This is a genomic window from Amycolatopsis sp. NPDC049253 (genome assembly GCF_040678995.1).
Classification (GTDB): Bacteria; Actinomycetota; Actinomycetes; order Mycobacteriales; family Pseudonocardiaceae; genus Amycolatopsis.
This window is the reverse complement of sequence record NZ_JBFAQX010000010.1, coordinates 170,921-281,915: the sequence shown is the minus strand read 5'-3', so window position 1 is coordinate 281,915 and position 110,995 is coordinate 170,921. Positions and strand designations below refer to the sequence as shown.

114 protein-coding genes, 1 tRNA gene and 2 pseudogenes (2 of these 117 cut by a window edge) are annotated in these 110,995 nt (G+C 69.1%); 47 read left to right on the top strand and 70 right to left on the bottom strand.

What is annotated here, in order from left to right; all coding sequences use genetic code 11:
• Nucleotides 1-133, top strand: the 3' portion of a protein-coding gene (locus AB0K15_RS24430) for a metal-dependent hydrolase (protein WP_364054582.1). 731 nt of this gene lie to the left of the window's left edge; only the last 133 of its 864 coding nucleotides appear in the window; its start codon lies off the left edge, out of view; the stop codon is at nt 131-133.
• Nucleotides 134-143: 10 nt separating this feature from the next.
• Nucleotides 144-1,151, top strand: coding sequence for a PDR/VanB family oxidoreductase (locus tag AB0K15_RS24425; protein WP_364054579.1), 1,008 nt, complete (start codon nt 144-146; stop codon nt 1,149-1,151).
• 3 nt (nt 1,152-1,154) lie between these two features.
• On the opposite strand, the gene AB0K15_RS24420 is transcribed toward AB0K15_RS24425, so the two are convergent.
• Nucleotides 1,155-1,436, bottom strand: coding sequence for a YciI family protein (locus tag AB0K15_RS24420; RefSeq protein WP_364054576.1), 282 nt, complete (start codon nt 1,434-1,436; stop codon nt 1,155-1,157).
• A gap of 170 nt (nt 1,437-1,606) precedes the next feature.
• Here AB0K15_RS24420 and AB0K15_RS24415 point away from each other — a divergent pair, with 170 nt between their 5' ends.
• The 4 genes from AB0K15_RS24415 (at nt 1,607) to AB0K15_RS24400 (ending at nt 4,661) form a co-directional block, all read left to right on the top strand.
• Nucleotides 1,607-2,182 (top strand): SigE family RNA polymerase sigma factor, encoded by a 576-nt coding sequence (locus AB0K15_RS24415; protein ID WP_285971557.1) that lies wholly within the window; start codon nt 1,607-1,609, stop codon nt 2,180-2,182.
• A gap of 59 nt (nt 2,183-2,241) precedes the next feature.
• Entirely contained in the window at nt 2,242-3,432 is a 1,191-nt protein-coding gene (nagA, locus tag AB0K15_RS24410; RefSeq protein WP_364054573.1) for an N-acetylglucosamine-6-phosphate deacetylase, read from the top strand.
• 39 nt (nt 3,433-3,471) lie between these two features.
• Complete coding sequence (locus AB0K15_RS24405; RefSeq protein ID WP_364054570.1) at nt 3,472-3,870, top strand: hypothetical protein; 399 nt, start codon at nt 3,472-3,474, stop codon at nt 3,868-3,870.
• A 77-nt stretch (nt 3,871-3,947) separates the two neighbouring features.
• A complete protein-coding gene (locus tag AB0K15_RS24400; protein ID WP_364054567.1) occupies nt 3,948-4,661 on the top strand; it encodes a VTT domain-containing protein in 714 nt (237 codons plus the stop codon).
• Nucleotides 4,662-4,721: 60 nt separating this feature from the next.
• Here AB0K15_RS24400 and AB0K15_RS24395 read toward each other — a convergent pair whose 3' ends face one another.
• Nucleotides 4,722-6,116, bottom strand: a complete 1,395-nt coding sequence (locus tag AB0K15_RS24395) for an FAD-linked oxidase C-terminal domain-containing protein (protein WP_364054564.1) — start codon at nt 6,114-6,116, stop codon at nt 4,722-4,724.
• A gap of 88 nt (nt 6,117-6,204) precedes the next feature.
• A complete protein-coding gene (locus AB0K15_RS24390; protein ID WP_364054561.1) occupies nt 6,205-6,630 on the bottom strand; it encodes a PPOX class F420-dependent oxidoreductase in 426 nt (141 codons plus the stop codon).
• A gap of 245 nt (nt 6,631-6,875) precedes the next feature.
• Here AB0K15_RS24390 and AB0K15_RS24385 point away from each other — a divergent pair, with 245 nt between their 5' ends.
• From AB0K15_RS24385 to AB0K15_RS24370, 4 genes are all read left to right on the top strand, one after another.
• Nucleotides 6,876-7,400, top strand: coding sequence for a MarR family transcriptional regulator (locus AB0K15_RS24385; RefSeq protein WP_285971553.1), 525 nt, complete (start codon nt 6,876-6,878; stop codon nt 7,398-7,400).
• 7 nt (nt 7,401-7,407) lie between these two features.
• Nucleotides 7,408-10,029 carry an MFS transporter gene (locus AB0K15_RS24380; RefSeq protein ID WP_364054558.1) on the top strand — a complete coding sequence of 874 codons (2,622 nt, stop codon included), beginning with the start codon at nt 7,408-7,410 and terminating at the stop codon, nt 10,027-10,029.
• Nucleotides 10,026-10,850 carry a YceI family protein gene (locus AB0K15_RS24375; protein WP_360598140.1) on the top strand — a complete coding sequence of 275 codons (825 nt, stop codon included), beginning with the start codon at nt 10,026-10,028 and terminating at the stop codon, nt 10,848-10,850. Before AB0K15_RS24380 ends, AB0K15_RS24375 begins: the two co-directional genes overlap by 4 nt.
• Nucleotides 10,851-11,011: 161 nt before the next feature.
• The gene (locus tag AB0K15_RS24370; protein WP_364054554.1) at nt 11,012-11,680 is read left to right on the top strand and encodes a DedA family protein; all 669 of its coding nucleotides are present in this window, start codon (nt 11,012-11,014) and stop codon (nt 11,678-11,680) included.
• 34 nt (nt 11,681-11,714) lie between these two features.
• On the opposite strand, the gene AB0K15_RS24365 is transcribed toward AB0K15_RS24370, so the two are convergent.
• From AB0K15_RS24365 to AB0K15_RS24335, 7 genes are all read right to left on the bottom strand, one after another.
• Nucleotides 11,715-12,128: a VOC family protein gene (locus AB0K15_RS24365; protein ID WP_364054551.1), complete on the bottom strand. Its 414-nt coding sequence runs from the start codon at nt 12,126-12,128 to the stop codon at nt 11,715-11,717.
• Between the two features lie 294 nt (nt 12,129-12,422).
• On the bottom strand, nt 12,423-13,169 hold the full coding sequence (locus AB0K15_RS24360) for an SDR family oxidoreductase (protein WP_364054548.1): 747 nt from the start codon (nt 13,167-13,169) through the stop codon (nt 12,423-12,425).
• Complete coding sequence (locus AB0K15_RS24355) at nt 13,166-13,801, bottom strand: nucleoside/nucleotide kinase family protein (protein ID WP_354865361.1); 636 nt, start codon at nt 13,799-13,801, stop codon at nt 13,166-13,168. Before AB0K15_RS24355 ends, AB0K15_RS24360 begins: the two co-directional genes overlap by 4 nt.
• Complete coding sequence (locus AB0K15_RS24350) at nt 13,798-14,658, bottom strand: PfkB family carbohydrate kinase (protein ID WP_364054545.1); 861 nt, start codon at nt 14,656-14,658, stop codon at nt 13,798-13,800. Before AB0K15_RS24350 ends, AB0K15_RS24355 begins: the two co-directional genes overlap by 4 nt.
• Nucleotide 14,659: 1 nt before the next feature.
• Complete coding sequence (locus AB0K15_RS24345) at nt 14,660-15,484, bottom strand: ATP-binding cassette domain-containing protein (RefSeq protein ID WP_364054542.1); 825 nt, start codon at nt 15,482-15,484, stop codon at nt 14,660-14,662.
• Nucleotides 15,481-16,476 (bottom strand): ABC transporter permease, encoded by a 996-nt coding sequence (locus AB0K15_RS24340; RefSeq protein ID WP_364054539.1) that lies wholly within the window; start codon nt 16,474-16,476, stop codon nt 15,481-15,483. Before AB0K15_RS24340 ends, AB0K15_RS24345 begins: the two co-directional genes overlap by 4 nt.
• A complete protein-coding gene (locus AB0K15_RS24335; RefSeq protein ID WP_364054536.1) occupies nt 16,473-17,495 on the bottom strand; it encodes a substrate-binding domain-containing protein in 1,023 nt (340 codons plus the stop codon). The genes AB0K15_RS24340 and AB0K15_RS24335 overlap by 4 nt, the downstream gene beginning before the upstream one ends.
• A gap of 106 nt (nt 17,496-17,601) precedes the next feature.
• On the opposite strand from AB0K15_RS24335, the gene AB0K15_RS24330 reads away from it, so the two are divergent.
• From AB0K15_RS24330 to AB0K15_RS24320, 3 genes are all read left to right on the top strand, one after another.
• Entirely contained in the window at nt 17,602-18,630 is a 1,029-nt protein-coding gene (locus tag AB0K15_RS24330) for a LacI family DNA-binding transcriptional regulator (protein WP_364054533.1), read from the top strand.
• Nucleotides 18,631-18,726: 96 nt separating this feature from the next.
• Nucleotides 18,727-19,593, top strand: a complete 867-nt coding sequence (locus tag AB0K15_RS24325; protein ID WP_364054530.1) for a substrate-binding domain-containing protein — start codon at nt 18,727-18,729, stop codon at nt 19,591-19,593.
• 139 nt (nt 19,594-19,732) lie between these two features.
• Nucleotides 19,733-20,263 carry a hypothetical protein gene (locus tag AB0K15_RS24320; RefSeq protein ID WP_364054527.1) on the top strand — a complete coding sequence of 177 codons (531 nt, stop codon included), beginning with the start codon at nt 19,733-19,735 and terminating at the stop codon, nt 20,261-20,263.
• A 44-nt stretch (nt 20,264-20,307) separates the two neighbouring features.
• Here the strand turns inward: AB0K15_RS24320 and AB0K15_RS24315 are convergent, their stop codons facing one another.
• Nucleotides 20,308-21,330, bottom strand: coding sequence for a glycoside hydrolase family 76 protein (locus AB0K15_RS24315; protein WP_364054524.1), 1,023 nt, complete (start codon nt 21,328-21,330; stop codon nt 20,308-20,310).
• Between the two features lie 132 nt (nt 21,331-21,462).
• On the opposite strand from AB0K15_RS24315, the gene AB0K15_RS24310 reads away from it, so the two are divergent.
• Nucleotides 21,463-21,837 carry a hypothetical protein gene (locus AB0K15_RS24310; protein ID WP_364054521.1) on the top strand — a complete coding sequence of 125 codons (375 nt, stop codon included), beginning with the start codon at nt 21,463-21,465 and terminating at the stop codon, nt 21,835-21,837.
• A 319-nt stretch (nt 21,838-22,156) separates the two neighbouring features.
• Here the strand turns inward: AB0K15_RS24310 and AB0K15_RS24305 are convergent, their stop codons facing one another.
• From AB0K15_RS24305 to AB0K15_RS24250, 12 genes are all read right to left on the bottom strand, one after another.
• Nucleotides 22,157-22,813, bottom strand: coding sequence for an RNA methyltransferase (locus tag AB0K15_RS24305; protein WP_364054518.1), 657 nt, complete (start codon nt 22,811-22,813; stop codon nt 22,157-22,159).
• Nucleotides 22,814-22,829: 16 nt separating this feature from the next.
• Entirely contained in the window at nt 22,830-23,216 is a 387-nt protein-coding gene (locus AB0K15_RS24300) for a DUF2784 domain-containing protein (RefSeq protein ID WP_364054693.1), read from the bottom strand.
• 182 nt (nt 23,217-23,398) lie between these two features.
• Entirely contained in the window at nt 23,399-23,836 is a 438-nt protein-coding gene (locus AB0K15_RS24295; protein WP_364054515.1) for an Asp23/Gls24 family envelope stress response protein, read from the bottom strand.
• A 114-nt stretch (nt 23,837-23,950) separates the two neighbouring features.
• Nucleotides 23,951-24,208 carry a hypothetical protein gene (locus AB0K15_RS24290; RefSeq protein WP_364054512.1) on the bottom strand — a complete coding sequence of 86 codons (258 nt, stop codon included), beginning with the start codon at nt 24,206-24,208 and terminating at the stop codon, nt 23,951-23,953.
• A complete protein-coding gene (locus AB0K15_RS24285) occupies nt 24,205-24,573 on the bottom strand; it encodes an Asp23/Gls24 family envelope stress response protein (RefSeq protein WP_364054509.1) in 369 nt (122 codons plus the stop codon). Before AB0K15_RS24285 ends, AB0K15_RS24290 begins: the two co-directional genes overlap by 4 nt.
• A complete protein-coding gene (locus AB0K15_RS24280) occupies nt 24,570-25,136 on the bottom strand; it encodes an Asp23/Gls24 family envelope stress response protein (protein ID WP_364054506.1) in 567 nt (188 codons plus the stop codon). Before AB0K15_RS24280 ends, AB0K15_RS24285 begins: the two co-directional genes overlap by 4 nt.
• The gene (locus AB0K15_RS24275) at nt 25,127-25,675 is read right to left on the bottom strand and encodes a sigma-70 family RNA polymerase sigma factor (RefSeq protein ID WP_364054503.1); all 549 of its coding nucleotides are present in this window, start codon (nt 25,673-25,675) and stop codon (nt 25,127-25,129) included. The genes AB0K15_RS24280 and AB0K15_RS24275 overlap by 10 nt, the downstream gene beginning before the upstream one ends.
• Before the next feature lie 80 nt (nt 25,676-25,755).
• Nucleotides 25,756-26,319, bottom strand: a complete 564-nt coding sequence (pyrE, locus tag AB0K15_RS24270; RefSeq protein WP_364054500.1) for an orotate phosphoribosyltransferase — start codon at nt 26,317-26,319, stop codon at nt 25,756-25,758.
• 39 nt (nt 26,320-26,358) lie between these two features.
• On the bottom strand, nt 26,359-27,519 hold the full coding sequence (locus tag AB0K15_RS24265; protein WP_364054497.1) for an FtsX-like permease family protein: 1,161 nt from the start codon (nt 27,517-27,519) through the stop codon (nt 26,359-26,361).
• Nucleotides 27,520-27,567: 48 nt separating this feature from the next.
• Complete coding sequence (locus AB0K15_RS24260) at nt 27,568-28,857, bottom strand: ABC transporter permease (protein WP_364054494.1); 1,290 nt, start codon at nt 28,855-28,857, stop codon at nt 27,568-27,570.
• Nucleotides 28,857-29,600 carry an ABC transporter ATP-binding protein gene (locus tag AB0K15_RS24255; RefSeq protein ID WP_364054491.1) on the bottom strand — a complete coding sequence of 248 codons (744 nt, stop codon included), beginning with the start codon at nt 29,598-29,600 and terminating at the stop codon, nt 28,857-28,859. Before AB0K15_RS24255 ends, AB0K15_RS24260 begins: the two co-directional genes overlap by 1 nt.
• Before the next feature lie 76 nt (nt 29,601-29,676).
• On the bottom strand, nt 29,677-30,444 hold the full coding sequence (locus tag AB0K15_RS24250) for an SDR family oxidoreductase (RefSeq protein WP_364054488.1): 768 nt from the start codon (nt 30,442-30,444) through the stop codon (nt 29,677-29,679).
• Between the two features lie 55 nt (nt 30,445-30,499).
• On the opposite strand from AB0K15_RS24250, the gene AB0K15_RS24245 reads away from it, so the two are divergent.
• Nucleotides 30,500-31,249: a hypothetical protein gene (locus AB0K15_RS24245; protein ID WP_364054485.1), complete on the top strand. Its 750-nt coding sequence runs from the start codon at nt 30,500-30,502 to the stop codon at nt 31,247-31,249.
• Between the two features lie 636 nt (nt 31,250-31,885).
• On the opposite strand, the pseudogene AB0K15_RS24240 reads toward AB0K15_RS24245, so the two are convergent.
• Nucleotides 31,886-32,530: pseudogene (locus AB0K15_RS24240) on the bottom strand (hypothetical protein); the annotation flags it as partial.
• A gap of 100 nt (nt 32,531-32,630) precedes the next feature.
• The gene (locus AB0K15_RS24235; RefSeq protein WP_364054482.1) at nt 32,631-33,071 is read right to left on the bottom strand and encodes a MarR family transcriptional regulator; all 441 of its coding nucleotides are present in this window, start codon (nt 33,069-33,071) and stop codon (nt 32,631-32,633) included.
• A gap of 58 nt (nt 33,072-33,129) precedes the next feature.
• Here AB0K15_RS24235 and AB0K15_RS24230 point away from each other — a divergent pair, with 58 nt between their 5' ends.
• Nucleotides 33,130-33,816 (top strand): SDR family NAD(P)-dependent oxidoreductase, encoded by a 687-nt coding sequence (locus AB0K15_RS24230; protein WP_364054479.1) that lies wholly within the window; start codon nt 33,130-33,132, stop codon nt 33,814-33,816.
• Nucleotides 33,817-34,242: 426 nt separating this feature from the next.
• Here AB0K15_RS24230 and clpB read toward each other — a convergent pair whose 3' ends face one another.
• The 4 genes from clpB to AB0K15_RS24210 form a co-directional block, all read right to left on the bottom strand.
• On the bottom strand, nt 34,243-36,837 hold the full coding sequence (gene clpB, locus AB0K15_RS24225; RefSeq protein WP_364054476.1) for an ATP-dependent chaperone ClpB: 2,595 nt from the start codon (nt 36,835-36,837) through the stop codon (nt 34,243-34,245).
• 93 nt (nt 36,838-36,930) lie between these two features.
• A complete protein-coding gene (locus tag AB0K15_RS24220; protein ID WP_364054473.1) occupies nt 36,931-38,118 on the bottom strand; it encodes an MFS transporter in 1,188 nt (395 codons plus the stop codon).
• Nucleotides 38,119-38,358: 240 nt separating this feature from the next.
• Nucleotides 38,359-40,443, bottom strand: coding sequence for an MFS transporter (locus AB0K15_RS24215; RefSeq protein WP_364054690.1), 2,085 nt, complete (start codon nt 40,441-40,443; stop codon nt 38,359-38,361).
• A gap of 36 nt (nt 40,444-40,479) precedes the next feature.
• Nucleotides 40,480-40,965, bottom strand: a complete 486-nt coding sequence (locus tag AB0K15_RS24210) for a MarR family winged helix-turn-helix transcriptional regulator (protein WP_364054470.1) — start codon at nt 40,963-40,965, stop codon at nt 40,480-40,482.
• A gap of 375 nt (nt 40,966-41,340) precedes the next feature.
• On the opposite strand from AB0K15_RS24210, the gene AB0K15_RS24205 reads away from it, so the two are divergent.
• The 3 genes from AB0K15_RS24205 to AB0K15_RS24195 all read left to right on the top strand — a co-directional run bounded on the left by AB0K15_RS24205 (nt 41,341) and on the right by AB0K15_RS24195 (nt 44,660).
• A complete protein-coding gene (locus tag AB0K15_RS24205) occupies nt 41,341-42,516 on the top strand; it encodes a globin domain-containing protein (RefSeq protein ID WP_364054467.1) in 1,176 nt (391 codons plus the stop codon).
• A 252-nt stretch (nt 42,517-42,768) separates the two neighbouring features.
• Nucleotides 42,769-43,941, top strand: a complete 1,173-nt coding sequence (locus AB0K15_RS24200) for a globin domain-containing protein (RefSeq protein WP_364054464.1) — start codon at nt 42,769-42,771, stop codon at nt 43,939-43,941.
• Between the two features lie 11 nt (nt 43,942-43,952).
• Nucleotides 43,953-44,660 (top strand): dienelactone hydrolase family protein, encoded by a 708-nt coding sequence (locus AB0K15_RS24195; protein ID WP_364054461.1) that lies wholly within the window; start codon nt 43,953-43,955, stop codon nt 44,658-44,660.
• Nucleotides 44,661-45,436: 776 nt separating this feature from the next.
• On the opposite strand, the gene AB0K15_RS24190 is transcribed toward AB0K15_RS24195, so the two are convergent.
• The 7 genes from AB0K15_RS24190 to AB0K15_RS24160 all read right to left on the bottom strand — a co-directional run bounded on the left by AB0K15_RS24190 (nt 45,437) and on the right by AB0K15_RS24160 (nt 51,352).
• Nucleotides 45,437-45,871, bottom strand: a complete 435-nt coding sequence (locus AB0K15_RS24190; RefSeq protein WP_220245238.1) for a helix-turn-helix transcriptional regulator — start codon at nt 45,869-45,871, stop codon at nt 45,437-45,439.
• A gap of 5 nt (nt 45,872-45,876) precedes the next feature.
• Nucleotides 45,877-47,052 (bottom strand): molecular chaperone DnaJ, encoded by a 1,176-nt coding sequence (gene dnaJ, locus AB0K15_RS24185; RefSeq protein ID WP_364054458.1) that lies wholly within the window; start codon nt 47,050-47,052, stop codon nt 45,877-45,879.
• A 33-nt stretch (nt 47,053-47,085) separates the two neighbouring features.
• Entirely contained in the window at nt 47,086-47,799 is a 714-nt protein-coding gene (gene grpE / locus AB0K15_RS24180; protein WP_364054455.1) for a nucleotide exchange factor GrpE, read from the bottom strand.
• On the bottom strand, nt 47,796-49,655 hold the full coding sequence (dnaK, locus tag AB0K15_RS24175) for a molecular chaperone DnaK (RefSeq protein WP_364054452.1): 1,860 nt from the start codon (nt 49,653-49,655) through the stop codon (nt 47,796-47,798). The genes grpE and dnaK overlap by 4 nt, the downstream gene beginning before the upstream one ends.
• Before the next feature lie 244 nt (nt 49,656-49,899).
• Nucleotides 49,900-50,184, bottom strand: a complete 285-nt coding sequence (locus tag AB0K15_RS24170) for a hypothetical protein (protein ID WP_364054449.1) — start codon at nt 50,182-50,184, stop codon at nt 49,900-49,902.
• A gap of 123 nt (nt 50,185-50,307) precedes the next feature.
• On the bottom strand, nt 50,308-50,550 hold the full coding sequence (locus AB0K15_RS24165; RefSeq protein WP_364054446.1) for a hypothetical protein: 243 nt from the start codon (nt 50,548-50,550) through the stop codon (nt 50,308-50,310).
• A 28-nt stretch (nt 50,551-50,578) separates the two neighbouring features.
• The gene (locus tag AB0K15_RS24160) at nt 50,579-51,352 is read right to left on the bottom strand and encodes a DUF4097 family beta strand repeat-containing protein (protein ID WP_364054443.1); all 774 of its coding nucleotides are present in this window, start codon (nt 51,350-51,352) and stop codon (nt 50,579-50,581) included.
• A gap of 171 nt (nt 51,353-51,523) precedes the next feature.
• On the opposite strand from AB0K15_RS24160, the gene AB0K15_RS24155 reads away from it, so the two are divergent.
• The 3 genes from AB0K15_RS24155 to AB0K15_RS24145 all read left to right on the top strand — a co-directional run bounded on the left by AB0K15_RS24155 (nt 51,524) and on the right by AB0K15_RS24145 (nt 54,173).
• Nucleotides 51,524-52,063 (top strand): YbhB/YbcL family Raf kinase inhibitor-like protein, encoded by a 540-nt coding sequence (locus AB0K15_RS24155; protein WP_364054440.1) that lies wholly within the window; start codon nt 51,524-51,526, stop codon nt 52,061-52,063.
• Between the two features lie 159 nt (nt 52,064-52,222).
• Nucleotides 52,223-53,113, top strand: coding sequence for an amidohydrolase family protein (locus AB0K15_RS24150; RefSeq protein ID WP_364054437.1), 891 nt, complete (start codon nt 52,223-52,225; stop codon nt 53,111-53,113).
• 244 nt (nt 53,114-53,357) lie between these two features.
• Nucleotides 53,358-54,173, top strand: a complete 816-nt coding sequence (locus AB0K15_RS24145) for an IclR family transcriptional regulator (RefSeq protein ID WP_364054434.1) — start codon at nt 53,358-53,360, stop codon at nt 54,171-54,173.
• Between the two features lie 17 nt (nt 54,174-54,190).
• On the opposite strand, the gene AB0K15_RS24140 is transcribed toward AB0K15_RS24145, so the two are convergent.
• The 3 genes from AB0K15_RS24140 to AB0K15_RS24130 form a co-directional block, all read right to left on the bottom strand.
• Nucleotides 54,191-54,631 (bottom strand): GNAT family N-acetyltransferase, encoded by a 441-nt coding sequence (locus AB0K15_RS24140; protein ID WP_364054431.1) that lies wholly within the window; start codon nt 54,629-54,631, stop codon nt 54,191-54,193.
• Between the two features lie 111 nt (nt 54,632-54,742).
• The gene (locus AB0K15_RS24135; RefSeq protein WP_364054429.1) at nt 54,743-55,303 is read right to left on the bottom strand and encodes a TetR family transcriptional regulator; all 561 of its coding nucleotides are present in this window, start codon (nt 55,301-55,303) and stop codon (nt 54,743-54,745) included.
• Entirely contained in the window at nt 55,300-55,626 is a 327-nt protein-coding gene (locus AB0K15_RS24130; RefSeq protein ID WP_364054426.1) for a multidrug efflux SMR transporter, read from the bottom strand. Before AB0K15_RS24130 ends, AB0K15_RS24135 begins: the two co-directional genes overlap by 4 nt.
• Before the next feature lie 178 nt (nt 55,627-55,804).
• Here AB0K15_RS24130 and AB0K15_RS24125 point away from each other — a divergent pair, with 178 nt between their 5' ends.
• From AB0K15_RS24125 to AB0K15_RS24110, 4 genes are all read left to right on the top strand, one after another.
• Nucleotides 55,805-58,114: a (Fe-S)-binding protein gene (locus AB0K15_RS24125; RefSeq protein WP_364054423.1), complete on the top strand. Its 2,310-nt coding sequence runs from the start codon at nt 55,805-55,807 to the stop codon at nt 58,112-58,114.
• A 149-nt stretch (nt 58,115-58,263) separates the two neighbouring features.
• Entirely contained in the window at nt 58,264-59,199 is a 936-nt protein-coding gene (locus tag AB0K15_RS24120; RefSeq protein WP_364054420.1) for a hypothetical protein, read from the top strand.
• A gap of 252 nt (nt 59,200-59,451) precedes the next feature.
• The gene (locus AB0K15_RS24115) at nt 59,452-59,913 is read left to right on the top strand and encodes a DUF742 domain-containing protein (RefSeq protein ID WP_364054417.1); all 462 of its coding nucleotides are present in this window, start codon (nt 59,452-59,454) and stop codon (nt 59,911-59,913) included.
• 27 nt (nt 59,914-59,940) lie between these two features.
• Entirely contained in the window at nt 59,941-60,942 is a 1,002-nt protein-coding gene (locus AB0K15_RS24110) for a cation diffusion facilitator family transporter (RefSeq protein ID WP_364054414.1), read from the top strand.
• 6 nt (nt 60,943-60,948) lie between these two features.
• Here AB0K15_RS24110 and AB0K15_RS24105 read toward each other — a convergent pair whose 3' ends face one another.
• From AB0K15_RS24105 to AB0K15_RS24095, 3 genes are all read right to left on the bottom strand, one after another.
• Entirely contained in the window at nt 60,949-61,695 is a 747-nt protein-coding gene (locus AB0K15_RS24105; protein ID WP_364054687.1) for a CAP domain-containing protein, read from the bottom strand.
• 194 nt (nt 61,696-61,889) lie between these two features.
• On the bottom strand, nt 61,890-67,244 hold the full coding sequence (locus tag AB0K15_RS24100) for a hypothetical protein (RefSeq protein ID WP_364054411.1): 5,355 nt from the start codon (nt 67,242-67,244) through the stop codon (nt 61,890-61,892).
• A gap of 63 nt (nt 67,245-67,307) precedes the next feature.
• Nucleotides 67,308-67,778 carry a MarR family transcriptional regulator gene (locus AB0K15_RS24095; RefSeq protein ID WP_364054408.1) on the bottom strand — a complete coding sequence of 157 codons (471 nt, stop codon included), beginning with the start codon at nt 67,776-67,778 and terminating at the stop codon, nt 67,308-67,310.
• A gap of 88 nt (nt 67,779-67,866) precedes the next feature.
• On the opposite strand from AB0K15_RS24095, the gene AB0K15_RS24090 reads away from it, so the two are divergent.
• Nucleotides 67,867-69,057, top strand: coding sequence for an FAD-dependent monooxygenase (locus AB0K15_RS24090; RefSeq protein WP_364054405.1), 1,191 nt, complete (start codon nt 67,867-67,869; stop codon nt 69,055-69,057).
• Nucleotides 69,058-69,197: 140 nt separating this feature from the next.
• On the opposite strand, the gene dcd is transcribed toward AB0K15_RS24090, so the two are convergent.
• Both dcd and AB0K15_RS24080 read right to left on the bottom strand, forming a co-directional pair.
• Entirely contained in the window at nt 69,198-69,779 is a 582-nt protein-coding gene (dcd, locus tag AB0K15_RS24085) for a dCTP deaminase (protein ID WP_220245217.1), read from the bottom strand.
• Between the two features lie 154 nt (nt 69,780-69,933).
• Nucleotides 69,934-71,130 carry an oxygenase MpaB family protein gene (locus AB0K15_RS24080; protein ID WP_364054684.1) on the bottom strand — a complete coding sequence of 399 codons (1,197 nt, stop codon included), beginning with the start codon at nt 71,128-71,130 and terminating at the stop codon, nt 69,934-69,936.
• Between the two features lie 118 nt (nt 71,131-71,248).
• On the opposite strand from AB0K15_RS24080, the gene AB0K15_RS24075 reads away from it, so the two are divergent.
• Nucleotides 71,249-71,319, top strand: a tRNA-Gly gene (locus AB0K15_RS24075).
• A gap of 94 nt (nt 71,320-71,413) precedes the next feature.
• On the opposite strand, the gene AB0K15_RS24070 is transcribed toward AB0K15_RS24075, so the two are convergent.
• From AB0K15_RS24070 to AB0K15_RS24030, 9 genes and pseudogenes are all read right to left on the bottom strand, one after another.
• The gene (locus AB0K15_RS24070; RefSeq protein WP_364054681.1) at nt 71,414-72,265 is read right to left on the bottom strand and encodes a site-specific integrase; all 852 of its coding nucleotides are present in this window, start codon (nt 72,263-72,265) and stop codon (nt 71,414-71,416) included.
• Between the two features lie 18 nt (nt 72,266-72,283).
• Nucleotides 72,284-72,592: pseudogene (locus AB0K15_RS24065) on the bottom strand (site-specific integrase); the annotation flags it as partial.
• Between the two features lies 1 nt (nt 72,593).
• Nucleotides 72,594-72,812: an excisionase family DNA-binding protein gene (locus AB0K15_RS24060; RefSeq protein WP_344856989.1), complete on the bottom strand. Its 219-nt coding sequence runs from the start codon at nt 72,810-72,812 to the stop codon at nt 72,594-72,596.
• A gap of 17 nt (nt 72,813-72,829) precedes the next feature.
• A complete protein-coding gene (locus AB0K15_RS24055) occupies nt 72,830-74,422 on the bottom strand; it encodes a replication initiator (protein ID WP_364054401.1) in 1,593 nt (530 codons plus the stop codon).
• Nucleotides 74,422-74,808, bottom strand: coding sequence for a hypothetical protein (locus AB0K15_RS24050; protein ID WP_364054398.1), 387 nt, complete (start codon nt 74,806-74,808; stop codon nt 74,422-74,424). Before AB0K15_RS24050 ends, AB0K15_RS24055 begins: the two co-directional genes overlap by 1 nt.
• A complete protein-coding gene (locus AB0K15_RS24045) occupies nt 74,805-76,349 on the bottom strand; it encodes an FtsK/SpoIIIE domain-containing protein (protein ID WP_364054395.1) in 1,545 nt (514 codons plus the stop codon). Before AB0K15_RS24045 ends, AB0K15_RS24050 begins: the two co-directional genes overlap by 4 nt.
• Nucleotides 76,350-76,679: 330 nt before the next feature.
• Nucleotides 76,680-76,928, bottom strand: a complete 249-nt coding sequence (locus tag AB0K15_RS24040; protein ID WP_364054392.1) for an AMED_5909 family protein — start codon at nt 76,926-76,928, stop codon at nt 76,680-76,682.
• The gene (locus AB0K15_RS24035; protein WP_364054389.1) at nt 76,912-77,160 is read right to left on the bottom strand and encodes a hypothetical protein; all 249 of its coding nucleotides are present in this window, start codon (nt 77,158-77,160) and stop codon (nt 76,912-76,914) included. Before AB0K15_RS24035 ends, AB0K15_RS24040 begins: the two co-directional genes overlap by 17 nt.
• A gap of 276 nt (nt 77,161-77,436) precedes the next feature.
• The gene (locus tag AB0K15_RS24030; protein ID WP_364054386.1) at nt 77,437-77,889 is read right to left on the bottom strand and encodes a hypothetical protein; all 453 of its coding nucleotides are present in this window, start codon (nt 77,887-77,889) and stop codon (nt 77,437-77,439) included.
• A gap of 184 nt (nt 77,890-78,073) precedes the next feature.
• Here AB0K15_RS24030 and AB0K15_RS24025 point away from each other — a divergent pair, with 184 nt between their 5' ends.
• From AB0K15_RS24025 to AB0K15_RS24010, 4 genes are all read left to right on the top strand, one after another.
• Nucleotides 78,074-78,841 carry a GntR family transcriptional regulator gene (locus AB0K15_RS24025; RefSeq protein WP_364054383.1) on the top strand — a complete coding sequence of 256 codons (768 nt, stop codon included), beginning with the start codon at nt 78,074-78,076 and terminating at the stop codon, nt 78,839-78,841.
• A 15-nt stretch (nt 78,842-78,856) separates the two neighbouring features.
• On the top strand, nt 78,857-79,519 hold the full coding sequence (locus AB0K15_RS24020; RefSeq protein WP_364054380.1) for a YdcF family protein: 663 nt from the start codon (nt 78,857-78,859) through the stop codon (nt 79,517-79,519).
• Nucleotides 79,520-80,075: 556 nt separating this feature from the next.
• A complete protein-coding gene (locus AB0K15_RS24015) occupies nt 80,076-80,891 on the top strand; it encodes a serine/threonine-protein kinase (protein WP_364054377.1) in 816 nt (271 codons plus the stop codon).
• On the top strand, nt 80,888-82,243 hold the full coding sequence (locus AB0K15_RS24010) for a hypothetical protein (protein ID WP_364054374.1): 1,356 nt from the start codon (nt 80,888-80,890) through the stop codon (nt 82,241-82,243). The genes AB0K15_RS24015 and AB0K15_RS24010 overlap by 4 nt, the downstream gene beginning before the upstream one ends.
• 1 nt (nt 82,244) lies before the next feature.
• On the opposite strand, the gene AB0K15_RS24005 is transcribed toward AB0K15_RS24010, so the two are convergent.
• Nucleotides 82,245-83,099 carry a hypothetical protein gene (locus tag AB0K15_RS24005; protein ID WP_364054371.1) on the bottom strand — a complete coding sequence of 285 codons (855 nt, stop codon included), beginning with the start codon at nt 83,097-83,099 and terminating at the stop codon, nt 82,245-82,247.
• A gap of 223 nt (nt 83,100-83,322) precedes the next feature.
• Here AB0K15_RS24005 and AB0K15_RS24000 point away from each other — a divergent pair, with 223 nt between their 5' ends.
• Both AB0K15_RS24000 and AB0K15_RS23995 read left to right on the top strand, forming a co-directional pair.
• Nucleotides 83,323-83,883, top strand: coding sequence for a hypothetical protein (locus AB0K15_RS24000; protein WP_364054368.1), 561 nt, complete (start codon nt 83,323-83,325; stop codon nt 83,881-83,883).
• Nucleotides 83,884-84,750: 867 nt separating this feature from the next.
• Nucleotides 84,751-85,026, top strand: coding sequence for a hypothetical protein (locus AB0K15_RS23995; protein ID WP_364054365.1), 276 nt, complete (start codon nt 84,751-84,753; stop codon nt 85,024-85,026).
• Between the two features lie 6 nt (nt 85,027-85,032).
• Here AB0K15_RS23995 and AB0K15_RS23990 read toward each other — a convergent pair whose 3' ends face one another.
• From AB0K15_RS23990 to AB0K15_RS23975, 4 genes are all read right to left on the bottom strand, one after another.
• Nucleotides 85,033-85,260: a hypothetical protein gene (locus AB0K15_RS23990; protein ID WP_364054362.1), complete on the bottom strand. Its 228-nt coding sequence runs from the start codon at nt 85,258-85,260 to the stop codon at nt 85,033-85,035.
• Nucleotides 85,261-85,523: 263 nt separating this feature from the next.
• On the bottom strand, nt 85,524-86,717 hold the full coding sequence (locus AB0K15_RS23985; RefSeq protein WP_364054359.1) for a sigma-70 family RNA polymerase sigma factor: 1,194 nt from the start codon (nt 86,715-86,717) through the stop codon (nt 85,524-85,526).
• Nucleotides 86,714-87,061: a YciI family protein gene (locus tag AB0K15_RS23980; RefSeq protein ID WP_360598244.1), complete on the bottom strand. Its 348-nt coding sequence runs from the start codon at nt 87,059-87,061 to the stop codon at nt 86,714-86,716. The genes AB0K15_RS23985 and AB0K15_RS23980 overlap by 4 nt, the downstream gene beginning before the upstream one ends.
• A 101-nt stretch (nt 87,062-87,162) precedes the next feature.
• A complete protein-coding gene (locus tag AB0K15_RS23975) occupies nt 87,163-87,813 on the bottom strand; it encodes a hypothetical protein (protein WP_364054356.1) in 651 nt (216 codons plus the stop codon).
• Nucleotides 87,814-87,927: 114 nt separating this feature from the next.
• Here AB0K15_RS23975 and AB0K15_RS23970 point away from each other — a divergent pair, with 114 nt between their 5' ends.
• Both AB0K15_RS23970 and AB0K15_RS23965 read left to right on the top strand, forming a co-directional pair.
• Complete coding sequence (locus tag AB0K15_RS23970; protein ID WP_364054353.1) at nt 87,928-88,305, top strand: nitroreductase family deazaflavin-dependent oxidoreductase; 378 nt, start codon at nt 87,928-87,930, stop codon at nt 88,303-88,305.
• A 9-nt stretch (nt 88,306-88,314) separates the two neighbouring features.
• A complete protein-coding gene (locus AB0K15_RS23965; protein WP_364054350.1) occupies nt 88,315-88,845 on the top strand; it encodes a GNAT family protein in 531 nt (176 codons plus the stop codon).
• Between the two features lies 1 nt (nt 88,846).
• Here the strand turns inward: AB0K15_RS23965 and AB0K15_RS23960 are convergent, their stop codons facing one another.
• From AB0K15_RS23960 to AB0K15_RS23950, 3 genes are all read right to left on the bottom strand, one after another.
• Nucleotides 88,847-89,170, bottom strand: coding sequence for an MmcQ/YjbR family DNA-binding protein (locus AB0K15_RS23960; protein ID WP_364054347.1), 324 nt, complete (start codon nt 89,168-89,170; stop codon nt 88,847-88,849).
• Nucleotides 89,171-89,266: 96 nt separating this feature from the next.
• The gene (locus tag AB0K15_RS23955; protein WP_364054344.1) at nt 89,267-90,955 is read right to left on the bottom strand and encodes a bifunctional metallophosphatase/5'-nucleotidase; all 1,689 of its coding nucleotides are present in this window, start codon (nt 90,953-90,955) and stop codon (nt 89,267-89,269) included.
• Between the two features lie 109 nt (nt 90,956-91,064).
• A complete protein-coding gene (locus AB0K15_RS23950; protein ID WP_364054341.1) occupies nt 91,065-91,481 on the bottom strand; it encodes a hypothetical protein in 417 nt (138 codons plus the stop codon).
• A gap of 441 nt (nt 91,482-91,922) precedes the next feature.
• Between AB0K15_RS23950 and AB0K15_RS23945 the strand changes: the two genes are divergently transcribed.
• The gene (locus AB0K15_RS23945; protein WP_364054338.1) at nt 91,923-92,054 is read left to right on the top strand and encodes a hypothetical protein; all 132 of its coding nucleotides are present in this window, start codon (nt 91,923-91,925) and stop codon (nt 92,052-92,054) included.
• A gap of 91 nt (nt 92,055-92,145) precedes the next feature.
• Nucleotides 92,146-92,787: a VanZ family protein gene (locus AB0K15_RS23940; protein ID WP_364054335.1), complete on the top strand. Its 642-nt coding sequence runs from the start codon at nt 92,146-92,148 to the stop codon at nt 92,785-92,787.
• On the opposite strand, the gene AB0K15_RS23935 is transcribed toward AB0K15_RS23940, so the two are convergent.
• Nucleotides 92,728-92,904 (bottom strand): hypothetical protein, encoded by a 177-nt coding sequence (locus AB0K15_RS23935; protein ID WP_364054332.1) that lies wholly within the window; start codon nt 92,902-92,904, stop codon nt 92,728-92,730. The genes AB0K15_RS23940 and AB0K15_RS23935 overlap by 60 nt on opposite strands.
• A gap of 45 nt (nt 92,905-92,949) precedes the next feature.
• Nucleotides 92,950-93,507: a class I SAM-dependent methyltransferase gene (locus AB0K15_RS23930; protein WP_364054329.1), complete on the bottom strand. Its 558-nt coding sequence runs from the start codon at nt 93,505-93,507 to the stop codon at nt 92,950-92,952.
• An 80-nt stretch (nt 93,508-93,587) separates the two neighbouring features.
• Here AB0K15_RS23930 and mug point away from each other — a divergent pair, with 80 nt between their 5' ends.
• From mug to AB0K15_RS23910, 4 genes are all read left to right on the top strand, one after another.
• Nucleotides 93,588-94,136: a G/U mismatch-specific DNA glycosylase gene (mug, locus tag AB0K15_RS23925; RefSeq protein WP_364054326.1), complete on the top strand. Its 549-nt coding sequence runs from the start codon at nt 93,588-93,590 to the stop codon at nt 94,134-94,136.
• A 295-nt stretch (nt 94,137-94,431) separates the two neighbouring features.
• The gene (locus AB0K15_RS23920; RefSeq protein ID WP_364054323.1) at nt 94,432-95,220 is read left to right on the top strand and encodes a response regulator transcription factor; all 789 of its coding nucleotides are present in this window, start codon (nt 94,432-94,434) and stop codon (nt 95,218-95,220) included.
• Between the two features lie 159 nt (nt 95,221-95,379).
• On the top strand, nt 95,380-97,224 hold the full coding sequence (locus AB0K15_RS23915) for an acyl-CoA dehydrogenase (RefSeq protein ID WP_364054320.1): 1,845 nt from the start codon (nt 95,380-95,382) through the stop codon (nt 97,222-97,224).
• 213 nt (nt 97,225-97,437) lie between these two features.
• On the top strand, nt 97,438-97,713 hold the full coding sequence (locus tag AB0K15_RS23910; RefSeq protein WP_364054317.1) for a GlsB/YeaQ/YmgE family stress response membrane protein: 276 nt from the start codon (nt 97,438-97,440) through the stop codon (nt 97,711-97,713).
• A 76-nt stretch (nt 97,714-97,789) separates the two neighbouring features.
• Here AB0K15_RS23910 and AB0K15_RS23905 read toward each other — a convergent pair whose 3' ends face one another.
• From AB0K15_RS23905 to AB0K15_RS23895, 3 genes are read right to left on the bottom strand one after another with little or no spacing between them, the layout of a single operon-like run.
• A complete protein-coding gene (locus tag AB0K15_RS23905; protein ID WP_364054314.1) occupies nt 97,790-99,622 on the bottom strand; it encodes a VanW family protein in 1,833 nt (610 codons plus the stop codon).
• 23 nt (nt 99,623-99,645) lie between these two features.
• Nucleotides 99,646-99,939, bottom strand: coding sequence for a co-chaperone GroES (locus AB0K15_RS23900; RefSeq protein WP_360598303.1), 294 nt, complete (start codon nt 99,937-99,939; stop codon nt 99,646-99,648).
• Between the two features lie 40 nt (nt 99,940-99,979).
• Entirely contained in the window at nt 99,980-101,824 is a 1,845-nt protein-coding gene (locus tag AB0K15_RS23895) for an NHL domain-containing thioredoxin family protein (protein ID WP_364054311.1), read from the bottom strand.
• A gap of 152 nt (nt 101,825-101,976) precedes the next feature.
• Between AB0K15_RS23895 and AB0K15_RS23890 the strand changes: the two genes are divergently transcribed.
• Nucleotides 101,977-102,543, top strand: coding sequence for a hypothetical protein (locus AB0K15_RS23890; protein ID WP_364054308.1), 567 nt, complete (start codon nt 101,977-101,979; stop codon nt 102,541-102,543).
• Nucleotides 102,544-102,552: 9 nt separating this feature from the next.
• On the opposite strand, the gene AB0K15_RS23885 is transcribed toward AB0K15_RS23890, so the two are convergent.
• Nucleotides 102,553-104,853: an oxidoreductase gene (locus tag AB0K15_RS23885; RefSeq protein ID WP_364054305.1), complete on the bottom strand. Its 2,301-nt coding sequence runs from the start codon at nt 104,851-104,853 to the stop codon at nt 102,553-102,555.
• A 314-nt stretch (nt 104,854-105,167) separates the two neighbouring features.
• On the opposite strand from AB0K15_RS23885, the gene AB0K15_RS23880 reads away from it, so the two are divergent.
• The 4 genes from AB0K15_RS23880 to AB0K15_RS23865 all read left to right on the top strand — a co-directional run bounded on the left by AB0K15_RS23880 (nt 105,168) and on the right by AB0K15_RS23865 (nt 108,530).
• Nucleotides 105,168-105,671 carry a hypothetical protein gene (locus AB0K15_RS23880; RefSeq protein ID WP_364054302.1) on the top strand — a complete coding sequence of 168 codons (504 nt, stop codon included), beginning with the start codon at nt 105,168-105,170 and terminating at the stop codon, nt 105,669-105,671.
• 24 nt (nt 105,672-105,695) lie between these two features.
• A complete protein-coding gene (locus AB0K15_RS23875) occupies nt 105,696-106,265 on the top strand; it encodes a DUF3558 domain-containing protein (RefSeq protein ID WP_364054299.1) in 570 nt (189 codons plus the stop codon).
• A 6-nt stretch (nt 106,266-106,271) separates the two neighbouring features.
• Nucleotides 106,272-107,522, top strand: a complete 1,251-nt coding sequence (locus tag AB0K15_RS23870) for a hypothetical protein (RefSeq protein WP_364054296.1) — start codon at nt 106,272-106,274, stop codon at nt 107,520-107,522.
• Between the two features lie 261 nt (nt 107,523-107,783).
• The gene (locus AB0K15_RS23865) at nt 107,784-108,530 is read left to right on the top strand and encodes an ESX secretion-associated protein EspG (RefSeq protein ID WP_364054293.1); all 747 of its coding nucleotides are present in this window, start codon (nt 107,784-107,786) and stop codon (nt 108,528-108,530) included.
• Between the two features lie 69 nt (nt 108,531-108,599).
• On the opposite strand, the gene AB0K15_RS23860 is transcribed toward AB0K15_RS23865, so the two are convergent.
• The 3 genes in view from AB0K15_RS23860 to AB0K15_RS23850 are tightly spaced (at most 24 nt apart) and all read right to left on the bottom strand, a layout consistent with a single transcriptional unit that may run on beyond the window.
• On the bottom strand, nt 108,600-109,373 hold the full coding sequence (locus AB0K15_RS23860) for an amino acid ABC transporter ATP-binding protein (RefSeq protein ID WP_364054290.1): 774 nt from the start codon (nt 109,371-109,373) through the stop codon (nt 108,600-108,602).
• Entirely contained in the window at nt 109,370-110,335 is a 966-nt protein-coding gene (locus tag AB0K15_RS23855; protein ID WP_364054287.1) for an amino acid ABC transporter permease, read from the bottom strand. Before AB0K15_RS23855 ends, AB0K15_RS23860 begins: the two co-directional genes overlap by 4 nt.
• 24 nt (nt 110,336-110,359) lie before the next feature.
• Nucleotides 110,360-110,995: the 3' portion of an ABC transporter substrate-binding protein gene (locus tag AB0K15_RS23850; RefSeq protein ID WP_364054284.1), read on the bottom strand. The gene runs 306 nt beyond the window's last position; the window shows 636 of its 942 coding nt (coding positions 307-942); its start codon lies beyond the right edge, outside the window; the stop codon is at nt 110,360-110,362.

The following is a 110,995-nucleotide window of genomic DNA, read 5'->3' as shown; positions in this document are numbered from 1 at the left end:
GCGCGAGCTGCTGCGGGAGATCCGGCCGTACTTCCGGCGCTCGTACCACCCGACGGAGACCGGCAACACCGACCAGGCCGTGGCGTACCTGGCGAGCTCCCCCGCGGCCCGGGCGGCCGACGCACCGAAGTGACCGCACCACGATGACCGCACCGGACTTCCCGCCGCGGCTCGACGGCACGGGCCGCCGCGACCGGCTGATGTCCACTTTGGTCGGGGTCGGCGCGGTCTACCGGCGGCTCGCGCAGTACTCCGGGCGGCGCCGCCCACCCGTGCGGGCAGTGGACCGGACGTTGCCGCTGGTGGTCACCACCGTCCGGCCCGAGGCCGACGACGTGGTCTCGCTGCGCCTCGCGCGGCCCGGAGGTGAGCCGTTGCCGAGCTGGCGGCCGGGCGCGCATCTCGACCTCACCCTGCCGTCGGGGCTCGTTCGCCAGTACTCGCTGTGCGGCGACCCCGGCGACCTCTCGCACCACCGCGTGGCCGTCCGGCGGATCGGCGAAGCCTCGGTTGAGGTGCACACGCTCCAACCCGGCACCAAAGTCGCCGTGCGCGGCCCCCGCAACGCGTTCCCGTTCGTCGCGGCGGACTCGTACGTCTTCATCGCCGGCGGCATCGGCATCACGCCGATCCTGCCGATGGTCCGCGCGGCCGCCGCCCGCGGAGTGGACTGGCGGCTCGTCTACACGGGACGCAGCCGCGAGTCGATGCCGTTTGTGGAAGAACTTTCGGATTTGCCCGAGGATCGCGCGTGGTTCCGCCCGGACACCGAGTACGGCATCCCCGCCTCGGGCGCGGAGCTCCTCGAAGGCGTCCCCGACGGCGCCTCGGTCTACTGCTGCGGGCCGACGCCGATGATCACCGGCGTCCGCGTGGACCTGGAGCTCACCGGCGCCAGAGCCGTGTACTTCGAACGCTTCTCGACGCCGCCGATCGTCGGCGGCCGGCCGTACACGGTGGTCCTGCGCTGCAGCGGCCACACGCTCGCCGTGCCGGCCGACCGGTCGACGCTCGACGTGGTGCGCGAAGTGCTGCCTGACGTGGCGTTCTCCTGCCGCCAGGGCTTCTGCGGCACGTGCGCCGTGGCGACCCCGGACGGCGGGTCGGTGCGGATCTGCGTGGACCGCGGACCCGCCGTCCTGGAGCTGTAGGTGCTACGCCTGCGGGACCCAGGCTCCGAGCACCGGCTTGTACTCGCGAATCGAGCGCTCGGCGACCACACCTTCGAGCTGGTACGGGTCCTTGCCGATCAGTTCTTCGAGCGCCGCCTCGTCCTCGGCCTGCCACAGGACCAGACCACCGGAGCCGTCGGCGAGCGGTCCCGCCACGGCCACGCGGCCGTCGGCGGAGTGCTGGCTCAACCACTCACGGTGACGGGGCCGGACGTCGGCCACCTTCTCCTGCACGTAACGGATTTCGACCAGGTACCAGGCCATGTGGATCTCCCGGGTGGGTGCGTTGGTGACGCTGCCGACGCTACCGGGCAACACCTCGTGGTCCCAGCATCCGACCAGTGGCGGGACCGAGCTCACCCGATACGCTAGGGCTGCGTCAGCAGCTCGGCGCAGGGGCACCACAGGGGTCGAGAACAGGCAGGCAGGGGTACATGCTGGAGGGCAACGCGGAACGCAGTGTCGAGGCGACCCTCGGGCACCTGCGGACCATGGACGGGCCGGTGCCGCCGCAGCAGCCGGCCGCACCGCTGACCCTGGAGGACCTGTACCGCCAGCACCGGATGCGGCTCGTCCGGCTGGCGATCCTGCTGGTCGACGAGCCGGCGACGGCCGAGGACGTGGTGCAGGAGGCGTTCACCGGTCTGCACCGCAACTGGGGCCGCCTGCGCGACGCGGCCGCGGCCGTCGGCTACCTGCGCACGGCCGTGGTCAACGGCTCACGCAGCGTGCTGCGGCGGCGGAAAACCGCCCGTGAATACGTGCCTCCGCACGCCGTGAACGCGCGCTCCGCGGAAAGCCTCGCGATGCTGTCGAGCGAGCACCAAGCCGTGGTCAGCGCCCTGTCGAAGCTCCCGCCGCGCCAGCGCGAGGTGCTGGTGCTCCGGTACTACGGGGGGCTGTCCGAGGCCGAGATCTCCGAGGCCGCGGGCATCTCGAAGGGTACCGTGAAATCGACCGCCAGCCGGGCGCTGGAGGCCCTGCAGAAGGCGATGCAGACCCCACAGTGACCCGGGTGGACCAATCTCGATCACCGAGTTGCGTAGCCATGTCTGGTCCAGACCAATATATGCTGGAGGGCGTGAAGCACGCCGGAGACTTCGTCATTACGGGCGGCCGGGTCGTCGCCCCGGACCGCGTACTCGACGACGGCTGGCTCGCCGTCTCCGACGGGCGGATCGCCGCAGTCGGCACGGGGACGCCGCCGGGCGGCCCCGAGACCGAGATCGTCGACGTGGGCGGAGCGCTCGTGGTGCCCGGCTTCGTCGACACCCACTGCCACGGCGGTGGCGGCGCCTCGTTCTCCACACTGGACCCCGACGAGATCCTCACGGCGGTCCGCGCGCACCGGCGCCACGGCACCACGACCACGCTCGCGAGCCTGGTCTCGGACCCGATCGACCTGCTGACCGAGCAGATCGCGGCGCTGCGCGAGCTCGTGCAAGAGGGCGAGCTCGCCGGCATCCACCTCGAAGGCCCGTTCATCTCGCGCGCCCGCTGCGGCGCGCACGATCCGGACACGCTGCGTGAACCGGACACCGGCACCGTCGACAAGCTGTTGCGCGCGGGCGCCGGCGCGATCCGGATGGTCACGCTCGCGCCGGAGCTCAACGGCGGCGTGAAGGCCGTGCGCCAGCTCGCCGAATCAGGCGTCACCGCCGCGATCGGGCACACCGACGGCCTGGCCGAGCAGCTCGTGCCGGCCATCGACGCGGGCGCCACCGTGGCGACGCACCTGTTCAACGGGATGCGTCCCCTGCACCACCGCGAGCCGGGCCCGGTCGGCGTGCTGCTGGACGACGAGCGCGTGACGGTCGAGCTCATCTGCGACCTCGTGCACCTGCACCCGACCGTGGTCCGCCTGGCCGCTTCGCACGCGGGCCGCGGCCGGACCGTGCTGATCACCGACGCCATGTCGGCCACCGACGCCGCCGACGGCCGCTACACGCTGGGCCGCCTCGAGGTCGACGTGCACGACGGCGTGGCCACGCTGGACAACGGATCGCTGGCCGGCAGCACGTTGACGATGGACAACGCCTTCCGCAACCTCGTGAAGGGTGCCAAACTCGGTGTCCTCGACGCCGTCCGGGCGACCTCCGGCCGGCCCGCCGAGCTACTGGGCATCGCCGACCGCACGGGTTCGCTGCGGCCGGGCCTCGCCGCCGACGTCGTGATCCTCGACGACGACCTGCGGCCGGTCCGGGTGCTGCGCCGGGGCGAATGGGTCGCCGAGGTCGGCCGGGCTACCTTGAGCACGTAAGCGACTACGCGGGCCGCCCGCGGGGAAGTACGGAGAGGGATGAGCGAGCCGAAGGACCCGGAGCGACTGCTCGCTGACGCCCTGCGTGCCCAGGCCGTGTTCGCCCCGCACACCAGCTCGCAGCCCCCGGCGTCTTCCGGCTCCCCGGACTCCGCCGGCGCGACCGGTCCCACCGAGGAGCTCCCGCCCCGCTACGGCCTGCTCTCCGGCGCGGGCGCCGACTCCCTCGAACGCGAACGCGCGGCCCTGGACGACGCCTCCGGCCAGCGGACCGCGCCGGTCGCCTCGGGTGCTCGGCCGGTTCCCGCACCGGACCCCGCGACGGTCCGCCAGGCCGTGCCCGGCCCCGCGCCGCTGCCCGCGCACTGGGTGCTGCTGCTGGCTCTCCTGCTGGGTTTGGCCGCGGGCTCGGTCATCGGACTGCTCACGCTGGTCTGACAATTCCGGAAAACCCCCGCCACCTGCGGTGGTTCTCCCTGTGAAGGCACTCAGCGTCACCCTGTACCGTTTTCGGTGTGATTCTCGCCCAGAGCACAGTGACGACCATGTCCATCCTGCCGTCGTGGCTGGACCCGGAGCAGCTGCTGTCCGGCCTGACCGTGCCGGTCATCGCGGTGCTCTGCCTGATCATCTTCATCGAGAGCAGCATCTTCCCGGTGCTGCCGGGTGACTCGCTGCTGTTCACGGCGGGCCTGTTCATCGCCAACGGCACCCTGCAGGCGCCCCTGTGGGTGGTGTGCGTGCTGGTGACGGCGGCCGCGCTGCTCGGCAACGTCTGCGGGTACTACATCGGCTACTTCGTCGGCCCGAAGCTGTTCAACCGGCCCGATTCGAAGTTCTTCAAGAAGGAGTACGTCGACAAGACGCACGCCTTCCTCGACCACCACGGGCCGAAGGCCGTGGTGCTGGCGCGGTTCGTGCCGTTCGTGCGGACGTTCATCACCTGGATCGCCGGCATCGGCCGGATGGACCCGAAGCGGTACTTCACCTACACGGTGCTGGGCGGCATCCTGTGGGCCGCCGGCATCACGGTGCTGGGGTCGCTGCTGGGCAACATCGGCTTCATCCGCAACAACGTCGACGCCATCTTCGTGGTGATCGTGCTCGTGTCCGTGGTGCCGATCCTCCTCGAATACCTCAAGAGCCGCCGCGAGAAGAAGGCCCGCGTGGGCGCGGCGGAGGAGAACGCCGCCGAGGTCACGCAGCGGATCCCGCGCGTGCGCGACTGACCGGAACGCGGAAACGGCGCCGGCCCCGAGCGGGGACCGGCGCCGTTTTTTCGTGAAACCTCAGTCGGTCATCGAGAACATCGACTCCGGGTTGAACAGGTTCTCCGGGTCCAGCGCCTGCTTGATCTGCCGGTGCACCCGCATCCCGACGGGCCCGATCTCGCGCGCCAGCCAGTCGCGCTTGATCTTGCCGACGCCGTGCTCGCCGGTGACCGTGCCGCCGAGCGAGAGGCCGATCTCCAGGATGTCGTCGAACGCCTGCCGCGCGCGGGCGAACTCGTCCTCGGAGTCGGGCGCGTAGACGATCGTCGGGTGCATGTTGCCGTCGCCGGCGTGACCGACCACGGCGATCTTCAGGCCCACCTTCTCGCTCACCTGCTCGCAGCCGCGGATCAGCTCGGCGATGCGGGTGCGCGGCACGCTGACGTCGTCGGTGAGCCAGATGCCGTAGGTCTCCAGCGCGGTCAGGACCACCCGCCGGGCCTGCAGCAGCATCTTGCCCTCTTCGAGGTCGTCGGTGGCGTAGACCAGGTCGGCCCCGCAGTCGGCGCAGATCTGCTCCAGCACGGCGAGCTCGCGCAGCGCGGCCTCGCCGCCGACGTCGGACTGCGCCAGCAGCAGTGCCTGACAGTCGGACCCGGCGCCGAGGTCGGTCTTGAGGTAGGTCTCCGACGCCTTGATCGACGCCGCGTCCATGATCTCCAGCAGCGACGGCACGAGCCCCTCGCGCACGACCCGCGCGACGGCCTCACCCGCTGCCTCCGTGGTGCTGAAGCCCGCCACGAGCGTCGCCGGCGCCTGCGGCAACGGGCGCAACGCCACGGTGGCCTGCGTGATCACGCCGAGCGTGCCCTCGCTGCCGATGAACAGCTTCGTCAGGTCGTAGCCCGCCACGCCCTTCACGGTGCGGCGGCCGGTCTTGAGCAGCGACCCGTCGGCCAGCACGACCTCCAGACCGAGCACGGAGTCGGTGGTCACGCCGTACTTCACGCAGCACAGGCCGCCGGCGTTGGTGGAGAGGTTGCCGCCGATCGTGCACCAGTCGTAGCTCGACGGGTCGGGCGGGTAGAACAGGCCGTGCTTCTCCACGGCGGTGCGGAAGTCGAGGTTGACCACGCCGGGCTGCACCACGGCGAGGCGGTTGCCGGGGTCGATCTCCAGGACCTCGTCGAGCTTGGTCAGCACCAGGACCACGCAGCCGTCGATGGCGTTGGCCGCGCCGGACAGGCCACTGCCCGCCCCGCGCGGCACCACCGGCACCTTCGCCTCGGCACACGCCTTGACCACCGCCTGCACCCCCGCCGTGTCCGCGGGCAGCACCACCGCCAGCGGCTTCCCGGACGGGGCGAGCGGCATCATGTCGCGCGAATAGCTCGCGGTCACGTCGGCATCGGTGAGCACGGCCTCCTTGCCGAGCTCGTCGCGGAGTCGCTGAAGGAGGGCGTCAGGGCTCATGGCGTCATCGTAAGCCCAGATATCTCCGCAGTGCGGAATAGAGTTTCCAGATTTCAGCCGGATGGCGACTTGCCGGCGCCGGCTTCTCTCAGCGCACGAGCCCGTAGACGCGGTCGATGTCGATCGTGAGCACCAGCCGCTGATCGGCCACCATGGCCGCGCGGTACTCGTCCCAGTCGGGGTGCTCGCCGCCGACCTTGCGGTACAGCTCGACCAGTGCCTCGACGGTCGCGTCGTCGGGCGCCGCGGCGACCGGCGTCAGCACGGCCTTGCCCTCCGCCACCGCGTACGACCAGCCGTTCTCGCTGGCCACGTGGTAGCTCACGCGCGGGTCGCGGCGCATGTTCTTCGTCTTCGCCCGCGTCTCGGTGATCGACACGAGGATCTTGCGCTCGGCGGCGTCGAAGTGGTGGCTGACGGTGGACAGCTGGGGCCGCCCGTCGCGCTTGAGTGTGGCCAGCACGCCGTTGGGGCGGGAGCCGATGAGGTCGTACAGCGGTGTGTCGTCGGTCATACCCCTATCCAACCCGCCACGCTCCGCCTTGTTCCCCGGGATCCTGACCTGGGCCTTCAGACTCGGGAGAAAACGGACGAACACCCTCCGGTGAATATCTGCTTGCATGCAACAACTAAAGTGTGATGCGACACAACCGGGGTCCGCGAGCTTGCGCGAAGCACGGATCAGGCACACTCTTGCTTAAGGCAACTAGTTGCAGCCGCCAAACAACGGTTTGTTTCACCGCGAGAAAGATCGACCGAATGGCACCGAACAGCGCCGCCACCCGGCCCAAGGACGGACTCGACCTGGCCGACCAGCTCGGACACGAGCTGGTCCGATTCATGCGCCTGATCACCAAGGCGAAGTCGCAGGTCTCCAAGCAGGGTCCGGACGGCATCGAGCGGGCCGCGTACGCGATCCTCTTCTGCCTCATCCACGAGGGGCCGCAGCGCACCAGCAAGCTCGCCGAGTTCCTGCACTCCGAAATCTCCACCATCAGCAGGCAGTCGAGCGCGCTCGTGCAGCACGGATTGGTGGAACGTCAGGCCGACCCCGAAGACGGCCGCGCCTGCTTGCTGGCGCCCACCGCCGAAGGCCTGCGGGTCTTCGACGAGAACCGCAAGCAGCGCAACCTCTGGCTCGCCGATGTCCTCGGCGACTGGACCCAGGAGGATCGCGAGACCCTCAACGAGCTGTTCGGGCGGCTCAACACCGGTATCGAGAACAACTTTCCAGACATGACCGACTCCGCGCCGGCGGACTCGGTGCACTCCAAGGGGGCCTAGGAAGAGCATGACCACCACCGTCGAGAAACAACCTCAGCAGCGGGGGGGAGCACCCGTCGTCGACGCGGCCGGTGTGCCGCGGCTGAGCCACCGCCAGATCGTCACGATCCTGAGCGGACTCATGTGCGGCATGTTCCTCGCCGCACTGGACCAGACGATCGTGGGTACCTCGATCGTCAAGATCGCCAACGACCTGCACGGCTTCGACCTGCAGGCCTGGGCCACCACGGCGTACCTGATCACGTCGACGATCGTCACGCCGATCTACGGCAAGCTGTCGGACATCTACGGCCGCAAGCCGTTCTACCTCGCCGCGATCTCGATCTTCGTCGCCGGTTCGCTGGCTTCGACGTTCTCGCAGTCGATGTACGAGCTCGCCGCGTTCCGCGCGGTGCAGGGCCTCGGCGCCGGCGGTCTGATGTCGCTGGCCATGACCATCATCGGTGACGTGGTGCCGCCGCGCGAACGCCCGCGGTACCAGGGCTACATCCTCGCCGTCTTCGGTCTGTCCACTGTGCTCGGTCCGGTGCTCGGCGGCTTCTTCGCCGGCTTCGACACCCTCGGCGGTATCTCCGGCTGGCGCTGGGTCTTCCTGATCAACGTGCCGATCGGCATCGTCGCGCTGTTCGTGGTCGCCAAGGTGCTGAACGTGCCGCACGTGCCGCAGAAGCACAAGATCGACTGGTGGGGCGCGCTTTCGCTCGTCGTGGCCGTGGTGCCGTTCCTGATCGTCGCGGAACAGGGCCAGACCTGGGGCTGGGGCGATTTCAAGGCGATCATCTGCTACGTGATCGGTGGCGTCGGCATCGTCGCGTTCATCCTCGTCGAGAAGCTGATGAAGGACGCCGCGCTGATCCCGTTGCGGCTGTTCAAGAACTCGACGTTCACCGTCGCGATCATCGGTGGTGTCATCGTCGGTGTCGCCATGTTCGGCGCGATCACGATGATCCCGCAGTTCATGCAGGTGGTTCAGGGCTACACGCCGACCGAGTCCGGTCTGCTGATGCTGCCCCTGATGGGCGGCCTGATGCTGAGCTCGATCGGCTCCGGCCGGATCATGTCGAAGACCGGGCGCTACAAGGTGTTCCCGATCGTCGGCACGCTGCTCATCGCCGGCGGCGCGTTCTTCTTCGCGCAGGTGCAGTACAACTCGCCGCTGTGGCACCCGCTCGTCGCCGCGGCCATCATCGGCCTCGGCCTCGGCCAGTGCATGCAGACGCTGGTCATCGCGGTGCAGAACGCCGGGCCGCGCAGCGACATGGGCGCCTCCACGGCGGCGGCCACGTTCTTCCGCCAGATCGGTGGTACGGCCGGTGTCGCGGTGTTCCTCACGATTCTGTTCAACGTGCTGCCGGGCAACATCACCAAGGCGTTCGGCGGCAACCCGCCGGCCGGTGCCGGTGCGCAGCTGGCCGACATCCAGACCAACACCAGCGTGATCCAGACCCTGCCCGACGCGTTGAAGACGCCGATCCTCGTCGGCTTCACCGACTCGATCACCACGGTCTTCTACGTCGCCGGCGCGGTCGCGCTGCTGGCCACGATCGTCCTGTGCTTCCTGAAGGAGATCCCGCTCGCGGGCATGAACCCGGCCGCCGCGGCGGTCGAGGGCGGCGAGGCGCTGCTCGAGGAGGACGAGACGCCGACCGACATCGTCGACCAGGCGGCCAAGCCGGGCTCGCTCTTCGAAGAACAGCCGCGGGAACCCGTTCTCGTCGGCGCAGGCGGAAGGCACTCGATGAACGGCAACGGTCACGGCGACCCGCAGGCGATTTCGGGCTCACTGCCCATGCCGATCACCAACTCGGCCGCGGGTGCGGGCATCGACGTGCCGCTGGGCGCGGGCGGTCCCCCGGTGACCGGGCACGTGCGCCGGCAGGACGGCAGCCACGTCGGTGCCGCCGCGCTGACGCTGATCGACCAGCAGGGCCGTCAGGTCGCGCGGGCGACCGGCAACGGCGACGGCAGCTACTCCGTGCCGACGCAGGGCCCGGGCACCTACGTGCTGATCGTGGCCGCGCCCGGCCACCAGCCGCAGGCCTCCAGCGTGGTGGTCGGCGGCGGGCCGGCGAAGCTCGACGTGACGCTCACCGGCTCGGGCGAGCTGACCGGTGTCGTGCGGTCCGTGGGGATCGGTTCCCCGCTGGCCAACGCCACTGTGACGCTCACCGACTCGCGCGGCGAGGTCAACGGCGCGTTCATCACGGCCGACGACGGCGTCTACACCTTCAGCGGGGTCGGTGCCGGGCAGTACACGCTCGTCGCGAGCGGCCCGCAGTACCGCCCGGTGGCGGTCACCCTGACCGTGCCCGACAGCGGCGTGCTGCGCCACGACGTCGAGCTGGCCGGTGCCGTGCTGATGCAGGGCGTCGCGCGCACCGAGGGCGACCGGATCGTGCCGGACGCGCGGATCACCGTGCTCGACGCGAACGGCAACGTCGCGGCGGTCGCGCGCACGGACGGCGAAGGCCGCTACGTGGTCAGCGACCTGCCGGTCGGCGCTTACACGGTGGTGGCGAGCGGTTACCCGCCGGCCACCAGCCAGGTGACGCTGACCGACGGCGAGGCCGAGCACGACGTGCGCCTGAGCTACGACCAGGCACTCGACGAGCTGGTCGACCGCTCATGACCGCGGGCCTGCGAGGACAGCTGCGGGCCAACGGCGGCTGGCCGGTCGAGAACGCCGTGCTCACGGTGACCGACCTCAACGGCCGTCAGGTCGCCCGTCAGGTCACGGACGCGAAGGGGGCAGTGGTCACCGACGCGCTGCCCCCGGGCGTGTACACCGCCGTCATCACGGCGCCGGGGTACACGCCCACCGCCCGCACGGTGCAGATCGGCTCCGACGGCGCCGGCCTGCTGGGCGACATCGCCCTGGCTCCGGTGGCCGAGGCCGTGGAGCTGCCGCCGGCCGGGCCGTGGACGATCGACCCGGTGCACTCCTCGGTGGTCGCGACCGCCCGGCACATGGGTATCGCGAGCATCAAGGTGCGGTTCCCCGACGTCGGCGGGCGCATCGACATCACGCGCCCGGTGGAACGCTCGACGGTGCGGGCCGAGATCAAGGCGGGCAGCATCGAGACCGGCATCAAGATGCGCGACGACCACCTGCGTTCGGCCGAGTTCCTCGACGTGGAGGCCTTCCCGCTGATCACGTTCGAGAGCACGGGTCTTTCGCAGCGCGGCACGGACACCTGGGTGCTCCTGGGCGAGCTGACCCTGCACGGCGAGCGCCGCCAGGTCGAGCTCGACCTGCGCTACCAGGGCCACGGCCCGGACCCGTGGGGCGGCGTGCGCGCCGCGTTCCACGCAGAGACCCAGCTGCACCGCAACGACTTCGCGATCAACTACAGCGCGATGGTCCGCGCGGGCGTCGCCGCGATCGGCACCACGGTCAAGGTGGAGCTGGACATCGAAGCGGTGCAAGGCGAGTCCCTGCCGCAGTTCTAGTGGTTTTGTGCGATTCGGGCCGTCCGGGAACTGTCCCGGGCGGCCCGTTCGTTTGGTCGATTGGTGAACGCGCAGTTCATTCCAGGAATACCGAAAGTGACCGGAAGGCTGGATTCGATGGTTCCTTCTTTCCGGCGATCGCGGCCACGTAGGCTCTTCGCGTGAACCCCGCAAGCATCGAGGCCGCCGGAGTCGGCGTGAGCTGGCTGGACACTGCCGGTCCGCTGCTCGTCTGGGTGATCGTGCTTTCCTTCGTGTTCGTGGAATGCGCGCTCATCGTCGGCCTTTTCCTGCCGGGCGACTCGCTCCTCTTCGGCGCCGGCGTGGTGCTCGCCCAGCACGGCTCCGACGCGAACGCGTGGCTCCTGTCGGGCGCCGCGCTCGTGGTGGCCGTCGGCGGCAACCAGGTGGGTTACTACATCGGCCGAAGTACGGGCACCCGCTTCATCGCCCGCCGCGGCGGCAAGGTGCTCAACCGCCACAACCTCGACCGAGCCCAACGGTTCCTGGACCGCAAGGGCTTCTTCGCGATCGTCGCGGCGCGGTGGATCCCGTGGATCCGCACCCTCGCGCCGCTCATCGCCGGTGCCGCCCGCATGGACCCTCGGCGCTTCCTGGTGGCCACCAGCCTGGGTGGCCTGCTGTGGGTCCCCACCTTGGTCCTGCTGGGCTACTACGGCGCCGGCCTGCTGGACGCCCTGCCGTGGCTGAAGACGGCGGCCCTGTGGGTGAGCGTGGCGTTCTTCGTTCTGGGAACGGGGTACGGGGTGCTCCGGTACCGCCAGGAAATGCGCCGGCCCGTGGACGAACCGGACGACGCCCACGCGTGACGCGGTCGCTCACCGCGCCACGCTGAAACCCGCTCTACAGCTCCGGATCCGACCAGATCTCCAGCTGGATCCCGTCCGGATCCCGGAACACGATCACCGACGACCCCTCGAACGTCCGCGACGTCGTCGGCGGCAGGTACGAGACCCCGTACTCCGAGAGCCGGTCCTCCCACTCGCAGAGTTCCGCCTTCGACGACACCGAGAACGCGACGTGATCCAGCCCGGTCCGGCGCTCGTCGAAGCACCGTCGGTCGGTGTCCGGGTGCTGGACCAGGACAACGGAAAACCCGTCACCCGCGGACTTCAGCACGACCTTGTGGATCCCGGTTTCGGGGTCTTCGCGGCGGTGGCTCTCCTCGAGGTCGAGCACCCGCGCGTACCACGGGACGCTGCGTTCCACATCGGTCACGGTGAGCGCCAGATGGTGCACAGACGTGAGCTTGGGCATGACTTTCGCGGCCGTCCTTTCCGACCCCCGGCTGCGCACTCCGTGCGTTTGCGACGCGGGGCGCTTGTCACCCACCCCGTGAACCGGCGCCGCCGCGACCCCGGTCGTCCAACTGCCCCGGAGGCTCCACCAGAGTGACACAGCCGCCTCGATCGGGCGGACGGATTCACCGACTTCCGCCACGAATCGTGATCTCCTCGTCGCCCGGCGTCCCACAAGCCGGGATGACGTGAACACGAGTAGCGCCCCAGCGGAACGCCGAAATGCGCAAAGACCACATGGTGGGACGCGCTTTCAGCGGCCGCCGCCGGCCTCCAGCACGGCGCCGACCGTGAACGACGACGCGGGTGACAGGAGCCACAGCACGGCTTCGGCGATCTCCGCCGGCTCGCCCGGCCGGCCGAGCGGAATCCCCGGTGACAGCCGCTCGAGGCGGTCGGGCAGGCCGGCCGCCTCGTGCAGGCCGGTGGCCACGAGCCCAGGCGCGACAGCGTTCACCCGGATACCCTCGCCCGCCACCTCCTGCGCGAGCCCGTACGTCAGCGTGTCCACCGCGGCCTTCGTCGCCGCGTAGTGCACCCACTCGCCCGCCGAGCCGGTGCGCGCGGCCGTGGACGAGACGTTGACGATGGCGCCACCAGGACCGCCGTACCGCGTCGAGAGCCGCCGCACGGCCTCGCGGCAGCACAGGAACACCCCGCCGACGTTGACCTCCAGCACGCGCCGCACGGTGGCCGCGCTCTGCTCGTCCAGGCGCCCCGGCGTGTTGCCGGTGATGGCCGCGTTGTTCACGACGCCGACCAGCGACCCCATCTCCCCGGCGGTGCCGAAGAGCTTGCGGACCTGCCGTTCGTCGGAGACGTCGGCGCGCACCGCCAGCGCCTTGCGCCCGTGCGCCCGGACCTGTGAAACGACCTCGGCCGCCGGCTCGGAGTCGCCGGAGTAGTTGACCACCACGTCGTAGCCACGCTCGGCCGCGAGCGTGCAGATCGCCGCGCCGATCCCGCGGCTGCCGCCGGTGACGACGAGAACCCCGCTCACAGGGCGAAGTTCACGAGCGGCAGGTTCTCCAGCACGAGGTCGGCACGGTCACGGGTGCTCGCGATGAGGTCGGCGTTGCGCTGGTCCGAGCCGAGCGCGCGCTGGCGTGCCTCGACCAGTGACCGGCCGTAACGACGGTGCCGTGAAACCAGCCGTTCGATCCGCTCGGGCTCGTCGGGCGCGAGGAACCACGCCTCGGTGAGGTACTGGCGCACGCCGCTCCACGGATCGTCGGGCAGCAGCAGGTAGTTGCCCTCCGTGATCAGCAGCTGCACCTCGGGCGCCACCGCGACCGCGCCCGCGATGGGCTCCTCGATCTCGCGGCGGAACTCCGGCGCGTACACCGTTTCCTTGCCCTTCGCGAGCCGGCGGATGAGGTGGACGTAGCCGGCGGCGTCGAACGTGTCGGGCGCGCCCTTGCGCTCGGCGCGGCCGAGCCGGCGCAGCTCCACCTGCGCGAGGTGGAAGCCGTCCATCCCGACGACGGCCGCGCGGGAGCCCAGCGCGTTGGCGATCGCCCAGGCCAGCGTGGTCTTGCCGGACGCGGGCGCGCCGATGATGCCGAGCACGCTGCGCTGCCGCGGCTTGGCGAGCCCCTCGGCCCGTGCCAGGAGGTCTTCGAACGCCGTCATCGCACTCCTTCTCCCAACTTCGAGATCGCCGCCGTCCAAGACCGCGGCCCCACGTGGCGGACACGCTCGCCGGCCACCGCGTTCGCGTGCCGGATCCACCCGTCCACTGAGCTTCCACCGGCCGCGACCGCGTGCGCGAGCGCGCCGTGCCACACGTCGCCGGCTCCCAGTGTGTCCCGCGCCCCGACATCGTTGACAGGCACCTGGCCTGAGTCTTCCGCAGTGCTCCAGCGAACGGGATCCGGCCCCGCGGTCCTGATCACGACGGGTACTCCGCGTTCATGCGGTCCCGGCCCGGGCGCGGCGAAGTGCGCGGAGCACGCGGCGACGTCCACCAGCGGCAACAGGTCCTCCAGCACGGGTTTCCAGCTGCCAGCGTCGAGCACGACGGGCACGCCGAGTGACCGCGCGGCCCGCGCGACGGCCAGCGCTAGCTCGGGGTGGTGGCCGTCGACGAGCACGGCGCCCGCGTCGCGGACGAGGCGGGAGAGATCCGGAACCGCCACCGGCGCACCGGAAGCGGCGTTGCGCGAGACGACCGTTCGCTCCCCGTCGGAGTCGCGCACGACGACGGCGCTCACCGGTGGCGAGTCGGCGCGTGCGGGGTCGAGGTCCACGACGTCGACCCCGCACGCGATGAGATCGGCGTGCGCGAGCGCTGCCAGCGGGTGGGCCCCGACGACCGTCACGAGCGTCGCGGCGGCTCCGAGCGCGGCCACGGTCACCGCGGCGTTGGTCGCCGGCCCACCGGCCGCGACGTCCACCCGCAGCGACTGCACCTTCTCGCCCGGCGCCGGGAACTGCGAGACCCGTTGCACGACGTCGACGGTGCACAGCCCCGCCAGCAGCACGCGCACGTCAGGTCAGCCCGGCGTGTGTGGTGGCCGCGACCTCCACGACCTCACCGCCTTCGTCGAGCTGCAGCGCACCCGTGAGCAGGCCGACGACCTGGTTCATCGTGTGCGTCTTCGGCGACACCACGGCCACGCGCTTGCCGAGCCGGTGCACGTGGATCCGGTCGGCGATGTCGAAGACGTGCGGCATGTTGTGGCTGATCAGCACCACCGGCAGCCCGCGGTCGCGGATGCGCCCGATCAGCTCCAGCACCTTCGCCGACTCCGCGACCCCGAGCGCGGCCGTCGGCTCGTCCATGATCACGGCCTTCGTGCCGAACGCCGCGGCGCGCGCCACCGCGACACCCTGGCGCTGGCCGCCCGAGAGCGTCTCCACGAGCTGGTTGATGGACTTGATGTTGATGCCCAGCTCGTCGAGGATCCGTTGCGCCTCCTTGCGCATCTCGCCCGTGTCGAGCTTGCGCGCCAGCCCGCCGAAGGGCCCGCGCAGGCGCTTTTCCCGGCCCAGGAACATGTTCGACGCGATGTCCAGCGCCGGCGCCACGGCCAGGTCCTGGTACACCGTCTCGATCCCGTGGTGGCGAGCGTCCAAAGGGGACTTGAAGTGCACGACCCGGCCGTCGACGCGGATCTCGCCCTCGTCGGGGATCAGCGCACCGGACAACGCCTTGATGAGGCTCGACTTCCCGGCGCCGTTGTCGCCGACGACGGCGAGCACCTCACCGGGGTAGAGGTCGAAGTCGGCGCCGTTGATGGCGGTCACGCGGCCGTAGCGCTTCACGAGGCCGCGAGCGGAAAGCGTGGTCTGCTGCCCGTTGTCGGAAGTCATGACTGCTGCTGCCTCCGTGCGATCCGGTCGACGACCACGGCGGCGATGAGCAGCGCGCCGGTCGCGAGGTCCTGGTAGTTGCCGTCCACGCCCATCTGCGTGAGGCCCGAGCGCAGCACCGCCACGACGAGCGCGCCGAACAACGTGCCCAGCACCGAACCGCGGCCGCCGAAGAGGCTGGTGCCGCCCAGGACCACGGCGGTGATCGAGTCGAGGTTGCCGAGCTGGAACTGGTTCGGGTCGGCGTTCGGCGTGCGGCCGAGCGCCTGCCACGCGGCGATGCCGAAGCAGAAACCCGCGACCAGGTACACGGAGATCACCGTGCGGTTGACCTTGATACCGGACAGGCGCGCGGACTCCGGCGCGTTGCCCACCGCGTAGACGTGCTTGCCCCACGCGGTTTTCGTGAGCGAGTACCAGACGATGAGGAACATGATCAGCGCGAGCGTCATGCCGTAGGTGATGGGGATGCCGCCGAAGAGGTAGCGCTTGGTGCCGAGCCACTGCAGGAGCCCGTCGGTGACCGGCACGGCCTGGCCGCCCGCGATCAGCTTTGCCACGGCGGTCAGGCCGGTGAACGTGCCGAGCGTGATGATGAAGGCGGGCAACTTGATCCGCGTGGCGAGCGTGCCGATGAACAGGCCGACGAGGACCGTCAGCGCGATCCCGGCGAGCAGCGCCACGAAGCCGCCTGCGCCCGCCGCGGCGAGCTTCGCCATGATCAGCGTGGCCACGACCATCGACGACGCGTTGGACAGGTCGATGCCGGCGATGAGGATGATCAGCGTCTGGCCGAGCGCGAGCGTGCCGACGACCAGTGACTGCTGGACCACGGTGGACAGGTTGTCGAGGTCGAAGAACGTGTCCGTGGCCAGGGAGAAGACCACGATGGCCACGATCAGCGCGAGCGCGGGGCCGACCGCGGGCGCGCGCAGGAAGAACTCGCCGAGCGACTCGCGCTCACGGGTCCCGTTCACCGTCGCGGTGGTCATTTCGCGCCTCCCCAGCAGTTCTGCAGACCCCACGTGGTGTTCTGGCTGGGGACGCCCGGCATCGGCTTGTCGGTGATCACGGTGGAGCCGGTGTTCACGAAGCCCGTGGGCTTCTTGCCGGTCTTGGCGTATTCGACGGCGGCGAGCACACCCTGTTCGGCCATCTTCTTCGGGAACTGCATGACGGTGGCCGAGTAGAGGCCGTCCTTGACGTTCTGCACGCCTTCGCAGCCGCCGTCGATCGAGCCCATCACGATGCGGTCGGTGAGGCCGCGGGCCTTCAGCGCGGCGTAGGCGCCGCGGCCCATGGGTTCGTTCATGGAGTAGACGGCGTTGATGTCCGTGCTGCGCTGCAACAGGTTCTCCATGCCCTGCTGCGCGAGGCTCTGGTCGCCGTTGGCGGGGGTGTGGCCCTTGATCTCGGGTGAGGAGTCCGTGAGGCCGATGCCCTTGAGGAAACCGCCGTGCCGCTCGGTGTCGACCGAGGAGCCGGCGGTCCCGTCGACCATCAGCAGCTTCGGGTCGACGCCGTTGAGGGCGGCTTTCACGTACACGCCCTGCTGCTGGCCGGCCGCGAAGTTGTCGGTGGCGAAGGTGGCGTCGACGGCGTCGGCCGGCTCGGTGGCGGTGTCGAGCGCGATCACGAGCACCCCGGCGTCGCGCGCGTCCTTGATCGCCTTGAGCACGCCGGTGGACGAGCTCGGGGTGATCAGGATCGTGTTCACGCCCTGCTGCATGAGGTTCTCGATGGCCCGGACCTGGCCGTCGTTGTCGCCGTCGAACTGGCCGGCGAGCGCGCTGAAGTCGGCGCCGTTGGCCTTCGCGGCCGCGCTGGCCGCGTTGCGCAGCTCGACGAAGTACGGGTTGGTGTCGGTCTTGGTGACCAGGCCGACCTTGGCCTTGCCACTGCCGGCCGGCGTCGTGTTGCCGCCCCAGTGGCGCTCGACCGTGCAGCCGGTGGTGACCATCGCCCCGACTGCGACGGTCAGCACCAATGCGGAGAGACTGCGCTGTCTCATGGATGCCCTCCTGCGAGGTTGCCGATGGACGGCAAGGTAGACAGACTCAGCACACGTCGCAAGCGTTTGCGCAAACGCTTGCGAGCGAACCTCGTGAAGGACTGACATGCCACAAACCCGCTCCTCCCGGCCCACCCAGCGCGACATCGCGGAGCTCGCCGGGGTGTCGATCACGACGGTTTCGCACGTCGTCAACGGCACGCGCGCCGTCGCGGAGGACACGAAGGCCGCCGTGCTGCGGGCCATCGAGACCACCGGCTACACCGGAGACGCGATCGCTCGTTCGCTGGTCACGGGCGGTACGCGCTCGATCGGGATGGCGGTCTCGCTGGTCGCCAACCCGTACTTCGCGGCACTGATGCAGGCGATCGAGCGGGAGGCTTCGGCCAACGGCTACACCGTGCTGCTCGCCGACACGCACGACGCCGCGTCGACCGAACGTGACGTGGTGCGGGCCTTGCGGTCCCGTCGCGTCGACGGACTGCTGGTGACTCCCTCCCCGGGCGACGGTCCGGTGATCGGTGAACTCGTGTCGCTGGACGTGCCGACGGTGCTCATCGACCGGCTCTCGACCCGCACCGACGTCGACCAGGTCGGGGCGGAGAACATCCAGGCCACCTCGGCGCTGACCGCGCATCTGGCGTCGCTCGGGCACCGGCGGATCGGCATGATCTCCGGCGCGCCGGGCCTCACGACCAGCGACGAGCGCGTGCTCGGCTACCGGCTGGGCTTGGGCCGTTCGGGGCTCGCGTGGTCGCCCGACCTCGTGGCCTGTGGGAACTCGAACCGCGACGGCGGCGCGCTGGCGCTGAGCACGTTGCTGGCCCTGCCGGAACCGCCGACGGCCCTGGTGGTGGCCAACGACAGCATGATGGTCGGCGTCCTGCACGAGGCCCGCCGGCGCGGCCTGCGCATCGGCCGTGACCTGCCGGTGGTCGTGTACGACGACGTGGAGTGGGCCGACCTCGTGGACCCCCCGCTCACCACCATGGCGCAGCCGATCGAGGAGATCGGCCGCCGCGCCGTGCGGCTGCTGCTGGCCCGCCTCGCCGACCCGACGCGCCCGGCCGAGACCGTGCGGCTGCCGCCCACGCTGCGCCACCGGCAGTCGTGCGGGTGCCCCGGAGCGGTTTGACCGTTCACTCACACTGGTGATTCTTGGAGTCGACCACCACTCGCACATCTCGGCGCCGGTTACCGTTGGGTAAGCACGACGACGAGGGCCACGGACATGACCGCTCTGGCGCCGGAGATCCCGGTTTGGGACACGCCGGTCACCCACCGGTTCGGTGTTGCCCTGGGCATGCACGCGAACCCGTACACGGGTGATCTGCTGCGCGCGATCCGCGGCGCGGCCGCGCGCGCCGGCTGCGACCTGATGCTCGCCGACACGCACGATTCCGTGGCCGAAGAGGCCGCCGTGGTGCGGGCGCTGCGGGCCGACCGGGTCGACGGGGTGCTCCTGGTCCCGGCCCCCGGCGACGACGCGGTCATCAACGGTCTCGTGCGCATGGGCATCCCCACGGTGCTGGTCGATCGCATCGCCGGCCGCAACGACGTCGACCAGGTGGGCTCGGAGAACATCCAGGCGGTGTCTTCGCTGGTGGAGCACCTGGCCTCGCGACGCCACCGCCGCATCGCGATGGTCACCGGCGCCGCCGACTCGGCCGTCAGCGAAGAACGCACGCTGGGCTACCGCCTCGGCCTCGACCGCGCCGGCTTGCGCTACAACCCCGAACTCGTCGCCTGCGGCATGTCCTCCCCGGGCGGCGCGGCCCGCGCCGCCGCCAAACTCCTGGACGGCTGGCCGTCCCCCAGCGCCGTCGTGGTCGGCGGCGAGTCCATGCTCATGGGCGTCCAATGGGAAGCCCACCGCCGCGGCATCCGCATCGGCGCCGAACTCGCCGTCGTCGGCTTCGGCGACATGGCCTGGGCGCGCACCGTTTCCCCGGCCATCACCACGATGGCCCAGCCGATCTCGGAGATCGGACGCCGGGCGGTGCAGCTGCTCATGGCACGCGTCCAGGAACCGGACCGCCGCCCCGAAGCGGTGCGGCTGGCGCCACGGTTCCTGCACCGCGCTTCTTGCGGCTGCTGAACTTCTCGGCCGCCGCGCCCGACTGCCTGCTTCCACCCGCGTACGCTCCCGAAAGCCGGCGCCCCTGCGGCAATCGGCCATGCGACCGCGGTGACGCAGCCCGAACGACCCCGCGGACGGCGAGCAAGGAGCGCGACCGATGGAAATCACGGGCGTGATGGCCACCGATGCCGGAATGTTCGGCTTGTGGTCCCCCGCGGCGTTCGCCTACATCGTCGACTACGACACGTGGGAGTCAGACCTTCTGAAAGACGACGACATCTCCCGGCACATCACTGCCGGCGCCTTCGTCCCCGTGAACATCGGCGACGACGGCGCGTTCCAGGTCCTCGCCCGAGTCGGATCGGCGTCGGCCAGTGCTGACTTCACGCAGCGGGAACGCCGATTTCTCCTCGTCTCGTCGGAGCCGTACCTGTTCATCACCGACGGCAACGCCAGGATCAGCGGCATCGAACACCTCGGGGCTCGATCGGACGCCGGCCTCCACGTCCCCCTGCCACCAGGCCGGTGGACCGTGACGATCGCCTTGCTCGAATGGGACGCCGAACCAGGGCAGATGGATGCCGATGGGCAGCCCGCTCGAACCGCCCTTCCCGACTTCACCCTGCTGATCAACCCAGCGCAGGCCGCTGGCCACTACCGAACCGAAATTCAGACATTCGACCGATGATCGCTCGGGGCGCAGTCGTCGCCGTTGGACCAGGGCTTCTCGGCCTACGCGAGCGTCGCGGCGGCTTCGAGGAGGAGCCAGGCTCCGGTTTGGACGGACAGGTCGCGTTCGGGGGCGCCGGGGGGTGGCGGGCTTGCCGGCGCGGGGTTGGCCCATTCGGCGCTGAACAACGGGCCGGTGGGGGTCTGGGTGGCGCCGGCCCAACAGGCGTCGGCGGTGGTGAGGACGAGGGTGCGGGCGGCGGCGGCTTCCGGGGTGGGCAGGCGCGGCACGGCGAGGGCGAGGTAGCGAGCGGCGATGGCGGCGAAGAGGCCTCCGTCGCCGCCGTTTTGGCCGCGGAGGACGCCGCCGGGGGAGAGGTGGGTGGCGATGGCGCGGACGGTGCGCGAGGCGGCGTCCACATCGGACTGTTCGAGGCACGCGCCCAGGTAGACGCCTTGGCAGTAGGTGAAGATGTGCTTCACGAGTTCGCCGGTGTCGACGCGGAGTCCGTCCCAGACCAGGCCCGTGGCGGGGTCGACGAGGGTGTCGGTGAGCCACTTCGTCATGTCGCGCGCACGCGTGGCGTCGCCCTCGCGGGCGTGGAAGATGGCGGCGGGACCGTTGGCGGGGGCGTTCTTGAACGTGTCGCCGCGGCGCCACCAGATGCCGCCGCCGGCGTCGTCGGTCCAGCCTTCGCGGAGCCGGGCGTCGATATCGGCGATTGATCGGTCCACATCGGATAGATCGAGCGCGCGGACACGTTGCAGGGCAAGGCCGAGCCAGGCGATGTCGTCGTAGTAGTCGTTGATCCACTTTCCGAAGTTACGGAAGTGTACGGACTTGACGAACCTCCCGATCACCTTCGCTCGCTCGGGCTGAGGGTCGCGCAGCTGAGCGTCGACCAGACTGTCCAGCAGATGCGCCTGCCACCAGTAGTTCCAGTGCCAGTGCAGCCGCTGCCCGACCGTCGGCGGCCAACCGCTGCGACCCAGCACCGTCCCGGGCACACCCCAGACGCGCCGCAGGTACCGCCCCCGCACGGCGCGCTCCGCCGCAGCCGCCCGCCCAGCCCGCTCGACGCTCATACCCGCGATTCTGCCCGTTCACGCAGGGCGCCGCCCCCTGATCCCGGCCTGACCCGATTGAAACCGGTTCCTGACAACCGGCCCCTACGTTCGGTGGAGTCCAAGATCCACTCCACAGTCGGGGAGAACACCATGAACGCCAAGAAACTCGCCGTCTCCGGCCTCGTCGGCCTCGCCGCCGCGTGCGGCGCACTGGTCCTGACCGGCCCGACCGCCAACGCCGCGACCACCAGCGCGCCAGCTCCGGTTGCCGCTCAGCGCACCGCCACCCCCGCGCCCACCCAGCGCACCACCACCGCCTCCGCCGCACGCGCCACGGCTGCTCCGTCCCAGCGCCAGTCGGCGTCGGCCCCGGCCGGCCGCACCGGCGCCTCCGCCCCGACCCAGCGCGGCACCACCGCTGCCCCCGCCCGACGGACCGGCGGTGCCGCCCCCGCGCAGCGCGGCACCGCCCCGCGTCCCGCGCGCCGCACCGGCGTCACCGCGCCGGCTCCCGCTCAGCGCTGAAGCTCTCCGCTGGGAACCAGGGCTGGCGCCACCCCGGTGGCTCCAGCCCAACCCCGCAGCGCCCGACCCGCTCGCCACTGCGGAGACCACACCAAGACACGGTTGACTGCAGCCGCAACCAACCCCCAGGCCAAGGGCGAAACTCAACCCCAACCCAGCCGGCAACCTTCACAAACCAGTAGGCATACCACCAACACCCGGCAACCCAACTACACAACCCGAGGCGCACCCAGACCCGGCCCTGCACCCCCCGAAACCCGGCAATGATCCGCGCCAGCGGGTCGAGCCGAACTGAGACGAACCGAGCCGGACCACCAATTCACCAAGACCGCGACAAATCAGCATGCTCCCGAACCCAAGCATGCATCACAATCCCCGCCGCCACCCCCGCATTGATCGACCGCGTACTCCCGAACTGCGCAATCGACACCACCATCGACGCCGCAGCCTGAGCCTCCTCCGACAACCCGGGCCCCTCCTGCCCGAACAGCAGCACGCACTCCCGCGGCAACGAAGCCACCTCCACCGGCACCGACCCAGGCGTGTTGTCCACAGCCACCACGGCCAACCCAGCAGAAGCAGCAAATGACACCAACCCGGCAACATCCTCATGATGCCGCAAATGCTGATACCGATCCGTCACCATCGCCCCACGACGGTTCCACCGCCGCCGCCCGACGATGTGCACTTCGGCGGCAGCAAACGCATTCGCCGTCCGAACAACGGTCCCGATGTTGTGGTCGTGCTGAAAGTTCTCGATGGCCACGTGGAACGGATGCCGCCGAGCATCCACATCGGACACGATGGCCGAGCGGCGCCAGTACCGGTACGCATCCACCACGTTCCGGCGATCCCCGTGCTCCAACAGCTCGGGGTCGTACCTCGGGTCCGTGGGCCATGGGCCCGCCCACGGCCCCACACCAATCGGCTCACGACCGACCCACTCGGTGGGCCCCGCCTCGGAATCGTCCGTCACGAGGGACGATTCTCGCTCAGCCCAGACGGACGCGGTGAGCCGGAGTGTCGTCGTGGCGGTGACGCCAGCGGTGGTAGGCGCCGACGTAGGAGAAGATGACCAGCGCCAGGGCGATCACCGCGACGGCCGGCAGCAGCGAACGCGGCACGACCGTGTCGTACAGGTAGTACGCGTTGAACCCGCCCGGCAGGTCGCCCAGTCCCTGCTGGTGCCGGAAGAAGTTCTCCGCCGCGGTCAGCGGGCAGGGCACCGGGGTGACGTTCACGAGCACGCCCCAGGCCGCGAAAAACACGTGCACGAACGCGACGCGTGGCCAGCGCCACGCGAGGAAACCGCCGAGCCCGATGAACAAGAGGGCGAGGATGTGCACCGCCACCGTCACGTCGGCGAGGAAATGCGCCACCGAAGCGTTCACCACCGCCCCCTTTCCCCACGGCTTCTACCAGCGACGTTACTCCGGTAACCGTGCCCCGGCGGGCGAAAATTCCTCACTCGCTGTGATGTTCGACCCACGGGAGCAACGCGTTCACCCGAGGGGTAACGGAGTGGTCACTCCGGGTACGAAGACCGCGCCGGAAAGATCCCTCAGCGCACCCGATCACTCGTGGTGGGCTCTTCGTCCGCACTCGGGATGTACACGTCGCCGACGTTGATGTTCACCTCGACGACCTCCAGGCCCGTCATGCGCTCGATCGCGCCGATCACGCTGCGTCGCACCTGGCGCGAGAGGTCCGCGATCGGCACGCCGTACTCGACCACGATCTCCAGGTCCACCGCCGCCTGCTTCTCCCCGACCTCCACGGCCACGCCCTGGCCCGCACTCGCCGACGCACCCGGAATGCGGTCGCGCAGCGCACCCAGCGCCCGCGCCGCGCCGCCGCCCAGCGCGTGGACGCCCGGCACCTCGCGCGTCGCGAGCCCGGCGATCTTCTGCACGACCACGTCGGCGATCGTCGTGGTGCCCTGGTCGGTCACGAGGCCAGGAGCCACCACGAGGTCAACGGTCTTCTCGGCGACAGTCATGAAACTTCTCCCTCGGTAGGTTGGGAAGCGGGGCGGGACAAGGCTTTCCTGCCCCGCCACCTCTTCGACACAACGGCCCGGTGATCGTCACGACCCGATCGTGTGACGCGGGGCTCAGGAAAACGCGCCGGCGTCGACGTCGGTGACGATCAGCCGCAGCGTCGCGCCTGCCCACTCCGTGTCCGCCAGCACGGGCCGCACCACGGCCGCCGCGCGCGCCAGCAACGGCGGCAGCGGCAGCCGCGTCGCGATCAGCCGCACCTGCACCGCTTCCGGCGTCAGATCCACGGCAGAACCCCAACTCCGCTCCACCGCCGGCCGCAGGCCCTCCACGTCGGCGAGCGCCGCGACGACGCGCTCGGCGACGCTCACCGGCGCTCCAGCTCGATATCCACAATGGACACCACCACGGCGTCGACGGCCAGCCCGGTCTGCTCGGCCACCCCGCGCGTCACCGACCGCTGCACCGCCCGCCCCACGGCCGCGGCCTGGTCGAACGCCGACGTCACCACGTCGACCTCCACCGTCAGCCCACCCTCGACGCTGCGCACGCGCACCCCGTCGATCGGCGCGGGATCCAGCCCCTGCCACCGCCCACGCGCCGCGCGCGTCCACGCCGTGACGAGGCCGCGCAGGCCCGGCTCCAGCCGCACCACGCCGGGGGTGTCGAGCGCGGCCCGGGCCGCGACGCTCGCGACCACCGGGTCCGCGATCACGTACTCGGCCTCGCCCGTCATTCCCCGTCCTCGTACACGTCTTCGACCAGCAGGTCCAGCTTCGCGAGCGTCAACCCGACGCGCGCCGCGGCCGCGGTCGTGACGCGTTCGCGCACCCGGGCCAGCGTCTCGGCACCGTCGACGTTGCCCAGCCGCACCGCGAGGGTGAGCTCGACCTCGACGATCCCGCCGCCGTCGGAGGCGACCCCGACCGTGCGCACACGGCAGCGGCGGGCCCGGACGTCACCCGCGGAGTCGGCGGCGTAGCGCAGCACCACGGCCACGGCCGCCTCGCTCACCTCCACCCGGCCCGGCTCCGGCGTCGGCAGGTCGAGCATCTGCCCGCGCCGCGCCTCGGCCCGCACGGCCGACATGATGCGTCCCACCAGGCCCGGCGGCACCGGATCGGGCTCGGCCACGAGCTCGGCCGTCGCCGAACGCAGGGCCAGCAGGCTCTCGCGCGCGGTGCCGCAGTGCGGGCAGGTCGCCTCGTGCTCGTCGACCGAGTCGAGCCGGTCCCAGAGCGCGTCCAGGTCCCGGCCGCACGGCAGTTCGTAGTCGGTGCCGGTCTCGTTCACCGCCACGGCTTCATCACCTCCGCCAGCTGTGCCCGAGCCCGGGCGATGCGGCCCCGGACAGCCGCGGGGTTCACCCCGACGACCTCGGCGATCTCGTCGTAGGAGCGGCCGTGGACCTCACGCAGGAGCCAGCACACGCGTTGCGGCGGCGTGAGCTGCTGCAACGCCGCGTTGAGCGCCTCGAGCTGCCCGTTGACCTGCGCCGCGTGCTCCGGCTGCCCGTCGGTGCGCGGCGACTCCGCCAGCTCGAGGTCGACGTCGACCTGCGGACGGCGCGCGCGGATCACGTTGAGGCAGCGGTTGGCCGTGCTGCGGTAGAGCCAGCCGACGAACGCGCTGTCGTCCTGCAGCTGCGTGAGCTTGCGCCAGGCGCCGAGGAACACCTCCTGCACCACGTCCTCGGCGTCGCCGCGGTGGTTGAGCATCTTCACCGCAAGCCGGAACATGGGCGCTTGGTAACGCAGCACGAGCTGTTCGTACGCCCGCACGTCGCCGTCGCGGGCGCGGCCGACCAGCGTCGCGTCGTCGAGCTCCGTCGTGGTCACGGCACCCCCTTCCACCAGGGGGACACCGGCGAGGGGGTGTTCGTCACGCACGCATTCTCGGTGATCTTCGAGAATCGCGCTCAGCTCAGGCCGAGGTCGTCCTTGTTCAGCAGGTAGCGGTACTCGAGGCCTTCCTTCTCGATGGCCTCGCGCGCGCCCGTGTCGCGGTCGACCACCGTGGCGACGCCGGCGACGACCGCTCCGGCCTCGCGCAGCGCCTCGACGGCCGTGAGCACACTGCCGCCCGTGGTCGAGGTGTCCTCGACGGCCAGCACGCGCTGCCCGCGCACCTCGACGCCCTCGATGCGGCGCTGCATGCCGTGCTCCTTCACCGCCTTGCGGACGACGAAGGCGTCGAGCACCATCCCGTCGCTCGCGGCGGAGTGCAGCATCGCGAGCGCGACCGGGTCGGCACCGAGGGTGAGGCCGCCGGCGGCGACGTAGTCCCAGTCGGCCGTGAGCTGCCGCAGCAGCTTCCCGATGAGCGGCGCCGCCGCGTGGTGCAGGGTCGCCCGGCGGAGATCGACGTAGTAGTCGGCTTCCTTGCCCGACGATAGGGTCACCTTGCCTTGCACCACGGCCAGTTCGGTGACCAGCCTGGCCAGTTCGAGCTTCGCACTTTGATCCAACCCGGGGTACGCCACGGCCGAGAGTCTTACACACGCCACCGACAAGCCCGCTCGTCACTCGCCGAGCGCGACGGCCGTCACGGGCCGCGCCCGCGTGGCCACCCAAGCGGGCACCAGCGACGCCACCAGCGCGAGCACGGTGGCGGTCGCCACCACGGTGAGGTAGATCCCGATCGGGCCGGTCGGCAGCGGCGAACCGGTGGCCACCAGGCAGAACGGCACGATCGCACCCGCGGAGACGACCGTGCCGAGCACCACGCCGATCGTCGCGATGAGGCCGCCTTCGACGCCCGCCATGCGCAGCACCTGCATACGCGTGAAGCCGCCGAGGCGCTGCAGGCCGAACTCGCGGCGACGGCGCGCGGTGGCCATCACGAGCGTGTTCACGACGGAGATCACGGTGTAGCCGATGATCATCCCGATCATCAGGTAGTTGACCCACGCGCCCACCGCGTCACCGGTCGCGTGCGCGGCGAGGAGCGACTCGCGGTCGCCGACGGACACGGGCTGGCCGGCGGTGGCCGTGGTGAGGCTCGCCGTGAGCCGCGCCTGGTCGACGCCGTGCGCGGCGCGCACCAGCACCTGCGGCGCGAGGCCCGCGGTGGTGTGGGCGGCGAGCAGGCCGGCGGGGAACAGCAGCGTCTCGAACCCGGCACGCTGGTCGACGAGCGCGACGACGCGAGTGGTCACCTCGTGCCCGTCTCCGAGCCGGAGCGTGACAACGTCGCCGACACCACGGTGCAGCTGCGTGGCCACGGTCGCGGGCAACGCGACGGCGTCGCCGGTGAGTGCGTCGAGGCTGCCAGCGGTGACTTTCGCCGACGTCGTCTGCGCGGCACTGCCGGCAGTGAGGCCGAGGGCCGCGTGGCCGTCGTCGTCCTGGCTGTCGTCGTAGGGCGCGGTGACGAAAACCGTGCTGGTCACGTACTCCGACGCCGCGGCGACCCCCGGTGCGGCCTGCACGCGCCTGAGCAACTCGGGGCTGACGCCGGCCGGGGCGGCGACCACGGCGTCGGCACGCAGGTCTTCGGTGAAGGCCTGCTGCGACACGGCTTGGGTGGTGGTCTGCAGGTAGATGTTGGCGGTCGCGATGCCGACGGCGAGCATGATCGGCGTGACCGCGCCCGACACCTTCGTCGCCGCGGCCCGGGTGTTGGCCAGCGCCAGCCAGCCGGTGACGCCGCCGAGCAGGCGGACCGGCGCGTGCAGCAGCATCGCCATGAATTTCGTGACGCCGGGGCTGATCGCCGCGACGCCGATCGCTCACAGCATCACCGCGGGTCCCGCCGTGCTCGCCGCGATGGGACCGGTCATCACCGCGAGCGTCACGATCCCGAGCGCCGTCCCGCCGCCGAAGCAGAGCACGGCGACGATCAGCCGCAACGGCGTGAGCCACCGGCGCTCGACCGCGGCCTCGGCCAGCGCCTCCGTCGGCCGGATCCGGCTCACGCGCTGGGCCGCGACCAGGGCCGCGAGCACCACGGCGAGCAACGTCGCGCCGGCGGCGACGACCATCGGCAGCCAGCCCTGGTGGAACTGCACGACGCCGGGCACGACGCCGGCGTCCGTCAGGCGGCCGAAGAGCCAGCGGCCGAGCAGTGGGCCGAGCGCGGCGGCCACGGCGATCGCGAGCGGGCCGATCGCGACCGCCTCGCCGAGCACCATCCGGCGCAGCTGCCGCGGAGTGGTGCCGATGGCGCGCAGCAGAGCCAGCTCGCGGCGGCGCTGTTGTGTCGCGAGGCCCAAGGTACTGGCAATCACGAACAACGCGACGAGCACGGAAAGCCCGCCCGAGACGGCGGAGAGCACCACGAGGTTGGTGCCGCTGGCGTCGGCCTGCGGGAACTCGGCGTGGCCGCGGTCGTCACCGGTGAGGGCGACGATCCCGTCGCCGAGGTTCAGGCGCGCGGCGACGGTGGCCGGGTCTTCGCTGGTGAACACGCCGAAGTCGTCGACCTGGTTCCCGGCCAGGCGTGCGGCTTCGGCGGCGGTGAAGAAGATCGTGGGCCGAGTCGTCGGCGCGGTGGCGACGCCGGCGACCCGGTAGGTGCCGGCGGTACCGCGGGCGGCCAGCCGGACGGTGTCGCCGGGTCTCGCGGTCACGTCGGCGACGACGACCTCACCGTCGCCGGGAGCGTGGCCGGAAGTGAGCGTGTACGGCGTGAGCACAGCCGAATCCCAGGCGTGGCCGTTGGCCGGTCCTTGCGGCAGCGCCACGGGAACGGTGACGTCACTGACCACAGTGGACACACCGGGTGTCGCGCGGATCTTGGCGGCCAGCGCCGGATCCAGGCGCACGGTTTCCGGCAGCGCGACAGCTTCGGTCTTGAGCTTGCCCTCGCCCGGATCGCGTTTCGGCAGCCGGATCTCCTGCTGCCCCGCCACGACGATCGGCGCGGCCGCCAGCCGCTGCGGGGGTGTGTCGGCGCGGATGCCCGTCTCCATCAGGCCACCGCACGCCGACACGATCACCGCGCCGAGGAACGCGGCCACGAACGTCGCGAGAAAGCCGCCTTTGCGCAGCCGGAGCGTGCGCAGCGCGAGCCGGAACATCAGGCACCACCGACCGCGACGGCGCCGGCCCACGCGCCGAGGTGCGTCATGCGCGCGGCGACGGCGTCGGGCGTCGGGTGGGTGAGCTCGCCGGCGACGCGGCCGTCGGCGAGAAAGACCACGCGGTCGGCGTGCGCGGCGGCGACCGGGTCGTGCGTCACCATCACGACGGTGAGCCCGCCGCGCACGGAATCCCGCAGCAGGGCAAGAACTTCGGCCGCGGTGCGGGTGTCGAGGGCGCCGGTGGGCTCGTCGGCGAAGAGCACGGCCGGGCGCGCCACGAGCGCCCGCGCGATGGCCACGCGCTGCTGCTGGCCGCCGGACAGCTCGCCCGGGTGGTGCCGGCGCCGATCGGCGAGGCCGACGTGCGTGAGCATCCGCGTCACCAGCTTGCGGTCGACACGGCGCCCCGCCAGGCGCAGCGGGAGCACGACGTTCTGCTCGACCGTCAGCGCGGGCAGGAGGTTGAAGGCCTGGAACACGAAGCCGATCCGGTCGCGGCGCAGCTTCGTCAGCTGCGTCTCCGACAGCTTCGCGAGGTCCTGGCCGTCGAGGTGCACCGAGCCCGCCGTCGGGCGGTCGAGACCCGCGGCGCAGTGCAGGAACGTGCTCTTGCCCGAGCCCGAAGGCCCCATCACGGCGGTGAACCCGCCGCGCGGGAACACCAGATCGACGCCCGCCAGCGCGGTGACCCGCCCGTAGTCCTTCCGCACGGCCTGCAGCCGCACTGCCTCATCCGTCATGGGGAAAACGCTAGGCAGCGAAGGCGGTTCGCACCCTGGTGCCAGCTCGCCGGGCAGGGGTGGGGGCAGCCCTACCTCACGTGCGGCTGCGGTTGCCGAACCCGGCCGACAGGCGGCGCAGCACCCCGCGCGGCAGCAGACCGGTGACGGCGACCAGTGCTTTGTACTGCAGGCTCGGCACGGAGATCACCTTGCCGCGGCGCAGGTCCGTGAGCGCTTCGTCCACGACTTGCTCCACGCCGAGCCAGAACGCCCGCGGGCCTTCCTTCTCCAGGCCCGCGCGCTCGTGGAACTCCGTGGCGGTGAAGCCGGGGCACAGGGCCATCATGCGCACGCCTGGAGGCAGCGACGTGGCGATGCCCTCCGTGAACGACGTGACCCAGTTCTTGCTGGCGGTGTACGTGGAGCCCCGGCCGGAGAAGAAGCCGGCGACGCTGGAGACGTTGATGATGTCGCCGTGGCCGCGCTCGACCATGCCGGGCAGCGCGGCGCGGGTGAGGCGCAGGACGGCGGTGACGTTCACGTCGAGCTGGCGCTGCAGCGCGTCGGGGGAGATCTTCCAGAAGTCGCCGGAGAGGCCGAACCCGGCGTTGTTGACCAGCAGGTCGATGGGACCGGCGGCGAGGCGTTCCTCGACCTTCGCTCGGCCGTCTACTTCGGACAGATCAGCGGGGAGGACCTCCAGGTTCACTTGATGGCGCTGTGCCAATTGCTGGGCGAACGCTTCGAGGCGCTCCTGGTCGCGGGCGACGAGCACGAGGTCGTTCTTCTCGGCGGCGAGCGTGCGCGCGAACTGCGCTCCGATGCCCGCGGTGGCTCCGGTGATCACGGCGGTGGCGGTCATGGGGCGAACCTACCTGCAGTCGCGTTTGTCCCAGTGGCGAAGTATCGTCCGCCCCATGGGCAAGCACACCCAGCGAAAGCCCGGCTACCTCCCGAAGGTGGCCGCCGGTGCGGCACCCCTCGCACTGCTGCTCGCCGGCCCCGCGTCCGCGCTGGCCGATCCCACACTTCCTCTCGACGGCCTGCCGCTGGACCTGCAGCAGCACGGCAGTCTGGACCACTCCGCGCACTCCTCGGCGGCGTCGGTGGGGGTCGTGCGCGACACCTCCGTGGCGACGCGGGGGTTGCCGGTGTCGGCGGCTTCTTCCGTGACGCAGGCGGTGTCCGACACCACCGGCTACGGCCTTTCGGATTCACTCACAGCGGTGAAAACGACAAACGGTTTTTCGCAGTCACAGCGCCACGAAGTCCAAGCGGGCCCGCCGGTGCGGCTGATGGCGGGGAACTCGTCGCGGGTCACGTCTTCTTCGCCGGGCTCCGGTGTTGGCGCTTCCACCGCGGAGGGCGTCTGGCTGCCCCACAGCGTCGACGTCCTCACGGATTCCTCCGGCGACGTCGGCGCCGGGCGCTTCGCCGGCGATCTCGGCGGTGGCGTGGGGGTGCACCGGACGTCCGGCCACGCCGTGGACTTCGGTGAGCTGGGTTCGGTGGTGGCCAACTCGGAGCAGCACGGGATGGGGCAGTTCGTCGGCTCGCTGGACGTGTCGGACGTCGGCCAGCGCCACATCGCCACGGCGGACGTCGGCCCGGTTTCGGGCTTCCTGCTGACCACGCAGTCGTTGTCGGGCAACGGTTTCCGCGGATAGCTGGCGGCCGCGGACGCCGCTTCGGCGCGGGTTTCGACGGCGGCTTCGGTTTCGCCGCGGGTGTCTCAGACGCAATCGGTGGGGGTGACGGCGTTCGGGACTCCGGTGGCGCTGTCGACGCCGCCTTTGGGTTGAGCGGGACATGAAAACGGCCGCCTTTCGGGGCGGCCGTTTTTGCGCGCGGGGCCAGGCTTCGTCGGGGCCGGGCGGGCCGGCAGAGCGGCCGCGACGGGGCCGTAGGTGCTCAGGCGGCCAGAGGGGTGGATGCGCTGCGCGCCGCCGTGGGGTTGCGTGTGGCGGAAGTGGCCTGAAGGTGCCGGACATGAAAACGGCCGCCTCGCGGGGCGGCCGTTTTCGCGTTCGGGGTCAGTCTTCGTCGACGTCCGGGTCCGGTTTCGCCGGCGGGGTCGCCGGGACTGACCCCAAGGTGCTCGGGCCGCTGGAGGGGGCGCGGGGCGCGGGCGGGGTCGGGGCGTCGGCCGGGCGGGTTTCGACGGGGGTCGTCGCGCGGGTGTCGACCGGGGTGGTCGCGCGGGTGTCCGCCGGGGACGGGGCGCGGGTGGCCGAGCGGGGTTCCGAGGCGGCAGCGGCCCCGGGCGCGGGCGTGCCGGCGGCGGGGGTCCAGGTGCGGCCGGTGTCGTAGTCCTCGTCGAAGGGGTCGACGATGTCGGCGATCTCGCCGAGGTCGCGCAGGAGGCGTTCGAGGCGGGACGGCCCGGCGTTGGGCACGACGCTCGCCAGCACCCATTCGTTCTCGAGCCACGCCACGCCGACGTCGCCGCCGAGCTGGTCGGCCGCGTCGACGAGCTCCTGGGTGATGACCGCACGGGCGCCTTCGGAGTCGTCGGCGAAGGCGTAGCGCTGACCGATCGGGCCGAGCATCTCCGGCATGTTCTCGCGCTGGAACGGCACGCTCGACAGCCACATCTCGACCGGCACGCGGTGCGTCTTGTTGCAGCGCACGGCCACCACCGTCGCCGGGATCTGGCCCTCGGACTCGATGTCGAAGATGAACACCGGACGGCGGCCGTCGGAGGTGAAGGTGGAGCCCGCGACGACGTTCACGGCCGCGTCGGCGCCGAAGTAGCCGATCGCACCGCCCGACCACTGCCGGGGCAGCCGCTCGTCCTCCTCCACGAACTGCCAGCCGCGCAACTGGGCCCAGCGCATGCGCTCGCGGTTGCGCGAGCCTTCCTTGGCCCGGTCGGCCGCGAGCAGGCCGAGCCCCGCCACCAGCGCGACGGCGGCGATGACGAACCAGATCCACGCCGAGATACCCACGACGGTGAGGGTATCGCTGCTCGGCCTCTACCCCTGAACGCCCGCGCCGTGTCGGCGCGCCCCTTTCGGGACAGCGCCCGGTGCCGGGTCGACAAATCGGTTAATCTCTGGGCCTTTTCACGGCTCGCAGGCGGTCGAGCGCCGCTTTGACAGTCGCGACGTCGTCCTTGCCCAGCGGCTCGAGCAGGTGCTCCCGCACGGCGGCGGCGTGCACGGGCCGAGCGCGTGCGGCTTCCGCCCGGCCGAACTCCGTGAGCAGGACCTCGACGCCGTCGTCCGCGGGCTGCCGCTCGACCAGTCCGCGCTGTTCCATGCGCGTCAGGTGGTGCGACAGCCGGCTGCGGTGCCAGCCCATCGACTCGGCGAGCTGGTTCTGCCGCAGCCGTCCCGCGTGGTCCGCCAGGCGCGTGAGCACGCCGAAGTCCGGATCGGACAGTCCCGTCGCCGCCGCGATGTCCTCCGCGATGCGGGCGCGCACCGACTCCGCCGCGTGCTTGAACGCGTGCCAGAACTCCAGCTCGTCGCCGGCCAGCCGATCCACAGCGGGTCACTGTACTGCCTCGTTGTCATGACAACACCCTCCGAGGTACGGTGTTGTCATGACAACACCTACCGCTCTCGTGACCGGCGCCGCCACCGGCATCGGCAAGGCGATCGCGGCCGGCCTGGCCGCCCGCGGTTTCGACGTGTGGCTCGGCGCCCGCAACCGGTCCCGCGGCGCCGCGGCCGCCACGGAAGCCGGCGGCCGCTTCGTGCGGCTCGACGTGACTTCGGACGAGGAGGTCGCCGCCGCCGTGCGGACGGTCGGCCGCCTCGACGTGCTGGTCAACAACGCCGGCACCAACACCGGCGGCTACGCCCTGCCGTCCCAGGAGGACGTTGCCGCGATGCGCGAGGTCTACGAGACCAACGTCTTCGGCGTCGTCCGCGTGACCAACGCGTTCCTGCCGCTGCTGCGGGACTCACCCGCCGGCCGCATCGTGATGGTCTCGAGCATGCGCGGCTCCTTCGCCGAGCCAGGCGCGTGGGCCGGACGGCCGTCGATGCCGTACTCGAGCTCGAAAACCGCACTCAATGCCCTTACGGCCCACTATGCCCACGAACTGGCCGGCACCGGAATCAAGGTCAACTCCGCCTGCCCCGGCCACGTGGCCACCGCCTTCAACGCCTTCCGCGGCTTACGCACACCCGAAGAGGGCGCCGCGGAAGCCATCCGCCTCGCCACGCTGGCCCCGGACGGCCCGACGGGCAAGTCCTTCCAAGACGGGCGCGAACTCGCCTGGTGACGGGATCGGACCGTTCACGCCGCCGAACCCGCGCGAAAGGACCGCTCGCGATCGAACCGCGGCACGATCGGTCCACTCGCGTCCACAGCCAAGCACGAACGATCCCCTCGCCGCGCGGCGCGAGCGGTCCCTGCGCGCACATCCTCAACTTTCTTCGAGCTGTCCGGTCGCGCGGTAGCTCCGGCACGAACGGACCGTTCACGCCATCGAACCCGCGCGAAAGGACCGCTCGCGATCGAGCCGCGGCACGAGCGGACCACTCGCGCCGGTCTGCGGACACAAACGTTCCACTCGCGCCGGTCCGCAGGCACGAACGATCCACTCGCGCACAGGGCACGAAAGCGCACCACAGCGGGCCCACCCAGCCCGTGAACGCAGAACGGCCCTCCCACCGAAGTGGAAGGGCCGTTCAGAACCACCCAGCCGTCAGACCCGCTCGACAGTCAGCGTGTCTCCGGCCTCCAGCTGCGGAATGTCCACCCGCACGGTGTCGCCGTCGCGGATGTCGCCCGACAGCAGCTTCTTCGCCAGCTGGTCGCCGATCGCCGACTGCACCAGGCGGCGCAGCGGCCGGGCGCCGTAGATCGGGTCGAAGCCGTTCAGTGCCAGCCATTCGCGGGCGCCGTCGGTGACCTCCAGGTGCAGCCGCCGCTGGGCCAGACGCGCGGCGAGCCGCGCGACCTGGATGTCCACAATGGACGTCAACTGCTCCGTACCGAGGGCGTGGAACACCACGATGTCGTCCAGCCGGTTCAGGAACTCCGGCTTGAACTGCCGCTGCACGGTCTCCAGCACCGCGTCGCGGCGCTGGTTCTCGTCCAGGGACGGGTCGGCGATGGCCTGGGAGCCGAGGTTCGACGTCAGGATGAGGATGGTGTTGCGGAAGTCCACCGTCCGGCCCTGGCCGTCGGTCAGCCGGCCGTCGTCGAGGACCTGCAGGAGCACGTCGAACACGTCGGGGTGCGCCTTTTCGACCTCGTCGAGCAGCACGACCGTGTAAGGGCGCCGCCGCACGGCCTCGGTCAGCTGTCCGCCCTGGTCGTAGCCGACGTAGCCCGGAGGGGCACCCACGAGCCGCGCCACCGAGTGCTTCTCGGAGTACTCGCTCATGTCGATGCGCTGCATCGCGCGCTCGTCGTCGAACAGGAACTCGGCCAGGGCCTTCGCCAGCTCCGTCTTGCCCACACCGGTCGGGCCGAGGAACAGGAACGAGCCCGTCGGACGGTCGGGGTCGGCGACGCCGGCCCGCGCCCGCCGCACGGCGTCGGACACGACCTGCACGGCCTGCTCCTGCCCGATCACGCGGCGGCCGAGCTCCTCCTCCATGCGGAGCAGCTTGCCCGTCTCGCCCTCGAGCAGCCGGCCGGCGGGGATGCCGGTCCACGAAGAGACGACGTCGGCAATGTCATCACTGCCGACCTCTTCCTTCAGCATCACGTTCTGCTGGCTGACCTCCGACGCGGCCGTGGCCGCCTCGAACTCCTTCTCCAGCGCCGGGATCCGGCCATAGCGCAGCTCGGCGGCCTTGCCAAGGTCACCGTCACGCTCGGCGCGCTCCGACTCGCCGCGCAGTTGCTCCAGCTGCTCCTTGAGCTCGCGGACGCGCTCGATCGAACCCTTCTCGTTCTGCCAGCGAGCGGTCAACGCGGTCAACGTCTCCCGCTTCTCGGCCAGCTCGGCCCGCAACGCGGACAACCTCTCCAAAGAAGCAGCATCGTCCTCCTTGGACAGTGCCATCTCCTCGATCTCCATGCGCCGCACCGCGCGCTCCACCTCGTCGATCTCGACGGGGCGGGAGTCGATCTCCATGCGCAGCTTGGAGGCGGCCTCGTCAACGAGGTCGATCGCCTTGTCCGGCAGGAACCGGGCGGTGATGTAGCGGTCGGACAGCGTCGCGGCGGCCACCAGCGCGGCGTCCGTGATCCGGACACCGTGGTGCACCTCGTAGCGCTCCTTGAGCCCCCGCAGGATCGCGATCGTGTCCTCCGGCGACGGCTCGCCCACCAGCACCTGCTGGAAGCGCCGCTCCAGAGCCGCGTCCTTCTCGATGTGCTGGCGGTACTCGTCGAGCGTGGTCGCGCCGACCATCCGCAGCTCACCGCGCGCGAGCATCGGCTTGATCATGTTGCCCGCGTCCATCGCGCCCTCGCCGGTGGCACCGGCGCCGACGATCGTGTGCAGCTCGTCGATGAAGGTGATGACCTCGCCGGCCGAGTCCGTGATCTCCTTGAGCACGGCCTTCAGCCGCTCCTCGAACTCACCGCGGTACTTCGCGCCGGCCACCATGGACCCAAGGTCCAGGGCCACCACGCGCTTGCCCCGCAGCGATTCGGGCACGTCACCGGCGACGATGCGCTGGGCCAGGCCCTCGACGATCGCCGTCTTGCCGACGCCCGGCTCACCGATCAGCACCGGGTTGTTCTTGGTCCGCCGCGAAAGCACCTGCACGACTCGGCGGATCTCCGTGTCACGCCCGATCACCGGGTCGAGCTCACCGGCGCGGGCGCGCTCGGTCAGATCGACGCCGTACTTCTCCAGCGCCTTGAACGTGCTCTCCGGATCGGCGCTCGTGATGCGCGCCGAACCCCGCACCTTCGCGAACGCCTCCTGCAACGCCTCGGGCGTCGCGCCGTGGCGCTTCAGCAGCTCCGCGACCTGGCCGCCCTCGGTGGCGAGGCCGACGAGCAGGTGCTCGGTCGACACGTACTCGTCACCGAGCTCGGTGGCGAGCTTCTGCGCGTGCGTCAGCGACTTCACGGCGTTCGTGTCGAACTGCGGGGTCGACACGGTGGCGCCCGTCGCGGACGGCAACGCGTGGATGATCGGGTCGAGCTCCTTGTGCACCACCTCCGGGTCGGCCCCGACCGCGGTCAGCAGTGGTGCGGTAAGTCCCTCACCCTGCGCCAGCAGGGCGCCCAGCAGGTGGGCGGCCGAAACGTGCGGGTTGCCGGCCATCGTGGCCGCCTGTGCCGCCGACGAGATCGCCTGCTGGGTCTTCGTGGTCGGGTTGAAAGCGTCCATCCCTCACCTCATGCGCTCTGTGAAAGTCCAGGTGACAGCCCTGACCAAGGACCATCGACTTGTACAACGTCAGAAAACTTGAGTCTGTTCCGCTCAACTCTGAACCGGCGTCACCGCGTCCGCCGGAAGCCTCGGTCCCAGCCTGCCCAGGCCCGCGACGGCGAGGCAAGCGCAGGTGCCGACCAGCACCCAGGGTAACCAGGCCGACACGGAGAACAGCGCCACCACCGCCGGCGCCAGCACCTGCGCGACGGTGAACGCGTACTGGAACGCTGCCAGGTACCGGCCCTTCGCTTCCGGCGGGGCGGCGGCCTCGGCCAGCGCACCCGAGCGCGGCCCGAAGACCAGGTCACCCGCGGCGTAGACGAGCGTCGCGGCCAGCAGGTATCCGACCTGCCAGCTGCGCGGCACGACCAGCACGCCCAGGCTGACCACGCACCACGCGGCGAAGAGCGCCGAGCCGCCACGCATCGCCGCGACGCGGTTGAGCCGGCGCGTGAGCCGCAACGCGACCGTGCCGCCGACGCTGGTGACCACCGTGAGCAGGAACAGGATCGCGCCCGGCAACCAGGACGGGCCGTGGAGCAGGTCGAGCACGAACACGGGCGTACCGATGAGGAAGAAGTCCAGCGACAGCCCGAACATTCCGCTGAACAGGATCAACGCCAGGTACGGCCGGTTGCGCAGCACACCGCTGCGTGCTTTCGGGTACGCCGTGCTCCGCCGTTGCGGCCGCACAACCCCCGCGATGAGCACGGCCGCTACCACGAAAGTCACGACGTCCACCGCCAGCGCCACGCCGTACCCGCCGTCGCCGATCCACATCAGGATCGCCGACGACGTCAGCCCGCCGAGCCCGAAGCCGCCCGCCCGCACCATGCCGACCTCGGCGAACGGCCGGTCCTTCGGCACGTCGCCGGCGACGTCGGCGATCAGCGCGTAGAGCGAGCTGTAGAAGAGCTGCTGTCCGGCTGCCATCAGGATCGCCGCCACCACGACCGCGGTGACGCCGTCGGCGATGAGGTACGCGGCCGCGCCCGCCGCCTGCAGCAGCTGCGCGCCGACGATCACCGCCCGTGGCCCCGTGCGGTCCACCAGCCGGCCCGCGAGCGGCGGCACGACCAGTCCCGCCACTGTCCCGAGCGTGACGGCCGTGCCCGCCAGCGCGAGCGGGACACCGACCACGCGCGTCACGTAGACCAGCGCCAACGGCAGGAACAGGCCGGAGCCGAAGTTGTCGATCCCCAGCGCGCACAACAACGCGACCCGGCTCCGCGTCACGTCCAGGACGCTACCGCCGGAGCGGGACCCGAGGTCAGGGCCGGAAGGAGACTTCGCGAGCCGCCGAATGCCACTGGCGGTAGAGCGCGCTTCCCCGGCCACGTCCGTCCGGTTGACCGGGAGGGGTTCCGGCGCGGTCGAACTAGCCTGCACCCGGGCGCCGGGAGATCAGCGGCGGGAAGACGCGCTCGAGCCCCGGCGTAGGGGGCCGGGGCTCGAGCGGTTCGGTCGGGAACGCGGTCAGCCGAGGTTGAGCGTGCCGCTGTGGCGCGCGAACTCCGGTTCGGCCTCCAGCACCACGTCGTGGTGGGCCGGGGTGCCGAGGTTCACCGCGAGCGGCTCGGCGTGCGGCGCGTGGCCGTACGCGGTGACCGTGAGCGTGTACGCGCCCGCCGGCACACCGTCGAGGTCGTACGCACCGGCGCTGCCGCTGAGCCCGGAGCCGACGACCTTGCCGGCGCTGTCGGTGAGCGTCAGGGCCGCGCCGGCGACCGCGGCGTGGCGACCGGCCGTGCGGACGCGGCCGGTCACGCCGCCCGTGCCGCCGAGGAGCAGGTCGTGCCACGCCGGCGTGCCGGTGAGGCGCACCGTGGACACGGCCGGCGGGAGCGAACCCGCGGTCGCGAGCAGCACGTGCTCACCGGTGGAGCCCGCCACCAGGGCGAACTCGCCGTTGCGGGCGCTGCGGCCGACGTCGACCTGGCGGCCCGAGGCGTCCGTGAGCGTGAGCACCACACCCGAGACGGGGCGGCCGTCGGTGTCGAGGACGCGGCCGCGCAAGGCAGTCGCGACCTCGGCCGTGGGCGCGGGTGCGACGACCGGAGTGGTGTCGGCGTCGAGAGTCCGGCGCAAGGGGACCTCCTTCATGAAAACCACCGCCAGCAGCGTCACCACGGCGATGAAGCCGGCGAACAGGAACACCGTGCCGGTCGCGTCGCCGAACGCCGCGCGGACGATCGGCTGCAGCGCGGCAGGCAGGCCGTCGATGTCGAACGTGCCACCCCCGCCGTGCACCGCGTCACCGGCCGGGAGGCCGAGGCGGGTCAGCGACGACGTGATGTTCGTGGCGACCTTGGCCGAGAGCACCGCGCCGAGCGCCGAAACACCGGCGGCGCCGCCGAGCGAGCGGAAGAACGTGACCACCGAGGACGACGAACCCATGTCCTTCATGGCCACGGTGTTCTGCACGACCAGCACCAGGTTCTGCATCAGGAACCCGAGCCCGATGCCCACCAGGCCGAGGTACCCGCCCATCAGCGTCAGGTTCGTCGCGTGGTCCACCGTGCTGAGCAGGAACAGCCCGGTCAGCAGGGAGATCCCGCCGGCGACCATGAACGGCTTCGTGCGGCCCGTGCGCGAGATGACCTGTCCGGCGCTCGTCGACGCGAGGGCCAGGCCCAGCACCAGCGGCAGCGTCATCAGGCCCGCGTGAGTCGGCGAGAAGCCGCGCGAGATCTGGTAGTACTGCCCGAGGAAGACCGAACCGCCGAACATCGCGGTCCCGACGGCCAGCGAACCGAGCACTGCCAGCGTGAAGGTGCGATTGCGGAACAGGCGCAGCGGCACCACCGGCTCGGCGACGCGCGACTCCACGAGCACCGCCAGCGCCAGCGCGATCACCGCGCCGCCGACGTACGCCACGCTCGTCCACGAGGCCCACGCGAAGGTGGCGCCGGCCAGCGAAACCCAGATCAGCAGCAGGGCGACGCCACCGACGAGCAGGGTCGCGCCCAGCCAGTCGATGCGGACCTTGCGCTTGAGCACCGGCAGGTGCAGTGTGCGGCCGAGCACCACGAACGCGATCACCGCGATGGGCACGCAGACCCAGAAGCACCAGCGCCAGCCGAGCGGCGAGTCCACGATCAGGCCGCCGATCAGCGGCCCGGAGACGGTGGCGACGGCGAACACCGCGCCCGTGTAGCCGGAGTAGCGGCCGCGGTCGCGCGGGGCGATCATCGCGGCGATCACGACCTGGATCAGCGCCTGCAGGCCACCGAGGCCCACACCCTGCAGCGCGCGGAACGCGATGAGCTCCGGCATCGACTGCGAGATGCCGCCCAGCGCCGAGCCGAGCGTGAAGATCACGATGGCCAGCTGGTACAGCAGCTTCTTGCTGAACAGGTCGGAGAGCTTGCCCCAGATCGGGGTGGTCGCGGTCGACGTCAGCAGCGTCGCGGTGACCACCCACGTGTACTGGCTCTGCGAACCGTGCAGGTCGGCGAGGATGGTCGGCAGCGCGTTGGACACGATCGTCGACGACAGCATCGCCACCAGCAGGGCGAGCAACAGGCCGGAGAAGGCCTTCATGATCTGCCGGTGGCTCATCTGCTCACCGGCGAGGTTGGTACTCAACTTGCTTCGTCACTTCCCGACTTCCGCTTGGTCCTCCGCGCACTCGGGGGGCCCGAGCACGGTGCGGAGACCGTTGTTCATGTCCGCGAGCCGGGTCGTCAGGTCGGCGATCCGCTCCTCGTCCCAACCACCGAGGGCCTTCTCGAAGAACGCGATGTAGCGCTCCCGCCACCTCTCGACCTCCGCGAGCCCCTTCTCGGAGATGCTGATCAGCGACGCGCGCCCGTCCTCCGGGGCGGGGCGGCGGTCGACCAGGCCGGCGGCCTGCAGCTGCGAGATCTGGCGGCTGATCACCGAGAGGTCCACGAGCTTGCGCTTGGCCAGCTCGGAGGGCCGGGCTTCACCGTGCTTCGCGAGGTCCGACAGCAGCATCCCGGCGGCCGGGTGAAGGCCGGGTTCGGCTTCCCAGGCCTGCATGATCCACAGGTGCTGCAGCTGCGAAGCGGTCCGGAGCTCCCGCATCAGTTCCACCCTGACGTCGTCGGCAGAGCTCATCGGTTTCCTCCCGGACCGGACACTGCTTCGAGCGTCCACTTGGTTGTGCCATACAAGTTTATAGCTTGATGGTTGCGTAGGGCAACTATCTATTCGGTGACCTGCCCCACGCCCGCCAACCTGCCGGTAACCCGACCGGAGCAACGTTGCTGGCAAAGGGCCGCAGGGCGGCTACTCTGCGGACGAGCCGCAGTCAGGGGACGCGACGACAGCGTCCTGAAGACTATTGAGGGGAACGAGGTGGGACAGTGGTGAATTCCCTCGGCGCCGACCGCAGAGGTCGACCTGAGCCGGAGTGCTGCCACGGGCCCGCCACTCGCCCGTGATAGCTCCGTCCGCGTCCCCGAACCGCCCCCGACCTGCGAACGACACTCGATGACAGCCGATTCGATCAGCCCGATCCCCCGCTCGGCGGCGCCCCGTGAGACGCCTGCCGCCGTGGCCGCGATGGTGCGGCTGATCCGTGACACCTGGGCGATGTCCGAGCCCTTCATCCCGGAGATCTCGCAGTTCTTCTACGGGATGCTGTTCACGCTCGCCCCGGTCACGCGCGACTTCTTCCCCATCAACATGGAAGTGCAACGCGGGCGGCTCGTGCGCGCGCTGGTGCACATCGTGCAGATGGTGGACCGGCCCGACGACCTCGTGCCGTTCCTGCGTCAGCTCGGGCGCGACCACCGCAAGTTCGGCGTGATCCCGCGCCACTACGAGGCCGTGGGCACGGCGCTGCTGGCCGCGTTGAAGAACCACCTGGGGCCGCAGTGGACCCCGGAGGTGGAACGGGCGTGGGCCGAGGCGTTCACGATCGTCGCGCGCGCCATGCAGGAGGCCGCGGCCTCGGACGGGAACCCGGCGTCGTGGCACGCGACGGTCGTGGAGCACCGGCGGCTGACCTGGGACCTGGCGCTGGTGCGACTGCTGCCGGAGCAGCCCGTGCCGTACCTGCCGGGGCAGTACATGAGCGTGGAGGTGCCGCAGCGGCCGCGGCTGTGGCGCTACCTCTCGCCGGCCAACGCGCCGCGCGAGGACGGCGGCATCGAGTTCCACGTGCGCGCAGTCGACGGCGGCTGGGTCTCGCGCGCGATCGTGAGCCACACGCAGCCCGGGGACGTCTGGCGGCTCGGCCCGCCGCTGGGGCGCATGGCCGTGGACCGCGAACGGTCCCGTGGCGTCGTGATGGTCGCGGGCGGAACCGGTGTCGCACCGCTGCGCTCGATCCTCGACCACCTGGCGATGTGGGGCGAGAACCCCAAGACGCGGCTGTTCTACGGCGGTCCGGCGCGAGAGGACCTCTACGACCTCGAAGAGCTGCGCGCGCTGTCGTCCACGAACCCGTGGCTGACCGTGACCCCGGTCGTCGAACGCGGCGACCACCTGCCCGGTTGCGAGCAGGGGACCTTGGCGGAAGCGGTTACGCGGTATGGAGCCTGGCCCGACCACGACATTCTCGTGTCGGGTTCTCCCTCGATGATCCGCGCGACGGTTTCCCGCATGCTGGTCGCCGGAAGCGTGCTGGGACAGATCCAGTACGACCCGTTCACCATCGATTGATGCACGCTGGGCGGTTATCGGCCCACGAAAAGTGTTCTCTGCCAAGGGAAACCGCGGAAGATCATTTTCACTGAGCGCCAGATCGAGTTTACCAGCCGTGTCGATAATTGCTCCGTTCGAGCGGGAACGGCGTTAACTACACCCGTTTTTCTCCAGTGGCGCCTACAGTCGGGATTCCTCGGGGGCGGCACGCGTACGCAAAGCCGCGTGAAGACTGAAACTGCTTGGCATGACTGGAGAAAACCGTTCCCGATGAGTGCTGAATCCGTGAAGATCGACCTTGCGCCCGCTTCGGTGCGCAGACCGCTGCCCGGTTCCGAGACCGCGCGGGTGATCCGCGAGAGTTTCGCCCTGGTCGAGCCGAAAGCCGAGGAGCTGGCGCAGTACTTCTACGGAGCGCTGTTCGTGATCGCGCCGGATGCCCGGGATCTGTTCCCGGTGACGATGGCCACACAGCGGAGCAGATTGTTGCGGGCGCTCGTGTACGTGGTGCAGATGGTGGACAGACCCGACGAACTCACCACGTTCCTCGGTCAACTGGGCCGCGACCACCGGAAGTTCGACGTGGTGACGCGGCACTACGACGCCGTCGGAACCGCGTTGATCAGCGCGATGAAACGATTTCTCGGCAAAGCGTGGACGCCCGAGGTGGAAACGGCGTGGACGTCGGCGTACCAGCTGATCTCCGAGACGATGCGCAAAGCCGCGGCGGAGGAGACGGGGCAGGCGTGGTGGAGCGGCACGGTGCTGGAGCACCGGAAACTCTCGGCCGACGTCGCGTTGGTGCGGGTGCGCACGGAGCAACTGCTGCCGTACCGCTCGGGCGGCTACGTGAGCGTCGAGACGCCGCAGCGGCCGCGGCTGTGGCGGTACCTGTCCATGGCGACGGCGCCCCGCGACGACGGCCTGCTCACCTTCCACGTACGCGCGGTCACCGGCGGGTGGGTCTCGCGGGCGATCGTGAACCACACGCACGCCGGCGACGTCTGGCGGCTGGGGCCGTCGATGGGCGCGCTGTCCGTGGTGCCGACCGCCGACCAGCGGCCGCTGCTGATGATCGCGGGCGGCACCGGCGTCGCGCCACTGATGGCGATCCTCGACGACTTGTCCCGCTGGAAGCGCAACCCGCCCGTCCACCTGTTCTTCGGCGGCCGCAAGCCGGGTGACCTGTACGCGCTCGACGAGCTGCGCCGCCTGGCCGTCACCTCGCCATGGCTCACGGTCACCCCGGTCACGGAGGAAGGCGCGATCCCCGGCGGCGACCGGGGCACCTTGGCCACCGCGGTGACGCAGCGTGGCACCTGGAAGGACCGCGAGGTCCTGGTGGCGGGCTCGCCGGACATGATCCGCGGGACGGTCGCGAAGCTGCTGGCCGCCGGCGTGGAGCTCGAACGGATCCGGTACGACCCCTTCACCCTGGACTAGTCTCTCGGGGCATGGAGATCACGATCCCCACCCCGGACGGCGACATCACCGGCTACCTCGCAGTACCCGCTGGTCCAGGCCCGTTCCCGGCCGTCGTGATCATCCACGACGCCATCGGCCTGTCGAAGGACGCCCGCGAGATCACCGACCGGTTCGCCTCCGAGGGGTACCTGGCGCTCAGCCCCAATCTGTACTCCCGCGGCGGCCTGTTCCGCTGCGTGCGGCAGGTGTTCAAGGACATGTTCGCGCGCAGCGGCCGCGCTTTCGACGACATCGAGGCTTCGCGCGTCTTGTTGTCCGCGCGTGCGGACTGCAGCGGCAAGATCGGCATCGCCGGCTACTGCATGGGCGGCGGCTTCGCCCTGGTGGCGGCTTCGCGGTCGTTCGACGTTTCGGCCCCGTACTACGGCCAGCTGCCCCGCGACCTCTCCGCCCTCGACGACGCCTGCCCCGTGGTCGCCAGCTTCGGCCGCCGCGACCCCTCCCTGCGCGGCGCCGCCGCGAAACTCTCGGCGGCCCTGTCGGAACGCTCGATTCCGCACGACGTGAAGGAATACCCGGACGCCGGCCACAGCTTCGCGAACAAAATGGGCCCGGCCCCCGTGGCGGCCTTCGCGAAGGTAGTGGGGTTCGGCTACCACGAACCTTCGGACCGCGACGCTTGGCAGCGCGTGATGACCTTCTTCGGGGAGTACCTGAAGGCACCTTCGGAAGCGTGACGGCGCCTGGCGGCTTCGCCGCTGCCTGAGCGGCCCGCTCGCGCCCCGGGCGAATGGTCCAGTCGCGCACAGGTACAACGGTCGCCAACGGACCGCTCGCTGGGCCGGAACGGCGCGAAGGGATCACTCGCACCACTGGCAGAACGCGAAGGCACCGGCTGCGCACCCGGCCGCGACCGGTCCACCGGCGCCGCAGCGCGCGGCACGAACGGTCCAGTCGCTCACGTCCCACGGCACGAACGGACACTTCGCAACCCACCCGGACGCGAAAGGACCACTCGCACCGCCAGCCGAGCGCGAACGGCCCCACGCTGACGGCGCGAATGGTCCACTCACGCCGAACCACGCGGCCCGAACCACCCAGTCGCTCACCTACCCGACGCGACAGGACAGTTCGCGACCCCACCCGGGCGCGAAAGGACCAGTCGCGCCACGCGGCAGAGTGCGAAGGGACCGCCCGCGCACCGGGCGCGAGGGGACAGCTCGCGCTCGACCGGCTGCTCCAACGGACCACTCGCAACGCCGACGCCGTCACGAAGGCGCCGCTCGCGCTGACATGCGCGGTGCGAAGGACCCGCTCGCGGCCGGAGCGCACGCGCGAAAGGTCCACCCGTACGCAGCCATCCGGCATGAATGGTCCAGTCGTGCCACCGGCCACGGCGCGAGGGGACCATTCGCGGCAGCCGCGCGGCGGCGAAGCGGCCACTTGCGCCACAAACGCGAAACAGCCCCTCCGCCACCATCCGGTGGCAAAGGGGCTGTCCCAGCAAAAAACCTCAGCGGCGCTTAGGCTTCCACACCACCAAAGACGTCTGCTGCCTCATCGGCACCAGGTCCTTCCGGTACGAAGCGTGCACCGCGGCGGCGGCTTGTTCGGCGGCGGCGTAGGCGGACGCCAGCTCCTCGGTCAGCTCGTGCACCCGCGCGCGCAGGGCGTCGACCTGGTTTTCCAGCTCGATGATGCGCTTGACGCCCGCGAGGTTGACGCCGTCCTCCTGCGAGAGGCGCTGGACCTCGCGCAGCAGGGCGATGTCGCGCATCGAATACCTCCGGCCGCCGCCGGAGGTGCGGCCCGGGGAGACCAGGCCCTGGCGGTCGTAGGAGCGCAGGGTTTGCGCGTGGAGGCCCGAGAGCTGGGCTGCCACGGAGATCACGAACACGGGGGTGTCCTCGTCCGCGCCGTGCGGGAGTCCCGGGATTCCGCCGAACATCACCCTCACCTGCCTTCGAGCATCTCGGTCACCTCAGGCCGCGGGTCGTGGCCCTTCATCGCCTCCGCGTAGGCCTCGAGGGCTTCGCGCGCCTTGTCGTCCAATTTGGCGGGGACCGACGCCTGCAGGGTCACCAGCAGATCACCCTGTGAGCCGTCCCGCTTCTGAATGCCCTTTCCGCGCACGCGCAACACTCGGCCACTCGCGGTACCCGCGGGCACCTTCAGCGACACCTTGCCCTCGAGGGTCGGCACCGTGATCGTGGTGCCCAGCGCGAGCTCGGTGAAGTCGACGGGCACGGTCAGGGTCAGGTCGAGGTCCTTGCGCCCGAACAGCTTGTGCGGTGCCACGTGCACGCGCACGTACAGGTCACCGGCCTGCGCGCCACCGCGGCCGGGTTCGCCCTGGCCCGCCAACCGGATCCGCTGGTCGTCGTCGACGCCCGGCGGGATGCGCACGGTCAGCGTGCGGGTGCGGGTGCTGATGCCCTCGCCGCCGCACTCGGGGCACGGGTCGTCGATGATCTGGCCGCGGCCGCGGCAGTCACGGCACGGCTCGGAGAACGCGAACGCACCCTGGCTGCGGCTGACGAGACCCGAACCGCCACACGTCGGGCACTGGCGCGGCGACGTGCCCGGCTTCGCGCCGTTGCCGCCACATGTCGCGCACGTCGCGGGGCTCGACAGCCGCAGCGGCAGGGTCGCGCCCTTGACCGCCTCGGTGAAGTCGATCCGCACGTCGGTCTCGACGTCGGCGCCACGCTGCGGCCGGTTGGCCGACGCGGCCCCGCCGGCCCGGCCCTGACGGCCGAAGATGCCGCCCAGGATGTCGCCGAGCCCGCCGAACCCGCCCTGCTGGGCAGCGCCGGCCTGGCCGAAGATGTCGCCCATGTCGAAGCCGCCCGCGCCACCGGCGCCGCCGGGGAACCCACCGAAGCCGCCGGAGCCGAAGAGGCGCTGGGCCTCGTCGTACTCCTTGCGCTTCGCCGGGTCGGACAGCACGCCGTAAGCCTCGGACACGGCCTTGAACTTGTTCTCGGCCGCGGTGTTGCCCGAGTTGGCGTCGGGGTGGTTCTCCTTGGCCAGCTTGCGGTAGGCCTTCTTGATCTCGTCCGCGGTGGCGTCGGAGGAGACACCCAGCTCTTTGTAGAAGTCCTTGCCCATCCACTCCCGAGCACTCATCGGGTGCCTCCTCCTTTCGCTACGAAACGGTTGTTACTGCTGGTTCGGCTCATCGATCGACCCGTCCAGCGGCAGCTCGCCGCCGACGGGCGGGTCGACCGGTGCCGCGGCCGGCTCGTGGTCGGTGACCCCGACCAGCGCCGCCCGCAGGACCCGGTCGCCGAAGCGGTAGCCGCGGCGCATGACCACGGTGACCGTCGGACCCGCCACGTCCGGCGAGGTGTTGTGCTGCACGGCCTCGTGCACGCTCGGGTCGAAGGGCTCGCCCTCCACGCCGAACGACTCGAGACCGGCTCGCTGCAAGCCGCTCACCAGCTTGTCGCCGACCGCCTTGAACGCACCGGTGAGGTCACCGTGCTGCTCCGCCCGCTCGAGGTCGTCGAGCAGGGGGAGCAGGTCGCCGACCACCGACGCCTTCGCGTTCAGCACCACGCCCTCGCGGTCGCGGTCCACGCGCTTGCGGTAGTTGGCGTACTCCGCCTGCAGGCGCTGCAGGTCGGCCGTGCGCTCGGCCAGCTGCTTCTCGACGTCGGACGCGACCGAGACCGCGTCGTCCACCGAGTCGCCGAGCGAGGGGCCCGCGTGCTGCGCGGGCGCCCCCTCGGTTGGGCTGTCGTATTCAGGCACAGCGGGTTCCGGGGCAGGGGGACGGACCTCACCGGTCTGCGGGTCGACCCGCCGCCGGTCACGCACGACCACCGGTTCCTCGGGGCCCCGGCCCTCGGCTTCGGAGTGTCGTGGGGTCACTTCTTCTCGTCCTCTTCCACGATCTCGGCGTCGACCACGTCATCGGCCTTGTCCTGCGCCCCACCGGCGGAACCGGCGTCGGCACCCGGAGCGCCACCGTCGGCGCCGGCGGCACCCTGGTTGGCGTAGAGCGCGGTGCCCAGCTCCTGCGAAGCCGTGTTCAGCTTCTCGATGGACTCGCGGATCTTGGCCGAGTCGGTGCCCTTCAGCGCCTCGTTGGCCTCGTCGATGGCGGTCTTGACCTTGCCCTTGAGGTCCTCGGGGAGCTTGTCCTCGTTGTCCTTGACGAACTTCTCGGTCTGGTAGACGAGAGTCTCCGCCTGGTTGCGGGTCTCCGCTTCCTCGCGGCGCTTCTTGTCTTCCTCGGCGTGGGCCTCGGCGTCCTTGACCATGCGGTCGATGTCGTCCTTCGGCAGCGCGGAGCCACCGGTGATCGTCATCGACTGCTCCTTGTTCGTGCCCAGGTCCTTCGCGGTCACGTGCACGATGCCGTTGGCGTCGATGTCGAAGGTGACCTCGATCTGCGGCACGCCACGCGGGGCCGGCGGGAGACCGGTCAGCTCGAACATGCCGAGCTTCTTGTTGTGCGCCGCGATCTCGCGCTCACCCTGGAACACCTGGATCTGCACCGACGGCTGGTTGTCGTCCGCCGTGGAGAAGATCTCCGAACGCTTGGTCGGGATCGTGGTGTTGCGCTCGATGAGCTTGGTGAACACGCCGCCCTTGGTCTCGATGCCCAGCGAAAGCGGGGTCACGTCCAGCAGCAGGACGTCCTTGACCTCGCCCTTGAGCACACCGGCCTGCAGCGCGGCACCCACGGCCACGACCTCGTCCGGGTTCACGCCCTTGTTCGGCTCACGCCCGCCGGTCAGCTCCTTGACCAGCTCGGCCACGGCCGGCATGCGGGTGGAACCACCCACGAGCACGACGTGGTCGATGTCGCCGACGGAGATGCCCGCGTCGCGGATCACGTTGTTGAACGGCGCCTTGGTGCGGTCGAGCAGGTCCGAGGTGATCTTCTGGAACTCGGCGCGCGACAGCGTCTCGTCGAGGAACAGCGGGTTCTTGTCGGCGTCGACCGTGATGTAGGGCAGGTTGATGCCGGCGGAGTTGGAGCTCGACAGCTCGATCTTCGCCTTCTCGGCCGCCTCGCGGATGCGCTGCAGGGCCATCTTGTCCTTGGTCAGGTCGATGCCGTTGGAGGCCTTGAACTTGTCGACCAGCCACTTGACGATGCGCTCGTCCCAGTCGTCACCACCGAGGTGGTTGTCACCGGAAGTCGCCCGCACCTCGACGACACCCTCGCCGATCTCCAGCAGCGACACGTCGAACGTACCGCCACCGAGGTCGAAGACCAGGATGGTCTGTTCCTTCTCGCCCTTGTCCAGGCCGTACGCCAGCGCGGCGGCGGTCGGCTCGTTGACGATGCGGAGCACGTTCAGGCCGGCGATCTGCCCGGCCTCCTTGGTGGCCTGCCGCTGGGCATCCTCGAAGTACGCCGGGACGGTGATCACCGCGTCGGTGATCTCCTCGCCCAGGTACGACTCGGCGTCGCGCTTCAGCTTCATCAGCACGCGCGCGCTGATCTCCTGCGGCGTGTACTTCTTGCCGTCGATCTCGGTGTTCCAGTCGGTACCGATGTGCCGCTTGACGGACCGGATGGTGCGGTCGACGTTCGTGACGGCCTGGTTCTTCGCCGACTGACCGGTGAGCACTTCACCGTTCTTGGCGAACGCGACGATGGACGGGGTGGTCCGGGAGCCTTCCGAGTTGGCGATGACCGTCGGCTCGCCGCCCTCAAGGACGGCTACGACCGAGTTGGTCGTGCCGAGGTCGATGCCGACCGCTCGCGCCATGGTGCTTCCTCCTGTGTTGGCAGCTCTACTGCTATGTTCGTGACCTGCACGTTTCGGGTCCGCCTTGAGCGGACCCCTGGCAAGTTCTATCGGTCCCTCGCGAGCTTCGTCAAGCCAGACTTGAGTCAGCTGCACTCAACCTTCGTATCAGGCTAACGAAGGGGTAGTGGCTCTTGTTCCCGGGCTCACCGGCAGATCGTGCCGCGAAGGGGTGTGAGGCCGCTCACCAGGTACTTCGCCTCCACTACTCGCGCACGCGGAGTTCAGCAGGCTGGTGGTGCTCGACAACGACCTCATGGCGAGAGCAGTCGCCGTCGCCGAGCCGCGCGAGCCGTTCGTGTTGTAGGGATGCGGTGCCTGCGCCACGGCCATGCCCCGACCGCGATCTGCGACGCGTGCCCCACCACCGTCGCCGATCCGCCGGGCCGCCCGGGTTGATCAGCAGCGAACCGATCCGGTGCGCCGGGTCGGTGGCCGGCAGCAGCACCACGGCGAGCCGCGCGGTTCCCGAGCCGGAGCCGATCGGCACGTCGACAAAACCGCATTCAGCGGTCGGTTCCTGCGAGGCCGAGCACGGCGTCCACGTGGTCGAAACCCGAGGCCGGCACCGCGAGCAGCGGCAGGAACGGCAGGACAGCGGCGGCGATCAGCTTCATGCCGGACGAGCCGGGACGGCCGGCCGCGCGGCGCGGTGGGACCCCTCGTCCCGCACGATCACCGTCTCCGCCAGCCGCACGTCCCCGGCCGGCGCCGTCACCTGGACCACGGCGACCGGGGTGGGCGCCGGCGTCGTTGCCTCAGGCTCGGCCGTCAGGCCCAGACTCGCCGTCACGACGAACGCCCCCACCGCCCCGGCCAGCACGGCCGCCAGCACCCGGTTCTCGATCTTGCGCATGTGACTGTTCCCCCGAAAGTGTCGTGGTTCAGGCGGCCTTGACGGTGACGCTGCCGCTGGAGGTGTTGAGGTCGAGCGTCTTGGTCTCGCCGGCGTTGTTCGACGTGGGGATGTCCACGGTCCGGTGCCCGCTGTCGGTGTCACCGATCACCCGGTACGACCCGTCCGGCACCCGCACGTCGACGCTGCCGGAGTCGGCGCGCACCTTCACGTCGTTGGGCGTGACCAGGGACAGCTCCACGCTGCCCGAGTCGGCGGAGACGTCGGCCGGGCCGCGCACCCCTTCGGCCTTCACGTGGCCGGAGTCGCTGTGCAGCTGCACCGGCCCGACGTTCTGCAGGTCGATCGAACCGCTGTCGAGCCGCAGGTTCACCAGGCCCGCGACGTTCGCCACGTGCGCGTGGCCGGAGTCGGCCGTGACGTCGACGCTCGCGACGCCCGTGAGATCCACCTCGCCCGAATCGGACTGGCCCGTCACGGGCAGCCCGGCCGGCACGACGACGTCGAAGTCGGCGGTGCAGTTGCGGCCGCAGTCGCCGAGCACGAGCTGGTCGCCCTCCACCCGGAAGGCGTCACCCGGCTCGCCGCGGAAGTTGTAGTGCAGTTTCTGGTGCACGGAGATCGCGCCGGAACCGGTGCGGATCCGGATGTCGCCGGAGTTCGCGTCGAGCTTCACCCCGCGGATCTGCTGCGAGACCGTCGCGCTGCGCTCCACCGTGCTGCCCAGCCCCCAGCCGAGCGCGATGGCCACTCCCACGCCGATCAGAACTACGCCACCCAGTGCCAGAAGCGGGCGTGCCATGGTGTCCGTCCCCTCAGTACCGCTCATCCGTCTTCCGCAAACGGTAGGAGGGGCGCGGGTGCCGCGACATCCGGTAAACCCCCCGAAACATCCCTGAGGTGCCGGGGCCCGGGTCAGGGTCATAGCCTGGTCCCGACTGGACTTCCAAGATCAACGCGTTCAGGAGGATTGATGCCTCAATCGCCCAATCCCTACGATTTCCTGCCATCCGTGCCGTCGTTCACGCTGCGCAGCACGGACATCGCCGAGGGCGAGACGCTCGCGACGCCGCACCTGTCCGGCATCTTCGGCGCCGGTGGCGAAGACCGGTCGCCGCAGCTGTCGTGGGAGGGCTTCCCCGAGGAGACCCGAAGCTTCGCGGTCACGGTGTACGACCCCGACGCCCCGACCGCGAGCGGTTTCTGGCACTGGGCCGTGTTCAACGTGCCCGCGTCGGTCACCGAGCTGGCCGCCAACGCCGGCGACGCGAACGGCTCCGGCCTGCCCGCGGGCGCTGTCACTCTTAAGGGTGACGGTGGCGTGAAGCAGTTCCTCGGCGCCGCCCCGCCGCCCGGGCACGGCCCGCACCGCTACTACTTCGTGGTGCACGCGCTCGACGTCGACTCCCTGGAGATCGACGGCGACGCCACGCCCGCGTTCCTCGGCTTCAACTTGTTCGGCCACACCCTGGCTCGCGCCACGATCATGGCGGTCTACGAGAACAAGGGCTGAGTTTCGCCGGTAGCAGGGCCACCGTGAGTTCGCTCGCGGTGGCCCTGTGGTGTTTTTCCGACAGGTGGAATCACTGCCGTTGACCTGCTCCCTCGCCGGGGAAGACGATCGGAAGCTGCACATCAGCACGTACCTCGTACCGCAAGGGAGCCGGCACCGATGTACGAAAAGGACGGCGAGCGCTACTTCATCGTCGACGGTCACGTGCACTTCTGGAAGCCCACGGAAGACGGGTTTCGCCGCCAGAGCGAGGAAACGATCGTCCACGACCTGTTCGAAACCGGGTACGTGGACCACGCGATCTTCCAGCCGGCGTCCACCACCGACCCCGCCGGCGCGGCGCCCGGGAGCGCGTTGACCGAGCGGTACCCCGGCCGGTTCACCGTCGCCGGCCTCGAGCCGGCGGCCGGCAACCGGAAGGGCGTCAAGCTCGTCACCACCGAACAGGCGGGCCGGCGGCTGTCGGACCCGTGCTCCTACCGCTTCCTGGAGAAGTGCCAGGAGTTCGGCATCCGCAACGTCCACCTCCACGCCGCTCCCTCGCTCCACCCCCTCGACCGCGACGGCGCCGACGCGTTCGCGGCCTTCGACGCCGCCGGCCTCGACGAGGTCGCCGCGGCGTTCCCGGACCTGCGCTTCATCGTCGAGCACCTGGGCTTGGCCCGGTTGCAGGACTTCTGCTGGATCGCCACGCAGGAGCCGAACGTGTACGCCGGCCTCGCGCTCGCGTTGCCCGCCATCCTCACCCGGCCGCGCCAGTTCGCCGAGATCATCGGCGAGCTGCTCTACTGGATGGACGAGAACCGGATCACCTTCGCCAGCGACTACGGGCTCCAGCACCCGAAGTGGCTGATCGAGTCCTTTGTGGACTTCGAGATGCCGGAAGACCTCCAGGCCGAGTACGGCGAGCTCACCACGGACGTGAAGAAGAAGATCCTCGGCCTCAACGCGGCGCGCCTGTACGGCCTCGAGGTGCCGGACGGCTGCGGGACCACCGAACCGGCGGCCGAACGCGACGAAATCGGGTCGAACTCGAAAGTACCGGTGTGACGCCGGGACTCACCCGTTCGGTCCAGTGGGCCGAGGTGCCGGTACGCCGGAGTCACCACGGCCCGTCGGCGTGCGACCTGCACTGATCTCACCGGGTGAAGCCGGGTGACGGTCGGCGTGAGCACCGCGAACGGCGGCGGAATCGTTGCCGACCGGGTACTCCGCTTGAGCCGTTCGGAGCACGTATGGTGGAGGGCGCATGTCATCGCCCGTTCATCGCCGAACGGTTCACGGAGGTGCCGCTGTGTCCGAACCCGCCCTGCCGCTTTCCGACGACGACACCACCGAGAAGGAACCCAGCGGGCTGATCGGATCGGCGCAGCGCGCGCTGCGCGTGCTCGAGATCGTGGCCGGCGCCGGTGACGGCATCGCGGCCAAGGCCGTGGCCCGGCGCGCCGGTTACAAGCTCTCGACCACCTACCACCTGCTCAACACGCTGGTCCACGAAGGCTATTTGATCCGCCTCGGCCACGGCCGCGGGTTCGGCCTCGGCTACAAGGTCGGCGGTCTCTACCACAGCCTGCTCGGCGAGCTCGACGTCGACCACCAGCTGCGCGACGGCCTGCACCAGCTGCACCTGCGCGTGAGCGCGCCCGCGTACTACACGGTCTTCCGCGACACCGACGTCGTCGTCGCGGCCGTCGCCGACTCGTCGGCGTTCCCGCGCGCGCAGCCGCTCGACTTCGGCTTCCACGAAGCCGCGCACGCCACGGCGTTCGGCAAGGTGATGCTGGCGTCGCTGCCCGCTCGCGAGCGCCGCGACTACCTCGCGGGCGCCGGCATGCCCCGCCTCACCGACCGCACCCGCGTGTCGTCGCGCGACCTCGAGACGGAGCTCGAAACCGTGGCGCGCTCGGGGATCGCGCTGGAGATCGAGGAATTCCAACCCCAGCTCGCGTGCGTGTCCGCGCCGGTGCTCGACACCGAGCAACGCGTGACGGGCGCGGTCGCGTTCTCCGTGCCGGTGCACCAGTTCGCCGACCGCCGCTCGGACCTCGAACGCGCCGCCCGCGCCGGGGCGGCGCACTTCTCGAAGTTGTTGTCCGCCAAGGACAACTGAAAATTAGACCGATCGGTCTACCGCAGCGACTCCCGGTTGGCCCCCTCGCGTTCGAGGAACCGGCCCTTGGTGTGCTCGCCGAACCCGAACTGCCGGTACAGCCCGTGCGCGTCGGCCGTGTGCAGCATCCAGCGCATGCCCGCGCCCGGGCCGTTGTCGATCACCTCGCGCACGATCTCCTTGCCCAGCCCCGAACCGCGCGCGTCCTCGACCACGAACACGTCGGCGAGGTAGGCCGACGTCACGCCGTCGGAGATCGCGCGCGCGAACCCGACCTGGCGGCCGGTGGCGCGCTCGTACGCGCCGACCACGCGCCAGGACCCGGCGACGGCCGCCTCGACCTGATCCCTGGTGCGCCAGCGGCCCCAGTAGGCCTCGGTGGAGAGGAATTTCCACAGCACGTCGAGGTCGAGCCGGCCGGGGTCGTCGTCGAGTTCGTAGTCGCCTGCGATCCGCATGCCCGCAAGTTACCAATCCGGCCGAAAGTAGGCGGGTACGCAGCCGGACCTGACCGCGGCTGGCGACTGTTCCCGCCGTGACTGTGGTCGGGTTGGTAACCAACAGCACAGTCAACGGGGCTTGAGCAGGTAGTCGACTACCGGCCGCAGCTCGTCGGCCGACGGCGGTTCGTCGTCGATCAGACCCTGGATCAGCAGACCGTCGATGCCGGCGAGGAACACGCGGAACGCGACCTCGTCGTCGTGGCGGACCATCGACGTGAGCACGTCGAGCCAGCGCCGCGCGGCCGGGCGCAGCTCGGGTTTGCGCGCGGCCAGCAGGTACAGCTCGTACTCGGCCATCGTGCGCCCGCGGCGCGGCCCGAGCGCCTCCGCGAGCAGGCCGGCCACCTCCTCGGCGCCGCGGCTGCCGCGTGAGCGGGCGCGGTCGATCATCCAGTAGACCTCGGTGGCCATGTCACGCGCGCAGGAGATGAGCGTGGCCACGAGCAGGTCGTCGAGCGAGGCGAAGTGGTACGTCGTCGACGCGGTGGGCACGTCGGCCTCCACGGCCACGGTGCGGTGCGTGACGCCGGCGACGCCGTCGCGCTCGATCACCCTCAGGGTGGCCGCGATGATCTCCGCGCGCCGCTTCTCGCCGCGCGCCTTGCGGCCGTCGACCTGGATCTTCACTGGTTGCTCCCGACCTCGATCAGCACCACCCCGCCGATCACGAGCACGAGCCCGCCGGCCATCACCAGGTTGATCGGTTCCTTGAGGAACAGGACCCCGATGATCGCCACGAGCGCCACGCCGACGGCGGCCCACACCGCGTACGCGATGCCGAGAGGCAACCCCGACTTCAGCACGCGGGAAAGTGCGAAGAACGCTACGCCGTACCCCACGGCGACCAGCACGGACGGCAAGACCTTCGTGAAGCCGTCGGAGAGCTTCAGGGAAACAGTGGCCGTCACTTCTGCGGCGATCGCCAAAGCGAGGTACAAGTAAGCACCCATGAGTACGAAACTACCTGAACGATCGTCTCACTAGCCAGCGAGGCGTGCACCACATCGGTGGGACTTGGGCGCTGCCAACCAGTTACCCATCAGTAAGAAGCGTTACCCTGCTCGGCACCGGGGCTGTGACCCGCGCACACGCACCGGCACCACCACACCGGACGAAAGGCACCCGACGATGGGCGCTGTAGAGCTGACGCTCGGGGGGATCTCGGTCCTCCTGGGCATCGTCGCCTGGGGACTGTTCATCGCCACCATCGCCCGCTTCGTGCGGGTGATCCGGCTGGGCCAGCCCGACCCGACGCGCAACGGACCGTTCATGCCGCGGCTCGGCACGTTGATCAAGGAGTTCGCCGCGCACACGCGCATGGCGAAGTTCCGTCAGGTCGCGCCGTGGCACTGGATGGTGATGTGGGGCTTCCTCATCGGGTCGCTCGCGCTGTTCGAGGCCTACGGCGAGGTGTTCGTGCCGACGTGGGGCTGGCCGGTCCTCGAGGACTGGTCGCTGTGGAGCCTGCTCATGGAGCTGCTCGGCGTGGCCACGATCGTCGGCGGCATCGGGCTGGTGCTCATCCGCCAGGCCAACCACCCCCGCCGCGCCGACCGGCAGTCGCGCTTCGCGGGCTCGAACTTCAAGTGGGCCTACTTCGTCGAGGCCGTGGTGATCATCGAGGGCATCGGCATCATCGGCGTGCGCGCGGCGAAGGCCGCGATGGGCGTGCACGAGACGCCGACGTGGGCCGCCTTCGTGTCCAACCCGCTGTCGCACGCGCTGCCTGCCAGCGCCGCTCTCGTGTCCGTGTTCGCGTTCATCAAGCTGATGAGCGCCACGGTGTGGCTGATCGTGGTGGCCCGCACGATGACCATGGGCATCGCGTGGCACCGGTTCAGCGCGTTCTTCAACATCTACTTCAAGCGCGAGGACGACGGCGGCGTCGCCCTCGGCGCGGTGAAGCCGATGATGAGCAAGGGCAAGGTGCTCGACCTCGAGGAAGCCGATCCGGACGAGGACACGTTCGGCGTCGGCAAGGTCGAGGACTTCAGCTGGAAGGGCTGGCTCGACTTCTCCACCTGCACCGAGTGCGGCCGCTGCCAGTCGCAGTGCCCCGCGTGGAACACGGGCAAGCCGCTGTCGCCGAAGCTGCTGATCACGCAGCTGCGCGACCACGCGTACGCGAAGGCGCCCTACCTGCTGGCCGGCGGCAAGCGCGACATGGCCGGAGACGAGATCGGCCTGACCGGCGACAACCCGCACGCCGGCATCGACGTGCTGGCGCTGGCCGAGTCGGAGCGCCCGCTCATCGGCGGCGCGGACGGTGCCGGTACTGGTGGCGTGATCGACCCCGACATGCTCTGGTCCTGCACTTCCTGTGGCGCGTGCGTCGAGCAGTGCCCGGTGGACATCGAGCACGTCGACCACATCGTGGACATGCGCCGCTACCAGGTGATGATCGAGTCGTCGTTCCCCACGGAGCTCAACGGCATGTTCAAGAACCTGGAGAACAAGGGCAACCCTTGGGGCCAGAACGCCAAGGACCGTCTCCAGTGGACGGAGGACCTCGACTTCGAGGTGCCGGTGTTCGACGGCGACCTGGGCGACGCGGAGTACCTGTTCTGGGTCGGCTGCGCCGGCGCGTTCGAAGACCGCGCGAAGAAGACCACGCGGGCCGTGGCCGAGCTGCTGCACATCGCGGGCGTGAAGTACACCGTGCTCGGCTCGGAGGAGTCGTGCACCGGCGACCCGGCGCGTCGCGCGGGCAACGAGTTCCTGTTCCAGATGCTGGCGCAGCAGAACGTCGAGGTGCTCAACTCGGTGTTCGAGGGTCGCGAGCACAAGGCGCGCAAGGTCGTGGTGACCTGCGCCCACTGCTTCAACACGCTCGCCAACGAGTACCCGGAGCTGGGCGGCCAGTTCGACGTCGTGCACCACACGCAGCTGCTCAACCGCCTGGTGCGCGAGAAGTACCTGACGCCGGTCGCGCCCGTCGCGGAGGACGTCACCTACCACGACCCGTGCTACCTGGGCCGCCACAACAAGGTCTACGACGCTCCGCGTGAGCTCGTCGGGGCTTCGGGCGCGAAGCTGCGCGAGATGCCCCGCCACGGCGACCGGTCCATGTGCTGCGGCGCCGGCGGCGCGCGGATGTGGATGGAGGAGAAGATCGGCAAGCGGATCAACGTCGAGCGCGTGGACGAGGCGCTCGGCACCGCGCCGTCGAAGATCGCGACCGGCTGCCCGTTCTGCCGCGTGATGCTCACCGACGGCGTCACCGCGCGCCAGAGCGACGGCATCGCGAGCGAGCGCGTGGAGGTCGTGGACGTGGCCCAGCTGCTGCTCACGGCCGTGAAGCGCAAGCCGGAACCGGCGCTGGTGGCGGCGGGCGCGCCGTCGCTCGAGGGCGAGTCGGACGCCGACCTCACGAGCGAGCCCGACGTGCCGACCGACGAGAAGGCGACCGGCACTCCGCTGCCGGACGAGGACAAATAGCCCGAATCAAACTGGAATGAACGCCCCTTTCACGATCAACAACGGTCGTGAAAGGGGCGTTCGGCCGTTCAGGACCCCGACATTTGTCATGGGAACAGTCGTGATTTACGGCCCGTGTGCGAATGCTCGCACAGCGAAACGATCACTTCATGCCATTTCGCAAGTCCGCGGTCGCCGCACTCGCCTTGTTCTCCCCGTTCGTCGCCGAGTTCCTCCTCGGTGACCAGTACCTCGCCGGGCCGCCCGAGCTCGGGCAGCAGCTCGGCATGTTCGCGATGTTCGTGGCGCTCTACGGCTCGGCCGCGGTGCTGATCCGCGAGATCGCGCGCCGCCGCGGCCGGGGCCGGCCGACGATCCTCACGCTCGCACTGGCCTTCGGTGTCGTCGAAGAAGGCCTGCTCACGCAGACGTTGTTCAACCCCCACTACCTGGGCCTCGACCTGCTGAGCCCCGCGCACATGCCGGTGCTCGGCATCGGTGGCCAGTGGACGGTGTTCGTGCTGACGCTGCACGTGGTCTGGAGCATCGCCTCGCCGATCGCGATCGCGGAGGCGTTCTTCGGGCGCGAGCCGTGGCTGCGCCGGCCGGGCACCGTGGCGTGGACCTGCGCGCTGCTCGTCGGCGCGGCGGGGACGTTCCTGGTGTCTCGCCTGTTGGGAACGACGCCGTTCCTGGCGGCACCGGGACAGCTGGTCGGCGCGGCCGTGGTGGCCGTCGCGCTCGTGCTGTTTGCCTTGCGCCTGCCGGTCCGAACCCTTGACACGCGGGGCTCGGCGTGGACCGGGTTCGCCGTCGGGCTCGCTGCGAGCACGGCGTTCCACCTGGTGGACAAGACCGCACTGCTCCATTCGTGGGGCACGGTCGCGCTCATGCTGACGCTCGAAGCAGCCGTATTCGCGTACGCTCTGCGCTCCCGCCCACCCGCGTTTTCCCTGGCAGCAGGCGCGCTCGTCACGTACTGCTGGGTCGGCCTGCTCACTGCCACCGCGAATCCCATCGCGCTGATCGAACAAATGGTCCTTGTGGTCACCACCCTGGTCATTTTGATCTTCGCCGCCCGAAGGGAAATTCCGGTAACCGTTTGACAGGAACGGCACCCGCGTACCGGAAATCGAACGAAAACGTTTACCGTGCACATTTTCTGCACCACTGGACCGGCTTCGTCACATTGCCGATGACGGACAGGACAACGGGCGTATTCTTCGGTTCCTCGCGACCGACGCCGCTTGCGGGAAACGAATTCGGCGACCGACCTGAGGGGGCGCGACGTGGTGAACGGGTACAGCGGACCTGGCTACACCGGCCACCCGGGCACACCCTTTCCGCCTTCCGGGCGAGTGAGCGTTGCGCCGGGCCGGACCCCCGAACCCGTTTGGCCGAGCGAAGCACCCGAGGAGTTCGCCGGCGAGCCCGTGGTGGGCGACGGCTGGGTCTCCGACCCGTCACCCGTCCCCGGCCCGCGCACCCTCGTCCGGCCGTACGTCCTCACCCGCGGCCGCACGCACTCCCGCCGCAACCTCGCCGTCGAAGCGCTCGTGAAGGCCAACGCCCAGGACCCGCGCTGGAACACGCCGCAGGTGAAGGGCGAGTTCCGGATCGTGCGGTCGCTGTGCCTGTACCCGCGGTCGGTGGCCGAGGTGGCCGCGACGCTGAGCGTTCCCCTCGGCGTCGCGCGGGTCCTGCTCGACGACCTGGCCGAGCTCGGCCTCGTGACGATCCACGCCCCGCAGCGCAAAGAGGACGGCCGGCCGGCGATCGCCTTGATGGAGCGCGTGCTTTCGGGTCTCAACCGACTCTGACCCACCCGCGCGGCTAGTCTTCTGCGCGTGAGCGAGCAAGAGGAATCGGGCGGCGAGAGCACCCTCACGGTGCTGCTGGCCGGCGGCGTGAACCTGGCCATCGCCATCCTGAAGCTGATCGCCGGGATCATCACCGGCTCGGGCGCGATGCTGTCGGAGGCCGCGCACTCCGTGGCCGACACGATCACCGAGGTCCTGCTGCTCACGGCGCTGAAGCGGTCGGAGCGCCCGGCCGACCGGGTCCACCCGTTCGGCTACGGCAAGGAGCGCTACTTCTGGTCGCTGCTCGCGGCCGTCTCGATCTTCGCCTCGGGCGCGATGTTCGCGTTGTACGAGGGCTTCACCACGGTGTTCGGCGAGAGCGAAGACCAGACGAGCCCGATCGTCGGCTACGCGGTGCTGGGCATCGCGTTCGTCCTCGAGGGCGTGTCGTGGCTGCAGGCGATCCGGCAGGTGCGCAAGGAGTCCCGGCAGGAGCGGCGTTCGTTCTTCACCTACCTGCGCATGATCGACGACCCCGCGCCGAAGACCGTGCTGTTCGAGGACTCGGCCGCGTTGATCGGCCTGCTGCTCGCGTTCGCCGGCATCGGGTTGCACCAGCTCACGGGTTCGTCGGTGTGGGACGGCATCGCGTCGATCCTCATCGGCCTGCTGCTGGCGTGCGTCGCGTATCTGCTGGGGCGCACCAACCGGGGCCTGCTCGTCGGCCGTCAGGCGGACCCGCGGATCGTGCGCGGAGTGCGTGACCACCTCGTGTCGGCACCGGAGATCGAGGCGCTGGTGGACCTGCAGACGATGCTGATGGGTACGGACCAGGTGCTGGTGTGCGCCCGCGTGGACTTCGACGACTCACTGGGGGCGGCCGACGTCGAGTTCGCGTGCGTGCGGATCGCCGGTGAGCTGACCGAGGGGTTCCACGACGTCACCGAGGTGTTCATCGAGCCGGTGCCGCGGTCGGATCCGAACCTGCGGGCGGCGGTGCTGGCGCGTTACGGTGACTTGACCGCGCAGCCGATCGAGGATTCCTAACGGGTTTCAGTACCCGAAGTCCTGCGTCCAGTACCAGCCGTTGGTGGTCACGCCGACGCCGAGCTTGGTCAGCGAGCAGTTGAGGATGTTCGCGCGGTGGCCGCTGGAGTTCATCCACAGCTGCATCACCTGCTTCGCGCTGGTCGCGCCCTTCGCGATGTTCTCGGCGCCCGGCTTGCTGTAGCCGGCGTCGCGGATGCGCTCGTCGAAGTGCTTGCCCTCGGGCGTGTCGTGGGAGAAGTAGTTGCGGGCCGACATGTCGTCGCTGTGGTCCTGCGCGGCCTGGTCGAGGTGGGGCTCCTCGGCGACGGGGTCGCAGCCGGCCTTGGCGCGCTCGTCGTTCACGAGGTCCACGACCTGGCCGGCCATCGACGGGTTCGTGGTGCGGGGCTGGGTGGTCGACGTCGGCGCGGTCGGCGGCTTCGGGGGCGCGGGGGCGTCGGAGCTCGAGGTGCCGGACGCGGTCGGCGGCGTCGGGCCGGGGCCGGCCGAAGCCGACGTCGTGGGGGCGGCCGAGCCGGACGCCGGGGTGCCACTCGTGCCGCCCGCGCCCGGGGCGGGGGTGCCGCCGCCCGGGGTGGACGACGAGGGCTGCTTCGCGTACGGATCGACCGGCGGCACGCCGGACAGCGGGTCGGACTGACCTACCACGACACTACCGAGTGTCGCCACGCTGGGTCTGTCGTGGAGCCACAGAGTCCCTCCAGCGGCGGAGAAACCGCCGAGAAGAACACTCAGTGACACCAAAACCACTCGACCGCGCGCACCAATGGGGGACACGGGCGAGGAAACTATCACGAACCGATTACGACCGTTACCCCCGAAAGGCGCAGTGCATTATTTGATCAAGCACCGGAAATGATCACGCGACGGCGGGGGTTTCCTGGTGCAGGGGGATGGTGATCTCCCGGTCCCGGACGCGGTCGTCGGCCGGCGGGAGACTCAACTCACGCTCGTGGCCTGCGGGTGACGCGCAGGAGGAGTGCGCCCGCGGCGAGGAGGGCGAGGCTGACCAACCCGTAGCTCGTCCGGTCGGGATCGGGGCCGGGGATCGGCGGTACTTGCGCGGTCGTTCGTGCGTGGGGGTCGATGATCCGGACGGTGGCGGCGGCGCGGACGGTGAGCGGGTTCGCGGCTTCGGGGTGAGCCGTGACTTCGACGGTGTCGGTGAGCGTGCCACCGCTGGGTGCGGTGGCGGTCCGGGTCCATTCGCGCCGGCTGCCGGGGTCGAGGTGGTGGCCGTCGAGCGTGAGCGGAGTGGTGCCGGTGTTGGCGGCGCTCACCAGGAAGGTGACGGTGTCGCCGGGGTTGGCCGTGGGGTCGGCGCGTTCGGTGAGGTTCAGAGCCGGGCGTGGGGTGGGTTGGGCTCGCTCGGGGGCAGTCGAGTTCTCGACGTCGGTGGTCGTGGTGGTGGTCGCCGTGAGCTGGTGGCCGCCGGGGTCTTGGGCGGTGGCGGTGGTTTCGGTGACGGCCGTCGTTTCGGCCGTGAGGGTGCAGGCGCGGAGGGTTTCGGTGCCGGGCTCGAGGCTCGGCAGCGTGAACGCGCAGGCCGGGTCGGCGGCGCGGACGGTCACGTCGTGCAGCTCGGCCTCTCCGGTGTTGCGGACGGTCGTCAGGTACGTCACGGGGTCACCGGGACGGATGGGCTGGTTGAGGTGATCGGTCGTGACGGCGAGCCCGGGGTGGATCACGGCGACGGGGTTGCTCGCCGTGGTGGTGATGGGGGCGCCGCGGGACGGGGTGGCGGTGACCTGCGTGGTGTCGGTGGTCGTACCGGTCGCGGTGGTGGTGCACGGGTAGCGCTGGATGCCGTTGACGGGAAGCGTCGCGAAAGTCCGCGTGCACTCCGGGGCCTGGGGGTCGGTGACGTGGACGTCGTGCAGTTCGGTGTCGCCGGTGTTGGTGAGGACGAGGTCGAAGCGCACGGAGTCGTCGGGGATGAAGGGACCTTCGGTGCGGGTTTTCGTGACGGTGAGTTTCGGCTGCAGCACCTCGAACGACGCTTGCGCTGATGTCGTCACCGTGCGCTGGGTCGGATCGGTGCCGGTGGCCTTGGTGGTACTGGTGAATCCGGCTTTGCCCGCGACGGTGGTGCAGGTGGAGGTCTCCTCGGCGTCGGGCGCGAGGGTGGCGACGTCGTGGGCACAGGCGGTGATGTGATCGTCCACAACGGACACTTTGGTGAGCGGGACATCGCCGACGTTCTTCACCAGCACGGAGAACGTGACGGTGTCGCCCTCGCGGACCTGGTACGGCTCGGCGTCGGTCATGATCGCGAGCTCGGGATGGATCACGTCGACGTTCGTGGTGCCGGAGGCGGTCACGGGGCGGGTCGTCGGGTCGTTGGCGGTGGCGTTGACAGTGGTGGTGAAGTCGTCGGGCGCGGCTTTGACCGTGCAGGTGTAGGTCGCGGCGGCGCCGGTCGCGAGTTGGTTCTCGGTGTGGGGGCAGCCCGTGAGGGTGATGTTCGTCAGCGGGGTGTCGCCGGTGTTGGCGACGGTCACGGTGATCGTGACGTCGTCGCCGGGTCGCGCTTGTGCTTGGGCGGCAACGGGTTTCACGGAGAGCGCCGGGTGGATCACGTCGATCTTCGCGTCGGCGGTCGCGGTGAGCGCCGGACCGGTCGTGGGGGCGCCGGTGACGCGGGCGGTGAGCACGGTGTCGTCGGCGGGGGCGGGTGAGGTGCAGTCGTAGGACTGGTTCGCCCCGGGGGCGAGGGTGGCGAAGGTCTTGGCGCACGCCGGCGTCCGGTCGTCGGTGACTCGCACGGCGGTGACGGGTGAGTCGCCGGTATTGGTGACGGTGAGTGTCGTGGTCACGGCGTCGCCGGCGCGGAAGGGACCGCCGTGCACGGTGCGGGTGAGCGAAAGGCCGGGGTGGACGACGATGAACGCGGCGTCGGCCGTCGCGGTGACGGTGCCGCCGAGCGGGTCGGTGGCGGTGACTTTCGCGGTGTTGGTGTAGCCATCGGGGCCGGCTGGCGCCGTGCAGGTGTAGTGGTCGGTGGCGCCGGGGGCGAGGGTGGTGCCGCCGGGGCGGGCGCAGGCCGGGGTCCTGTCGTCCGCAATGGACACCTTGGTGAGCGGGACGTCGCCGGTGTTGCTCACGGTGATCGTGAAGGTGACTTGGTCCCCCTCGCGCACTTGCTGCGGTTTGGCCGACTGGGTGATCGTGACGGCGGGGTGGATCACGTCGAGGTGCGCGTCGGCGGTCGCGGTGACCGGGCGGTTCGACGGGTCGGTGCCGGTGGCCTTCGCGGTGCTGGCGAGGTCGTCGCCGGCTGAGTGGGTACAGGTGTAGGTCTGTTTCGCTTGCGGGGCCAAGGTTCCGAGGCGTCGGGTGCATTCGGCTGCTGCCGGGTCTTCGATGGTGACGTCGTGCAGTTCGGTGTCGCCGGTGTTAATGGCGGTGATCGTGAACGTCGCCGGCTCGCCGGGCCTCGTGACCGTCGGCGCCACCATCTGCGTGACGGCGATGGCGGGGTGGATCACGTCGATGGCGGTTTCCGCGCTCGCCGTCACGAGCGGTCCCACCGGCGGGGTGGCGGTGACGGTGAGCGACTCGGTGACGTCGTCGGCCGGCGCCGTGGTGGTGCAGGTGAAGGTCCAGGTGGCGCCGGGTGCCAGGGTGTCGTGGTCCTGCGCGCAGGCGTCGGCGCGGGCTGCGGTGGTGACGTGCAGCTTCGTGAGCTGGGTGTCGCCGGTGTTCTTGACGGTGACCTGGAGCGGCATGCTGTCGTGCTCGCGGAAGGGTCCACCTTGGACGGTGCTGCCGAGGGTGACGGCCGGGTGCTGCACGGTGAACTTCGCGTCGGCCGAGGCCGTGACCGTGCGGGCGGTCGGGTCGGTTCCGGTGGCAGTCATGGAGTTGGTGAAGCCGTCGTTTCCGGCCACCGTGGTGCAGGTGAAGGTCTGTTTTCCTTGTGGTGCCAGGATTCCGAGCTGCTTCACGCAGTCGGGGACCTGGCTGCCGGTCACGGCGACCTCGTCCAGCTCGACGTCACCGGTGTTGCTCACCGTGACGCTGAAGGTCACGCGGTCCCCCTCGCGCACCTGCGCGGGCGCGGCGGATTCCGTGACCGCGACGGCGGGGTGGATGACGTCGACCGGCGCATCGGCCGTCACGCTGAGCGGTTTGCCCAGCTCATCCTTGCCGGTCGCGACGGCGGGGTCCGTGAAGTCGTCGCCCGGGGCCAGCAGGTCGCACTGGTAGGTCTGCGTGGCCTGCGGGGCGAGCGTGCCGAACTTCCGCACGCAGCCGGCTGTGCGATCGTCGGCCACGGCGACGTCGTCGAGCGGCGCGTCGCCGGTGTTCTTGAGCGTGACGGTGAAGGTCACGCGGTCCCCCTCGCGCACCTGCGCGGGCACGGCCGTCTTCGTCAGCGACAACGCCGGGTGGATCACCTTCACCGTGGCCGAGGCGGTGTCGGTGACGGGCTGGCCGGACCGGTCGGTGCCGGTCGCCGTCACCGTGTTCGTCGTGGTCAACGCCGGGTTCGCCACGCACGGGAAGCTCTGCTGCGCGCCGGCGGCGAGCACGCCGAACGTCCGCGAGCACTCCGGCGTGGTCGCATCGGTGACGACCACGGGGTTCAGCGGACTGTCGCCGGTGTTGCGCACCGTGATCGTCCAGGTCACCGGCTCACCGGCGTGGACCACGGCGGGGTCCACCGTCTTGGTGACGTCGAGCGCGGGCGCGATGAGGGGGACCTTGACGCCGGCGTTGGCCGTCACCGTCTTGCCCAGCGGATCGGTGCCGGCAACGGAAGCACTGGTGTCGGGCACCGGCGCCTTCGCCGTGCAGGTACCGGTGGTGTGCTGGCCCGGCGCCAGCGTCCCGATCGTGCGCGCGCACGGGCCGACCTTCGCATCCGTCACGGCCACGTCGTGGAGCGGGACGTCACCGGTGTTGGTGGCGGTGACCGTGAACGTCACCGGGTCGCCGGCGCGATAAGCCGGCTTGTCGACCTGCTGCGCGAGCGTGATCGCCGGGTGCACGACGTCGACGCGAGTGGTGGCGCTGCCGTCGAGTGCGTCACCGAGCGTGCTGGTGCCGGTGACCTTCGCGGCGCTCGTGACGTCGTCGTCCGGGGCGGTCACCGTGCACTGGTAACCCGTGGTCGCGCCCGCGGCGAGCTCGCCGATCTTCTTGGCACAGGCGGGAAAACGCTCGTCGGTCACCTCGACGCCGGTGGCGGCGGTGTCGTTCGGGTTGGTGACGCCGACCGTCACGGTGACCTGGTCGCCGGCGTGCGCGCGCGGCGGATCGGCGTGGGTCACGAGCTGCAGATCCGGCACGGGGACGGAGAACACGAGGTTCTGCGCGACGAAATCGTCGCCGGCGGTGCTGAACGCGAGCTTCGCGCTGGTCGCACCACTGGGCACGGCGTCGCTGCTGAACGCCTTCGCGTCGATGCCGAAGGTGTTCTTGACGTCGGGTTTCGCGGCGTTGTCGGTGCTGGCGACGAAGAAGTTGTCCGACGCGCCGGTGCCGGGTTCGGCGACGGGTTTGTCGTTGATCAGAAAGCGGTCACCGGCCGTGCCCCAGTCGCCGCCTTCGGCGGTAACCCCGACGTGGGCGTCGGCCGAGGCCGCGCGGAAACCGGTGACGGTGGTGGTCGTGGCGGGACCGTTCGCGCCCTGCGGCACGTGGCCGTCGTACACGTAAATCGCGCGCTTGGCCGGCGCGTACTGCGGATCGCGCGCGGGGTAGGAGAAGACGATCGCGACCGACCAGCCCCCGCCGCACCCGCGGCCGGCGGTGGTCCAGACGTTGGCCGCGGTGAGGGTGAGCGGCGCGCCGGTCGGGGCCGTCGCGAACTGACCGGTCACGTCGGCGTAGGCGGAGTAGAACTTGGCGTCCTCGGCGTAGGACCCGGGCGTGACATCGGCTTTGGCTGCGCCGACCGAGAACCGAACGGCCTGGGTGTTCGGCGCGCCGGCGGGGCTCGTGCACCCCGTCCTCGTGCCACCCCAGCTCAGCCGCGCGAACGCAACCTTCGCGCCCGGCGGAATCGTGACCGACGCGGTGGAAGAGTCGAACGTGCTCGCGTCGGAGTCCACATCGGACCATCGCAGTGCGAAATCGGCGGCGGGCTTTTTCGTCTCGCGATTGGCGGCTTTCGCGCAGTCGGCGTCACTCGGCGTGCACTCGACCACACTGTTGCCGGCGTAGAGGAAATCGCCGTACACCACTTGGTGGTAATTCTGCTGCAATCCCTTGACGGTGTCCGCGTGCGCCGGCACGACAAAAGTGGCCAGGAGGCCGAGTACCGCGAGCAGACGTTTCCCGGCCGAGCCCATGTCCGCGAGCTTTCCACGAACCGGTGAACGAATCGCGTTTTCCAACCCGGCCGTGGCCGCAACTCACTCCAGCGAGCGACTGGTGAGGCGCAAGGTCGACTCGTGGGTGACGGCCGCGGCTCTTTCGAGGAACCCGATCACCGTTCGGAGTTCACTTTCGGAGTAGTCGTTCGCCAGCTCGCGCGTCGCGGCCACGATGTGGTCCCACAGCGACACGGCGCGCTCGATCGTCTCCTCCTCGACACCCACGAGCACCTTCCGCCGATCGTCCGGGTGGGGGGAGCGGGTGACCATCTGCTTGCGCTCGAGCCGGTCGATCAGCGCGGTGATCGACGCCGGCGCCAGGCCCGCGTACTCCGCGAGCTCCTTCGGCGTGAGCGGACCGAGGCGCGCGACGTAGTCGAGCACCTTGCTCTCCACCGCGGAGAGGTCGCGCAGGATCCCGATCGCGGTGTGGAACATGACCGTCTCCGTGGACAGCTCCCGCGACTTGAGCAGCAGCTCGTCGACCAGCTTCTCGTGCTCGGTTGACACGACGGTCAGCCTAGCGCATCATTCGATCACCGGAATTATTCGATACATCGAAATATTCGAGACGGTGAACTATACGAGGGGGCGAAGGATGTCGCGGGTGTTGATCGCGGGCGGGGGTATCGCGGGCACGATCACGGCGATCGCGCTGCACGAGGTGGGCCACGAGCCGGTGCTGTTCGAGGCGTACGACCGCACGGCCGAGGGAGTCGGCGCGTTCCTCACGCTGGCCGTCAACGGGCTCGACGCGCTGGCGCCGCTGGGGCTGAAAGACCTGGTCAAAGGCTTGGGCTTCGACACACCGAGAATGAGCATCGGGCTCCGCGACGGAAACCGGCTGGCCGAGTTCCCGCTGGGCGGCCCGTTGCCCGACGGCACGGTGAGCCAGACCGTGCGCCGCTCGGACCTCTACGTCGCGCTGCGCGAGGAGGCCACCCGACGCGGGGTGCGCACTGAGTTCGGCCGGCGGCTCGCGGACGCTTCACAGACGTCGTCCGAGGTCACCGCCGTGTTCGCGGACGGCTCGACGGAGGCCGGCGACCTGCTGATCGGTGCCGACGGCCTGCGCTCGAGGGTGCGCCGGATCCTCGACCCGGCCGCGCCGGTGCCGCGCTACGTCCCGCTGCTCAACACGGGCGGTTTCACCACGGGCGTGCGTCTCGACGACGAGCCGGGCGTGATGCACATGGTGTTCGGCCGCAAGGTGTTCTTCGCCCACGTCGTGCACCCGGACGGGTCGGTGTGGTGGTTCGCCAACGTCCCGCGCGCGACCGAGCCGACCCCGTCGTCACCGGTCCCGAACGGCGCCCCGTGGCGCGCCGACCTGCTCGCCCTGGTGCGCGGCGACCGCACCCGCGCCGCCGAGATCATCGGCGCCACCGAGCACCTCTACACCCCGTGGCCGACCTACGACTTCCCCTCCGTGCCGATCTGGCACCGCGGCCGCATCGGCATCATCGGCGACGCCGCCCACGCGACCTCCCCGGCAGCCGGCCAGGGCGCGTCGATGGCCATCGAGGACGCCGTCACGCTCGCACGGTGCCTCCGCGACGTCACAGATCCGGCCGCTGCGCTGTCCACGTTCGAAAGACTCCGCCGCTCCCGGGTGGAAGCCGTGGTGGCCCGGGGAAAACGCAACGGCGACGACAAATCACCAGGCTTCCTCGGCCGCGTCGCCCGCGACTTCTTCATCCGGCGCGCCCTGAAGCACCCCGGCGGCGCCGACCCCAACGCGTTCATGTGGAACCACCGCATCGACTGGGCGGCTCCGGTGTCGGCCTAACGCCAGGTATCCGCGCGGTCGACACCCCTGCACTCCCAACCCGGCCGCGTCCCGCGCCACGCACTCCGGACGCGGCATCCGGGCGTTTCAGGTGCCGCCCGCCCGGGTCGCCACATCGAGTGGGCGCCGCGTGGGGCGGTCTAGCGCCAGGTGTCCACGCGGTGGAAGTTCTTGTACGCCCGGCTCGGCGTCGGGCCGCGCTGGCCCTGGTAGCGGGAGCCCGCTTCCTTCGAGCCGTACGGGAACTCCGCCGAACTGGACAGGCGGAAGATGCACAGCTGGCCGATCTTCATGCCAGGCCATAGCGTGATCGGCAGGTTCGCGACGTTCGACAGCTCCAGCGTGATGTGCCCCGAGAAGCCGGGGTCGATGAACCCCGCGGTCGAGTGCGTTAGCAACCCCAGCCGCCCCAGCGACGACTTGCCTTCGAGCCGGCCCGCGAGGTCGTCGGCCAACGTGACCATCTCGTAGGTCGACCCGAGCACGAACTCGCCCGGGTGCAGCACGAAGGGCTCCTCGCCCTCCTTCTCCACCAGCGAGGTCAGCTCGTCCTGCTGCAGCTGCGGGTCGATGTGGGTGTACTTGCTGTTGTCGAACACCCGGAAGAACCGATCCAGCCGCACATCAATGCTCGACGGCTGCACCATCGCGGCATCAAACGGATCAATCCCGAGCCGGCCGGCATCGAGCTCTTTGCGGAGGTCACGGTCACTGAGCAGCACGGACGCAGCCTAACGTCACCACGGCGCCGACCCACCATCCGCCCATTCCCGACGATCTCCGCGCCCACCGAACCCGCCGCTCCCAGCCGGGTCCACCCCGCTCTTGCCCCACGCCCCGCGAGGCTCCCGCGCCTTCAGCCCCGAAACGGTCAGCTCAGGCAGCGCGCTCGTCACTCCCATACGACGTATCCACCTTGAACACCTCATGCACCCGCTTCAAATACCGTCGCCGCCCCAGCCCACCAAGCAGCTCCTGCAGCGCCGTCGCCCCTGGAATGAACCGCCGGGCCGTCTCCGCCGCGAAGTTCACCCCTGCCACCGCCACGACCGCGGCCTGCGCAACCGGGTCGTCCGGCAGCTCCAGAAAATCGGCGTTCTCCTTGCCCAGCACCAGCCGGCTGATCGCCGAATGCACCGAGACGTTCACATGCGCCAGCACCTTGCCCGCCGCCCCACGCCCCTCACCGATCGCGGCGTGGCTCTCGACGAGGGCCTTGGCCAGGCGTTTCGAGTCGTCGTCGGGGATGAACTCGGTCGCGGCGAGGAGCCAGAGCAGCCGCCAGGCGTCGTCCTCGTCGGCGGGCAGGAGTTCCTCGTCGACGCCCATCAGCCAGCCGATGTAGCGCCACAGGTGCAGGATGTCCGCGCGCTCGCGCTCGGTGTAGCGGACGCCGAGCAGCTGCGTGCCGAAGACGTAGACCAGCGAGAACAGCAGCAGCGTGCCCGCGGTCTGGACCTGGTTGACGGGCCGGTCCCACTGCTCGTAGTCCCAGTCGTCGCGCTGGTTCATCGCCCGCCGCACGTGCGCGTGCACCAGGCGGACCCGCACCGCCGCCCTGAACCCGGCCGCGTTCCGCGCCATCGCTCCGGGCGTGGTGACGTCGATCCACCACGCGGCCGTCTCCACCAGCCGCTTGGGCGCCCGGTACTCGATCTCCCCGGTCCCCACCAACGCCTTCGTCGCCCGGGACGCCAGATACCCGCCCATCAAGGACATGTCGCCCAGCGGAAACAACCCCAGCAACCCCGCGCGCGTGATCGCCCGCGCCCCCCGCTCCAGCCTCGCGCGATCCACCCAATACGGCGTCGCCTCGACACCCGCCATGAACTCCCGCAGCTCAACGCCGGTTTCTTCCCCGACCCCACGCACCAACGCCCGCTCGAACCGCGCCCGGTTCCCGGCATCCCGCCCGAACCACTCCACCAACGCATCCGCCGGCGCGTCCTGCCGCTGCGCGAACTCCCGCAGCCGCTGCACCTGCTCATCCCCAGCGCGCAACCCCTCGACCCCGCGCAACCGCGCGACCAGCCGAATCCCGCCCTGCCGGAACAACACCGGGTCGTCCACCACATCCACCTCCGGCGCCGCCACCCGTCCGACAACAAGTGTTGTCACTTGCCCCCGGCGCCGTCAACCCACGCCCCACTGGACACACCGGCCACGCCCCCGTGTAAGCTGGCCAGGCACTGCGGATGTAGTTCAATGGTAGAACATCAGCTTCCCAAGCTGAATACGCGGGTTCGATTCCCGTCATCCGCTCTCATGCGAAAGCCCCAGGTCACACGGTGTCTACTGTGGACCTGGGGCTTTCGTTTTGTCTCACTTGCATTTCTCGCGTGCCATTAATGTGCCATTAGCCGACCGGAACCGGTAGGCCGTCCCCACCTTCGTCGTCTTCCGGCTCGATGCCCTTGCGGTGCCGGTCGACGAGCCGGGACAGCCGGTCTGCGATCTGCTGGTCGGCGTCGCTGGTCGCCCGCTGGTAGATCAGGGCCGCCCGCATGTCGTCGTGCCCCATGCGCGCCATCAGGTCCTTGGTCGAGGTGCCGGCCTTGGACGCCCAGATGTTCCCCGCGTGCCGCAGGTCGTGGAAGTGCAGCCCCTTCAGGCCCATCTTCTCCACCACCTCCGTCCACCGGGTCCGCTGGCTGAAGTTCGGCCGGCGGACCGCATGACCAGCTCGTTCCCCGGTGAAAAGCAGCGCGTCCTGCGGCCGCTTGACCCAGGTCTTGAGGTGCTGAACCAGGTCAGGCCGGACGGCCGCTGGAATGATCACCGTGCGCACACCCGCCCGCGACTTGGGCGGCCCGACGACGAGCCCACGGCCGGGAACTTCGACCATCGCCCGCGACACTCGGACCCAAGCCGCATCCTCGGCGACGTCGCACCGGCGCAGGGCGGTCACCTCACCCCAACGCAGCGAACCGAACGCAGCGAGTAGCACCAGCGCACGGAACCGCTCCGGCATGCGACTGGCCAAGTCGAACACCTGCGGCACCGTGAGCACCGGCCGTTCGTCTGGGTTCTCCCGGTCAGCGCCCCGAACGCGGCATGGGTTTCGCATGAGGATCTTGTCTTCGTCCACCGCCGTGTTCAGGATCGCGCGCAGCAAGCGGTACGACTTGGCCGTCACCGACTCCGAAACGCCCGCCGCCAACCGATCCGACCGCCACTGCCTCACCAAGGCCGGGGAGAGCTTGCCCAACTCCACCCCACCGAGACCGGGATCGATGTGCTTGCGCAGCAGCCACTTGTACAGCTCGACCGTGCGCGGGCGCAGTCCCGGCCGTTCAGTGATCCACTGGCCCGCGTAGTCGCGGAGCTTGCGCTTCGCCCGTTCCGGGTCGATCCAGTCGCCGTGCGCGATCTGCGTTTCGACCTCGGACAGCCAACGTTCCGCCGTCCGCTTCGTCTCGAAGGTGTTGGGCGCCGTCCTCGTGATGCCATCCGGCCCGGGATATCGGGCCTGCCAGCGACCCGAGGGCAGTTGCCGAACACTTCCGAACCCTCGGTGCCCATGCTTGTTTGCCATTTCAGGCCGCCCTTCCGAGATCTCGGCGAACCGAAGCGCGGGTGATCGGCTCGACGCGTCCCAATTGCATGAATTCCTCCAGATCGGCCACCGCCAGCCGTACGTGCGCGCCGGCCTTGTGGAAGGCGATCCGTCGTTCCGCGATGAGCCGCCGCACGAAGCGGACGCCGGTGTTCAGGTACTCGGCCGCCTCGTCGACCGTCAGGTACTTCGTCTCCATCCGTTCCCCCTTCCGGATCAGGCCGCTTGCCGAGTTGCCGGAGTTTCCGGCGGTCCCGCCGCGAGTAGCGCCCGGTCGTACTCGGCTTTCCACGTGATCCGTTCGGCGATGGCGCGCATGACGAGGTGGTCCCGAGGCGGGACGTGGGCGTCGGTGGACTCGACCTTGCGCCAAACCAGCCGTGCCGGGTCGGGTTCAGGCTTCTCGATCCCGACGACCGCGAGAGCTTGCCTCACGAACGCCTTGCGGTCGGCCTTGTGGTCCACGAGCGTCTTGCCCGACCACTTCCGCGACACCAGCACCCGGCGCCCAGGAAGTCCGAGCGTGGTCCGCCGATGTGCGCGCCCTTTGCAGTGCCCGGGCGTCATCTTGCCGTTGGCGCCCTTGGGTTGGATGCCGTAGAGCAGCCAGACCGCGCAGCGCGGCGAGCACGGGGTGATGGCCAGTTCAGCGTGAAGCCGGTCGTGGTGCGCAACCTGTGCCGCGCCGTTTGCCTCGACGACCTCGCCCGTGGACTTGGTGAGGTACTTCGTCAGGTAGCCGATGTGGCGGCCGGCCTCTTCGGTGCCGCCCAGGATGCCCTTGGAATGCACCTGCCGCCCGAACGTCACCACGTGCGCCGGTTCCTCGACCTCGTCCACGGCGTCGTCCCAGGTTGTCAGCGGTCGACGTGTCTCCGGGTCGACAAAGCCACGTTCCGGCCCATCCCAGGTGGGCAGGCGGTCGGTGTAGACGAGCTGGTCGTGGTTGGGCCACCAGACCTGGTGATACGTCGCCTCCGTGACCATGCGGATGGTCTCGTGAGCGATCGAACCGCGGATCGCGGTGTGCAGATGCGGTGCTGTCCGCTTCTGCGGCTCTACCGTGGCGAAGTACTGCACGTCCCAGCCCACGACCCGGCGGAGGTTCTGCCACCACCGATCCACGAGCGCGGAGAAGTGCACCGCGTCGCGAGCTGCCCGGCGGTAGTCGTATGTCGACGGGTCGACCGGTGTGCCGTCCGAGCGCACCCGGCCGTAGGTGTCGCAGGTGAGCGTGACGAACATCGACGGCCGGAACTTGCCCGCGAACTCCCTGCCCACGGTCGTCTTGGCGACCTTCTTCCGGGGTAGGTTGGGCGCGTCCTGGCGACGCTTGGTCGAGCGCTTCACCGGTTTCTTCCCTGGCAGGTCGAGGGCGGGCAGTCGGCCCCGGACCCCGAGTTGCCGGAGTTCTTCATCCACTCCGGCGACCTCGGCCCTCACCTCCTCCGCCTCGGCCGGATCGTGGTCGATCACCTCCCGGTACGCCGCGACGAGATCAGCGCGGTACGTCAGTAGCTCCGTCTGGTCCTCGGTGGGGTCCTCTGCTGTGAGGTCGGGTTCCTCGGTCATGTGCCAGCCCTCGCGGCACTGGACTTGCCGAAGTGCCTTGGCTTTGCGAGCGCAGGGCAGGCACACCGATTCCACAGTGGATCCGCAGGGGACGGGAACGTATTGCAGCTCCCCGGTTTCCTTGTCGCCGACTTCCATCGTGAAGGGACGAACGCACACGCCGTGCTTCTCAGCCGTAGCCTTGATGACGTCGGCCGCGAGGGGTTGGCGCATCCGTTCAGCGCGAGTTTCGGCCATCAAGCAGCCACCTCCCCGGGCGTCGTCCAGCTCCGCAGCAGGTGGACCGGCATTGGTTGCGTATCTCCTACCGGGAGATCGGGGAAGGTGTTCGGGTCGAACGGGACGGCCCCGTAGACTTTCACCGGGACACCGCACGGAGTCCGGCCGTCGACAATCAAGTGGACTCGGGCGGACGATCGAGGCCGCCAGAGGGAGGCCGCGACGTCGTCGAGACTGGACACCCACCGCAGGAGGCCGGCCGCAACCGCCGACAGGTCGGTCACGTCGAGCTGAACCGCGATCGGCTCAGACCAGGTGCTGACGGTCACCAGCCCCGCTGGCGGCAAATCGTGCAGGTCCAAGTGGTCACGGATGGCGTCGAGGAAGACCATGAGCCTGTTCACGCCGCCACCCCCATCCCCCGGACGCTCAGATCGGCACGCCCGCCGTTGGTGACGTAGTCCTCCAGTGCCTTGACCGTCTCGTCGGAGACCCACCCGGCGCGGACACGGAGGGGTTCGCGGATGCCCTCGCCCCAGACGTAGCCGACGCCGGCTTCGGAGTCGCCGATGCGATTGGCCCACGCACCCCGCTCGTATGCGCCGTCCCCGAGGACCATGCCAACGTGAGTCTTCGAGGTGACTCGCAGACACACCCGCCGAGTGAACAGCTCCCGCACCGGAACCGTGTCCTTCGTCGGCTCCTGCACGTAGCCCCGCACGGAGATTCCAAGTGCACGGCCTTGGGTGGTGAGCAGGGCGACCCGTTCCACGATCGCATCGCGGGTCTTGCGATCGGTGTACTTCGTCAGCGCCCCGATCTCGTCGAATTCCAGCAGCTCCAACGGGTACTCCGTCGACACCGGGATCGTGCGCACTCGCCCGGCGAAGGCCCGCTTACGAGACTCCATCTCATCCACCAGGCCGTTCAGGACCTCCAGGGCTGCAGCGCCGGTGACCGCGTAGCGGGAGAAGATTCCGCGCCCGTAGGCCAGCTCCATCCCCTTCGGGTCGATACCCGACATGCGAACCACGCCGGACCGGATCGCCGAGGCAGCCGCGACCAGTGGGCACCACATCACCGAGTTCTTGCCCGCACCCGACGCACCAGCCGTCAGCGTGTGCGCGCCCGAGCCGAGCAGCGGAATCCGCCAGTCCTTCCCGTACTCCGTGCGCCCAGCCCAGACGTTGCGCAGATCAACCCTGCCGGCCTCGACACCCTCAGGCAGCGGCGGGCAGTGCACGAGCGACGAGAGCCGGTCGTGACGCTGGAAATCGATGGAGACGACGTTCGGGGCGACCTCCCGGACCTGGCACCGCGCGACCTTGCGCGCCACCGCCAACGCCCGGGCGGCCTCGTCGAAGTCCTCCGGCTTCTGGCCTGCCACGAGCTCCACCCGCACCTCATCCCACGAGGCACCCGACCGAACCTTGCGCACCTTCGGAATCCGTGTCGCTGCCGGAGACGTCGAGCGACTGGCCTTGCGGCCAAGCAGGTTCACGTCCACCACGACCGGCAACGACCCGTCGCGCACGGACAGGCCGCAGGCGTGCAGCCAGGCCGGAAGCTTGCGGTTGTACATCCACCACCGCGCCCACCATGAGCGCAAGAACCGCCAGCACCACTGGTCGAACGACACGGCATCGATCAGCCACCAGACGCCGAGCAAAAGCGCGACGCCGCCGAGCACCGCAGCGAGCGACACCCAGCCCAACACCGCACACCACGCGAACACCGCCACCACGGTGAGACTGGTCCGCCACCGCGTCACGAGCTGCGCGAGCGCCCAGACGATGGCCTTGCACACCCACCAGAGCGCAATGAAGACCACCGCAGCCGCCGCCAGGGCTTCTGCGACTGACGCCAGCGCACGGCCGACCTTGTGCAACACCCACACACCGACGCCGAGCGCCGCCATTGCCACGAGCACGAACCCGGCCGACATCAGCGACCACCCCGCGACGTGAGGTCCAAGGGGAGCATTCCCGAGCAGGTCGCGCACTTCGTCTCGCCGGGAAGCAGCTTCGCGAATCGCTTGCAGGAGCAGCAACGCGTCCGGGTGACCCCCGTTGACACGCGCCGTTTGTCATCGTTTAGCGTTGTCATTGTTCACTTCCGCTGGTTGTGGGCAGCGCAGGAGCGGCATGGTTGGTAGCCGGTTTCCGCTTCTGCGCCTTACGTTTCTCGTCCGCCGCATGAGGGCGTGATTGATCGCCGCACGTCATCGCGTGCGTTTTTCGCTGAAACTCTTGACTTATGGTTTGTCTACTTGGGACTACTCGGCCCGCGGCTTCTCCGCCTGGATCCGAGCCGACACCTCACCCGCCTTTCGTTCCTCGTACCCGACCCAGTACATGGCCTCGTGGTGATGCCACCGGTCGATGTCCGCGACAGCGCGGTACATCCGGGCGTTGCTCTGGTGGAACGCCACCCACGCGGTGAGATTGGCGTTGGAAGGCGGCCGTCGCTCGATTGCCGCGTTGTGCGCGGCCTGGAGCGTCATGGGTTCAGTCGTCGTCGCCATCACGCACCACCCCGGCTTGAGCCTCGACCACTACCGCCAGCTGCTCCGCCCCGTCGCGGAGCTGGCGAAGGAACTCGGCGAACCTCGGCCACAGCGCCGGATCCGCCGGCGGGGCGATCGCTAAACTGTCCGGGTCGAGGTACAGCACCAGTCCCGGGACCGACATCGAACCAAGCTGGTGCATCCCGGCGACCGCCTCCGCGCCCGGGGCCCAGGTCGCGTTGAACGCCACCCTCGTGTCCTTCCTCTTGCTGCCAATACCGTGCCTGGTCCTCGAACGCCTCGGCGGCGGACTCCACTGCTGCGAGGAGCCACCACTCCAAGTCGTCCCGGTTGTCTGCGAGCGCCCGCCAGGCCGAAGCGACCGACCACGACGCGTCCGCCATCGCGGAAGCCCCACCGTGGTCTCCTCGGCCCACTCGAGCCGCGAACTCCGACGCAGCGCCGTATCGGCGGTAGGCGTGTTCCCACGCCTGCACCAAGTCGACCCCGGCGGGGACCCGCTTCATCACGCCGCCTTCTGCGCCGACTCAGTCGAGGCGTTGCGTGCTGGCTTCACCGAGCTGGCAGAGGCCTTGAAGCCCGTCGCGCGGAAGGCGTAGGACTGGTACTTGAACTCGCCGTTCCCGGCCACGCGGGGTTCGGCGGTGAGCCCTTCCAGCTCGATCGGCCGCATGCCCGGCAGAGCCTCGGACGTCGTCGGCACCGGCTGAACGTCGGCCAGGAACGTCACATCGAACGACGCACGCTTGGAGTTGGTCTCGTTCGGGTCGGTGACCGTCGCCTTCCACTGCCGCTTGCCCGTGGTCTCGTCCACACGCTGGCGAGCCGGGCGACCCGCCGCCCGGTCCTCCCGCGACTGGTACTCGTTGTCCGGCGCGACCTCGCCGACCAGCACCAGGCCGAGCGGGAAAGCCTCGTCGAAGTCGATCGCGAACCGGTGTCCCTTGCTGATGGCCATCGTGGATGCCCCTTCTGTCGTCACATCTGGTCTCTGGGGTCCCTGTGGGACCGTCACCCCCCGTTAGAGGTAGTTCTATTAGAGGCTGCGACGATCAACTTGTCAATAGAACTATCTCTAACACGCTCAGTAGACCATGATGAGCCGATACCGCTAGCGTTATCGACCGACAGAGGAGGACCACGTGGGCACTGGGTACCGCGACCTGGCCGCGAGCCTGCGCGACGCGATCCAGCGGGGCGACTACGCCCCGGACTCGACGCTGCCGAAGCAAGAGGAGCTGGCCGAGGAGTACGGCGTCAACGTCAACACGGTCCGCAAAGCCGTCGGCGTCCTGGAGGCCGAAGGGCTGGTGACACCCATCCGTCGGCGCGGCACCGTCGTCCGCGCGCGCCCACCCATGAAGCGCCTCGGCACCGACCGCTACGCCAAGAGCAAGTGGAAGTACGGCGACACTGTGGCGTTCATCGCCGACCGCGAGGCGTCCGGCCGTGAGTGGAAGCCCACCGACCAGACCCAGACCGTCTCGAAGGTCGAAGCCGACAAGGAGATCGCCGAGGCCCTGGGCGTCGACGTCGGCTCACTCGTCTACGAGCGTGCGCGCCTGGTCAAGGACGCCGGCCACCCCACGCACACCCTCTCCAGCTACTACCGGCCGAACGACGTCGAGGGCACCCGCCTCGTCGACGACACTCCGGGGCCGGCCGGTCGAGGCGGTGGCTTCCTGGTCCTCACTCTCCAGGGCCTCGAACCCGACACGATCAGCGAGACCTTCTACTCCCGCATGCCCACGCCCGACGAGATCGAGACGCTGGAACTCCCGGCCGGCGAGCCCGTCATGGTGTTGCAGCGGCGCACGTTCACCGCAGACGGCCGGGTCGTCGAATTCGCGCGTGGCATCCATGCCGCGAGCCGCTTCTCCTGGTCCTATACGTTCAAGCTCCCCGACTGACTCCGGAGTCTCTGCATGACCGAGCGCTCGACCACCCTGCCGGACAACCTCCGCGCCGACGTCCAAACGCTCTGGGACTACCACGACATGCACCACGAACTCCGGCCCACGGACGTCGGGATCGGTCTGGGGAGCCACGACCTCGGCGTCGCCACGTACACGGCGGAGCTGTACCAGCAGGGGTACTTCCCGCGGATCGTCTTCACGGGCGCCAACGCGCCGACGACCGTCGAGCGGTTCCCGCGCGGTGAGGCTGTGCACTACCAGGAGCACGCGTTGGAACTGGGGGTTCCGGATGACGCGATCCTCGTTGAGCCGGAGGCGCGGAACACTGGGGACAACATCACGCTCAGCAGGCAGTTGCTGGAGACGCGGGGGCTCGAGGTCACGTCGGTCATGCTGATCTCACGGCCGTACCAGCAACGCAGGGCCTTTGCGACGTGCAAAAAGCGTTGGCCCGAGGTGGACGTCATTTGCGCCTCACGGCCGCTGCCGCTGGACGACTACATCAAGAGCATCGGCGACGCGGACCGCGTCGTCAACATGCTCGTTGGTGACACTCAGCGCATTACCGTTTACGCACAGCGAGAATATTCTATCGCCCAAAGAATTCCATCTCGCGTCCAGGTAGCTTACAAGCGCCTAGTGTCCGCGGGATTTGATTCCCGCCTACTTTAGTAAGGCCACATTCTTTCGTCTTCACCACCCGCCTTGCGCCAAAGGAGCGGACGCCTACTGTAACGGGAAGTCAATCCACGCGACGACAAGCACCGAACTGTCACGCGCCATTGGTTCAACTTGGCGATTATGCAACCGACGTAGTTGCCTACATGGACGAAACGATGGCGTTTTGCCGCGTGTTCAGCTTTCGGGTCGGCCACCCTTGATCTCGCGTTCATCACGCACGGGCATACCGAAGCGCGTGCGCCTGTCGTGCGAGCCGTAGGACACTAGCGCGTCCAACGTCCTCAGCCCTCGCGAAGCAGGTGCGTCGGTTCCGGACGCGGAGTGTCGACAGTACACCTCTAGGTCATCGGCAACCATCTCAGCCAGTCCCTGGGCCAAAGATTACCTGATCAGAGCAGTAAGAGGGCACGCTCAGAGCCCGGAATGACGCTGGACCATCTCAACCGCATAACCCTTGCACCAGTAGCTGTAACACGCAGAATCCCGATGCGATCTACCTATAAGTCATCACGCGGGTAGAAATTCAAACGACGAAGGATCGCGTGCAGTGGAACAAAAGTTCGAGAAGGCAGCAATAGCAGCCGCGCTCGAGGACGACTCAGTAGAGTATCTAGGCACTGGCACCTTCGGTGAATCCTGGCTCTCCCATGGCCGTGCAATCAAGATTATACACAATCCTAATCAACGTCTAGACAGGCTTCAGCGAGAGATTGACAGCCATCAAAGAATTGACCACAGCAACGTTGTCAAGCTTTTCTTGGCGAGAAGTATTGAAATATCAGGAAATCGTCATGCTGCGCTTGAGTTCGAATACATCGACGGAGACTCTGTAAGGAGCACGATTGCCGAGGGGCGACCGGACGCTGCTACCCTTCGTGAATTCGCCCGAGGTATAATTTCAGGACTAAACGCACTGCACGATGCCAAGTTGATTCACCGCGACGTCAAACCCGAGAATATTGCGCTGCGCGGGGGAAATTTAACGGATCCGGTTATTCTCGACCTTGGCACAGCCAAGCTGCTCGATATGGACTCGATAACCCAATACCCCACAATAATCGGCACGACGATGTATATGGCACCGGAGCAACTGCGCAGCGAACGTGCCCTGAAAGCTAGTGACCTTTGGTCCGCAGGCGTGGTCATATACGAATTGGCTACCGGACACCATCCCTTCTTTACCGACGGGGCAAAGATTACGCTAAATGAAGCTCTCGAACTGCTTTCACGAGATTTCTATATGCCAGAAAGCCTTCCCATCGATCTTGCAACATTGATCAGGAAGCTTCTTTCAGTACCCGCATACCAGCGTGGCACAGGAAACAAAGCACTTCGAATTATCGGGAAAGGCACAGTTAAGTGAACGAGCAAAACAATGAGATTCATTTCGTCGTCGACTCGGAAAGCGTCGATAACGTCGGAGATGCCGACGAACTTGACCACGAACTTCGATACGAATCCGTTGAACCGCTAGACATCGAGCCTTCGGGTAATTCCAGTCAGGAAGCATTTGAGGCGACGATTACCGCCAAGCCACTCATGCTCATACAGAGAAGCCATCAACACTCAAAGATCCTTCCGCAGGTCTATAACGAGATCGCCTCTAAGTACTCGGACTACATCGATTATGGCGCAGTAGTCCCTATGCCCAGAATGAGCCCCAAACAGATAAAGGCATACTTCAACTCCATCCCCGATGTATCGCTGAAGATCGCGGATCCGGAGTCGTTTGCTCGAATGGACTCATTTGGGAAGACACTCCGAGATCAGCGAGATGACCAACCATACGTCGGCCCATCAACCATATCGAATTGGGATTACCTGACAAAACCACTTCCGAATGGACCGACGAAGAGCTGGGTCAGCGAAGTTGTTTCAAACCAGTATGAATCAGGAGCAACGCTCATTCTCTCGCCTGGTTTGTGGCTTGATCCCGCAAATTCGACAGGTTCGCTCGATAGCGTGCGCGAGCAGGCTGAATGGTGCAGGGAGGCGGTCCAGGATTCGGATCTATTTGCCGTTAATCTGACTCTACCATCAGCTTGGCTTTCAAACCCTATCCTTCTAGAAAAACTGCTCAACGTACTTTTGGATCTTGATGAATCTACATTCTATATCCGTGTCCGATGGCCGTTGCTCGCAAATCCATACGGGCAGTTGCTCGATACTTCAATCTTGTCGGGCTACATCGAACTAGCATCGGTTCTCGATGAAAACGACAAGGTTCTCATTACGGCGAACACTGGCCTGACGGGATGGCTACTACTGGGGCGGGGTGCGCACGGCCTTTCAACCGGACTCGGAACCGGTGAGCGTTCATTTGCTGACACCAGAGTAATTAAGATCAAACAGAAGGGCCCCCGTCCTGCTCCAACTCCGCGCGTGTTTGAATCTCCACTCTTGCATGTCATCGACAAGAACACCTCTGATCGAATCCACGCTCTCGGGAATACGGGAACCTGCGGCTGTGTATTTTGTACGCATCAGTCGTCCTCGACGACCGCTCCGTTTAGCAAACCCAACGCCGGCGCCCATTACCTCCTGGAAACGGCACGACTAACCGCGGAAGTTGCCTCGGCAGATAATCGATTGGATGCGGTCAAGTCGTTGGTTGATGACGCAGTATCATTACGGCTCGCAGTTGCAAAAAATGTTCCACTTACGGGGACAAACGATCCGAAGCATCTTAGTGTTTGGAAAAACCTGCTCGTCTAGATCACTGAAAATCCGGTGTCAGGCGTGGATCGTCACCCCACGAAGATGTCAGCACCTCGCCGAACACTGGAGCGACGGGCCCCGATTTAGACCCATTTTGTACGAGGTCGACAATTCGCTCCGCGACAACCAGCCTAGAAGGTCCCTTAGGCCGGGATCTTCTAGGCTTCAATACTTTGCGCACCGACAGGGACCGTCGGTCATCGACGGCCTCCAAGGCGGAAACCGCCACGAGGCCAAGCCCCGCATGGATCAGCGGACCGCGCCAGTTTTCATTCTTTGGCAACCTGCTTGCATCCATTGCGACATAGGTAATATCCGCGAACTCCACATGCGATGCAGCCTGTGAAATTGCCCGACGCCAATCGGACCTTTTTGCTTCTACGGCGACAATTTTCTTGATTGGCGATCGGTATTCACGAGCCATTACCCACCGCCCGCAAACTTCAGCAACCCAGTGCCGAGCACTCTCCGACCGAAGTACAGCGCGGCGGATATGGTCGCGACTCAGCCCTACAGCTGCTGCCAATTCGCCGGTGGTGAGACCTTCTGGGTTGTTCTTCGATGTGCTCGAAAGAACGTGGACTACCTGAGCAAGACTGAAGTCAGTGATCGAATCGATCTCATAGAGAAGCCTTGAACTCGTGACATCAAAATCAAACTCGACGAAAACAAGGTCAACTACACCGCGTGTCGTTTGTACCTCGTACAGTGCCACGAGATCACCGGGGCCTGCGTAACGTTTGTAGCCCTCTACCAGCGGTAGAAGCATGTCGGCCTCTCTCGCAAACGGCGTAGGCGAGGCACATCTACGCGATGCACACGCAGCGCGGTCGGAAACCATGGTGTCGGGCACTGCTGCAGCCTACGTTCGCACCATAGGCAATACCAAGCACCGATGGTGTGCTTGCCGTGACATTCTTCGCTGCCGAACTTGGCTCTATGGGATCAAGGGCGGCGCGCGAGCGCGCCGCCGCCGTTGGGCCGCTCGGCCTGCCGCTCCGCTCCGGCCGGCGGCCCCGGCGAAGTGCCAGCCATCCGACCTGTCGATCCAAAGGGCCAAGTGGCACAGTCAGGACATGGCAGAACCGGCCAACATCGACGCGGTCATCCACCGGTTTCCGATCGGCGATCACGTCTCCGCGCCCATCAGGAACTACCTCAATCCCAAACAGCGCACCGGCCTGATGGCCGACCTCGGCGCGGGCGTACTGGGCTTCGTCGACAGCGAGCACCTGCGCCACAAGGACTGGCCACCCCTCGGAGAAGTCGTTCAGTTCGAAGTCCTCCGCCACGACCTGTACGAGAGCGTTTACGACAAGCCGCACAGGTGCCAGCCGCGACTCTGGCCGCTCGACCGACGCTGGCGCAACCCTCAGGCCGCTCACTGGGGCTTTGACAACGAACAGTGGGCAAGCATCAAAGCCCGGTACGCGGTCGGCGCAACGGTGACCGGCACCGTCAGCAACATCGCGAGAAGCAACCGGTGGTACACGGTCCGCTTCGACGACGTCTGGGCCAGAGTGACCTGGCTGGGCACACCGCCCGCCATCGGCACCACGAGCCACTACACGGTATCCCGGCTGCTCGACAGCACCCACCGGATCATCCTCACAGCCGAGGGCACCACACCCCCGTGATGGCCTCCGGCGGCCAGGGCTCTGCCCTGGACCCGGCACCGCTTCGGAGATCAGGGGAGCGGCAGTCCGGTGATCTCCTCACGGCGCGCCCGAGGGCAGCCAGACCGAGCGGCACCGATCAAGGGCGCTACGCGGCCTCCGGCAAACCCTTGACCGGCACCACCCGGCCAGGCAGGGGTGAACCCGCGCCGCGAGGAGATCACCTCAGCCCCGAACGATGGAGACTCGAACCGACCAACCGTGCCATTGCCGTGCCATTGAGGCCAGTCAACCACGGTCAACAGGGGCCAGCGCCAGGCAGGCGCAACCGCAGGTCAGGACCACTATCGGCCATGATCACCCTGGTTCCCAAGCTGAATACGCGGGTTCGATTCCCGTCATCCGCTCCAAGAACTGTTCTTGCAGCTCAGATGGGGTGCTTCCCGAGTTTGGGAAGCACCCCATCTGAGCTTTCTAGGCACCGTTCCAACAACATCACTCGGCGACTCCATTTCCCCCCGATTTCTTCTCCCGCCAAGCTGGGAACAACAGTCAGCCCTTCGCGCCACAGACAGCCGGGGGCTTGGTGCGCGACAGGCTGCCGCCTACTCGATCCCCAGCAGCCTTCGGAGACGCATCGCCATGTCCAGGCACGCCAATGACTCCGTCTCGACCTCGCGTGAGTGGTCCTTGCCACGCTCTCGGTATCAGACGGCCCACCTGCGACGTCGTCGACCAGCGTGCTGCCGGCGCGGGCTCGGAGCGGATCTGACTCGGGTGGGGGCCGGAGATGGTCATCCGCTCCATAACTGCAATGGTGTTTTCCGAATAAGGAAAACACCCTCACCGCTATTTCACCGCCACCCATCGTCAGGGATAATCCGACCCATGACGCGTAGTGAGCAGCTCTGCGAAGTCATCACCGACCTCCTGCACATCCTCCGCACCGGCGAGCACGACACGTCCTGGAGCAGCTACCGCTCGACGGACGACGCCGTAGCCGAGTTGGAGCAGCTGAAGGAGCGCATCCAGCGAGGCGACCGAACAGCGGAGCAACGGCTGAGGGAACTCTTCCTCCCCACCGGAGCCCTCGAAGAGATCGCCGTCTCCAGTGGGTGGAGTGGAGCCTGGGTCGAGCTCACCGAGAAGATCGATCCACAATAGACAGAGTCACACGTCGTCGCCGATGTCGAGTTTGCGGTAGAACGAGACTTCCGGCTGGGTGGTGACGCCGGCTGCCGCCATCAGGGCGCCGATGCGGTCGCTCTCGGAGGAGAAGAAGGCCTGGAACGAGGCCTCGTCCGGCCAGACGTCGACGACCAGGATGTCCTTGTCGTCGGCCCAGAAGTGGTGGGACTGGAGACCGTGGGCGCGGGCTGAGGCGATGATGGTCGACATACGCTCGGGGTCGGAGGCGGCGGCCACTGGGCGCCGTTGCCGGGGACGCGCAGGAGCATGAGCACGGACATCGCGATCACGTCCGGAAGGCGTCGCGCCGGCAGACCGCACGACCGCGGCGGATGGGTGTCGCGTTGGGGTGTTCGGCCATCGTGGAGCCCCCTCTGCAAGGGAAAAGTGGGCGCCCTGGGCGCGGGCGCGCTCACCGGCCGCAGGGCGTGTCACCATCGAACGCGCCGGGCGGCGAACGTGTCAAGGCTGCCCTATTCACCCAGTCGGCGGCGCAGCAAAGCAGCGTGGCCGCCGGTCAGGCCCGTCGACTCGGCGCGTGCGAGAGCGGCACGGGCCTCAGGGTGATTTCCCAAGCGGTGCAACAGTTCCGCGCGCGTCGCGTGCCACCAGGGGTAGTCCGCCAGGACGTCCAGCGCGTCCACGAGCGGCAAGGCCACCGCGGCGCCGTCACGTTCGGCGATCGCGGCGGCGCGGTTCAGTGACACCACCGGGCTCGGGCGGACGGTGAAAAGCACGTCGTACCAAGAGATCACGGCGTCCCAGTTGGTCGACGCGTACGTCGGCGCCAAGACGTGACAAGCCGCGATCGCCGCCTCCGCGACATAGGGATTGGGTGCGGACGGCGTCCGCCGCAACGCGCGCCCCACCAGCGAAACGCCCTCCTGGATCAGCACGGCGTCCCACAGCGAACGGTCCTGGTCGGCCAGCAGCACGGGCAACCCGTCGTCGGCCACGCGCGTGCACCGGCGCGCATCGTGCAGCAACAGCAACGCCAGCAGCCCCAGCACCGTCGGCTCGTCCGGCATCAGCGACGCGAGCAGCCGCGCCAGCCGCACGGCCTCGTCGACCAGCGGAGCGCGCACGCCCGCGTACCCCTCGTTGAAGATCAGGTACACGGTCGCCGCCACACCGGAAAGCCGCTCAGGCAGCTCCTCCGCCGCCGGCACGCGATACGGGATCCCCGCCGTCGCGATCTTCTGCTTCGCCCGCGTCAGCCGCTTCGCCGCCGTCGCCTCGGGCAGGCGCAGGCCGCGCGCGACTTCGGCGGTCGACAAACCGCCGAGCGTCCGCAGCGACAATGCGACCTGCGCGTCCACCGACAGACACGGGTGGCAGCAGGTGAACACGAGCCGCAGCAGGTCGTCGCGGATCACGGAAGGCGGCGGGTCGGCTTCGGCGAGCGGCATCGCGTCCGCCTCCTTCCCGACGCGCTTGGCCTCGCGGCGCAGCACGTCGACGGCGCGTCGCCGCGCCGTCACGAGCAGCCAGGCCCGCGGGTTGTCCGGAACGCCGTCGCGGGGCCACGTTTCGAGCGCCCGCACGACGGCGTCCTGCACCGCGTCCTCGGCCAGGTCCACGCTGCCGATGACCCGCACGAGCGTGGCGAGCACCCGGGTCCCCTCATCCCGGATGAGCCGCGCCAGCGTGTCACCGGCGACCGTCACGAGAACTCGACGATCGGGCGCACCTCGACGGCGCCGTCCCACGCGCCCGGGATCTGCGCGGCGACCTTCACGGCTTCGTCGAGATCGGCGCATTCGATGAGGTAGAAGCCGGTGAGGGCTTCCTTCGTCTCGGCGTACGGACCGTCGCTGGTCACGATGTCGCCGCCCTTGCCGCCGTTCACGCGGACGGTGGTCGCGGTCGCCGTCGGGTACAGCGCCTTGCCACCGCGGATGACGGCGGCGGCGGCCGCGCCGAACTCGTTGTAGTCCTTCATCATCGACGCGGCTTCGGGCTGCGTCGGGTCCACGTCGGCGGAGTAGATGAGCGCGGCATAGGTAGGCATGGCTGCTCCTGCAAGGGTGTCCGGACCGGCGCCGTTCGCCGGCTAACACTCTAAGGACGAACGGCCCCCACCGCGCCAGGACAATCGCCGCGGAAGAACTTTCAGCCCTCGACGAGCTCCCACTCGGCACCCGGCTCCGCGCGGTCGAAAACCTGACCGGGCGCGGCCTGCAGCACGTTCACGACGTCCGGGTACAGCCTCACCACGTGCTCCAGCTCCAGGCCCTCGACCTCGAAGTCCTCGGCTTCCGGCACCTCGAAGCCCACGAAGAGCCACGTGCCGTCACCCTCGCGCACCACCTGGCGAACGGCGCGGACGGGCGCGTCGCCACCGGTCACGATCTCGGTGAGCCCGGTCGACAATTGCACCTCGTCCACCGGCGAGCCCGGGTGCTGCCACGCGGCGATGCGCGCGTCGCGGATCTCGCGGTCCTCGGCCTCGTCATCGGAGTCGGCCACGGAGCTCAGCAACCACGCCGAACGCTCCGGGTCCCAGTCGGCCGCCATGCCGGTGGGCAGCGACGCCAGCGCCGTGAGCTGCGGAACCAGCTCCACGGCTTCGCGCAGCGAGACCGCGCCGAACTGCTCGCGGTTGACGTCCATGTCCTCGTCGAACTCGGCACCGTCGCTGATGAACCAGTCGTCGTCATCGTCGAGGACCACGAACGCGAGCTGCGAGGGGTCCTCCAGCAACGCCCGCGCGAAGATCACCGGCGACTCCGGGTCCTGTCGCAGCGGCCAGTCGTTCGACATGTTCTTCTCCCCGCGTCGTGCCGGCGTCCGCGAACATCCCACCAGACGTGCGAAACGGCGTCGCACCGGGCCGAAAACGCGCTAATTCCACGAACGTTGGATTACGCTGGACGGATGGTGCTGCCAGAACGCCTCGCCCACTTCAACCGCGTGGTGACCAACCGCGTCACGGGACCGTTCGCCGGGTGGCTGCCCGGCTTCGGCATGGTCGTGCACAAGGGCCGCCGGTCCGGCAAGGAGTTCCGCACTCCGCTGAACGTCTTCCGCACCGACGACGGATTCGTCGTCGCCCTCACCTACGGCCCGGACACCGACTGGGTCAAGAACGTGCTGGCCGCGGGCCACGCGGAGATCATCACGCGCGGTGAAAAATGGCGCGTCGGTGATCCACGGCTCGTGCATGATGGGTCCCGCCGTCCGATGCCGCCCGGAGTGCGCCAGTTCCTCGGGCTCGTCGGGGTCGAGGACTTCCTGCTGCTGCGGCGGGAGTGAGGAGGAGCGGTGCTGACGGGCAAGCTGGTGCGGCTGCGGGCGTTGGAGACGTCGGACGCGGAGTCGCTGTTCCGCTGGATCCACGACCCCGAGGTCGGGCAGTGGATGGACAGCTCGTACCCGCGTTCGCTGGACCAGGTGCGCAAACGTTGCGAAGAACGCCCGGTCAACACGTACGAGCACCTGGTGCTCGGCATCGAGTCGGTGGCGTCGGGCGCGTTGCTCGGCGTGACCGACCTGCGCGACGCCACGCCCGAGACCGGGCGCGCGGAGCTGGACATCTACATCGGCGAGAAGGACCACTGGAACGGCGGTTACGGCACCGAAGCGCTGCGGCTGGTGTGCCGCTACGGCTTCACCGTGATGCGCCTGCACCTCATCGCCCTGTGGGTCGTCGCCGAGAACGAACGCGCGCGCCACGTCTACCGCAAGGTCGGCTTCGCCGAGGACGGCCGGCACCGCGAATGCTTCCGCGGCAGCGACGGCAAGTACCACGACATGTACCTGATGAGCCTGCTGGAGCACGAGCTCGTAAACTGAGTCAGAGCAGCTTGCGCGGGGCCTTTCGCCGCCACGACTCGAGCAGCAGTTCCTTCAGCTGCACCGGATCCACCCGCGAAAGGTCCACCAGGATCGAGCCGTGACCGTCGTAGTGCGGCGTCGTGAAGTACGCCGGGTCGCCGGACGCGAGGAGGGCTTCCTTCTCGTCGAGGCCGCAGAACAGGACCACACCGCCCTCGGCTTCGCTTCGCAGGCGGGCGAAGCCCTTGCCCGCGACCTTCAAGGCGGGCGTGCGGTACCAGGTGGATTCCTCGGTCTCCGGCAGCTCCGCCGCGAGTGCCACCACGTCTTCCCAGGTCGTCATGGGTCCTATCGTGCGCTTCCGACCGCGTGAAGGCTTGGAAAAACGAGAGCCCCGCCCCTCGACGAGTGAGGGGCGGGGCCGCTCGAACCGAGCCGGCTACGGAACCATCGTGATCCGGTCCGCCGGCGGCGGGGTGACACCCGGGTGCGCACCGAGGTACGCGATCAGCGCGTCGAGGTCCACGGGACCGCCCGCGAGGTCGGTGCCCTTCGTGAACTCGGTGAACCCGTCGCCGCCCGCGGCGAGGAAGTTGTTCACCGACACGCGGAACGTCGCGGCCGGGTCCACCGGCGTGCCGTTCACCGTGATGTTCGAGACGCGCGAACCGATCGGCGCCGAGGCCGAGTAGGTGTAGTGCAGGCTGCTCGAGATCTGCAGGATCTTGGTGCCGCCCGGCTGGCCCCACTGCTGCTCCAGCACGTTCTTCAGGTTCGCGCCGGTGAGCGTGATCGTCTGCATGATGTTCGCGAACGGCTGCACGGTGAACGCCTCGCCGTAGGTGACCACGCCGTCGCCCTCGCCGTTGGGCGAAGACGCGTAGGTGAGGTCCGCGCGGATGCCGCCGGGGTTGGTGATGGCGACGACCGCGTTGTTGGACTTGGTGCCTTCGAGCTGCGCGTCGGCGATCACGTCGCCCATCGTCGACTCACCCGAGGGCGCGCCGGCCGCGGTCAGGTCCGCGGTGATGGTGCCCACCTGCTTGTTGGCGATCGGGCCCGCCTTGGTCTTGGCCTCGTCCACGAGCTTGGCCACGGCCGGGTCCGGCGTCACGTCGCGGGTCACGACCTCGTTGTGCGCCTTGGTCTGCGACCGGATGACGTCGCGCGTGCGCAGGTCGATCTTCAGGTCCACGACGGACAGCAGCCGGCCGAACGACGCGCCCTGGATCACCGGCCGCGGCTGGCCCGCGGGGTCGTTGATCACACAGTTGTACTGCTGGTGGCTGTGGCCGGTGAAGATCGCGTCGACCTTCGGGCTCACGTTCTTGGCGATGACGTCGGCCTCACCGTTCGGCGCCACCTTGCAGTCGTTCGGACCAGCGCCGGGCAGCGTCTCGTCGCCCTGGTGCAGCAGCACGACCTGGGCCTTGATCCCCAGCAGGTCGAGCAGGTTCGCGGTGCGGTTGATGGCCTGCGCCTCGTCGCCGAACTTCAGGCCCTTGATGGCGTCGGGCGTGACGACCGAGGGCAGGTCCTTCAGCGTGGCGCCGATGATGCCGATCGGCACACCGCCGGAGAACTGCACGGAGAACGGCAGCAGCGCGGGCAGGCCGTTCGTGAAGTACACATTGGACCCGAGGATCGGGAAGTCCGCGCCCTGGTACGTCGGGCGGAACTGGCAGCCGTCGGTCTTGTTGCAGCCGCCGAACTGCATGCGCAGCAGTTCCTGGTAACCCTCGTCGAGCTCGTGGTTGCCGACCACGGAGGCCTTCACGCCCAGCTCGTTGAGGAAGTCGATGGTCGGCTCGTCGTGGAACAGCGCCGAGATCACCGGCGACGCGCCCACGTTGTCGCCCGCCGAGAGCACCATCGAGTTGCGCACCTGCGCCTCGAGCTGCTTCACGTGCGTTGCCACGTACGCCGCGCCGCCCGCGTCCACACTGGTCCCGTCGGACATGAACACCTTGCCTGCCGACCCCGCCGGCGGCTCGAGGTTGCCGTGCAGGTCGTTCAGCGTGATGATCCGGACGTCCGTGGTCTGCGCGGCCGACGCCGGCACGCTGGTAACGGCCACCGTGGCCAGTGCGGCCGCGGCGGTGACCGCGAGCCGGGTGAAGAGCCTCATGTTTCCTCCGATTTCGCGCCCGTCGTCCCCTGGAACGGGCACACGGCGGTGCAGTCTGCCCAAACGGGAGGGACCTCACCAGAGGAAAAAGGAGGGTGATGGGGAAATGTCACCCGGCGTTTTCGCTGCCGTCCAGCAGCACCCGCGCGACGAGGCCCGGCGCGTCGCCCATGGGCACGTGACCGCAGCCGGGCAGCGCGAGCAGCCGTGCGTGCGGCGCGATCTCCCCGAGGGCGGACGCCTTCGGCCGCGCTCGGGGAGATCGCGGTCGTGCTCGGCCCACGCGATCGTCACGGGCACGTCGGCGCGTACCGGCCCGGCGGCCTTTGGCCTGGGCGAGCGTCGGGGTGAAGCCCTCGGCGCCGGCCAGTGCGCGGACGTCGTCGACGATCACCTGCGGGGTGAGCCGCTCCGGCTTGCCGTAGATCATCCCGGTGAGCGCCGTGCGTCCCGCGCCCGTGGTGGCCAGCCGGCGCATGCTCCGCTCGGGCGTGTGGCGGGCCAGCGTGCGCAGGGTCCGCAGCACCCTCGCCGCGCGCAGGAGCGTGGACTCCAGTGCGGACCCGGCGGTCGTTGAGCCTCTACCTCCACCGTTCGCCATGGCGAGCCAGGTTCGCCCGCCACGCCCCTTTCACCCGACCGAGACCGACCTGCCGACGACACGGCCGCGCCGACCTGCCACCAGTGGTTGTCTACAAGCCGGCGCAACTGTGGACAACCAAGCTGACCAGCGGCGACATCGCCAGAACTGTCGGTTGCGGCCGGTAGAATGGGTCTGGGGACGCCCCCCTCGGGAGGGCGGGGGTTTGTCTGCCCCGCCCCGCGTTCTTTCCCCTTCGCCCACGCCGATGATTCCCGAACACAGCCTGGCAAAGTCGCCGAGGCGCGGGCGGAGGCCACGATTGCCAGTCGGCGTAACGCACAGCCCTCAGGCAGCGATCAACCGGCCGACCCCCGGGGAGCCACAGTGGAACTGCAGATCGTGCTGACCGTGATTGCGGTCGTCGCGCTGCTCGTCGGCGGCACGGTCTTCGCGGCGTGGCGGTCGGAGCGCGCCGAGGACAAGCAGCGCGACGAGGAGCCTGACCGATCGGCTTAAGCGGCCCTCGGCCAGATGGCCGACCCGGCCGGATTCCGTCCGGCCCTTCGACCGAAGTGGCGTGACCCCCAAGATCCATAACGTTCTCGGCATGACGAACGCACAGGTCACGGCTCTGCACTACGGACTCATCGGATTCCTCGCGGTGTGGGGCACGCTGCTCGTCCCGCAGCTCGTGCTGCAGCTGGCGCGCTACGGCCGCCCGCGGCTGCGCGGCCTCGTGACCACGGCGGCGGTCGTCTTCTACGCGTGCATGGCGCTCGCGGTCGTCTTCCTGCCGCTGCCGAGCGCGAACGGCCGTCGCCTCGAGCAGACGGTGCAGCTGCGGCCGTTCCAGTGGATCGCCGACATCCACACGGAGCTGGTGAAGCACGGGCTGTCGGCGGCGCACTGGTTCAGCACGCAGACGTTCCAGCAGGTCGCGCTCAACGTGCTGCTCTTCGTTCCGCTCGGGATCTTCGCCCGCATCCTCTGGCGCCGCGGCCTCGTCGGCGCACTGGCCGTGGGCGCGGCGGTGTCACTGGCCATCGAGATCACGCAGCTCACCGCGAACTTCGGGACGGCGCCGTTCGTCTACCGCATCTTCGACGTCGACGACCTCATGACCAACACCTTCGGCGCCGGCCTGGGATGGCTCTTCGGCGCCCTGCTGCTCGCCCTGCGCGGAATCCCTTCAGCGATCCACGCTCAGCCGGCCGGGCGCGAGCGGATCGACTTCGCCCAGACGCGCTAGCCGCGCCTTGCGCTGCAGCGCCGCCCGCTTGGCGGCGCGCCGGTCTTCCAGAACCACGATCAGCGAGGCGGCTGCGAGGATGAGGGCCACCAGTGCGAGGACAACCCAAAGCTGCACGCGGGCTCCTCCCTACGACGTTGTGCGAGAGATCACACAGGCTACCTAGATCGGTGCCTGATCCGCTACCCCGCGTGCCGAGAACCAGTCCCGGTCAGCGGTCAGCCACTCGCCGAAGGTCAGATCGGCCGAGGTCAGCGCCTCGGACAGCTCCGGGAAACTCAGCCGCCGGCACGTGAATTCCTGGTGCCACCCCCGTTCGGCGGCTAGGTAGCGCACTGTCGCGGACAGCAGATCGCCCTCGCGGACCACGCCGTGCAGCGAAACGGCGACCTCCCCGAGGAGCCCGCCCGGCCCGTCGGCCACGTGGTCGAACCACTCCGGCGGGTGCCATTCGACGAGCAGAATTCCGCCGGGGGCGAGGTGCCGTCGGGCCGCGGCGAGCAGCGCGTGGCACTCCGCCGGATCGGCCGTGTTGACCAGGTGGCTGCCGAGCAGGACGACGTCGAACTCGCGGCCGAGCCGAAGGTCGCCGATCCGCGCACACACCGTTTCGGCGCCGCGGACATGGATGTGGACGTGGATCTCCGGCGACTCGTCGGTCTCTCCCGCGCCTGGGGTCTGTCCCGGTGGGCACCGCGCCGTGTCCGATCTCGGGTTCATCCGCCGCAGGCAGCCGCAGGTGGGGGTCGGCTGGGCAACCGTCGGGCGTCATGGAGGCTCATGTGCCCGAGACTGGGCTCATGCCCATCCGACCCACCAAAGACCAGCTCGCCGCCGCGCAGGACAAGGTGATTCCCGACGTCATCGCGCCCGGGTTGGACGTGTTGTTCTGCGGGATCAACCCCGGCCTGTACTCGGGTGCGCTGGGCCTGCACTTCGCACGGCCGGGCAACCGCTTCTGGCCCGCCCTCCACGCCGGGGGCTTCACGCCGCGGCTGTTGGACCCGAGTGAGCAACACGAACTCCTCGACCTCGGCCTCGGGATCACCAACGTCGTCGCCAGGACCACCGCCCGGGCGGACGAGCTCACCGGCGACGAGCTGCGCGAAGGCGGCAAGACGCTCGTCGAGAAGGTCCTGGAGAACGAACCCCGCTGGCTCGCCGTGCTGGGGATCACCGCGTACCGCACCGCGTTCGGCGAAAAGAAGGCCAAGGTCGGTCCTCAGGAACGCGTGATCGGCAAGACCGGGGTCTGGGTCCTGCCCAACCCGAGCGGCCTCAACGCCCACTGGACGCCCGCCGGCCTGGCGGGTGAGTTCGCCGCGCTGCGTGCACGGGTTGTCACGTAGCGACCATCTATCGGGCTACACCCTCAGTAGCAAACGGACGAGGCCCCGCGGTCGGACGAGGCCAAAAAGCCGCAGATCACAAACCTTTTTCTACGGAGAGTTTGCTGCAACCGGCCGATACGGCCATGAGGGGGAAACCGCGTCACAAGCGCCTTCCGGAGGAGTCGAATCAAGGACAAGGTGTCATTCCTGTCCGGTCCCAGCAGGGGGGATCGGGTGGTGCCAGGACGGCACGCCGGGGGGCGTGCGCGGGCGTCCGGCGACCCGGGAACGACCTGGAAGACGGAGGCCCGAGATGCGCGGCATCGAGCCCCACCGAACGCCGGCTGTGCCCGGACAACCGACCGCGAGCCGCAGCCTGGGGGTGGCCGTCGTCGATCCCATCCCGATCTTCCGCGAGGGCCTCGCGTCGATGGTCCACCGGACGCCGGGGCTGCACTGGGCGGGTCAGGCGGCCAGCCACCACGCCGCGATGCAGCTGTGCGAGCAGGTGCGTCCCGACGTCGTGATCCTCGACTCGGCGCTGGACCCCCACTGCCACCTCACGAAGCTGCTCAACTCCGGCGACCCCGCCGTGGTGCTGGTGACGCTGGTGCGCGACGTCAACCGCACGCAGCAGTACCTGGCCACGGCCATCGCGGCGGGCGCGCACGCGATCGTGCCGCGGGCGGTGGACCCGCGGCGGCTGGCGGAAGCAGTGCGACGCGCGCACACCGATCGGCGCTACATCGACCCGGCGCTCGCCGCGCTCACCGCGCGGCCCAAGCGGCAGCCGTCCCCCAGAGCGGCGCCGGCGGAGGAGCACCTGACTCAGCCGAAGGGCGCCATGCCGCTGTCGCGCCGTGAGTACCAGGTGCTGCAGCTCGTGGCCGAAGGCCTGGAGAACTCGGCGATCGCGAAGCTGCTGTTCCTCTCCGTCGAAACGGTCCGGACGCACGTGAAGAGCATCCTGCGCAAGCTTTCCGCGCGGGATCGGACACACGCAGTGACCATCGCGTTCCGCAGCGGCATCCTCGTGCCCCACTCCGACGACGCCCACGCGCCCCTGCCCGCCGACCGCGCCGTGGCGCGCGGCACGCCCTGAGGTCGGCTTCCTGGTCGATGTCGGTTTTTCGGCTGAATCCGCACCCCTGGAAGAGCGGAACCGCTTGCTCCAGTTACTCGTAGGTAATATCCTGAAGTTACCGGCGAGTAAGGGAACATGTGCCCGGCCGGAAAGCCGAACACGACACGGAGTGACGACATGGGCCACTACAAGAGCAACGTCCGAGACCTGGAGTTCAACCTCTTCGAGGTACTCGGCGTGCAGGACCGCCTTGGCAAGGGCGTGCTGGCCGAGTCGGACGAGGAGACCGCGCGCGGCGTGCTCTCGGAGCTGAACAAGCTCGCCACCGGCCCGCTCGCCGAGTCCTACGCCGACGCGGACCGCAACCCGCCGGTGTACGACCCCAAGACCTTCAGCGTGAAGATCCCCGAGTCGTTCAAGAAGAGCTACAAGCAGCTCCTGGACGGCGAGTGGTGGCGCCTCGGCCTCACCAACGACCTCGGCGGCTTCGGCCTGCCCCCCACGGTGCAGTGGGCCGCGTCCGAGCTGATCCTCGGCGCCAACGCCCCGCTGTTCATGTACATGGCGGGCCCGAACTTCGCCATGATCGTGAACAACAACGGCACCGAAGAGCAGAAGCGCTGGGCGCAGCTCATGATCGACCGCCAGTGGGGCGCCACGATGGTGCTGACCGAGCCCGACGCGGGCTCCGACGTCGGCGCCGGCCGCACCAAGGCCGTCAAGCAGGAGGACGGCTCCTGGCACATCGACGGCGTGAAGCGGTTCATCACCTCCGCCGAGCACGACATGAGCGAAAACATCATGCATCTCGTGCTGGCGCGCCCGGAGGGCCCCGGCATCGAGACCAAGCCGGGCACCAAGGGCCTGTCGCTGTTCCTCGTGCCGAAGTTCCACTTCGACTCCGAGACCGGTGAGCTGGGCGAGCGCAACGGCGCCTTCGTGACCAACGTCGAGCACAAGATGGGCATCAAGGCGTCCACCACGTGCGAGCTGACCTTCGGCCAGCACGGCACCCCGGCCAAGGGCTGGCTGCTCGGCGAGGTGCACAACGGCATCGCGCAGATGTTCCAGGTCATCGAGTACGCGCGGATGATGGTGGGCACCAAGGCCATCGCCACCCTGTCGACCGGCTACCTCAACGCGCGCGACTACGCCAAGGAGCGCGTGCAGGGCGCCGACCTGCCGAACATGCTCAACAAGACCGCCCCGCGCGTCACCATCACGCACCACCCGGACGTGCGCCGTTCGCTGATGCTGCAGAAGGCGTACGCGGAGGGCCTGCGCGCCGTCTACCTGTACACGGCGTCGTTCCAGGACCAGCTGTGGACGCAGGACGGCGATGAGGCGTCGCTGAAGCTGGCGCACGGCATCAACGACCTGCTGCTGCCGGTCGTCAAGGGTGTCGGCTCCGAGCGCGCCACCGAGCAGCTCGTGCAGTCGCTCCAGACGCTCGGCGGGTCCGGCTTCCTGCAGGACTACCCGATCGAGCAGTACATCCGCGACGCGAAGATCGACTCGCTGTACGAGGGCACCACGGCCATCCAGTCGCTCGACTTCTTCTTCCGGAAGATCGTGCGAGACAAGGGCCAGGCGCTCGCGTTCGTCGCCGGCGAGATCACGAAGTTCATCGAGTCCGAAGCCGGCAACGGCCGCCTCAAGAACGAGCGCGCGCTGCTCAAGCAGGCCCAGGAAGACGCGCAGGCCATGCTCGGCGCGATGATCGGCTACCTCACCGCTTCGCAGGAAGACCCGCAGAGCATCAACAAGGTCGGCCAGCACACCGTGCGGCTGCTGATGTCGATGGGCGACCTGCTGGTGGGCTGGCAGCTGCTCAAGCAGGCCGAGGTCGCCATCGCCAAGCTCGACGCGGGCGCGTCGGCCAAGGACGTGCCCTTCTACGAGGGCAAGGTGGCCGTGGCGTCGTTCTTCGCGAAGTCCGTGCTGCCGGAGCTGTCCGCGCGCCGCACCATCGTCGAAGGCGCCGACAACGCGCTGATGGAGCTGGACGAAGCGGCGTTCTGAGCCTCCTCGTTTCCCCTGCGGACGCCCCCGGCCGATCTCGGTCCGGGGGCGTCCGTGTTTCTTTCGGGTGACTTCACCTGCTGCGAATGGCCGTGACCGGGCAAGCGGGGGGTGTAATCAGGACTGCCGCAGGTTTCGGCCGCCCGCCGCAGGGGCACTCCGGGACCAAGTCCGCGGCAGGACCGCGGACCCCATCAGGCATGAGGAGTGACGATGACTATTGCAGGCATCATCAGTGCCGTCGTGATCGGTTTGATCCTCGGCCTGCTGGGCCGACTGGTCGTGCCCGGCAAGCAATCGATCCCGCTCTGGCTCACCATCATCGTGGGTATCATCGCGGCCTTCATCGGCACCGCGATCGCTCGCGGCATCGGTTACGCCAACACCGACGGCATCGACTGGCTCGAGATCATCACCCAGGTGGTGCTCGCCGCGATCGGCGTGACGCTGGCCGCGAACCTCTACGGCAGGCGCAGCGTCAACAGGTAGCCTTGATCCACTATGGACGGCCCGGCCCCGCTCAGGCGGCGCCGGGCCGTTCTTTGTGGACTGCCGACGCAGTTGGTCAGCAGATCACGATCGGCTGCGGCGAGTACGTGGTGTTGCGCGTCTCCTCGCGGACTTCGTTGCCCGTGGCCACGTCGTGGAACACGCGGGTGTCGGACACGGTGAAGCCCGGCGCGCCCATCGAGGAGTGACACGCGCCGTCGGGCCCGGGTCCGAACTGGACGGTCGGCGAGACCTCGTTCGACGTCCCGCCGGTGCGGCCCTCGACGAGGTAGTGCTTCGTGCCCCAGATCCGCACGGTGACGGAATCCCCGCTGACGCTGGCCTGGATCGCGAAGCCCGTGTCGTCGTTGTCGGTGATCTTCAGCTCCACCGGGTTTCCCGCGTCGTCGATGGCTTTCGCGTCGCGGCCCGCGGGGTAGCGGTCGAGGTAGTGGTCGTGGGCGAGGTGGCCGCCGTCGCCGAGGCCGGCCAGGTAAGCCGCGTTGTACAAAGTGGACGCGAGCTGCGAAACCCCGCCGCCCACCACGGAAGGACCGGTGCCGTCCTCGTTCACGGGCGCGCTGACGTAGCCGCCGGCCGCGGTCCGCGCTCCCGAGCGGGCGCCGAGGCTGAACGTGTCGCCGGGTTTCACGATGGCGCCGGAGACGCGGGCGGCGAGCGTGCTGATGTTCGTGGCCGCGGGGCCGGAGAAGCCGCTCGTGGTGAACTCGCCGATCACCTCCTTGATGCCCAGCGCGTTGGCGGCGTCGGTGGACAGGCTCGGCTTCGTGGCGTCGTAGGCCACCGGCAGGTCACGGCCGGCCGGCTTGGCGAGCACGGCGGTGAGCGGCTTGAAAGTGTTGGCCCAGTTGATCTTCCGCGCGTCTTCGGACGGGTTGACGGTCGGTGCGCCCGAGGTGAACACGATCTCCGCGTTGCGCCCGTCGGTTTCGGTCGACGCGAGGTCGGATGCCACGGCCTGCTGCAGCTTGCCCTGGTCGATGCGCAGCTCTAGCGAACCGCCGTCGCGCGGTGCGAACTGGAACGACGCCGCGATGGCCGCCGGCTTCAGCGCGACGTCCTTGCCCTGCCCGTGCAGCACCACCGGCGCGGCGACGGCGGGGGCCACGACCTGGTCGAGCAGCGCGTGGACGCCTTTCGACGTGGTTTTCGCCGGCGTCACGGCCATCTGGAGCGTGACACCGCCGGGCGCGAGCCAGTCGTTCGCCACGGTCTGCGCGGCCGCGCGCACGTCGGTGAGCTCCTGGCCCTGGCGTGGCTCCACGGGGTACGCCGTGACGGCGCCGTCGTCGCCCGGCTGGAAGCCGATGCTGCCCTCGACCAGCGGGTGGTTGAGCTTGTCCGTCGCGAGGGTGCCCAGCGCCTGCGCCACCTGCTCCTGGTCCGAACGCGTGACCACGCCGACGTCGCGCGTGGTGAAGAACGACAGGAGCCGCGTGATCGGACTCAGCGGCTGGTGCCCGGCCTGCGCGAGCGTGCCCGGCCAGTCGAGGCCGAGGCCGGACTCCGAGGGCACCATCGACGTCGTGACGTCGCCCGCGTGCAGGGTCACCGGCTGCGTGAGCCGCGGCTGCAGGTCCGTGCGCAGCTTCGCTTCGGCCTCGGCGTGGGAGAGGCCGCCGACGTCGACGCCCGCCACGAGCACCCCGCGCGGCACGTCGCCGGCGCTGGTGACGAGGTCGATCGCGTACAGCAGCACGAACAGACCCAGCGCGCAGCCGACGATCATGAACATGCGCGCGACGCTTTTGCGCAGGCGCCGCTGCGGCGTCTCCGGCAGGGGCGGCCCGTCGACGACGGCGAAGATCTCGGTGGCGAGGTCGTCGTCTTCGCGCTCCGGCAGCAGGTCGTCGATGAAGAGGTCCTGCGAGGTCTCGTCTTCGCGCACGCCTGCCCTCCCGTGGCCGGGAGCTACAGGTAGAGCCCCGTGCCGTGTTCGGTCCGCTCGGTGGCGACGGCGTGGATGTCCCGTTCGCGCAGCACGAAGTGGCCCTCACCCTGGATCTCGACCTCGAGCTGGTCCTCCGGGTTGAAGAGCACGCGATCGCCCTGCTTGACGTTGCGCACGCTGTTGCCGACGCCCAGTACATCACCCCAGGCGAGTCTGCGGGCCACCTGCGCGGTCGCGGGGATCACGATTCCGCCGCTGCTGCGGCGCTCGCCCTCCTCCGGCGACAGGCGCACGAGCACGCGGTCCTGCAGCATCTGGATCTGGAGCTTGGGCTTGTCGGGCACGTCCGCAATGCTACTGACCGGGTGACGCCGCCTTCGGTTCACCCGCCATGACCAGGCTGAGCGTGCGCTCACCACCGCTCTCGAAGCGCACCGGCACACCCCAGTCCTGCCGCGTGATGCGGCACGCGGGGTGCTCACCGCCCTCGTCACAGCTGGCCGCCTGGGCGACGACCTGCAGCACGCCTTCCGTTACGCCGTCGGCGAACCGGATGCGCCGGGTGAGGTCGGTGCCGATGCCGGCGCCGTCGGCGAGCAGCTCCGGCGGCGACGCGCTGACCTCCAGCCGCGTGGACGGCCCGTAGCGGTCGTCGAGCTTCTCACCCGGCGGCGGCGTGAAGACCACGGCGAACTCGACGTCGCCGGTCGCGAGCACGGTCGGCGGCCGCCGGACGGCGTTCTTCTCGCCGGCCACGGTCGTGACCTGGGCTCCGACCGGCGCGAGGCGGTTGCCGGCCGACTCGACGACGAACAGCTCACCGTCGTGCAGCAGCAGGCCCTGCGGCTCGGCGAGCCCGGTGGCGAGCGTGGTGACCTCGCGCGTGAACGGGTCGTAGCGGCGCACGGCACCGTTGTAGGTGTCGGCGATCGCGATGCGGTCGCCGGGCAGCACGGCCAGGCCCAGCGGGTGCTGCAGCAGCGCTTCGTCGGCCGGGCCGTCGGCGTGGCCGAAGGAGAACAGGTCGGTGCCGACGGCGGTGTGCACGGTGAACGTCTCACCCTCGGGCTCGATCCAGCGCAGCGCCGAGGTTTCCGCGTCGGCGAGCCACAGCTTGTCGCCGTCGGGCGCGAGGCCGGAGGTCTGCGCGAAGAACGCTTCGCTCACTTCGCCGTCTCGCAGGCCTTCGACCGTGGTGCCCGCGAAGCGGCGGATGACGCCGGAGATCGGGTCGAAGACGCTGAGCGTGTGGTTGCCGGCCATGGCGACCACGACGCCGCCGGCGGGCGCCCACCACGCGACGTCCCACGGGCTCGTGAGGTCGGTGTCGAGGGCCTTGCCGGTGTCCGTGCCGTTGCGCCACTGGTTGCCGGTGCCGGCGACGGTGGTGACCTCACCGGTGTTGAGGTCGAGGCCGCGCAGCCGGTGACCCGCGGTGTCGGCGACGACGGCGTGGTAGCCGGCGCGCTGGGCGACGTCGTTGGGCAGCAGCGCGATGCCCGAGGGCTCGGTGAAGCTGGCGAGGTCGAACGGCCCGTCCTGCGCGCCACGCTCGCCGCTGCCGAAGCGGCGGATCACGGTCTCGCCGTCGGACGCGAACTCGACCACGGAGTGGTGCCCGGTGTCGGCGACGAGGACGCGGCCCTCCGCCGTGGCGACGGCCTTGCTCGGGAAGCGCAGCTCCGTCTGCTGCTCTTCGACCGGCACGTACGGGTTGCCGCCGCGGCGCAGGGTGCCCTTCGCGGCGTGCTTGGTCACGAGGTCCGCGACAACGCGTCTCAGCGCTTCGCCGTGCCCCTCACCGGCGGCGACGTGCACGACGTAACCCTCGGGGTCGACGATCACGAGCGTCGGCCACGCGCGCACGGCGTACTGCGACCACAGCTCCATCTTCGGGTCGTTCACCACGGGGTGGTGCACCTCGTAGCGGCGCACGGCCGCCTCGATCGACGCGCGCTCGCCCTCGTGCAGGAACTTCGGCGAGTGCACCCCGACGGTGACCAGGACGTCGCCGAACTCTTCCTCGAGCGGGCGCAGCTCGTCGAGCACGTGCAGGCAGTTGACGCAGCCACTGGTCCAGAAGTCGAGCAGCACGATCCGCCCGCGCAACTCCGCGAGGGAGAGTCGCCTGCCGCCGGTGTTGAGCCAGACGTCGCCGGTCAGTTCGGGTGCGCGTACTCGCGCCTGTGCGGAACTCACGCGACGAGTGAACTACACGTGACAGCGGTGTGTTCCGTCAACCACGGTCTGAGAGAAGAACCTCACCCCGCCGAGGGAGGGTTGTTGTCCGGCCGTCAAGGCGACGGAAAAGGACGCGCGAGGCCGCATGGGCGGTACGTACGCTTCTTCGTATGTCACACGTCCAGCAAGTCCTCACCGTGGAGGAGGCCCGCTTGCTGCAGGAAAGCCTCGGGGAGCCCCTGCGCCCGGGCTTGTCGGAAGCCGAGCTCACCGACGTCGAAGCCCAGTTCGGCTTCCGGTTCTCCCTGGACCACCGCGTGTTCCTCACCGCGGGGGTGCCGGTGGGCGACAGGTGGCCCGATTGGCTGCACGGCAACCCCGACCACCTGCGCAAACGCCTCGACTGGCCCGTCGACGGGCTGCTCTACGCGGTCGAGCACACCGGTTTTTGGCAAGCTTCTTGGGGCGTGCGGCCTCGCGTTCTGTCGAACGCGCTGGCGTGCGCCCAGCGATGTCTCGCCGCCGTGCCACAGCTGGTGCCGGTGTGCGGGCACGCTTATCTGCCGGGTATCGCGGCCGCGTCGGGGTATCCGGTGCTGTCCGTTTACCACGCTGACGTGGCGGTTCGCGGCTGGGACCTGCGCGGCTACCTGCGGCACGAGTTCGGTGGCGAACCGTTGGCCGAGGAGCCGGCCGACGCGCGTGAGGTCGCGTTCTGGTCGGGGTTGTCCGAATGAGGTCTGTCTTCAGCTGTCGCGGCGCACCATGCGGCCGAAGCCGGCCGCGACGGTCGTCGCGAGGAGCCAGCCGGAGACGGTGAAGCCGGCGGCCACCCAGTTGTCCGCGCCGTGCATGTACCAGCGCGACTTGTTGCCGAAGTCGACGATCGGCACCAGCAGGTCGGCCGTGTAGATCACCGGGTTCCACTGCAGCCCGGTGTCCTGCTGGTTGACCAGGCAGCGCGGCCCGCTCACGGCGTAGCGGCCGGGGTTCTGGACGCAGTCGTCGCTGCCGAGGCCGAACCACAGGCTGCCGAGCACCAGCAGCGTCAGCAGCCAGCCGAGCGCGCGGACGGGCCGGTAGCCGTAGCCGACCATCGAGCGTTGCAGGAAGCTCCACAGCCGCACGCCGGGGCCGAAGATCTTGAACCCCTTCGCCAGCGCGTCGTAGCGGAACTGCTGTTTGCGCAGGCCGACCGTCGAGGCGTGTTCTTCGTTGCCGGCCGCGCGCAGGGTCGCGGCGAGCTGGTCGTAGGGGCCAGGCCTGTAGCCGCGCATCGCCTTGCTCAGCAGTGCGATGCGGTGATCGAGGGCGCGGTCGTCGTCGAGGGGGATGCCGCGTTTCAGGGCGTCGTACCGGAAGTCGTCGAGCTCGATGCCGTCCGCGGCGGCCCAGAACTCCTCCGTGTCACCGAGGGTCCCGCAGTGCGCGCGGCGCAGCACGACCCGTCCCGCGGGCGGCGAGCGGAAGCCGAAGAGGAACTCGTCGGCCGTCACGTCGCTCGCGTCGAGCGCGATCCCGTGCGACGGAAGGGATCCGAGCTGCGCGCCGCCGAGCTCGAGGCGGCGTGCGATCTGGGCGCCGTCGAGGTTGACGCCGCCCTCCGCGACGAACGCGCGGTCCTTGTTCTCCGTCAGCACGAGGTCACGGCCGATGCGCGCGGTCCGCACGTCCAGCGAAAAGCTCGACGACGTCCGCTGCCCTGGTTCGGTGAGCTTGCTGCCGTAGAGGTTCACGCTGCCGCCCACCTCGACGCCCTGCAGGCGCACCGTGCCCTGCAACGTCGCGTCGGTGAGCTGGAAGTTTCCCGCGATCTTGGCGCGGCGCGCGGAGAACACGTCGCGGCCGGGATGCAGGAACATCGAGTTCCACGCGAGGAAGTTGCCGCCGATCTGCACGTCGGCCATGCGCAGCTGGCCCACGGGCACACGCAGGCTGGTGGCCTCGACGTCCCCGCCGATCGACGACCCGTCGAGGTGCAGCGCGCGGTCGTAGTACGGCGTCGCGCGGCCGCGCGCCATCTTGATCTCCGCGCCGGCCAGCCTGAGCGAGCCGCCGATGCGCGCGTTGACCATGCGCAGCGTGCCGACCGCCTGCAGCCCGTCGGACAGCTCCAGGTTGCCGTCGACCTTCAGCCGGTCGGCGACGAGCGCGGGCCGCGGGTCGAGGTACGGGTCGTTCGACTTCCACGCGTCCACGGCCACCGGCCCGCTTTGGTCCACGGTGAGTTTCGCTTCCCGCAGCACGATGTCACTGTCCACAGTGGCGCTCGGGAAGTACATGATCCCCCTGGCGGAGAACCGTTTCCGCTCGGCCGCCGGACCGTAATTGTCCACTTCACACAGCAGGCTGCCGCCGATGTGGATGCCGTTGCCGTTGAACGCGAAGCCCTCGGGGTTGTCGAACGTGGCGCCGGAGAAGTTCACATTGCCGCCCGTGCGCATACCCGGCACGCGCACCTCGCCGCGCGCCACCATGCGGTACGCGAGCAGCGCGCCCGTGATCACGAGCCGGTCGGCCTGGATCGCCTTGCCGTGGGGGTGCTTGATGGTCGTGCGCGTGAGCACGACCGAACCCTCGATCACGGCGTCGGTGAGGTTCACGGCGGCGTTCGGCATGCCGCGCTCGCGATCGTCGCCGCGCATGATCGTCGTCTCGGGCACCTCGCTGTCCTCCGGCCCGACCTCCACGACACTCCGGATCAGCCGGACATCGTTGCGGCTCCTGAGGTTGCGCGCCTTCAACCCCGGCAACCAGCACTTCCGGAAGACCAGCCCGAGCACGTTCGCCTCGCGCACATCGGGCGGAAACTCGAACCGGCACCGCTCGAAGCGGAACAGGTACCCCGACTCGGCGGCCCGCAGGTCGAACGTCCCGGTGATGTACGCGTCCTCGACCTGCACGATCGGCGCGTTGGTCGCCTGCCTGCGCCACCTGAGAATCCCGCCCGTGCCGGGTTTCAGCAGGTCCGCGGCCTTCACCTCGTACCTCTTGTCGGGCACCCCGGCAAACGGATCCAGCGGCGGCAACGTCGTGTCGGTCGGCACGTGCCCCCTTCGTCGCCGCGGTGTCGGGTCCCAGCGAATCGGAACCCGCGCAGGGGCGCAAGCGGCCTAACGGAGTAGCCCGGACGGCTGTGGTCAGGGTGTTTACCGGTTGCTTACCGATGATCACCGACTGTATTGCTCGTGGCCTGCGCTCACACGCTTTTTCAACGCCGGACGAGCTTCGAAGCCTCGCCGGGTGATCTTGTGGGAACCGATTCTGCGGGTGCGTCGTCCCTGTTAAGGTCACTTGCTGGAGCTGAAGCTGAACAGAGGGTAGGCCGCACCATAACGCGGCCCGTGCGGGGAGGCACGACATGCCAGACGGACAACAGGGCGGGCTGCAGGGCGTTTACAACGAGAGCCTGACACCGGGACAGGCACCACCCGCCAACTCGGGGTTGCTGCCAGGCTCGAACGCGGCACCGCCACCTGCCCAGCCGCCGGACTACAAGGCGCTCGGCGCCGGACAGGCCAAGGCCGACTTCGCCGCCGCGTCCGGCAACGGCAGCTGGGAGTTCGATCCCGAGGCGATGGACAAGGTGATCACCCAGCTCGAAGACAGCCTTGATGGTGACTACGCCGAGGCACGTCGGCACGCGGCAAAGCTGATGCAGATCCCCTCACCCGGATCCGAAGTCGGAAGTCAGGGGTACGTCCAAACCGCCAGTGCTTCCGGCGCTGCCTATAACCAATTCCTGAAGGGCGCAACGGATTTCGTCAGCGCGTACGTCAAAACACTGAAGGATATTCGCACCGCCTATCAGAATAACGACGAGCAAACCAAAGAACAGCTACGTAATTTCGGAAAGGCCCTGTAGATGCGAGCCCGCAGTTCGGCAGTCGTGTTGATCGCCGCAGCACTGACCTCAGCGGCATGCAGCGGCGGATCAACCTCCGGTACGCCCTCTCCTTCACCGTCGGCCAACTCGACAGCACCGCAGAGCCTGGCGCCCAAAATCACTGAGCCGATCACTGACACGTCCTCTATTGAGGCGGACCCGTGCTCGGCAGTGCCGGTCGCCGTTGTCGAAAGCGCCGGTGGCAAGGTGAAGAAGACCGCCGTCGACGACTCGGACTTGGGCAAAGACTGCGCCTGGACCTTCGATGGCACCGGCAACGTCAGCGGCGGACTGGTCACTGCGAACAAGGACGGATTGAACGGTCTGTACATCCAGCACGCTCGTGGCGCGCTGACGACCTTCAAGCCGCAGCCGTCCATCCAGGGCTACCCGGCGGTGGTATATGACAACGGTGGCGAAGGCCTAGGCGCATGCAACCTCGCAGTCGGGATTCGCGACGACGTCACGTACACGGTGATCACCCAGCTTCGAGACGGCAATCCGGCCCTCCAAGACCCGTGCTCCATGGCTACAGCGCTGGCATCCGCCGCGATCACACACCTCAAAGGCTGATTGATCATGACCTACAGCGGCTGGGAGATTTACACCTACATCCACAATCCTGGGCAAACAGAGCCTCTGGACAACGCCCGAGACGCGTCCGGCTCGCTCAAGACAATCCACGAAAACATCGTGCGCACGTTGACTTCGGGGCAGAGTGCGCTCAACGAGTTCTGGCACGGCAAAGCGGCCGACACAGGCACTGCGGGCCTCACGCCCTTGATCCAAGGTTCTCAAATCGCCAGCGAAAACCTGGACCGGGCAAGCCGTTCCATGCAAGAACAATCTGACGCGTTTCGCCACGTCCGCGACAACGCGAAGAATGTGTCCAAGGACAGGGCCAACGACAACACGCCTGAAGACTGGTTCTCGATCGGAGCGAGTGACGACGAGAAGGCGGCCGCCCAGTTCGACGCCGATACCAAGTTCAACGTCGAGCTGTACGAACCGTACTACCAGAGCACTCAGCCACGCCGGACGACTCTCGCACCGGACTATCCGGCGGCGCACGACCCCAACGTCTCCGCCGGCGGAATCACCCCTGATCAGGTCACTCCCGTAACGTCCAGCGGCCCCCACAGCTCGGGTAGCGGTAGCCACTCGTCCGGACACTCCGGCGGCTACACCCCGGGCCCGTCTACCTACTCCGCGCCTCCTGGAGCGGCCGGCTACCACGCCCCGCCCCCGCCAGGGCACTCGACGGCCGGCGTGAGCACGCCGGCGGCGAATGACAGCACGAGTGCCGCGTTTGCGGGGCCGACGCAGACCCTGGGTGGACCTGGATCGCCGTCATGGCAGGGCCCCGGAGGAACAGGGATCAACGGACCCGGCGGTGCCAACAACAGCGGCTTCGGTCCCGGATTCGGGCCCATCGGTGGTTTCGGTGGCGAAGTCGGCGGCGGTGGCGGCTTCGGACCGGGCGGCAGCCGAGGCGGTTTCGGCCCCGGCGGCGGTGGCAGCGGCTTCGGGCCCGGCGGTGCGGCGGGCGGCGGCGCGGCCGGCATGGGCCGCGGCGTCGGCGCGGGGGCGGGTACCGGGGCCGGCGCGCTGGGCGAAGGTGCGGGCGCCGCGCGGACCGGGGGGATGGGGGCGGCGGGCGCCAAGGGTCAGCCCGGTATGGGTGGCATGGGTGCCGGCGGTGCGAAGGGCGGTAAGGGGCCCGAAGACGAGGAGCACCAGCGCAAGATCCTCCTGTCCGAAGAGGACCCGGATTCCATCTTCGGCGGGTACGACGGTGACAAGCCCACCCCGCCGGTGATCGGGGCGTAGGAAAGCGCCACGGGTCCCCTACCGGGGCGGGTGATCTTGGGGGAAGCGCCCTTCGGGGTGGTTGAACCCTGTTAAAGTCACCTAGCGAAGCGGGACCTGAACAGAGGGTAGGCCGCACCCCAGCTGGAGCGGCCCGTGCGGGGAGGCACGGCAGCGATGCCAGACGGACGAAATGGCGCCAATCGAACGGCTGCTTTCCGATGGCGAGCAACAATTCCGTCGATGCCGGCTGCCGAAGTCTGACAAAGGGGGAGTGGGAAAGTGCTGCGCAAGCCGGTGGAGTTGAGCCTGCAGACGTACGAAGTGCTGCTGGAGCGGCTCAACCTCGGCGACATCCACCCGACGCTCGTGCGTGGGGCGTTGTGGTACTCGCCGGACGAGCGGAAGCAGCTGGCGGCCGACACGGACGCCGAGCTGAACCAGCGGGGGCTGACCCGCGGCGGCCGGCTGGACGACGACTTCGTCGAGGTGCTGCAACTGCTGCAGCGCCCGGGGGTCGAGTACTACTCGTGGGTGAAGTCGGACAAGGGTGAGCGCACCGTGCGGGCCGCGGCGAGTGGGCGGGACGCGGTGACCGTGGTGACGGTCGACCAAGTGCTGTACATCGCGCCCTGTTCGGCGGAGGCGTTGGCGCGGGAGTTCGCGTTGCTGCTGCCCGAGGCGCCGCCGGCGCGGATCGCGTCGTTGAATTGCTCCGACGCGGATTTCAATGCGATCAAGAGCGGCGTGATCCCGAGCAAAACGAGCCCGAGTATTCGGGATGCCAAGCAGGTGGTGCAGTGGCTGCGCGCGCCGAAGACGTATTTCGGGCGGCTGTACGTCGCGATCAGGGACAGCCCGGGAAAGCGCTTGCGGAATGAGAACCCGCCGGGGTGGATCGACACGGAGCAGGGGCGGATCCTGTTCGGGGTGGACAAGTCCGGGTGGATCAGCCTGGCCGGCGCGGGGCCGCAGGACCTCGTGAAAAAGGTGCAGCAGCTGGAGAACGAGCTGCGCAGCGGACGCTGAGGTCCCCGCGCACTGCCCCTGAACAGCAGTGTGGCCGCCTCCCCGCGGGGAAGCGGCCACACCGGCGAATCAGGCGTTCGGGCTCAGGACCCGGGCCAGGAATTCCTTCGTGCGCTGGTGTCGCGGGTCGCCGATTACCTGGGCCGGCGGGCCCTGCTCGACGACCACGCCGCCGTCCATGAAGAGGACCTTGTCGGCCACTTCGCGGGCGAACTGCATTTCGTGGGTCACCACGACCATGGTCATGCCGTCTTTGGCGAGTTGGCGCATGACGCCCAGGACGTCGCCGACGAGTTCCGGGTCCAGGGCGGACGTGGGCTCGTCGAAAAGCATCAGTTTGGGCTGCATGGCCAACGCGCGGGCGATGGCGACACGTTGTTGCTGGCCGCCGGACAGCTGGGCCGGGTAAGAGTCCGCTTTGTCCGCCAGGCCGACGCGATCGAGGAGTTCCAGGGCGCGCCGGCGAACCTCGGAGCGGGGTTCGCGGCGGACCTGGACCGGGGCCTCCATGACGTTCTCGAGCGCGGTCATGTGAGGGAAGAGGTTGAAGCGCTGGAACACCATGCCGATGTCCTTGCGCTGGAACGCGACCTCTTTTTCCCGCAGTTCGTGGAGCTTGTCTCCTCGCTGCCGGTAGCCCACCAGTACGCCGTCGACGTACAGCCGGCCGGCGTCGATTTTCTCCAGGTGGTTGATGCACCGGAGGAGGGTGGATTTGCCGGAACCGGACGGGCCGATCAGGCAGAGAACCTCGCGTTCGTGAACTTCGAGATCGATGCCTTTCAGCACATCCAGTGAACCGAAGCTCTTGCAGATCTTCTGCGCGGAAACAACGGGGGTCATCCGACACCACCTGCGCCCTGGCCGCCGCCGCCCTGGCCGAACCGGAATCCGAGCATTCGGGAACCCCACTTGTTCTTTTCGGCGATCGAACGCGAAGAGCCTCGCGCGAAGTGGCGTTCGATGAAGTACTGGGCGACAGTGAGAATCGACGTCATGATCAGGTACCAGATCACCGCCACCAACAGCAGCGGAATGGTCTTGAAGTTCTGCGCGTAGATGGTCTGCACCGCGACCATCAGCTCGAAGTACCCGATCACGACCACCAGCGACGTGGTCTTGAGCATCGAGATCGTCTCGTTGCCCGTCGGCGGGATGATCACACGCATCGCCTGGGGAAGGATGATGCGCCGCAACGTGGTCGTGCGCTTCATCCCCAGGGCCGACGATGCTTCGAGCTGGCCGGAGTCGATCGACTGGATGCCACCGCGCACGATCTCCGCCATGTACGCGGCTTCGTTCAGCCCGAGGCCGAGCAGCGAAGCCGTGAACTGGTTGATGAGCGTGTTGGTGTCCCACGAAACGAACTCCGGACCGAACGGAATGCCGAGGCCCAGCCGCGGGTACGCGAACGCCAGGAAGTTCCAGAACACCAGCTGCGTGATCAGCGGGGTACCGCGGAACAACCAGACGTAGATCCCCGCGGCACCCTTCATGAGCGGGTTCGGCGACAGGCGCATCACGGCGAGCAGTACACCGCCGACGATGCCGATGAGCATCGAGATCACCGTCAGGATCAACGTGTTCTGCAGACCGCGCAGCACGCGGTCGTTGAACATGTAGTCCCAGACGGTCGGCCAGTCCAAGTTGACGTTGGTGACGACGCTGCGGATGACGATGAACGCCAGGAAAAGGATGATCACCCCGGCCACCCAGCGCCCGTAGTGGCGCACTGGGACGGCCTTGATGGGTGTGGTGTCGGCCGGCGCCTCCACGGTCGGAGGGGCGTCGAAGTTACTGGGCACGAGAACTGCGTCCTATCTACGGCTTCAGGAAGCCGGGTTGATCTCCGACGTGGTCACGGCGCCCGCGCCGGACAGGCCCCACTTGTCGAGGATCTTCTTGTACGTGCCGTCGTCGATCAGCGCCTGCACGGCCTGCTGCACTGCCTTCGTGTAGTCGCCGCTGTCCTTCTTGAGCACGATGCCGTAGGGCGCGGTGTCGTACGGCGCGCCGAGGACCTCGAGCTGCCCACCGGTCTGCTTCACGGCGTAGTCGATCACCGGGGAGTCGGCGAGCTCGCCCTGCACGCGCTTGGCCGTCAGCGCCAGGTTGACGTCCGTCTGGGCCTGCAGCTGCGTGACGTCGATGGCCGGCTTGCCCGCCTTGGTGCAGGCGTCGGAGCGCGTCTGCAGGTCGTCGACCTGCGTGGTGCCCTTCTGCACGCCCATCTTCTTGCCGCACAGGTCGTCGAGGTTCAGGCCGTCCGGGTTGCCCTTCAGGACGGCAAGCGACGTGCCGGCCTTGTAGTAGCTGACCATGTCGACCGTCTGGAGCCGCTCGGGGTTGATGCTGAACGACGACATCGCGAGCTCGTACTTGCCGGCCTGGATGCCGGGGATGATGCCGTCGAAGGCGGCGTTCTGGAACTCCATCTTGAGCCCCAGCTTCTGCCCGATCGCGGT

What these genes read in the sequence shown, in the direction of transcription:
- AB0K15_RS24090 (WP_364054405.1), top strand. Translation starts at nt 67,867, where the DNA reads ATGTCGCGGGTGTTGATCGCGGGCGGGGGTATCGCGGGCACGATCACG.
- AB0K15_RS23900 (WP_360598303.1), bottom strand. Translation starts at nt 99,939, where the DNA reads ATGCTGCAGGACCGCGTGCTCGTGCGCCTGTCGCCGGAGGAGGGCGAG.
- AB0K15_RS24155 (WP_364054440.1), top strand. Translation starts at nt 51,524, where the DNA reads ATGCCTCAATCGCCCAATCCCTACGATTTCCTGCCATCCGTGCCGTCG.
- AB0K15_RS24375 (WP_360598140.1), top strand. Translation starts at nt 10,026, where the DNA reads ATGACCGCGGGCCTGCGAGGACAGCTGCGGGCCAACGGCGGCTGGCCG.
- AB0K15_RS24140 (WP_364054431.1), bottom strand. Translation starts at nt 54,631, where the DNA reads ATGCGGATCGCAGGCGACTACGAACTCGACGACGACCCCGGCCGGCTC.
- AB0K15_RS24285 (WP_364054509.1), bottom strand. Translation starts at nt 24,573, where the DNA reads ATGACGGGCGAGGCCGAGTACGTGATCGCGGACCCGGTGGTCGCGAGC.
- nagA (WP_364054573.1), top strand. Translation starts at nt 2,242, where the DNA reads ATGCTGGAGGGCGTGAAGCACGCCGGAGACTTCGTCATTACGGGCGGC.
- AB0K15_RS24165 (WP_364054446.1), bottom strand. Translation starts at nt 50,550, where the DNA reads ATGCGCAAGATCGAGAACCGGGTGCTGGCGGCCGTGCTGGCCGGGGCG.
- AB0K15_RS24055 (WP_364054401.1), bottom strand. Translation starts at nt 74,422, where the DNA reads ATGGCCGAAACTCGCGCTGAACGGATGCGCCAACCCCTCGCGGCCGAC.
- AB0K15_RS24100 (WP_364054411.1), bottom strand. Translation starts at nt 67,244, where the DNA reads ATGGGCTCGGCCGGGAAACGTCTGCTCGCGGTACTCGGCCTCCTGGCC.
- AB0K15_RS24320 (WP_364054527.1), top strand. Translation starts at nt 19,733, where the DNA reads ATGGAAATCACGGGCGTGATGGCCACCGATGCCGGAATGTTCGGCTTG.
- AB0K15_RS24160 (WP_364054443.1), bottom strand. Translation starts at nt 51,352, where the DNA reads ATGGCACGCCCGCTTCTGGCACTGGGTGGCGTAGTTCTGATCGGCGTG.
- clpB (WP_364054476.1), bottom strand. Translation starts at nt 36,837, where the DNA reads ATGGACGCTTTCAACCCGACCACGAAGACCCAGCAGGCGATCTCGTCG.
- AB0K15_RS23980 (WP_360598244.1), bottom strand. Translation starts at nt 87,061, where the DNA reads ATGCCTACCTATGCCGCGCTCATCTACTCCGCCGACGTGGACCCGACG.
- AB0K15_RS24245 (WP_364054485.1), top strand. Translation starts at nt 30,500, where the DNA reads ATGGGCAAGCACACCCAGCGAAAGCCCGGCTACCTCCCGAAGGTGGCC.
- AB0K15_RS23975 (WP_364054356.1), bottom strand. Translation starts at nt 87,813, where the DNA reads ATGTCGAACGACTGGCCGCTGCGACAGGACCCGGAGTCGCCGGTGATC.
- AB0K15_RS24125 (WP_364054423.1), top strand. Translation starts at nt 55,805, where the DNA reads ATGGGCGCTGTAGAGCTGACGCTCGGGGGGATCTCGGTCCTCCTGGGC.
- AB0K15_RS24295 (WP_364054515.1), bottom strand. Translation starts at nt 23,836, where the DNA reads ATGACTGTCGCCGAGAAGACCGTTGACCTCGTGGTGGCTCCTGGCCTC.
- AB0K15_RS24200 (WP_364054464.1), top strand. Translation starts at nt 42,769, where the DNA reads ATGAGTGCTGAATCCGTGAAGATCGACCTTGCGCCCGCTTCGGTGCGC.
- AB0K15_RS23970 (WP_364054353.1), top strand. Translation starts at nt 87,928, where the DNA reads ATGGTGCTGCCAGAACGCCTCGCCCACTTCAACCGCGTGGTGACCAAC.
- AB0K15_RS24395 (WP_364054564.1), bottom strand. Translation starts at nt 6,116, where the DNA reads ATGAGCCCTGACGCCCTCCTTCAGCGACTCCGCGACGAGCTCGGCAAG.
- AB0K15_RS24120 (WP_364054420.1), top strand. Translation starts at nt 58,264, where the DNA reads ATGCCATTTCGCAAGTCCGCGGTCGCCGCACTCGCCTTGTTCTCCCCG.
- AB0K15_RS24205 (WP_364054467.1), top strand. Translation starts at nt 41,341, where the DNA reads ATGACAGCCGATTCGATCAGCCCGATCCCCCGCTCGGCGGCGCCCCGT.
- AB0K15_RS24425 (WP_364054579.1), top strand. Translation starts at nt 144, where the DNA reads ATGACCGCACCGGACTTCCCGCCGCGGCTCGACGGCACGGGCCGCCGC.
- AB0K15_RS24030 (WP_364054386.1), bottom strand. Translation starts at nt 77,889, where the DNA reads ATGGCCATCAGCAAGGGACACCGGTTCGCGATCGACTTCGACGAGGCT.
- AB0K15_RS24215 (WP_364054690.1), bottom strand. Translation starts at nt 40,443, where the DNA reads ATGAGCCACCGGCAGATCATGAAGGCCTTCTCCGGCCTGTTGCTCGCC.
- AB0K15_RS24230 (WP_364054479.1), top strand. Translation starts at nt 33,130, where the DNA reads ATGACAACACCTACCGCTCTCGTGACCGGCGCCGCCACCGGCATCGGC.
- AB0K15_RS24405 (WP_364054570.1), top strand. Translation starts at nt 3,472, where the DNA reads ATGAGCGAGCCGAAGGACCCGGAGCGACTGCTCGCTGACGCCCTGCGT.
- AB0K15_RS23955 (WP_364054344.1), bottom strand. Translation starts at nt 90,955, where the DNA reads ATGAGGCTCTTCACCCGGCTCGCGGTCACCGCCGCGGCCGCACTGGCC.
- AB0K15_RS24345 (WP_364054542.1), bottom strand. Translation starts at nt 15,484, where the DNA reads ATGACTTCCGACAACGGGCAGCAGACCACGCTTTCCGCTCGCGGCCTC.
- AB0K15_RS24415 (WP_285971557.1), top strand. Translation starts at nt 1,607, where the DNA reads ATGCTGGAGGGCAACGCGGAACGCAGTGTCGAGGCGACCCTCGGGCAC.
- AB0K15_RS24310 (WP_364054521.1), top strand. Translation starts at nt 21,463, where the DNA reads ATGAACGCCAAGAAACTCGCCGTCTCCGGCCTCGTCGGCCTCGCCGCC.
- AB0K15_RS23880 (WP_364054302.1), top strand. Translation starts at nt 105,168, where the DNA reads ATGCCAGACGGACAACAGGGCGGGCTGCAGGGCGTTTACAACGAGAGC.
- AB0K15_RS23940 (WP_364054335.1), top strand. Translation starts at nt 92,146, where the DNA reads ATGACGAACGCACAGGTCACGGCTCTGCACTACGGACTCATCGGATTC.
- AB0K15_RS23960 (WP_364054347.1), bottom strand. Translation starts at nt 89,170, where the DNA reads ATGACGACCTGGGAAGACGTGGTGGCACTCGCGGCGGAGCTGCCGGAG.
- AB0K15_RS24390 (WP_364054561.1), bottom strand. Translation starts at nt 6,630, where the DNA reads ATGACCGACGACACACCGCTGTACGACCTCATCGGCTCCCGCCCCAAC.
- AB0K15_RS24325 (WP_364054530.1), top strand. Translation starts at nt 18,727, where the DNA reads ATGACCGCTCTGGCGCCGGAGATCCCGGTTTGGGACACGCCGGTCACC.
- AB0K15_RS23930 (WP_364054329.1), bottom strand. Translation starts at nt 93,507, where the DNA reads ATGAACCCGAGATCGGACACGGCGCGGTGCCCACCGGGACAGACCCCA.
- AB0K15_RS24190 (WP_220245238.1), bottom strand. Translation starts at nt 45,871, where the DNA reads ATGTTCGGCGGAATCCCGGGACTCCCGCACGGCGCGGACGAGGACACC.
- AB0K15_RS24340 (WP_364054539.1), bottom strand. Translation starts at nt 16,476, where the DNA reads ATGACCACCGCGACGGTGAACGGGACCCGTGAGCGCGAGTCGCTCGGC.
- AB0K15_RS24045 (WP_364054395.1), bottom strand. Translation starts at nt 76,349, where the DNA reads ATGTCGGCCGGGTTCGTGCTCGTGGCAATGGCGGCGCTCGGCGTCGGT.
- AB0K15_RS24195 (WP_364054461.1), top strand. Translation starts at nt 43,953, where the DNA reads ATGGAGATCACGATCCCCACCCCGGACGGCGACATCACCGGCTACCTC.
- AB0K15_RS24250 (WP_364054488.1), bottom strand. Translation starts at nt 30,444, where the DNA reads ATGACCGCCACCGCCGTGATCACCGGAGCCACCGCGGGCATCGGAGCG.
- AB0K15_RS24315 (WP_364054524.1), bottom strand. Translation starts at nt 21,330, where the DNA reads ATGAGCGTCGAGCGGGCTGGGCGGGCGGCTGCGGCGGAGCGCGCCGTG.
- AB0K15_RS23920 (WP_364054323.1), top strand. Translation starts at nt 94,432, where the DNA reads ATGCGCGGCATCGAGCCCCACCGAACGCCGGCTGTGCCCGGACAACCG.
- AB0K15_RS23860 (WP_364054290.1), bottom strand. Translation starts at nt 109,373, where the DNA reads ATGACCCCCGTTGTTTCCGCGCAGAAGATCTGCAAGAGCTTCGGTTCA.
- AB0K15_RS24330 (WP_364054533.1), top strand. Translation starts at nt 17,602, where the DNA reads ATGCCACAAACCCGCTCCTCCCGGCCCACCCAGCGCGACATCGCGGAG.
- dnaJ (WP_364054458.1), bottom strand. Translation starts at nt 47,052, where the DNA reads ATGAGTGCTCGGGAGTGGATGGGCAAGGACTTCTACAAAGAGCTGGGT.
- AB0K15_RS24150 (WP_364054437.1), top strand. Translation starts at nt 52,223, where the DNA reads ATGTACGAAAAGGACGGCGAGCGCTACTTCATCGTCGACGGTCACGTG.
- AB0K15_RS24060 (WP_344856989.1), bottom strand. Translation starts at nt 72,812, where the DNA reads ATGGAGACGAAGTACCTGACGGTCGACGAGGCGGCCGAGTACCTGAAC.
- AB0K15_RS24355 (WP_354865361.1), bottom strand. Translation starts at nt 13,801, where the DNA reads ATGACGGCGTTCGAAGACCTCCTGGCACGGGCCGAGGGGCTCGCCAAG.
- AB0K15_RS24335 (WP_364054536.1), bottom strand. Translation starts at nt 17,495, where the DNA reads ATGAGACAGCGCAGTCTCTCCGCATTGGTGCTGACCGTCGCAGTCGGG.
- AB0K15_RS23890 (WP_364054308.1), top strand. Translation starts at nt 101,977, where the DNA reads ATGTCACACGTCCAGCAAGTCCTCACCGTGGAGGAGGCCCGCTTGCTG.
- AB0K15_RS23995 (WP_364054365.1), top strand. Translation starts at nt 84,751, where the DNA reads ATGACGCGTAGTGAGCAGCTCTGCGAAGTCATCACCGACCTCCTGCAC.
- AB0K15_RS24020 (WP_364054380.1), top strand. Translation starts at nt 78,857, where the DNA reads ATGACCGAGCGCTCGACCACCCTGCCGGACAACCTCCGCGCCGACGTC.
- AB0K15_RS23915 (WP_364054320.1), top strand. Translation starts at nt 95,380, where the DNA reads ATGGGCCACTACAAGAGCAACGTCCGAGACCTGGAGTTCAACCTCTTC.
- AB0K15_RS24265 (WP_364054497.1), bottom strand. Translation starts at nt 27,519, where the DNA reads ATGCTGCTGCACGCGCCGGTCCGCCTGCTCGGCGGCGTCACCGGCTGG.
- AB0K15_RS23910 (WP_364054317.1), top strand. Translation starts at nt 97,438, where the DNA reads ATGACTATTGCAGGCATCATCAGTGCCGTCGTGATCGGTTTGATCCTC.
- AB0K15_RS24260 (WP_364054494.1), bottom strand. Translation starts at nt 28,857, where the DNA reads ATGTTCCGGCTCGCGCTGCGCACGCTCCGGCTGCGCAAAGGCGGCTTT.
- AB0K15_RS24040 (WP_364054392.1), bottom strand. Translation starts at nt 76,928, where the DNA reads ATGGCGACGACGACTGAACCCATGACGCTCCAGGCCGCGCACAACGCG.
- AB0K15_RS23870 (WP_364054296.1), top strand. Translation starts at nt 106,272, where the DNA reads ATGACCTACAGCGGCTGGGAGATTTACACCTACATCCACAATCCTGGG.
- AB0K15_RS24130 (WP_364054426.1), bottom strand. Translation starts at nt 55,626, where the DNA reads ATGGGTGCTTACTTGTACCTCGCTTTGGCGATCGCCGCAGAAGTGACG.
- AB0K15_RS24380 (WP_364054558.1), top strand. Translation starts at nt 7,408, where the DNA reads ATGACCACCACCGTCGAGAAACAACCTCAGCAGCGGGGGGGAGCACCC.
- AB0K15_RS23990 (WP_364054362.1), bottom strand. Translation starts at nt 85,260, where the DNA reads ATGTCGACCATCATCGCCTCAGCCCGCGCCCACGGTCTCCAGTCCCAC.
- AB0K15_RS24255 (WP_364054491.1), bottom strand. Translation starts at nt 29,600, where the DNA reads ATGACGGATGAGGCAGTGCGGCTGCAGGCCGTGCGGAAGGACTACGGG.
- AB0K15_RS24385 (WP_285971553.1), top strand. Translation starts at nt 6,876, where the DNA reads ATGGCACCGAACAGCGCCGCCACCCGGCCCAAGGACGGACTCGACCTG.
- AB0K15_RS24000 (WP_364054368.1), top strand. Translation starts at nt 83,323, where the DNA reads ATGGCAGAACCGGCCAACATCGACGCGGTCATCCACCGGTTTCCGATC.
- dnaK (WP_364054452.1), bottom strand. Translation starts at nt 49,655, where the DNA reads ATGGCGCGAGCGGTCGGCATCGACCTCGGCACGACCAACTCGGTCGTA.
- AB0K15_RS24210 (WP_364054470.1), bottom strand. Translation starts at nt 40,965, where the DNA reads ATGAGCTCTGCCGACGACGTCAGGGTGGAACTGATGCGGGAGCTCCGG.
- AB0K15_RS24365 (WP_364054551.1), bottom strand. Translation starts at nt 12,128, where the DNA reads ATGCCCAAGCTCACGTCTGTGCACCATCTGGCGCTCACCGTGACCGAT.
- AB0K15_RS24420 (WP_364054576.1), bottom strand. Translation starts at nt 1,436, where the DNA reads ATGGCCTGGTACCTGGTCGAAATCCGTTACGTGCAGGAGAAGGTGGCC.
- mug (WP_364054326.1), top strand. Translation starts at nt 93,588, where the DNA reads ATGCCCATCCGACCCACCAAAGACCAGCTCGCCGCCGCGCAGGACAAG.